114 protein-coding genes and 1 rRNA gene (1 of these 115 cut by a window edge) are annotated in these 112,375 nt (G+C 59.5%); 62 read left to right on the top strand and 53 right to left on the bottom strand.

Features of this window, described 5'->3' with window-relative positions:
• From AACY11_RS14125 to AACY11_RS14095, 7 genes are all read left to right on the top strand, one after another.
• Window positions 1-585: the 3' end of an acetyl-CoA hydrolase/transferase family protein gene (locus AACY11_RS14125; RefSeq protein ID WP_221732324.1), read on the top strand. 909 nt of this gene lie to the left of the window's left edge; 585 of the gene's 1,494 nt are visible here — the last part of the coding sequence; its start codon lies beyond the left edge, outside the window; the stop codon is at window positions 583-585.
• A 321-nt stretch (window positions 586-906) separates the two neighbouring features.
• Window positions 907-1,122: a DUF1127 domain-containing protein gene (locus tag AACY11_RS14120; protein ID WP_339432418.1), complete on the top strand. Its 216-nt coding sequence runs from the start codon at window positions 907-909 to the stop codon at window positions 1,120-1,122.
• A gap of 258 nt (window positions 1,123-1,380) precedes the next feature.
• Window positions 1,381-1,590, top strand: a complete 210-nt coding sequence (locus AACY11_RS14115) for a DUF1127 domain-containing protein (RefSeq protein ID WP_339432417.1) — start codon at window positions 1,381-1,383, stop codon at window positions 1,588-1,590.
• Window positions 1,591-1,724: 134 nt separating this feature from the next.
• The gene (locus AACY11_RS14110; RefSeq protein ID WP_221732322.1) at window positions 1,725-2,042 is read left to right on the top strand and encodes a DUF2388 domain-containing protein; all 318 of its coding nucleotides are present in this window, start codon (window positions 1,725-1,727) and stop codon (window positions 2,040-2,042) included.
• Between the two features lie 108 nt (window positions 2,043-2,150).
• Window positions 2,151-2,459: a DUF2388 domain-containing protein gene (locus AACY11_RS14105; protein WP_339432416.1), complete on the top strand. Its 309-nt coding sequence runs from the start codon at window positions 2,151-2,153 to the stop codon at window positions 2,457-2,459.
• Between the two features lie 27 nt (window positions 2,460-2,486).
• A complete protein-coding gene (locus tag AACY11_RS14100; protein WP_221732320.1) occupies window positions 2,487-2,807 on the top strand; it encodes a DUF2388 domain-containing protein in 321 nt (106 codons plus the stop codon).
• Window positions 2,804-4,765 carry a DUF7844 domain-containing protein gene (locus tag AACY11_RS14095; RefSeq protein WP_339495005.1) on the top strand — a complete coding sequence of 654 codons (1,962 nt, stop codon included), beginning with the start codon at window positions 2,804-2,806 and terminating at the stop codon, window positions 4,763-4,765. Before AACY11_RS14100 ends, AACY11_RS14095 begins: the two co-directional genes overlap by 4 nt.
• A 47-nt stretch (window positions 4,766-4,812) precedes the next feature.
• On the opposite strand, the gene AACY11_RS14090 is transcribed toward AACY11_RS14095, so the two are convergent.
• The 3 genes from AACY11_RS14090 to trpB all read right to left on the bottom strand — a co-directional run bounded on the left by AACY11_RS14090 (window position 4,813) and on the right by trpB (window position 7,434).
• Window positions 4,813-5,268, bottom strand: a complete 456-nt coding sequence (locus tag AACY11_RS14090) for an anti-virulence regulator CigR family protein (protein WP_339432414.1) — start codon at window positions 5,266-5,268, stop codon at window positions 4,813-4,815.
• A 121-nt stretch (window positions 5,269-5,389) separates the two neighbouring features.
• Entirely contained in the window at window positions 5,390-6,202 is an 813-nt protein-coding gene (gene trpA / locus AACY11_RS14085; protein ID WP_339432413.1) for a tryptophan synthase subunit alpha, read from the bottom strand.
• Window positions 6,202-7,434, bottom strand: coding sequence for a tryptophan synthase subunit beta (trpB, locus tag AACY11_RS14080; protein ID WP_339495003.1), 1,233 nt, complete (start codon window positions 7,432-7,434; stop codon window positions 6,202-6,204). Before trpB ends, trpA begins: the two co-directional genes overlap by 1 nt.
• Window positions 7,435-7,541: 107 nt before the next feature.
• Here trpB and AACY11_RS14075 point away from each other — a divergent pair, with 107 nt between their 5' ends.
• Window positions 7,542-8,459 carry a LysR family transcriptional regulator gene (locus AACY11_RS14075; protein WP_339432411.1) on the top strand — a complete coding sequence of 306 codons (918 nt, stop codon included), beginning with the start codon at window positions 7,542-7,544 and terminating at the stop codon, window positions 8,457-8,459.
• On the opposite strand, the gene AACY11_RS14070 is transcribed toward AACY11_RS14075, so the two are convergent.
• Window positions 8,432-8,758, bottom strand: a complete 327-nt coding sequence (locus tag AACY11_RS14070; protein ID WP_339432410.1) for a DUF883 family protein — start codon at window positions 8,756-8,758, stop codon at window positions 8,432-8,434. The genes AACY11_RS14075 and AACY11_RS14070 overlap by 28 nt on opposite strands.
• A gap of 156 nt (window positions 8,759-8,914) precedes the next feature.
• On the opposite strand from AACY11_RS14070, the gene AACY11_RS14065 reads away from it, so the two are divergent.
• Complete coding sequence (locus tag AACY11_RS14065; protein ID WP_339432409.1) at window positions 8,915-9,130, top strand: dodecin; 216 nt, start codon at window positions 8,915-8,917, stop codon at window positions 9,128-9,130.
• Window positions 9,131-9,258: 128 nt separating this feature from the next.
• Window positions 9,259-9,483, top strand: a complete 225-nt coding sequence (locus AACY11_RS14060) for a DUF1161 domain-containing protein (RefSeq protein WP_339432408.1) — start codon at window positions 9,259-9,261, stop codon at window positions 9,481-9,483.
• 165 nt (window positions 9,484-9,648) lie between these two features.
• On the opposite strand, the gene AACY11_RS14055 is transcribed toward AACY11_RS14060, so the two are convergent.
• Window positions 9,649-10,650: an LLM class flavin-dependent oxidoreductase gene (locus AACY11_RS14055; protein ID WP_339432407.1), complete on the bottom strand. Its 1,002-nt coding sequence runs from the start codon at window positions 10,648-10,650 to the stop codon at window positions 9,649-9,651.
• Window positions 10,651-10,888: 238 nt separating this feature from the next.
• Between AACY11_RS14055 and AACY11_RS14050 the strand changes: the two genes are divergently transcribed.
• Together AACY11_RS14050 and AACY11_RS14045 are read left to right on the top strand one after the other, a co-directional pair.
• The gene (locus AACY11_RS14050; RefSeq protein WP_221732310.1) at window positions 10,889-11,320 is read left to right on the top strand and encodes an OsmC family protein; all 432 of its coding nucleotides are present in this window, start codon (window positions 10,889-10,891) and stop codon (window positions 11,318-11,320) included.
• Between the two features lie 244 nt (window positions 11,321-11,564).
• Window positions 11,565-11,804, top strand: coding sequence for a DUF1161 domain-containing protein (locus AACY11_RS14045; protein ID WP_339432406.1), 240 nt, complete (start codon window positions 11,565-11,567; stop codon window positions 11,802-11,804).
• Window positions 11,805-11,810: 6 nt separating this feature from the next.
• Here the strand turns inward: AACY11_RS14045 and AACY11_RS14040 are convergent, their stop codons facing one another.
• The gene (locus AACY11_RS14040; protein ID WP_339432405.1) at window positions 11,811-12,230 is read right to left on the bottom strand and encodes a PA0061/PA0062 family lipoprotein; all 420 of its coding nucleotides are present in this window, start codon (window positions 12,228-12,230) and stop codon (window positions 11,811-11,813) included.
• A 40-nt stretch (window positions 12,231-12,270) separates the two neighbouring features.
• Window positions 12,271-12,693 carry a PA0061/PA0062 family lipoprotein gene (locus AACY11_RS14035; RefSeq protein WP_339432404.1) on the bottom strand — a complete coding sequence of 141 codons (423 nt, stop codon included), beginning with the start codon at window positions 12,691-12,693 and terminating at the stop codon, window positions 12,271-12,273.
• 58 nt (window positions 12,694-12,751) lie between these two features.
• On the opposite strand from AACY11_RS14035, the gene AACY11_RS14030 reads away from it, so the two are divergent.
• A complete protein-coding gene (locus AACY11_RS14030; RefSeq protein ID WP_339495002.1) occupies window positions 12,752-13,828 on the top strand; it encodes an aminopeptidase in 1,077 nt (358 codons plus the stop codon).
• Window positions 13,829-13,914: 86 nt separating this feature from the next.
• Here AACY11_RS14030 and AACY11_RS14025 read toward each other — a convergent pair whose 3' ends face one another.
• Window positions 13,915-14,568, bottom strand: coding sequence for an HAD family hydrolase (locus AACY11_RS14025; RefSeq protein ID WP_339495000.1), 654 nt, complete (start codon window positions 14,566-14,568; stop codon window positions 13,915-13,917).
• Between the two features lie 28 nt (window positions 14,569-14,596).
• Window positions 14,597-15,142 (bottom strand): gamma carbonic anhydrase family protein, encoded by a 546-nt coding sequence (locus tag AACY11_RS14020; protein WP_339432401.1) that lies wholly within the window; start codon window positions 15,140-15,142, stop codon window positions 14,597-14,599.
• A gap of 89 nt (window positions 15,143-15,231) precedes the next feature.
• Here AACY11_RS14020 and prlC point away from each other — a divergent pair, with 89 nt between their 5' ends.
• The 3 genes from prlC to AACY11_RS14005 all read left to right on the top strand — a co-directional run bounded on the left by prlC (window position 15,232) and on the right by AACY11_RS14005 (window position 19,711).
• Window positions 15,232-17,283, top strand: a complete 2,052-nt coding sequence (gene prlC, locus AACY11_RS14015; RefSeq protein ID WP_339494998.1) for an oligopeptidase A — start codon at window positions 15,232-15,234, stop codon at window positions 17,281-17,283.
• Window positions 17,280-17,570, top strand: a complete 291-nt coding sequence (locus tag AACY11_RS14010; RefSeq protein ID WP_339494997.1) for a YheV family putative zinc ribbon protein — start codon at window positions 17,280-17,282, stop codon at window positions 17,568-17,570. Before prlC ends, AACY11_RS14010 begins: the two co-directional genes overlap by 4 nt.
• Before the next feature lie 110 nt (window positions 17,571-17,680).
• Window positions 17,681-19,711 carry a M3 family metallopeptidase gene (locus AACY11_RS14005; RefSeq protein WP_339494996.1) on the top strand — a complete coding sequence of 677 codons (2,031 nt, stop codon included), beginning with the start codon at window positions 17,681-17,683 and terminating at the stop codon, window positions 19,709-19,711.
• A gap of 9 nt (window positions 19,712-19,720) precedes the next feature.
• Here AACY11_RS14005 and AACY11_RS14000 read toward each other — a convergent pair whose 3' ends face one another.
• Window positions 19,721-20,365, bottom strand: coding sequence for a phosphatase domain-containing protein (locus tag AACY11_RS14000; protein ID WP_339432397.1), 645 nt, complete (start codon window positions 20,363-20,365; stop codon window positions 19,721-19,723).
• A gap of 292 nt (window positions 20,366-20,657) precedes the next feature.
• On the opposite strand from AACY11_RS14000, the gene AACY11_RS13995 reads away from it, so the two are divergent.
• The 3 genes from AACY11_RS13995 to AACY11_RS13985 are packed head-to-tail and all read left to right on the top strand — an operon-like array spanning window position 20,658 to window position 24,493.
• Window positions 20,658-21,395, top strand: a complete 738-nt coding sequence (locus tag AACY11_RS13995) for a gluconate 2-dehydrogenase subunit 3 family protein (RefSeq protein WP_339494994.1) — start codon at window positions 20,658-20,660, stop codon at window positions 21,393-21,395.
• A 2-nt stretch (window positions 21,396-21,397) separates the two neighbouring features.
• Window positions 21,398-23,182, top strand: a complete 1,785-nt coding sequence (locus tag AACY11_RS13990) for a GMC family oxidoreductase (RefSeq protein WP_339494992.1) — start codon at window positions 21,398-21,400, stop codon at window positions 23,180-23,182.
• 12 nt (window positions 23,183-23,194) lie between these two features.
• Window positions 23,195-24,493: a c-type cytochrome gene (locus AACY11_RS13985; protein ID WP_339494991.1), complete on the top strand. Its 1,299-nt coding sequence runs from the start codon at window positions 23,195-23,197 to the stop codon at window positions 24,491-24,493.
• A gap of 56 nt (window positions 24,494-24,549) precedes the next feature.
• On the opposite strand, the gene AACY11_RS13980 is transcribed toward AACY11_RS13985, so the two are convergent.
• Complete coding sequence (locus AACY11_RS13980) at window positions 24,550-24,825, bottom strand: hypothetical protein (RefSeq protein ID WP_221732296.1); 276 nt, start codon at window positions 24,823-24,825, stop codon at window positions 24,550-24,552.
• A gap of 263 nt (window positions 24,826-25,088) precedes the next feature.
• On the opposite strand from AACY11_RS13980, the gene AACY11_RS13975 reads away from it, so the two are divergent.
• Window positions 25,089-25,658, top strand: a complete 570-nt coding sequence (locus tag AACY11_RS13975) for a hypothetical protein (protein WP_339465426.1) — start codon at window positions 25,089-25,091, stop codon at window positions 25,656-25,658.
• A 105-nt stretch (window positions 25,659-25,763) separates the two neighbouring features.
• Here AACY11_RS13975 and AACY11_RS13970 read toward each other — a convergent pair whose 3' ends face one another.
• Entirely contained in the window at window positions 25,764-26,066 is a 303-nt protein-coding gene (locus AACY11_RS13970; protein ID WP_221732294.1) for a hypothetical protein, read from the bottom strand.
• A 218-nt stretch (window positions 26,067-26,284) separates the two neighbouring features.
• Between AACY11_RS13970 and AACY11_RS13965 the strand changes: the two genes are divergently transcribed.
• A complete protein-coding gene (locus AACY11_RS13965) occupies window positions 26,285-27,343 on the top strand; it encodes a PA0069 family radical SAM protein (RefSeq protein WP_339432391.1) in 1,059 nt (352 codons plus the stop codon).
• A gap of 64 nt (window positions 27,344-27,407) precedes the next feature.
• Here the strand turns inward: AACY11_RS13965 and AACY11_RS13960 are convergent, their stop codons facing one another.
• Complete coding sequence (locus AACY11_RS13960) at window positions 27,408-27,785, bottom strand: hypothetical protein (RefSeq protein ID WP_339432390.1); 378 nt, start codon at window positions 27,783-27,785, stop codon at window positions 27,408-27,410.
• Window positions 27,786-28,229: 444 nt separating this feature from the next.
• Here AACY11_RS13960 and AACY11_RS13955 point away from each other — a divergent pair, with 444 nt between their 5' ends.
• The gene (locus tag AACY11_RS13955) at window positions 28,230-28,958 is read left to right on the top strand and encodes a carbonic anhydrase (RefSeq protein WP_221732291.1); all 729 of its coding nucleotides are present in this window, start codon (window positions 28,230-28,232) and stop codon (window positions 28,956-28,958) included.
• Window positions 28,959-29,048: 90 nt separating this feature from the next.
• The gene (locus AACY11_RS13950) at window positions 29,049-30,575 is read left to right on the top strand and encodes a SulP family inorganic anion transporter (protein WP_339465422.1); all 1,527 of its coding nucleotides are present in this window, start codon (window positions 29,049-29,051) and stop codon (window positions 30,573-30,575) included.
• 138 nt (window positions 30,576-30,713) lie between these two features.
• Here AACY11_RS13950 and AACY11_RS13945 read toward each other — a convergent pair whose 3' ends face one another.
• Complete coding sequence (locus AACY11_RS13945; protein ID WP_339432388.1) at window positions 30,714-31,364, bottom strand: hypothetical protein; 651 nt, start codon at window positions 31,362-31,364, stop codon at window positions 30,714-30,716.
• Window positions 31,365-31,734: 370 nt separating this feature from the next.
• Between AACY11_RS13945 and coxB the strand changes: the two genes are divergently transcribed.
• From coxB to AACY11_RS13925, 4 genes are all read left to right on the top strand, one after another.
• Window positions 31,735-32,862 carry a cytochrome c oxidase subunit II gene (coxB, locus tag AACY11_RS13940; RefSeq protein WP_221732288.1) on the top strand — a complete coding sequence of 376 codons (1,128 nt, stop codon included), beginning with the start codon at window positions 31,735-31,737 and terminating at the stop codon, window positions 32,860-32,862.
• Between the two features lie 82 nt (window positions 32,863-32,944).
• Window positions 32,945-34,531, top strand: a complete 1,587-nt coding sequence (ctaD, locus tag AACY11_RS13935) for a cytochrome c oxidase subunit I (protein ID WP_339432386.1) — start codon at window positions 32,945-32,947, stop codon at window positions 34,529-34,531.
• A 63-nt stretch (window positions 34,532-34,594) separates the two neighbouring features.
• Entirely contained in the window at window positions 34,595-35,146 is a 552-nt protein-coding gene (locus AACY11_RS13930; protein ID WP_339432385.1) for a cytochrome c oxidase assembly protein, read from the top strand.
• A gap of 25 nt (window positions 35,147-35,171) precedes the next feature.
• Window positions 35,172-36,059, top strand: coding sequence for a cytochrome c oxidase subunit 3 (locus tag AACY11_RS13925; RefSeq protein ID WP_339432384.1), 888 nt, complete (start codon window positions 35,172-35,174; stop codon window positions 36,057-36,059).
• 9 nt (window positions 36,060-36,068) lie between these two features.
• On the opposite strand, the gene AACY11_RS13920 is transcribed toward AACY11_RS13925, so the two are convergent.
• Entirely contained in the window at window positions 36,069-36,272 is a 204-nt protein-coding gene (locus AACY11_RS13920; RefSeq protein ID WP_007911731.1) for a twin transmembrane helix small protein, read from the bottom strand.
• A gap of 70 nt (window positions 36,273-36,342) precedes the next feature.
• Between AACY11_RS13920 and AACY11_RS13915 the strand changes: the two genes are divergently transcribed.
• From AACY11_RS13915 to AACY11_RS13895, 5 genes are read left to right on the top strand one after another with little or no spacing between them, the layout of a single operon-like run.
• Window positions 36,343-37,083 (top strand): SURF1 family protein, encoded by a 741-nt coding sequence (locus AACY11_RS13915; protein WP_339494990.1) that lies wholly within the window; start codon window positions 36,343-36,345, stop codon window positions 37,081-37,083.
• Window positions 37,049-37,642: a hypothetical protein gene (locus AACY11_RS13910; RefSeq protein ID WP_339465419.1), complete on the top strand. Its 594-nt coding sequence runs from the start codon at window positions 37,049-37,051 to the stop codon at window positions 37,640-37,642. The genes AACY11_RS13915 and AACY11_RS13910 overlap by 35 nt, the downstream gene beginning before the upstream one ends.
• 10 nt (window positions 37,643-37,652) lie before the next feature.
• Window positions 37,653-38,732, top strand: coding sequence for a COX15/CtaA family protein (locus tag AACY11_RS13905; protein WP_339432381.1), 1,080 nt, complete (start codon window positions 37,653-37,655; stop codon window positions 38,730-38,732).
• On the top strand, window positions 38,720-39,619 hold the full coding sequence (gene cyoE, locus AACY11_RS13900) for a heme o synthase (RefSeq protein ID WP_339465418.1): 900 nt from the start codon (window positions 38,720-38,722) through the stop codon (window positions 39,617-39,619). The genes AACY11_RS13905 and cyoE overlap by 13 nt, the downstream gene beginning before the upstream one ends.
• Complete coding sequence (locus AACY11_RS13895) at window positions 39,616-40,251, top strand: SCO family protein (protein ID WP_339432379.1); 636 nt, start codon at window positions 39,616-39,618, stop codon at window positions 40,249-40,251. Before cyoE ends, AACY11_RS13895 begins: the two co-directional genes overlap by 4 nt.
• 175 nt (window positions 40,252-40,426) lie before the next feature.
• Here the strand turns inward: AACY11_RS13895 and AACY11_RS13890 are convergent, their stop codons facing one another.
• The 3 genes from AACY11_RS13890 to AACY11_RS13880 all read right to left on the bottom strand — a co-directional run bounded on the left by AACY11_RS13890 (window position 40,427) and on the right by AACY11_RS13880 (window position 42,960).
• Window positions 40,427-41,200, bottom strand: coding sequence for a MetQ/NlpA family ABC transporter substrate-binding protein (locus tag AACY11_RS13890; RefSeq protein WP_339432378.1), 774 nt, complete (start codon window positions 41,198-41,200; stop codon window positions 40,427-40,429).
• Between the two features lie 78 nt (window positions 41,201-41,278).
• Window positions 41,279-41,953, bottom strand: a complete 675-nt coding sequence (locus AACY11_RS13885) for a methionine ABC transporter permease (RefSeq protein ID WP_221732278.1) — start codon at window positions 41,951-41,953, stop codon at window positions 41,279-41,281.
• The gene (locus AACY11_RS13880) at window positions 41,953-42,960 is read right to left on the bottom strand and encodes a methionine ABC transporter ATP-binding protein (protein WP_339432377.1); all 1,008 of its coding nucleotides are present in this window, start codon (window positions 42,958-42,960) and stop codon (window positions 41,953-41,955) included. Before AACY11_RS13880 ends, AACY11_RS13885 begins: the two co-directional genes overlap by 1 nt.
• A gap of 262 nt (window positions 42,961-43,222) precedes the next feature.
• Between AACY11_RS13880 and katE the strand changes: the two genes are divergently transcribed.
• Complete coding sequence (gene katE, locus AACY11_RS13875; protein ID WP_339494989.1) at window positions 43,223-45,364, top strand: catalase HPII; 2,142 nt, start codon at window positions 43,223-43,225, stop codon at window positions 45,362-45,364.
• Window positions 45,365-45,487: 123 nt separating this feature from the next.
• Here the strand turns inward: katE and AACY11_RS13870 are convergent, their stop codons facing one another.
• The 4 genes from AACY11_RS13870 to AACY11_RS13855 are packed head-to-tail and all read right to left on the bottom strand — an operon-like array spanning window position 45,488 to window position 48,287.
• Window positions 45,488-46,201, bottom strand: coding sequence for a PA5502 family lipoprotein (locus AACY11_RS13870; protein WP_339432375.1), 714 nt, complete (start codon window positions 46,199-46,201; stop codon window positions 45,488-45,490).
• A gap of 37 nt (window positions 46,202-46,238) precedes the next feature.
• Window positions 46,239-47,027, bottom strand: a complete 789-nt coding sequence (gene znuB / locus AACY11_RS13865) for a zinc ABC transporter permease subunit ZnuB (RefSeq protein ID WP_339432374.1) — start codon at window positions 47,025-47,027, stop codon at window positions 46,239-46,241.
• A complete protein-coding gene (znuC, locus tag AACY11_RS13860; protein WP_339494987.1) occupies window positions 47,020-47,805 on the bottom strand; it encodes a zinc ABC transporter ATP-binding protein ZnuC in 786 nt (261 codons plus the stop codon). The genes znuB and znuC overlap by 8 nt, the downstream gene beginning before the upstream one ends.
• Window positions 47,805-48,287 carry a Fur family transcriptional regulator gene (locus AACY11_RS13855; protein WP_339432372.1) on the bottom strand — a complete coding sequence of 161 codons (483 nt, stop codon included), beginning with the start codon at window positions 48,285-48,287 and terminating at the stop codon, window positions 47,805-47,807. Before AACY11_RS13855 ends, znuC begins: the two co-directional genes overlap by 1 nt.
• Before the next feature lie 66 nt (window positions 48,288-48,353).
• On the opposite strand from AACY11_RS13855, the gene znuA reads away from it, so the two are divergent.
• A complete protein-coding gene (gene znuA, locus AACY11_RS13850; RefSeq protein ID WP_339494986.1) occupies window positions 48,354-49,274 on the top strand; it encodes a zinc ABC transporter substrate-binding protein ZnuA in 921 nt (306 codons plus the stop codon).
• A gap of 99 nt (window positions 49,275-49,373) precedes the next feature.
• Here the strand turns inward: znuA and AACY11_RS13845 are convergent, their stop codons facing one another.
• Window positions 49,374-50,327, bottom strand: a complete 954-nt coding sequence (locus AACY11_RS13845; RefSeq protein ID WP_339494984.1) for a homoserine kinase — start codon at window positions 50,325-50,327, stop codon at window positions 49,374-49,376.
• 61 nt (window positions 50,328-50,388) lie between these two features.
• Window positions 50,389-50,685: a DUF2782 domain-containing protein gene (locus tag AACY11_RS13840; protein ID WP_093429504.1), complete on the bottom strand. Its 297-nt coding sequence runs from the start codon at window positions 50,683-50,685 to the stop codon at window positions 50,389-50,391.
• A 74-nt stretch (window positions 50,686-50,759) separates the two neighbouring features.
• On the opposite strand from AACY11_RS13840, the gene polA reads away from it, so the two are divergent.
• The gene (gene polA / locus AACY11_RS13835) at window positions 50,760-53,564 is read left to right on the top strand and encodes a DNA polymerase I (protein WP_339494981.1); all 2,805 of its coding nucleotides are present in this window, start codon (window positions 50,760-50,762) and stop codon (window positions 53,562-53,564) included.
• A 333-nt stretch (window positions 53,565-53,897) separates the two neighbouring features.
• Here the strand turns inward: polA and yihA are convergent, their stop codons facing one another.
• A complete protein-coding gene (gene yihA / locus AACY11_RS13830) occupies window positions 53,898-54,542 on the bottom strand; it encodes a ribosome biogenesis GTP-binding protein YihA/YsxC (protein ID WP_339494979.1) in 645 nt (214 codons plus the stop codon).
• A 179-nt stretch (window positions 54,543-54,721) separates the two neighbouring features.
• Here yihA and AACY11_RS13825 point away from each other — a divergent pair, with 179 nt between their 5' ends.
• The 7 genes from AACY11_RS13825 (at window position 54,722) to AACY11_RS13795 (ending at window position 62,040) form a co-directional block, all read left to right on the top strand.
• Window positions 54,722-55,027 (top strand): c-type cytochrome, encoded by a 306-nt coding sequence (locus tag AACY11_RS13825; protein ID WP_339432366.1) that lies wholly within the window; start codon window positions 54,722-54,724, stop codon window positions 55,025-55,027.
• 32 nt (window positions 55,028-55,059) lie between these two features.
• Window positions 55,060-55,665, top strand: a complete 606-nt coding sequence (locus AACY11_RS13820; protein WP_339432365.1) for a c-type cytochrome — start codon at window positions 55,060-55,062, stop codon at window positions 55,663-55,665.
• 200 nt (window positions 55,666-55,865) lie between these two features.
• Entirely contained in the window at window positions 55,866-56,507 is a 642-nt protein-coding gene (locus AACY11_RS13815; RefSeq protein WP_339432364.1) for a thiol:disulfide interchange protein DsbA/DsbL, read from the top strand.
• Between the two features lie 14 nt (window positions 56,508-56,521).
• The gene (locus tag AACY11_RS13810; protein ID WP_339432363.1) at window positions 56,522-57,400 is read left to right on the top strand and encodes an endonuclease/exonuclease/phosphatase family protein; all 879 of its coding nucleotides are present in this window, start codon (window positions 56,522-56,524) and stop codon (window positions 57,398-57,400) included.
• Entirely contained in the window at window positions 57,397-59,466 is a 2,070-nt protein-coding gene (locus tag AACY11_RS13805; RefSeq protein WP_339432362.1) for a GGDEF domain-containing protein, read from the top strand. The genes AACY11_RS13810 and AACY11_RS13805 overlap by 4 nt, the downstream gene beginning before the upstream one ends.
• A gap of 101 nt (window positions 59,467-59,567) precedes the next feature.
• A complete protein-coding gene (locus AACY11_RS13800) occupies window positions 59,568-60,350 on the top strand; it encodes an N-acetylmuramoyl-L-alanine amidase (RefSeq protein WP_339494978.1) in 783 nt (260 codons plus the stop codon).
• A gap of 76 nt (window positions 60,351-60,426) precedes the next feature.
• Entirely contained in the window at window positions 60,427-62,040 is a 1,614-nt protein-coding gene (locus AACY11_RS13795; protein ID WP_339432424.1) for an EAL domain-containing protein, read from the top strand.
• On the opposite strand, the gene AACY11_RS13790 is transcribed toward AACY11_RS13795, so the two are convergent.
• Both AACY11_RS13790 and algB read right to left on the bottom strand, forming a co-directional pair.
• Window positions 62,037-63,827 carry a KinB sensor domain-containing domain gene (locus AACY11_RS13790; RefSeq protein ID WP_339432360.1) on the bottom strand — a complete coding sequence of 597 codons (1,791 nt, stop codon included), beginning with the start codon at window positions 63,825-63,827 and terminating at the stop codon, window positions 62,037-62,039. The two genes, AACY11_RS13795 and AACY11_RS13790, sit on opposite strands and share 4 nt — an antisense overlap.
• 10 nt (window positions 63,828-63,837) lie before the next feature.
• A complete protein-coding gene (algB, locus tag AACY11_RS13785) occupies window positions 63,838-65,184 on the bottom strand; it encodes a sigma-54-dependent response regulator transcription factor AlgB (RefSeq protein ID WP_047597026.1) in 1,347 nt (448 codons plus the stop codon).
• A gap of 427 nt (window positions 65,185-65,611) precedes the next feature.
• On the opposite strand from algB, the gene AACY11_RS13780 reads away from it, so the two are divergent.
• The 5 genes from AACY11_RS13780 to AACY11_RS13760 all read left to right on the top strand — a co-directional run bounded on the left by AACY11_RS13780 (window position 65,612) and on the right by AACY11_RS13760 (window position 70,061).
• Window positions 65,612-65,896, top strand: a complete 285-nt coding sequence (locus tag AACY11_RS13780) for a hypothetical protein (protein WP_339432358.1) — start codon at window positions 65,612-65,614, stop codon at window positions 65,894-65,896.
• Between the two features lie 73 nt (window positions 65,897-65,969).
• On the top strand, window positions 65,970-66,134 hold the full coding sequence (locus AACY11_RS13775; protein WP_003177151.1) for a DUF1328 domain-containing protein: 165 nt from the start codon (window positions 65,970-65,972) through the stop codon (window positions 66,132-66,134).
• A 2-nt stretch (window positions 66,135-66,136) separates the two neighbouring features.
• On the top strand, window positions 66,137-66,607 hold the full coding sequence (locus AACY11_RS13770; protein WP_339465411.1) for an inhibitor of vertebrate lysozyme family protein: 471 nt from the start codon (window positions 66,137-66,139) through the stop codon (window positions 66,605-66,607).
• 708 nt (window positions 66,608-67,315) lie between these two features.
• Window positions 67,316-68,647 carry a glutamate/aspartate:proton symporter GltP gene (gltP, locus tag AACY11_RS13765; RefSeq protein WP_339432356.1) on the top strand — a complete coding sequence of 444 codons (1,332 nt, stop codon included), beginning with the start codon at window positions 67,316-67,318 and terminating at the stop codon, window positions 68,645-68,647.
• A gap of 184 nt (window positions 68,648-68,831) precedes the next feature.
• Window positions 68,832-70,061 carry a nucleoside recognition domain-containing protein gene (locus AACY11_RS13760; RefSeq protein WP_221732258.1) on the top strand — a complete coding sequence of 410 codons (1,230 nt, stop codon included), beginning with the start codon at window positions 68,832-68,834 and terminating at the stop codon, window positions 70,059-70,061.
• Between the two features lie 109 nt (window positions 70,062-70,170).
• Here the strand turns inward: AACY11_RS13760 and AACY11_RS13755 are convergent, their stop codons facing one another.
• The 10 genes from AACY11_RS13755 to AACY11_RS13710 all read right to left on the bottom strand — a co-directional run bounded on the left by AACY11_RS13755 (window position 70,171) and on the right by AACY11_RS13710 (window position 81,251).
• Window positions 70,171-70,812 (bottom strand): ABC-type transport auxiliary lipoprotein family protein, encoded by a 642-nt coding sequence (locus tag AACY11_RS13755; protein ID WP_339432354.1) that lies wholly within the window; start codon window positions 70,810-70,812, stop codon window positions 70,171-70,173.
• Window positions 70,809-71,747, bottom strand: coding sequence for an MlaD family protein (locus AACY11_RS13750; RefSeq protein ID WP_339432353.1), 939 nt, complete (start codon window positions 71,745-71,747; stop codon window positions 70,809-70,811). The genes AACY11_RS13755 and AACY11_RS13750 overlap by 4 nt, the downstream gene beginning before the upstream one ends.
• Window position 71,748: 1 nt before the next feature.
• Window positions 71,749-72,552, bottom strand: a complete 804-nt coding sequence (locus tag AACY11_RS13745; protein WP_339432352.1) for an ABC transporter ATP-binding protein — start codon at window positions 72,550-72,552, stop codon at window positions 71,749-71,751.
• Entirely contained in the window at window positions 72,549-73,697 is a 1,149-nt protein-coding gene (locus AACY11_RS13740; RefSeq protein ID WP_339465405.1) for an ABC transporter permease, read from the bottom strand. The genes AACY11_RS13745 and AACY11_RS13740 overlap by 4 nt, the downstream gene beginning before the upstream one ends.
• A 54-nt stretch (window positions 73,698-73,751) precedes the next feature.
• Complete coding sequence (locus tag AACY11_RS13735) at window positions 73,752-74,780, bottom strand: DUF5924 family protein (protein WP_339432350.1); 1,029 nt, start codon at window positions 74,778-74,780, stop codon at window positions 73,752-73,754.
• A gap of 192 nt (window positions 74,781-74,972) precedes the next feature.
• Window positions 74,973-76,361: a M16 family metallopeptidase gene (locus AACY11_RS13730; protein ID WP_339432349.1), complete on the bottom strand. Its 1,389-nt coding sequence runs from the start codon at window positions 76,359-76,361 to the stop codon at window positions 74,973-74,975.
• A gap of 124 nt (window positions 76,362-76,485) precedes the next feature.
• Window positions 76,486-78,144 (bottom strand): Na/Pi cotransporter family protein, encoded by a 1,659-nt coding sequence (locus AACY11_RS13725; protein WP_339432348.1) that lies wholly within the window; start codon window positions 78,142-78,144, stop codon window positions 76,486-76,488.
• 327 nt (window positions 78,145-78,471) lie between these two features.
• On the bottom strand, window positions 78,472-79,236 hold the full coding sequence (locus tag AACY11_RS13720) for a TerC family protein (protein WP_221732250.1): 765 nt from the start codon (window positions 79,234-79,236) through the stop codon (window positions 78,472-78,474).
• Window positions 79,237-79,321: 85 nt separating this feature from the next.
• A complete protein-coding gene (locus AACY11_RS13715) occupies window positions 79,322-80,629 on the bottom strand; it encodes a CitMHS family transporter (RefSeq protein WP_339465404.1) in 1,308 nt (435 codons plus the stop codon).
• 295 nt (window positions 80,630-80,924) lie between these two features.
• Entirely contained in the window at window positions 80,925-81,251 is a 327-nt protein-coding gene (locus tag AACY11_RS13710; protein ID WP_339432345.1) for a DOPA 4,5-dioxygenase family protein, read from the bottom strand.
• An 83-nt stretch (window positions 81,252-81,334) separates the two neighbouring features.
• Here AACY11_RS13710 and AACY11_RS13705 point away from each other — a divergent pair, with 83 nt between their 5' ends.
• On the top strand, window positions 81,335-81,997 hold the full coding sequence (locus AACY11_RS13705) for an NAD(P)-dependent oxidoreductase (RefSeq protein WP_339432344.1): 663 nt from the start codon (window positions 81,335-81,337) through the stop codon (window positions 81,995-81,997).
• 3 nt (window positions 81,998-82,000) lie between these two features.
• Here AACY11_RS13705 and AACY11_RS13700 read toward each other — a convergent pair whose 3' ends face one another.
• The gene (locus tag AACY11_RS13700) at window positions 82,001-82,951 is read right to left on the bottom strand and encodes a choline sulfate utilization transcriptional regulator (protein ID WP_339432343.1); all 951 of its coding nucleotides are present in this window, start codon (window positions 82,949-82,951) and stop codon (window positions 82,001-82,003) included.
• Window positions 82,952-83,065: 114 nt separating this feature from the next.
• On the opposite strand from AACY11_RS13700, the gene betC reads away from it, so the two are divergent.
• The 3 genes from betC to AACY11_RS13685 all read left to right on the top strand — a co-directional run bounded on the left by betC (window position 83,066) and on the right by AACY11_RS13685 (window position 87,235).
• A complete protein-coding gene (gene betC, locus AACY11_RS13695; RefSeq protein WP_339432342.1) occupies window positions 83,066-84,580 on the top strand; it encodes a choline-sulfatase in 1,515 nt (504 codons plus the stop codon).
• A 16-nt stretch (window positions 84,581-84,596) separates the two neighbouring features.
• Window positions 84,597-85,517, top strand: coding sequence for a choline ABC transporter substrate-binding protein (choX, locus tag AACY11_RS13690; protein WP_339432341.1), 921 nt, complete (start codon window positions 84,597-84,599; stop codon window positions 85,515-85,517).
• Window positions 85,518-85,666: 149 nt separating this feature from the next.
• Window positions 85,667-87,235, top strand: a complete 1,569-nt coding sequence (locus AACY11_RS13685) for a SulP family inorganic anion transporter (protein ID WP_339465401.1) — start codon at window positions 85,667-85,669, stop codon at window positions 87,233-87,235.
• A 91-nt stretch (window positions 87,236-87,326) separates the two neighbouring features.
• Here the strand turns inward: AACY11_RS13685 and aroE are convergent, their stop codons facing one another.
• Window positions 87,327-88,148: a shikimate dehydrogenase gene (gene aroE, locus AACY11_RS13680; RefSeq protein WP_339432339.1), complete on the bottom strand. Its 822-nt coding sequence runs from the start codon at window positions 88,146-88,148 to the stop codon at window positions 87,327-87,329.
• Between the two features lie 9 nt (window positions 88,149-88,157).
• The gene (hemF, locus tag AACY11_RS13675) at window positions 88,158-89,072 is read right to left on the bottom strand and encodes an oxygen-dependent coproporphyrinogen oxidase (protein ID WP_339432338.1); all 915 of its coding nucleotides are present in this window, start codon (window positions 89,070-89,072) and stop codon (window positions 88,158-88,160) included.
• 162 nt (window positions 89,073-89,234) lie between these two features.
• On the opposite strand from hemF, the gene AACY11_RS13670 reads away from it, so the two are divergent.
• Window positions 89,235-90,212 (top strand): NADPH:quinone reductase, encoded by a 978-nt coding sequence (locus tag AACY11_RS13670; RefSeq protein WP_339432337.1) that lies wholly within the window; start codon window positions 89,235-89,237, stop codon window positions 90,210-90,212.
• Window positions 90,213-90,235: 23 nt separating this feature from the next.
• On the opposite strand, the gene AACY11_RS13665 is transcribed toward AACY11_RS13670, so the two are convergent.
• From AACY11_RS13665 to AACY11_RS13630, 8 genes are all read right to left on the bottom strand, one after another.
• Complete coding sequence (locus AACY11_RS13665; protein WP_339494976.1) at window positions 90,236-91,528, bottom strand: phenylacetate--CoA ligase family protein; 1,293 nt, start codon at window positions 91,526-91,528, stop codon at window positions 90,236-90,238.
• A complete protein-coding gene (locus AACY11_RS13660) occupies window positions 91,518-92,786 on the bottom strand; it encodes an aminotransferase class I/II-fold pyridoxal phosphate-dependent enzyme (protein ID WP_339432335.1) in 1,269 nt (422 codons plus the stop codon). Before AACY11_RS13660 ends, AACY11_RS13665 begins: the two co-directional genes overlap by 11 nt.
• Window positions 92,783-93,874, bottom strand: a complete 1,092-nt coding sequence (locus AACY11_RS13655) for a DUF3419 family protein (RefSeq protein WP_339432334.1) — start codon at window positions 93,872-93,874, stop codon at window positions 92,783-92,785. Before AACY11_RS13655 ends, AACY11_RS13660 begins: the two co-directional genes overlap by 4 nt.
• Window positions 93,875-93,916: 42 nt before the next feature.
• A complete protein-coding gene (locus AACY11_RS13650) occupies window positions 93,917-94,651 on the bottom strand; it encodes an iron-containing redox enzyme family protein (protein WP_339432333.1) in 735 nt (244 codons plus the stop codon).
• Window positions 94,629-95,297 carry a hypothetical protein gene (locus AACY11_RS13645; RefSeq protein ID WP_339494974.1) on the bottom strand — a complete coding sequence of 223 codons (669 nt, stop codon included), beginning with the start codon at window positions 95,295-95,297 and terminating at the stop codon, window positions 94,629-94,631. The genes AACY11_RS13650 and AACY11_RS13645 overlap by 23 nt, the downstream gene beginning before the upstream one ends.
• A gap of 272 nt (window positions 95,298-95,569) precedes the next feature.
• Window positions 95,570-96,127, bottom strand: a complete 558-nt coding sequence (locus tag AACY11_RS13640; RefSeq protein WP_339432331.1) for an L-threonylcarbamoyladenylate synthase — start codon at window positions 96,125-96,127, stop codon at window positions 95,570-95,572.
• Between the two features lie 54 nt (window positions 96,128-96,181).
• Entirely contained in the window at window positions 96,182-97,282 is a 1,101-nt protein-coding gene (gene dprA, locus AACY11_RS13635; protein ID WP_339432330.1) for a DNA-processing protein DprA, read from the bottom strand.
• A gap of 80 nt (window positions 97,283-97,362) precedes the next feature.
• Window positions 97,363-98,388: a LysM peptidoglycan-binding domain-containing protein gene (locus tag AACY11_RS13630; RefSeq protein WP_339494973.1), complete on the bottom strand. Its 1,026-nt coding sequence runs from the start codon at window positions 98,386-98,388 to the stop codon at window positions 97,363-97,365.
• Window positions 98,389-98,547: 159 nt separating this feature from the next.
• Here AACY11_RS13630 and def point away from each other — a divergent pair, with 159 nt between their 5' ends.
• The 5 genes from def (at window position 98,548) to AACY11_RS13605 (ending at window position 103,232) form a co-directional block, all read left to right on the top strand.
• Window positions 98,548-99,054, top strand: a complete 507-nt coding sequence (def, locus tag AACY11_RS13625; RefSeq protein WP_339432328.1) for a peptide deformylase — start codon at window positions 98,548-98,550, stop codon at window positions 99,052-99,054.
• A gap of 57 nt (window positions 99,055-99,111) precedes the next feature.
• Complete coding sequence (fmt, locus tag AACY11_RS13620; RefSeq protein ID WP_339494972.1) at window positions 99,112-100,071, top strand: methionyl-tRNA formyltransferase; 960 nt, start codon at window positions 99,112-99,114, stop codon at window positions 100,069-100,071.
• Entirely contained in the window at window positions 100,068-101,378 is a 1,311-nt protein-coding gene (gene rsmB / locus AACY11_RS13615) for a 16S rRNA (cytosine(967)-C(5))-methyltransferase RsmB (RefSeq protein ID WP_339432326.1), read from the top strand. Before fmt ends, rsmB begins: the two co-directional genes overlap by 4 nt.
• A 22-nt stretch (window positions 101,379-101,400) precedes the next feature.
• A complete protein-coding gene (trkA, locus tag AACY11_RS13610; RefSeq protein WP_221732233.1) occupies window positions 101,401-102,777 on the top strand; it encodes a Trk system potassium transporter TrkA in 1,377 nt (458 codons plus the stop codon).
• Window positions 102,778-102,917: 140 nt separating this feature from the next.
• Window positions 102,918-103,232 (top strand): tetratricopeptide repeat protein, encoded by a 315-nt coding sequence (locus AACY11_RS13605; protein ID WP_339432325.1) that lies wholly within the window; start codon window positions 102,918-102,920, stop codon window positions 103,230-103,232.
• A gap of 1 nt (window position 103,233) precedes the next feature.
• Here AACY11_RS13605 and AACY11_RS13600 read toward each other — a convergent pair whose 3' ends face one another.
• The 3 genes from AACY11_RS13600 to tag form a co-directional block, all read right to left on the bottom strand.
• Window positions 103,234-103,473, bottom strand: coding sequence for a PilZ domain-containing protein (locus tag AACY11_RS13600; protein ID WP_339432323.1), 240 nt, complete (start codon window positions 103,471-103,473; stop codon window positions 103,234-103,236).
• An 84-nt stretch (window positions 103,474-103,557) separates the two neighbouring features.
• On the bottom strand, window positions 103,558-104,445 hold the full coding sequence (locus AACY11_RS13595; protein ID WP_339494971.1) for a lysophospholipid acyltransferase: 888 nt from the start codon (window positions 104,443-104,445) through the stop codon (window positions 103,558-103,560).
• Between the two features lie 40 nt (window positions 104,446-104,485).
• Complete coding sequence (gene tag, locus AACY11_RS13590; protein WP_339432321.1) at window positions 104,486-105,043, bottom strand: DNA-3-methyladenine glycosylase I; 558 nt, start codon at window positions 105,041-105,043, stop codon at window positions 104,486-104,488.
• A gap of 81 nt (window positions 105,044-105,124) precedes the next feature.
• Here tag and glyQ point away from each other — a divergent pair, with 81 nt between their 5' ends.
• From glyQ to AACY11_RS13570, 4 genes are all read left to right on the top strand, one after another.
• Window positions 105,125-106,078: a glycine--tRNA ligase subunit alpha gene (gene glyQ, locus AACY11_RS13585; protein WP_034152298.1), complete on the top strand. Its 954-nt coding sequence runs from the start codon at window positions 105,125-105,127 to the stop codon at window positions 106,076-106,078.
• Window positions 106,075-108,129, top strand: coding sequence for a glycine--tRNA ligase subunit beta (gene glyS, locus AACY11_RS13580; RefSeq protein ID WP_339432320.1), 2,055 nt, complete (start codon window positions 106,075-106,077; stop codon window positions 108,127-108,129). The genes glyQ and glyS overlap by 4 nt, the downstream gene beginning before the upstream one ends.
• A 4-nt stretch (window positions 108,130-108,133) precedes the next feature.
• The gene (gmhB, locus tag AACY11_RS13575) at window positions 108,134-108,673 is read left to right on the top strand and encodes a D-glycero-beta-D-manno-heptose 1,7-bisphosphate 7-phosphatase (protein WP_339432319.1); all 540 of its coding nucleotides are present in this window, start codon (window positions 108,134-108,136) and stop codon (window positions 108,671-108,673) included.
• A gap of 82 nt (window positions 108,674-108,755) precedes the next feature.
• On the top strand, window positions 108,756-109,535 hold the full coding sequence (locus AACY11_RS13570; RefSeq protein ID WP_339432318.1) for a lysophospholipid acyltransferase family protein: 780 nt from the start codon (window positions 108,756-108,758) through the stop codon (window positions 109,533-109,535).
• A gap of 167 nt (window positions 109,536-109,702) precedes the next feature.
• Here AACY11_RS13570 and AACY11_RS13565 read toward each other — a convergent pair whose 3' ends face one another.
• Entirely contained in the window at window positions 109,703-111,235 is a 1,533-nt protein-coding gene (locus AACY11_RS13565; RefSeq protein WP_339432317.1) for a sensor histidine kinase, read from the bottom strand.
• A gap of 167 nt (window positions 111,236-111,402) precedes the next feature.
• On the opposite strand from AACY11_RS13565, the gene AACY11_RS13560 reads away from it, so the two are divergent.
• Window positions 111,403-112,119 carry a response regulator transcription factor gene (locus AACY11_RS13560; RefSeq protein WP_339432316.1) on the top strand — a complete coding sequence of 239 codons (717 nt, stop codon included), beginning with the start codon at window positions 111,403-111,405 and terminating at the stop codon, window positions 112,117-112,119.
• Between the two features lie 175 nt (window positions 112,120-112,294).
• Here AACY11_RS13560 and rrf read toward each other — a convergent pair.
• Window positions 112,295-112,375 (bottom strand): 5S ribosomal RNA (rrf, locus tag AACY11_RS28405); the annotation flags it as partial.

The raw sequence follows: 112,375 nt of genomic DNA, 5'->3' as shown, positions 1-112,375 counted from the left end.
AGTTTCGCTTCGGGCAGTTCGATCACCTTGTCGGAACGCCGCAACAGCGACGTGTTCGGCAACCTGGAGAAATACAAAGACAAACTGGTACTGCGCCCACAGGAGATCTCCAACCATCCAGAAGTCGTACGGCGCCTGGGCATTATCGGCATCAACACGGCGCTGGAGTTCGACATCTACGGCAATGTGAACTCGACCCACGTCTGCGGCACACGGATGATGAACGGTATCGGCGGTTCCGGTGACTTCGCGCGCAACGCACATCTGGCGGTGTTCGTGACCAAATCGATCGCCAAGGGTGGCGCGATTTCCAGCGTGGTGCCGATGGTCAGCCACGTTGACCACACCGAGCACGACGTTGACATTCTGGTGACCGAGGTGGGCCTGGCGGATCTGCGTGGGCTGGCGCCACGGGAGCGCGCGCGGGTAATCATCGATAATTGTGTGCATCCGGACTTTCGTCAGGCACTGGATGACTACTTCACTGCGGCCTGTGCAATCGGTGGTCACACCCCGCATATCCTGCGTGAAGCCTTGAGCTGGCACATTAACCTGGAAGAAACCGGACGCATGCTGGCGGTGTAATCCGCACAGATAATCCATCGACGCAAACACAGTTTGCGTCGATGGATTTTTTAAAATTGCCTTCCTTGCGAAAACTGTACTTCTGTACTGGTCATTTCCTACAGTATTTACCTACAAATACGCCCGCCTCACCCGAAAACGCACCGAGTTAGTGCAGACAGGTACAGTTTGCTCAATTTTGACCCGTACACCGCCTTTAAACAGTTAACTGGTCACTCACAATACAGTTGAACTGTATCTAGAGAGACTAGGCAAACGAGAGGATCATGGGCACCAGTTAAACCACTACCTAATCCCGCCACAAGCGGAAGGATGTCAACCATGGAACGTACACTCAGTTCCGATCTGTTCTTCGAAGACAAAGCTGCAAAAACCCAGGCTTCCCTGCCTTTGCGCGTTATCGCCAACCTGATGTTGTGGCAGCGCCGCATCTCCAGCCGCCACCAACTGGCTCGTCTGGATTCGCGTCTGCTGGCTGACGCCGGTATCAGCGAAGCACAACGCTACGAAGAGCTGAGCAAGCCGTTCTGGCGCTAAGTAGCGTCGCTGGCTCTGGTCGTTAGACCCACCGCCAGCAACCCGAATTGAACAAACAAAACCCGTTGCGGGAAACCGCGACGGGTTTTGTCGTTTCAGGCGAGGAAAACATGCATTACAGGTGGCAGCTACAAACAACAGTACAGTTATAAGAATACCGAACCTGAACCAGTACAATTTAAAACGGATGTATCTGCCCCCTTGCCTGCAACGGGTTCAACATGACTTTCCGACCTTGCCAGTAAAAAGGAATCTGTCATGAATGGCTTACAGGATGTTTCAGCAGCTTCTTTACAACCCGCCCTTCGCTGCAACCTCGTAAAACGCCTGTTGCGCCGCTTCTGCCAAGGCCTTGAACGAGCCAGGACGCGGCGTCTATTGACGCAACTGGATGGGCGGGATCTCGCGGATCTGGGGCTAAGCCACGCCGATCGGCTGAATGAACTGGAGAAAACCTTCTGGCGCTAGCATTCTGCCCACTGTGCGAACTTCGTCTGCAGGCCTAATATCCACGCAGAACGTGGCGAATGCTGTGCCATTGGCGTCTGACTCCTCAGATACCGAGCCACCTCTCAATACGGTTTATCCACAGGAGATACATCATGTCCCGTCTTCGCCTGCTCAGCGCTGCCGCCCTGCTGGCCGTGGCTGCCAATGCCAGCGCCTCCAGCTTCATCGTGACCACCGACGCCGTTGTTGGTGCGCTCAAGTCTTCTTCCGATGCTACCTCCGACGCCACCTCGTCGTTGCGTGACAACAAAACAGTACTCGCCGCCCGTGACGACGCGGCCAGCTTCGTTGCCAGCGAAGGCCAGATCCGTGGCGTGAAGCTGGAAAGCGCGCTGGATCTTATCCGCCATCAAGCACCACAGTTGAGCGCGACCGATGCACAACTGGCCCAAGCGATTCTTGCGATCTGAATCAACGTGGCATGAAGGGACACGCCGGTCGTGTCCCGATGTTTTTGGCGCTGGCTCTGGCCCGGGCATTGCGCTAGCCTTGAGGCTCGCTAACAGTTACCGAGTCTTATGCACTTTTTTCAAAAACTGCTTATCCCTTCCGTAGTGTTAACCGCCTGCTGGGTGACACCGGCCTATGCTTTCGATGTCTCCACGCAGAACACCGTAGTGAGCCTTTGGGCGACCGGCATGGTGTCTTCCGCGCCGTTCGACCGTAAACTGGTGCTCGCCGCTCACGATGACGCGGCAGCGTTTGTAGCCACTGACGGTGAATTGCGAGGCGCTCGACTGGAATCAGCGCTGCATTACCTGCGCAAAACCCGGCCGAAACTTCATGTAAGCGACCGTGAACTGGCACAGGCAATTCTCGTCCAATAGCTACCCTTGTCCTTCCGGAGTCGTTCCATGCGTAGCCCGCTGATTGCTGCCACCCTTGGCCTGTTTTTGTTGGCCGATGTGGCCCAGGCGCACACCCTGGTAGCCACCAGTAACATCATCGTTCGTGCCTCCCAGCGCAGCATCGATTTCACGTCCGATACCACCACCTCGATTCGCGACTCGAAAATCATCCGCGAAGCCCACGACGATGCCGCCAGTTTTGTCGCCAGCAACGGTGATATTCGCGGCGCACACCTGGAAGCCGCTCTCAATACCTTGCGCACTCGCGTACCGGAAGCTCGCGACGCCAGCGATCAGGTCCTCGCCGAAGCCATCCTCGCACTGTGAAATCACTCGGCGCCTGGCTGCTGGCCGGGGCGTTGTTGCTGCTTGGCAACAGCGCCCACGCCGGCCTGCAATTGCGGCTCAAGAGCGACGGTCTGAGCGCCGCGCAACAACAGGCCAGTCAAGCGCTGATCGATGAAGCCATGCAGGCCTTGCCGCCCAGCTTCATCGAGCGGCTGGACCGGCACATCGACGTTGGCTGGACCGACGACATGCCCGGCAATGCCTACGGCCAGGCCACGCTGGTCGCCGAGCTCGATCTAAACCGCAAACTGCTCGACAGCCTCACCGACGGCAGCGCGGCCAAAGAAAAAACCAATCGCCCCCACGGCACTGTGCGCCAGGAACTGCTCGCCACGGTGCTGCACGAAGTCACCCATATTTATGATCGCGCGCGCCTGTGGCCGAGTGCCGAGCGCACGCTGATCCAGCGCTGCACCCGACGTTTCAACAGCGCCGGGCTGATCGGTCTTCCCGATGAGTGCCGTGGCCAGAACGGCCGCCGCTTCACCCTCAGTGATGACCCACGCCTGCTCGATCTCGCCGGTTGGCAGCAATACGTCGGTCGTCGTGGCGAGCGCGAACAACACAACCGCCAGATTGCCCGCAGCCCGGATCTGTACGAAATCTCCAGTCCGAAAGAGTTCGTCGCGGTCAACATGGAGTATTTCCTCCTCGACCCGAGCTACGCCTGCCGCCGCCCGGCGCTGTACCGCTATTACAAGGAACACTTTGGCTGGGCGCCGCCCGCCAAGGACACTTGCAGCAAGAGTTTCGCGTTTCTCAATGCGGGCAACGACTTCGCCAAGCAGCCGTTGGGACAAGTCGATCCGGAGCGGGTGTACGCCGTCGACTACCTGCTCGCCGAGGCCAACCAGAACTGGGTCAGCCGTTGGGGCCACAGCATGTTGCGTCTGGTGATTTGCGCACCGGGTCGGCCACGTGGCCCGGATTGCCGGCTCGATCTGGACCAGCATCTGGTGCTGTCCTACCGCGCCTTCGTGGGCGATGTACAACTGTCGAGTTGGGACGGCTTGGTCGGCAAATACCCTTCGCGGCTGTTCGTCTTGCCACTGGCGCAGGTCATCGATGAATACACCAAAACCGAGCTGCGCAGCCTTGCATCGGTGCCGCTGAACCTGTCACGCAGCGAGATTGAAGGCGTGGTCGAACACGCCGCCGAGATGCACTGGAGCTACGACGGCAACTACTTCTTCCTGTCCAACAATTGCGCAGTGGAAGGCCTGAAGCTGTTGCGCAGCGGCAGCAACAACGCTCAGCTCGTCGGCCTGGACAGCATCATGCCCAATGGTTTGCTGGAAGTGCTTAAAGGACGCGGCCTCGCCGACACCAGCGTGCTGGACGATCCGAAGGAGGCTCTGCGCCTGGGGTATCGCTTCGACTCGTTCCGCGATCGCTATCAAGCGATGTTCGCTGTACTGAAGAAACAATTACCGATCAAACAGAACAGCGTCGAGGAGTGGCTATCGTTGTCGGCCGAGGAACGCCGTCCGTGGTTTGATCGCGCCGACCTGCGCACCAGCGCCGCACTGCTGCTGTTGGAGCAGGCCAGTTTTCGCCGGCAACTGCTGCTGGCTCAGGATGAGGTCAAGCAGCGCTACCTCGGTGAACGCGAACTGGATAACGGCGGGATGGACAAGGCCAACGCGACTTTGCAGCAAATCCTCGCCAACAGCGGTTTCCTCAGTCGCCCGGCAGAATTGCTTGATTCCAAGGGTTACGGCTTGCCGCAACCGAGCGAGTTCAGCCGACTGCAAGCGGAAAGCAGCCAGCGGCAGAAAAAGCTCCTGGCGCTTTCCGGCGATCTGGACACGGAGGTGCGCAAGCTGCTTGAACCCAAGCGCGCGGCCGAGATTGCCGCGAGTGAAGCCAATGTGAAACACATTGGCGAGCATTTGCGCAAACTGCACAAAGCCTCGGGCGGGCTGGAGTTGCCCTGACGCGAAAGATCGCCGCCTGGGCTGCGATCTTTTTTATTGCCTGTGAATCAGTACAAAACCCCATCCAGAATTTCATACACGATCCCGGTACCCACCGCGATCAGCACGATATCGCGCCCGGCCCGGCGCCATTCGTAACCCGGATAGACCGGCAAACGACCTAACGCACGACCCTCCAGGCGCTCACCGTAATAACCGTGGGGCAGCGGTCGGCCTCGTACCAGATGGATGCCCGGTGGCGGCGGTGCGCCGCGCACGAAGTAGCCGTGGTTGTCGCGAATGGTCTGGCGCACCGGGCCGAAGTCGCGCGGCGGCGGGCCACCTCGGTGGTTGTTCTGTGGGCCATGGTGATCGTTGCCGCGATTGTCCCCGCGGTTATCGTAGTGGCCCTGCTGCGGGCCGCCGCGGTCGTGATCATCGCGCTGATCAGCGCTGGCCAGCAGCGGTGTCGCGCTGATCATCAGCACGCCCAGACTGGCAATCAGACGTTTCGGCATTTTCATGGGGGGTTCCTCATTGCACTAACAGCAAAAAGGGATTCAGAACGTGGTTCTGAATCCCTCGGTCTTGCTTGGTTAGGCTGTGCCGCGAGGTGCTAATTCCTCTGTATCAGGAACTTTACCTTCAACTGACCCGGGCCTTACGCACGCCTTCGGCCAGCGCCGAGCACAGGCTCAGCACGCCGTCGATCGCCTGATCGGGCGTCGTGGCATTAGCAATGTGATCGATCAGCGCCGACCCCACCACAACACCGTCTGCCAGACGCGCAATGGCCGCCGCTTGTTCCGGCGTACGAATGCCAAAACCGATGCTGATCGGCAGATCCGTGTGGCGGCGCAGGCGAGTGACCGCCTCTTCGACGTGTTCCAGCGTCGCTGCACCGGCACCGGTGACACCGGCCACCGAGACGTAGTAAACAAATCCGGAACTGCCGTTAAGCACCTTCGGCAGACGCGCGTCATCCGTGGTCGGAGTCGTCAGACGGATGAAGTCCAGACCGGCAGCCTGGGCCGGGTCGCACAGCTCTTCGTTGTGCTCCGGTGGCATGTCGACCACGATCAGGCCATCGACGCCCGCGTCTTTGGCTTCAGCAATGAAACGCTCAACGCCAAACTTGTGGATCGGATTGAAGTAGCCCATCAGCACCAACGGCGTGTCGCTGTTGCCTTCACGGAATTCGCGAACCATTTGCAGGGTTTTCGCCAGATTCTGCCTGGCACCCAGCGCACGGATGTTGGCCAGTTGGATGGCCGGGCCGTCCGCCATCGGATCGGTGAACGGCATGCCCAACTCGATCACATCGGCACCGGCTTTCGGCAGGCCTTTGAGGATCGCCAGCGAGGTGTCGTAGTCCGGGTCACCGGCGGTGACGAAGGTCACCAGCGCGGCGCGATTGTGTTCCTTGAGTTCAGCAAAACGGGTTTGCAGGCGGCTCATCAGTGTTTCTCCTGCTGCGACTGTTCCATATGGTGCATCACGGTCTGCATGTCTTTGTCACCACGACCGGACAGGTTGACCACCATCAGGTGATCCTTGGGCAGCTTCGGTGCGCGTTTGAACACTTCAGCCAGGGCATGAGCGCTTTCCAGGGCAGGAATGATCCCTTCCAGGCGGCAGCATTTGTGGAACGCAGCGAGGGCTTCATCGTCGGTCACCGAGGTGTACTGCACGCGGCCGATGTCATGCAACCAGGCATGTTCCGGACCGATGCCCGGATAGTCGAGACCGGCGGAAATCGAGTGCGCGTCAATGATCTGGCCGTCGTCGTCCTGCAGCAGGAAGGTACGGTTGCCGTGCAATACACCCGGTACGCCGCCGTTGAGGCTGGCCGCATGCTTGCCGGTTTCGATGCCGTAACCGGCCGCTTCAACACCGATGATTTCAACGCTTTTGTCGTCGAGGAACGGGTGAAACAGGCCCATGGCATTGGAGCCACCGCCGATGCAGGCCACCAGGCTGTCCGGCAGGCGACCTTCCTGGGCTTGCAGTTGGTCGCGAGTTTCCTTGCCGATTACGGCCTGGAAGTCGCGAACCATCGCGGGATACGGGTGCGGCCCGGCCACGGTGCCGATCAGGTAGAAAGAGCTGTCGACATTGGTCACCCAGTCACGCAGGGCTTCGTTCATCGCGTCCTTCAGGGTGCCGGTGCCGGCGACCACCGGGATCACTTCGGCCCCCAGCAACTTCATGCGGAACACGTTGGCCTGCTGACGCTCGATGTCGGTAGTGCCCATGTAGATCACGCAGTCCAGACCGAAGCGCGCAGCCACGGTGGCAGTTGCCACGCCGTGCATGCCAGCGCCGGTCTCGGCGATGATGCGTTTCTTGCCCATGCGCCGCGCCAGCAGGATCTGGCCGATGCAGTTGTTGATCTTGTGCGCGCCAGTGTGGTTCAGCTCTTCGCGCTTGAGGTAGATCTTGGCGCCACCGCAGAACTCGGTCAGACGTTCGGCGAAATACAACGGACTGGGACGTCCGACGTAGTCGCGCTGGAAGTAGGCCAGTTCTTCTTTGAAGGCAGGATCTTCTTTGGCCGCTTCGTACTCGCGGGCCAGATCGAGGATCAACGGCATCAGGGTTTCCGCCACGTAGCGGCCACCGAACGAGCCGAACAGGCCGTTGGCGTCAGGGCCGTTACGCAGATCGGCGTTGTGCGAAGTCTGGGTCATGGTTTGCTCCAGGGGGTCAAAAGACAATGACGACCACTCTACCCCTGACCTTCTATGCTGAAAACCGATAAGATCGCCGCAACCTGTCAGGAAAACTCACAGATACCATGAGCCATGACCTTCCCCCGCTGAACGCTTTGCGCGCCTTCGAAGCCACCGCACGCCTGAACAGCGTCAGTCAGGCGGCCGAACAACTGCACGTCACCCATGGCGCGGTCAGTCGTCAGCTCAAGGTGCTGGAAGAGCACCTAGGTCTCAGCCTGTTCATCAAGGATGGACGCGGCTTGAAACTCACAGATGCAGGCGTGCGTCTACGCGACGCCAGCGCTGAAGCCTTTGATCGGTTGCGCAGTGTTTGCACCGAATTAACCCAAAGCACTGCCGACGCGCCATTTGTGCTCGGTTGTTCCGGAAGCCTGCTGGCGCGTTGGTTCATTCCACGCTTGGGACGGCTGAATGCCGATCTGCCGGATTTGCGCCTGCATCTGTCGGCCGGTGAGGGCGATCTTGACCCTCGACGTCCCGGGCTCGATGCTTTGCTGTTGTTCGCCGAGCCGCCATGGCCGGCGGACATGCAGGTGTATGAATTAGCTGCCGAGCGCATCGGCCCGGTGATGAGCCCACTATTCAGCGGCTATCAACGCCTGCAAAGGGCATCTGCCGAGGCTTTGCTCGATGAGCCATTGCTGCACACCACATCGCGCCCGCAAGCCTGGCCCAGTTGGGCACAGCAGAACCGCCTCGACGCCAAAACGTTGAAGCTCGGGCAAGGTTTCGAGCATTTGTATTACTTGCTGGAGGCCGCAGTGGCGGGACTGGGGGTGGCAATCGCGCCGGAGCCGCTGGTGACTGAAGACTTGAAGGCTGGTCGCCTGGTTGCGCCGTGGGGCTTCTGTGAAACCCCGGCGCAACTGGCGCTGTGGCTACCCAAACGCGCCGCAGACGGGCGCGCCCGGCAACTGGCGCAATGGCTCAAGAACGAGCTGCGCCAGCCGGATCATTCGCCGCGCTTGAACAGCAAGTAGGCCGCGAGCAGGCCCAGTGCACCGACCGCCACACCGGCCGTTGTCCAAGGATGTTCCTGAGCGTAATCACGGGTGGCGAGCCCGGTCTCGCGGGTTTTCACTTTGACTTCTTCATAGGCATCGCTGAGCAGGTGGCGCGAGTGTTTCAGCGCACTCTCGGCGTTGCTTTTGAGCGCCTTGAGGGTCTTGCGCGACTCGTCCGAAGCGTCGTCTTTGAGGCTTTCCAACGATTTGAGCAGACTCTCGATCTCGGCTTCCATGCTTTGCAACGAGGCTTTACGTAAAGAGGTGTTGGCCATGGTGGCTCTCCTGCATTGGTGATGAGTGGCGTGTGTTGATTGGGACTTCAGCGGTTTGAGAAAGTGCAGAAAATCTGAACTTCGCTTGCGTGTAGCCACCGAAATCAACAGTGCAATTCACTGCTAGTCTCAAATCCACACGCCTAGGAGATCGTCATGAGTGACCATCACACGTACAAGAAAGTCGAGCTGGTCGGTTCTTCCACCAACAGCATCGAGGACGCCATCAACAACGCGCTGGCCGAAGCCAACAAAAGCATCAAGCATCTGGAATGGTTCGAAGTGATCGACACCCGTGGTCACATCAAGGACGGCAAGGCCGCGCACTTTCAAGTGACGCTCAAAGTCGGCTTCCGGATCGCCAGTAGCTGAGTTGGGTCTACACTTCTGAACTTGCGCGCTGGCCGAGTGCCATAGGAATGGCAAAGCGCTACAGGGTGAGCGCATCGGGCCAATGCTCCGATGCCCGCCTCTATTAATCCGACCAGGGAGTGCGACCGATGAAGAAGTTCATATTGGCAGTAGGTTTGTTGAGCCTTGCGGGTGGCGCGTTTGCTGCTGGCAAGCCTTGTGACGAGCTCAAGAGCGAGATTGCGGCGAAGCTGGATGCCAAGGGGGTTGCCGGGTATTCGCTGGAGATCGTCGATAAGGGTGCAGCGACTGACGGCAAGGTGGTCGGCAGTTGTGAAGGCGGCACCAAGGAAATCGTCTACAAGCGCGGTTGATCGCGCCTGAAATGCAAAAGCCGACACTCATGCGTCGGCTTTTTTGTGGGCAACACGTTTCCAATGTGGGGCTTGCTCGCGAAAGGGGGCGTATCAGTCAACATCATGCGCGCCTGGCACTCCGCCTTCGCGAGCAAGCCCGCCCACAGGGGACGGTGCACCGTCTCAGCCCTTCATCACCTGCGCCAGCAACTCATAGGAATGCAGGCGATCAGCATGTTCATACAGATCGCAGGTGAAAATCAGCTCATCGGCCTGGGTCTGTTCAACCAGCATTTCCAGTTTGGCGCGGATTTTCTGCGGGCTGCCGACCATCGCCAGACCGAGGAAATCGCCGACCGCTTCACGCTCGTGAGGCCGCCACAGGCCGTCCATGGTTTTCACGGGAGGGCGTTGCACCAGGCTTTGTCCACGCATCAACGCGAGAATGCGCTGGTACACCGAAGTCGCCAGGTAATCCGCCTGCTCATCGGTATCTGCTGCAACCAGCGGCACACCGAGCATCACATACGGTTTGTCGAGCACTGCCGACGGTTTGAAGTGATTGCGGTAGACGCGGATCGCCTCATGCATCAAGCGCGGTGCGAAATGTGAGGCGAAGGCGTAGGGCAAACCGCGCTCGCCGGCCAGTTGTGCACTGAACAGGCTGGAACCAAGGAGCCAGATCGGCACATGGGTGCCGGTGCCGGGCATCGCGATGACTCGTTGCTCCGGGGTGCGCGGGCCGAGGAAGCGCGCCAGTTCGGCGACGTCTTCCGGGAAATCATCGGCACTGCCGGAACGCTCGCGGCGCAGGGCACGGGCGGTCATTTGATCGGAGCCGGGCGCGCGGCCCAGTCCCAAGTCGATCCGCCCCGGATACAGGCTTTCCAGCGTGCCGAACTGCTCGGCAATCACCAGTGGCGCATGGTTGGGCAGCATGACGCCGCCGGAGCCGACGCGGATGGTTGACGTACCCCCGGCCAGATAACCGAGCAGCACCGAGGTAGCGGAACTGGCGATGCCGTCCATGTTGTGATGTTCAGCCACCCAGAACCGCGTATAGCCGAGTTTCTCGACATGCTGCGCCAGGTTCAGCGAGTTGCGCAGCGATTGCGCCGGGCTGCCGTTCTCGCGCACTGGCACCAGGTCGAGGGTGGAAAATTTTACGTCGGACAGTTGCTTCATAAACCTGCGTCTCCGAGTGAGGAGGCAGGTTTTTCTTGCAAACGAAAACCTGCCGAATCATAAGCGTGTTTTGTGCAATGAGGGCATATACCCGAGTTTCAATAGCAGAACGAAAAATCCTACTAAAAAAGTCAACGATTCAGACGAGCTGAACTTTGTCCCGACGTCTATCCTCAGAACCCTTGCAAGCAAAATTCACAACGGCGCGGCGTTCCGCGTCTGATCTTGAGGAGGCAGCATGGCTATCGTTAAGAAAGCATCCGCACATTGGGCAGGTGATCTGAAAACCGGTATCGGCTCGATTTCTACTGAAACCGGCGTCCTCAGAGAAGCACCCTACGGTTTCAAGGCCCGTTTCGAAGGCGGTAAGGGCACCAACCCGGAAGAACTGATCGGCGCCGCACATGCCGGTTGTTTCTCCATGGCGTTCTCGATGATTCTCGGCGATGCAGGCCTGAAGGCCGACAGCATCGACACCGACGCTGAAGTCACCCTCGACCAGGTCGATGGCGGTTTTGCGATCACGGCGGTGAAGCTGATTCTCAAGGCGAAGATCCCGGGAGCCAGTCAGGCGCAGTTTGAAGAACTGAGCAACAAGGCCAAGGAAGGGTGCCCGGTGTCCAAGGTACTCAATGCGAAGATTACCCTTGAGGCATCGCTGGTCGCTTAAGCAGGCGTTGGCTGGGCCGACGTCTTCGCGAGCAAGCCCGCGCCCACAAAGGATCTTTGGTGTTTCACAAGATCTGTTGTGGGAGCGGGCTTGCTTGCGAAAGCGACCTGAAAATCCCCACGAAGCCTGAAGCGATAAACAAGACCTGTGAGCGAAGTCAGAACTCGCCGAGTAAAAGTATGGTCGAATAAATGACAGCAGCTTCAGCGCACACCCGTGCGCGCTGCCTCAAGGAGCTTCTCTCATGAAACGTATTGGCTTGGCGATTTTTTGCAGTGCACTGGCCACCTCGGTTCTTGCCGCCCCCAAAGACTGTGAAGAATTGAAGAACGAGATCGAAATCAAAATCCAGGCGAATGCCGTGCCCTCCTACACGCTGGAAATCGTCAGCAAGGAAGAGGCTGAAAAGCACGAAATCGCCATGGTCGTAGGGACATGCGAAAACGGCACCAAAGCGATCATCTATCAGAAAAACGACAATTGAGGTCGATCACGGCACGCAGTTGACCTGCCGTTCTTCGGCAACGATCTGACCTTGGCGATTGATCAACCGGGCGCTCGGCGTAAAGGCCAGTGACCTGGCTTCAAGACGATAACGTTGCCCGGCCTCGAAATGATCGTAACGCACGGTCAGGTAACACAGCCGCTCCTGCGGATCGGTGTTCATGCTCATGCCACCGCCGAACACCTCGAAATCAAAGCGAACCGTCAACTCGTGACTGCCCGGCGTGACCTGGAAAAACCGTCCGTCCGGCATTCTCTGTTTGTCCAGCCGTTCCGCCATCAGCACTTTGCCGCCAGGGGTGGGCATGGCGAAGTCGACCCAGGCCTTGCCGGGGTCAGCCGCTGGCATCGGGCTCTGGCAACCGGCAACCACACTTGCAGCAAGCAACAACGTCAACCTGCGCATGATCAATGTCCTTTGGATGGGAGATTGAGCATAGCGCCGATCAGGTCTTCTGACATCCAGCCGGAGTGCCCTGTCCCACGACCTTGCGCTGTTCGTCATAGAGCTTGGCCCAAGGTCGGAAACCGATACTGCCGGCCTGCAATTGATATCGCTGGCCGGCGTTGAAATCATTGAATTTCACGTTCAACTGGCAATCGCGCCAGAGCGGCTCGGCGTCAGGACCGATATTGGTGGCCTCCACCGGAAACTGATAACGCACCGTCAGCTCATGACTGCCGGGCTGCACCTCGAAATAGCGTTTGTCGATGGCAGCCTTGCGGTCGACTTGCAGTGCTTGCAGTGCCGTGTCCTGCTGCCGGGCATTCAGATCGATCCAGGCCTGCGAGGGGTCAGGATCAGGCACTCCAAATCCGGCACATCCGGCCAGCGTCAGCAGGCCTCCTGTCAGCATCAACATACGCATAGCGCAGCTCCAATGGGCGGGATAGTCTTGCGGGCAGACTTTCCAGGGGTTTCTTATTTTGATCAGGCCGCTTCCAAGCCATTGGTTACTTGATCGCGTTTTTCGGATTTTGTTTCCGGGTGTGATGCTTTTGTTGCTCAACGGTTGCGCCAGCGTCAGCTACTACGGCCAGTTGGCCAGCGGTCAATGGCAATTGCTGCGGGCCCGCGAGCCGGTGGCCGAGGTGATTGCCGACCCAAGCCGCGACGTAAAGTTACGCGCACACTTGGCGCAGTCACAAAAGGCCCGCACCTTCGCCAGCCAGCACTTGCACCTTCCGGATAACCAGAGCTATCGCCTGTACGCCGACATTGGAAGGCCGTTTGTGGTGTGGAATGTGTTCGCCACCCAAGAGTTTTCGCTGACCCCGCAAAACCACTGTTTCCCGATTGCCGGATGCGTGGCCTATCGCGGTTACTACAGCCAGAGCGCGGCCCGGGGCGAAGCCGCGATCCAACGCCTGCAGGGCATGGACGTGTCGATCGGCGGCGTCGAGGCGTACTCCACGCTGGGCTGGTTCAACGACCCAATACTCAATTCGATGATGGGTTGGGGCGACGAGCGGTTGGCCACACTGATTTTTCATGAGTTGGCCCATCAGCGCTTCTATGTGAAGGACGACACCGAGTTCAACGAGTCCTTCGCCACGTTCGTCGAGCAGGAAGGCACCCGGCAATGGCGGGCGTTTCGTGGATTGCCAGCGGACAACGACTCAAAACTCAAACAACGTGACCAGTTCATTGCACTGGTGCTCGATACCCGTTCACGTCTGGAAAAGCTCTACGCCCAGTCATTGCCGGCCGAGCAGATGCGTGAGCGCAAAGCGGCGCAGTTCGAACAGTTTCGCCGGGATTACCGGGTGATGCGTGATCGTCAGTGGGCCGGCGACAAGCGCTATGACGCGTGGGTCAATGCGCCGCTGAACAATGCGCGGCTGTTGCCGTTTGGACTGTACGACCAGTGGGTGCCGGCGTTTGCTGCGCTGTTCAGGCAGGTGGGAGGTGATTGGGTGAGGTTTTATTCAGCGGTGGAGAGGCTGGGGAATTTGCCGGTGCTCGAGCGTAAGGCAGCGTTGAAAACGCTGGCAGATTCATGATGGCTGACTGAACGGGCCTGTTCGCGAGCAAGCCGGCTCCCACACTGGACTTGCACACGACATACAGGCCCTGTGGGAGCGCAATTTCATCGGTTCTGCAAAAACGCCTGATGCAACTCCTCCAGCGTTTCAAAGTGATAAGCCGGCGCTTCAGCGTTCAACTCTTCAAAACTGCCAAACCCATAGCCCACCGCCGCCCCATCCAGGCCATTGCTGCGTGCACCGATCAGGTCATGTTTACGATCGCCGATCATCAGCGTATCCGCCGGATTCAGGCCTTCCTCGGCGATCAAATGGGCAATCAACTCGACCTTGTTGGTCCGCGTGCCATCCAGCTCGCTGCCGTAGATCACCTTGAAGTGTCGGGCAAAGTCGAAGTGCCGGGCGATCTCGCGGGCGTACACCCATGGCTTGGACGTCGCGATATACAGCTGCCGCCCTTGGCCACTCAGGGTTTCCAGCAACGGCGTGACACCGTCGAACACGCGGTTCTCGTACAGTCCCGTCACCTTGAAACGCTCGCGGTAGAAATTCACCGCCTCCCAGGCCTTGGCCTCGTCGAAATCGTAGAACTGCATGAACGCCTGCAACAGCGGCGGGCCGATGAAATGCTCAAGCTTTGTCAGGTCCGGCTCGTCGATGCCGAGTTTGCTCAAGGCGAACTGAATGGAACGAGTGATGCCCTCACGCGGGTCGGTCAGGGTGCCATCGAGGTCGAACAGTACGGTCTGGTAGTGCATGAGAAATCCTGAGCAGGTGTAAGTCGATTCAGAGCTGGTCGTAGCCTTCAGCCAGGTGCAGATCCTTGAGCTTCACGTAATTCGCCGCGCTGTAGGTGAAGAAGGCGTTTTCCTTATCGGTCAGCGCACGGACCTGTTTCACCGGACTGCCCACATACAGAAAGCCGCTTTCCAGACGTTTGCCCGGCGGCACCAGGCTGCCAGCGCCGATGATCACATCGTCCTCGACCACCGCGCCGTCCATGACAATGCTGCCCATGCCGATCAACACGCGGCTGCCAACCGTGCAGCCGTGGAGCATGACTTTGTGGGCAATGGTCACGTCGTCGCCAATCAGCAGCGCGAAGCCGTCCGGGTTGAACGGGCCGGCGTGGGTAATGTGCAACACGCAACCGTCCTGCACGCTGGTGCGCGCACCGATGCGGATGCGGTGCATGTCGCCACGAATAACCGTCAGCGGCCAGACGGAGCTGTCTTCGCCGATTTCGACGTCGCCGATCACCACCGCCGAGCCGTCGACAAATGCGCCTTTGCTCAACTGCGGGGTGTGATTCTGGTATTTGCGAAGGGACACGATTAGTTCTCTCTCTGTCGCCGATAGCTGCGGTGAGTGTCGATTGTAATTAAGATGGGCGCATGTTTCTTCCAGCCAAGGTGCCAACCGTGAGCGTGAACAACCCTCTTCTGCAGTCCTACGACCTGCCGCCGTTCTCCACGATCCGTGCCGAACACGTCCTGCCGGCCATTGAAACCATCCTGGCCGACAACCGCGCCGCCATCGCCGACATCCTCAAGACCCAAGGCCAGAACCCGACATGGGCCGGCCTGGTACTGGCGATGGACGAACTCAATGACCGCCTCGGTGCGGCATGGAGCCCGGTCAGCCACCTCAACGCCGTGTGCAACAGTGCCGAACTGCGTGATGCCTACGAGTCGTGCCTACCAGCCCTGAGCGCCTACTCCACCGAGATGGGCCAGAACCGCGAATTGTTCCAGGCCTATGAAGCCCTGGCCAACAGCCCGCAAGCTGCCGGTTTCGACGTGGCGCAAAAAACCATTCTGGAACACGCCCTGCGCGACTTCCGCCTGTCGGGTATCGACCTGCCGGAAGCTGAACAGAAGCGCTACGCCGAAGTGCAGAGCAAACTGTCCGAGCTGGGCAGCCGCTTCTCCAACCAACTGCTCGACGCCACCCAGGCCTGGAGCAAGCACGTCACCGACGAAGCCGCCCTCGCCGGCCTGACCGATTCGGCCAAGGCGCAAATGGCTGCCGCCGCACAGGCTAAAGATCTGGACGGCTGGCTGATCACCCTGGAATTCCCGAGCTACTACGCGGTGATGACCTATGCCCAAGACCGTGCGCTGCGCGAAGAAGTCTACGCCGCCTACTGCACCCGCGCCTCGGATCAAGGCCCGAATGCCGGCCAGAACGACAACGGCCCGGTGATGGAAGAGATTCTGGATCTGCGTCAGGAACTGGCCAGGCTGTTGGGTTTCGCCAGTTTCTCCGAGTTGAGCCTGGCGACGAAAATGGCCGAGTCCAGCGATCAGGTGCTGAGCTTCCTGCGCGACTTGGCCAAGCGCAGCAAACCGTTTGCCGCGCAGGATCTGCAACAGTTGCGTGCCTACGCCGCCGAACAGGGCTGCGCCGATCTGCAAAGCTGGGACAGCGGTTTCTACGGCGAAAAACTCCGTGAACAACGCTACAGCGTCGCCCAGGAAACCCTGCGCGCGTACTTCCCGATCGACAAGGTCCTGGGCGGCCTGTTCGCCATCGTTCAACGCCTGTACGGCATCGAGATTGCCGAGCTCAAAGGCTTCGACACCTGGCACCCGGACGTGCGCCTGTTCGAGATCAAGGAAAACGGCCAGCACGTCGGCCGCTTCTTCTTCGACCTCTATGCCCGTGCCAACAAGCGTGGCGGTGCATGGATGGACGGCGCTCGTGACCGTCGTCGTACCGTCGACGGCGTGCTGCAAAGCCCGGTGGCCAATCTGGTGTGCAACTTCACCCCGGCCGACAGCGGCAAGCCTGCGCTGCTGACCCACGATGAAGTGACCACCCTGTTCCACGAATTCGGCCATGGCCTGCACCACCTGCTGACCCGTGTCGATCATGCCGGCGTGTCCGGGATCAACGGCGTGGCGTGGGACGCCGTCGAGCTGCCAAGCCAGTTCATGGAAAACTGGTGCTGGGAGCCGGAAGGCCTGGCGCTGATTTCCGGTCACTACGAAACCGGCGAGCCGCTGCCACAGGACCTGCTGGAAAAAATGCTCGCGGCGAAAAACTTCCAGTCTGGCCTGATGATGGTGCGTCAGCTGGAGTTCTCGCTCTTCGACTTCGAACTGCACGCCACCCACGGTGACGGTCGCAGCGCCGCGCAGGTGCTCGAAGGCGTACGCGACGAGGTGTCGGTGATGCGTCCACCGGCCTACAACCGCTTCCCCAACAGCTTTGCGCACATCTTTGCCGGCGGTTACGCGGCGGGTTACTACAGCTACAAGTGGGCCGAAGTGCTGTCGGCGGATGCTTTCTCCAAATTCGAAGAAGACGGCGTGCTGAACGCTGAAACCGGCCGCGCTTTCCGCGAAGCGATTCTGGCGCGTGGCGGTTCGCAGGCGCCGATGGTGCTGTTCGTCGACTTCCGTGGTCGCGAGCCGTCGATTGACGCACTCTTGCGCCACAGCGGCCTGAGTGAGGACGCGGCAGCATGAGTGAGGGGCCTGTGATTACCAAGAAGCGCTTTATCGCCGGGGCGGTTTGCCCGGCGTGCAGCGAGCCGGACAAGTTGATGATGTGGAACGAGGACAGCGTGCCACACCGCGAATGCGTGGCCTGCGGTTACTGCGACACGCTCAACGAGCAAGGGCTGTCGGTGCCCAAAGAGCTGGGCACGCGGGTCAACACCAGCGCGCTCAAACCGCCAGCGGACAAGAAAGTCCAGGCGGTGCAGTTCTTCCCGAATCCAAAATTGAAGAAGAAACCCGACGAGCAACACTGAGTCAGTGCCACCTTCCACCGATTGCGGTGGAAGGTGGTAACTATGTACCGCCCCTCTTTCACGCTTCCTGCTTAGGCTGGCACTTTCAGCCATCGCTCAAGGAAGACGCCATGCTCCACACCAATCCCCTTTTACAACACTGGACCCTGCCACCGTGGTCGGCGATACGCGCCGAACATCTGCTGCCAGCCATCAACGCGATCGTGACCGATAACCGCCAGGTCATTGCCAGGGTGATCACCAGCCAGACCGAGCATCCGGGCTGGGACGATCTGGTCGTGGCCATCGACGAAGCCGATGCACGTCTGAGTGAGGCCATGGCCGTTATCGAGACGCTTTCGACGGTCAAATCCAACGATATCGACTGGCTCAGGGAAAGCGCGTTGTGCAGCGTCGTTGCCGCTCAGTACAGAGCCGACAAGACCGCTGACCTGGCGCTGTACCGCAGTTATCAACGGCTGGCGAAGAGTTCGGTCGCCACCGGTTTCGACGATCAACGCAAAGCGTCGCTGGCGAAAATTCTGCGCAAATTCCGGTTGTCCGGCATCGAACTGCCGCTCGCACAACAGCGCAAACTTGCCCGCTTGAATGGCGAGATCCGGCTAACGGAGCAACGTTTTCGAAGTCATCTGGAGCTGGCCAACGCCGCGTGGAGCCAACGCATAGACGATGTCACTCAGCTCGAAGGCTTGTCTGCGGCAGTGAAGGCGCGCCTGGCGCTCAACGCCAAAGAGGCAGGACACGAGGGCTGGCGGCTGACGCTGGAGCAAAACACCTACCGGCAAATCATGACCCATGCGCAAAACCGGGCGCTGCGTGAGGCCTATTTCACAGCCTGGATCAACCGGGCGTCGGATCTAGGCCCACAGGCGAAAAAACTCGATAACGATCCGGTACTCAAGGTGCTGATCGCATTGCGTCACGAGAAAGCCCAATTGTTGGGCTTCGAGAATTTCGTCCAGATGCGTCTCGAAAACCGCATGGCCACCTCTGCTGCACAGGTTGAAGCTTTTTTGCGCCAGCAACTGGCGTTGAATACGCCGGCCCTGCTGCGCGATGCCCAAGCCCTGAAAGCGTTTGCGCACACCCAAGGGATTGTGGATATCCAGGCGTGGGATGAAGACTTCCTCGCCGAGCAGTTACGCCTCCAGCAGTTGAACGGTGCGTTGAAAGGCTTGCGTGAGTACTTCCCGCTGGAGGGCACGTTGCGCCGACTTTGCCTGTTCAGCGAGCGCATGTTCGGGATCAGCATCGTCGAACAGACGACCGCCAGCCACTGGCATCAAAGCGTACGGCTACTGGAGGTCAGTGAACATGGGCAGGTGATCGGGCATATCTATGTTGACCCCTATCACCGCGATGACGCGGCCGACTTCGCCTTCACCTCCGTCTTGCGCACCCGTCGAATCAATGCCGAGGGACGGCCGTCACTGCCGATTGCTTGCCTCTACTGCAATTTCAGCCCTGCCACCGACGAGCACCCGTGCCTGCTCTCCCATGAAAACCTGCGGGTGCTGTTCCACGAATTCGGCCATTGCCTGCAGCATGTGCTGACGCGCTCGCCCCATCGCAACTTGTCGGGGATTTCCCAACTGGCGCGTGATACCGCCGAATTTGCCGGGCAGTTGTTTGAACACTGGTGCCTGTCACCCGAGTTTCTGGTGTGGCTGGCGGCGCATTACCAGAGCGGCGAACGCCTGACAGAAGCGCGGGTCAACACCGCGCTGGCCGCCATTGGCGCCCACACCAGCCGGACAACCGCGCTGTTACTGATGACGGCGCTGTTTGATCTGGAGTTGCACCGCTCTCATGGCGATGGCCGAAGCATCGAACAAGTGTTCGAGGATGTACAACGCGAAATGCCTCATCTAGGAATGTCGGGGTATCACCGCTTCGCTTATGGCTTTGACTATTTGGTGACCGGTTACGAGGCGTCAGTCTATGCCTACAAATGGTCTGGCGTGCTGGCAACCGAAGTGTTCAAGCGGTTTCAGCGAGACTGGGTGTTCGACGCACAAACGGGTCGGGATTTTCGCGAGGCGTTCTTTTCCCCCGGCGACTCGCGCTCGTTGCTGAGCGCGGCGCAGGCGTTTCTCGGCGAGCCGGTCAACACGCAATTTTTTGCGGCCGCACCTCAATGAATTCTCTGGTCACTTGAGATTGACGGTCTGAAACCAGCTCTTCATCGAGCAGGTGGCGAACGCGCTGGTGCTGCAATCACCATTGGCCAGCGCAGTGCGCAGCTTGTCGACATCGGCCTGCATCATGTAGCGAATGCCATCCTTGAAATGGCCGCTTTCGCCGAAACCACCTTGGGTCATCTCGTTCAAGGCATCCTCTTTGCTCCAGCCTTGCACCACCACGCGGTACATCGCTGCCATCAGGCCGGTGCGGTCAGAACCGTGTTTGCAATGCATCAACACCGGGCCCTTGGCTTCGGCGCTCTGGATAGCGCGCAAAGTCTTGAGCACATCGCTGTCATCAACGTGATTGGTGCGATAGGACAACTGCACTTGATTGATGCCTGGCTCGGACAGCCAGCGACTGTCGGCCTCCGGCAAGAAGTTGATCACCGTTGCCACTTTGAGATTTTTCAACAGCGGCACCGCGCCGCTATCGGGCAATGCACTGCGATAGAGGGTCGGCGACATCTGGAACAGGTTGTATTGCACCTCGACCGGCTGCGCCCACTCCTCGGGACGGGAAGGCACGGTATCAGCCGCCTGGGCCGGGATCAGGTGCAGCATGGCGACAAGCGACAAACACAAAGCGGGGAAAAAACGCACTCGAGACATGCTGGGTAGACCGTGTCGGGTTTTTGAAGAATTGAAGCTTCAAGGTTTGCCGGTCAAAGCCCCGTGAGCCGTCTGTCAAAGAAATGTGAATCGGCATCAATCCGCTGAAAAGCGGGTCAGCCATTTCGGCTTTTTTCGACTGAAACGATTCATCTCAATGCTTAGGCTGCTACCATTTGTCACATCATGTTGCAGCTCTCCGGATCATCCCGGCCACGTCGCGACGAAAAATCCTCAAGCCGTTCGCAGAAACGGCTGACCACCCTTAATGCCTGATGAGGTGCCCCCCCACATGTCTGATGAAGATCGAGACAACCCGCGGCGTGAGTTTTTGCGCAAATCCCTGACCCTGATTCCCGTCGTCACCCTGGCCGGTACCGGTCTGGGCAGCAGCGTGCTGCAAGCCGCGCCTGAACCTGCGCCCGCAATGCAACCGGTTCGCGCTGACGCCGACGATTATCAGCCAAGCTATTTCACCGCCCAAGAATGGGCCTTCATCCATGCCGCCGTGGCGCAACTGATCCCCAACGACGATCAAGGCCCGGGAGCGCTGGAAGCTGGCGTGCCGCAATACATCGATCGTCAGATGAACACCCCGTATGCCGCTGGCGCCCTTTGGTACATGCAAGGCCCCTTCAACGCCGACGCGGCGCCGGAGATGGGCTGGCAGAGCAAACTCGTGCCAAAAGAGATCTATCGCCTCGGCATCGCCGCCACGGATCAGTGGGCAAAATCCATCAACGGTAAAGTATTTGCTGACCAAGACAGCGCTACCCGAGACGATTTACTCAAACAACTCGAAGCCGGAAAACCGCAATTCGATACCGTCCCCGCGAAGATTTTCTTCAACCTGCTGCTGCAAAACACCAAGGAAGGGTTCTTCTGCGACCCGATCCACGGCGGCAACAAAGGCATGGTCGGCTGGACCATGATCGGCTTCCCCGGCGCCCGCGCCGATTTCATGGATTGGGTGGAACGCAACGAGCAATACCCCTTCCCGGCAGTTTCGATTCGCGGCGAGAGGGCGTGAGCATGGCAACGGTAATGAAGAAGGTCGACGCCGTGATCGTCGGTTTCGGCTGGACGGGCGCGATCATGGCCAAAGAGCTGACCGAGGCCGGACTCAACGTGCTGGCGCTGGAGCGCGGGCCGATGCAGGACACCTACCCCGACGGCAACTATCCACAGGTGATTGACGAACTGACCTACAGCGTGCGGAAAAAACTCTTCCAGGACATTTCCAGAGAGACCGTGACCATTCGCCATAGCGTCAACGACATTGCCTTGCCCAACCGCCAATTGGGCGCGTTCCTCCCGGGCAATGGCGTCGGCGGCGCCGGGCTGCACTGGTCGGGTGTGCACTTTCGTGTCGACCCGATCGAGTTGCGCATGCGCAGCCATTACGAAGAGCGTTACGGCAAAAGCTTCATCCCCAAAGACATGACCATCCAGGACTTCGGCGTCAGCTATGAAGAGCTGGAGCCGTTCTTCGATTTCGCCGAAAAGGTTTTCGGCACGTCGGGCCAGGCCTGGACCGTGAAAGGTCAATTGGTCGGTCAGGGCAAAGGGGGCAACCCTTACGCACCGGATCGCTCCAACCCGTTCCCGCTGCAGGCACAGAAAAACACCGTGTCCGCACAGCTGTTCGGCAAAGCGGCCACGGAGGTCGGTTACAAACCCTACAACCTGCCTTCGGCCAACACCTCGGGCCCGTACACCAATCCCTACGGCGCGCAGATGGGCCCGTGCAATTTCTGCGGGTTCTGCAGCGGTTACGTTTGCTACATGTATTCCAAGGCCTCGCCGAACGTGAACATTCTGCCGGCGCTCAAGCCGCTGCCGAATTTCGAATTGCGACCCAATGCCCATGTGCTGCGGATCAACCTCGACAGCAGCAAAACCAAAGCCACCGGCGTCACTTACGTCGACAGCCAGGGCCGCGAGATCGAGCAACCGGCGGACCTGGTGATCCTCGGCGCTTTCCAGTTGCACAACGTGCGTCTGATGCTGCTTTCCGGGATTGGCAAACCTTACGACCCCATCAGCGGCGAAGGTGTGGTGGGGCGTAACTTCGCCTACCAGAACATGGCGACCATCAAGGCGTTCTTCGACAAGGACACCCACACCAACAACTTCATCGGCGCCGGCGGTAACGGCGTGGCGCTGGATGACTTCAACGCCGACAACTTCGACCACGGCCCGCACGGCTTCGTCGGCGGTTCGCCAATGTGGGTCAACCAGGCGGGCAGCCGACCGATTGCCGGCACCTCCAACCCACCGGGCACTCCGGCCTGGGGCAGTGCCTGGAAACGCGCGACCGCCGATTACTACACCCACCAGGTGTCGATGGACGCTCACGGCGCGCATCAATCCTACAGAGGCAACTACCTCGATCTCGACCCGGTGTACCGCGATGCCTACGGCTTGCCCCTGCTGCGGATGACGTTCGACTGGCAGGAAAACGACATCAAAATGAACCGCTTCATGGTCGAGAAGATGGGCAAAGTCGCCGAGGCGATGGGCCCGAAAGCCATTGCGGTGATTGGCAAGAACGTTGGCGATCACTTCAACACCGCGGCCTACCAGACCACGCACCTCAACGGTGGCGCGATCATGGGCACCGATCCGAAGACCAGCGCGCTGAACCGCTACTTGCAGAGCTGGGACGTGCATAACGTCTTCGTGCCGGGCGCTTCAGCGTTCCCGCAGGGCCTGGGTTACAACCCGACCGGGCTGGTGGCTGCGTTGACCTACTGGTCGGCAAAAGCGATCCGCGAGCAATACCTGAAAAACCCCGGTCCGCTGGTTCAGGCTTAAGGAGCGATGACCATGAAAAATCTTGTTATCGCGACCTTGGCCCTGCTCGGCAGCGCCTCTTTGCAGGCGGCCGAAGTGGATCAATCCTTGATCAAAAAGGGCGAATACCTCGCCCGTGCCGGCGACTGTGTGGCTTGCCACACTGCAAAAAACGGTAAGCCGTTCGCTGGTGGCCTGCCGATGGAAACCCCGATCGGCACGATCTATTCGACCAACATCACTCCGGATAAAACCGGCATCGGTGATTACAGCTTCGAGGACTTTGATCAGGCCGTACGTCATGGTGTCGCTAAAAACGGTAGTACGTTGTACCCGGCGATGCCGTATCCGTCCTACGCCCGTGTCAGCCAAACCGACATGAAAGCGCTATACGCGTATTTCATGCAGGGCGTAGAACCGGTGGCGCAACAGAACAAGGCCAGCGACATTCCATGGCCGTTGAGCATGCGCTGGCCGCTGATGGGCTGGCGCTGGATGTTTGCGCCGAAGGTCGAGGGCTATAAAGCGACATCGGATGATCCGGTGATCAGCCGTGGGGCGTACCTGGTGGAAGGCCTGGGCCATTGCGGCGCCTGCCACACGCCGCGTGCCCTGACCCTGCAGGAAAAATCCCTGAGCGCGGCCGATGGCAGCACGTTCCTGGCCGGCAGCGCGCCACTGGAAGGCTGGATCGCCAAGAGCCTGCGCGGCGATCACAAGGACGGCCTCGGCAGTTGGAGCGAAGAGCAACTGGTGCAGTTCCTCAAGACCGGCCGCAGTGACCGCAGCGCAGTGTTCGGCGGCATGAGCGATGTGGTCACCCACAGCATGCAATACATGACCGACGCCGACCTGACTGCAATTGCTCGCTACCTGAAGTCGTTGCCAGCGACTGATCCGAACGATCAACCGTACTCGTACGATGAAAAAGCCGCCAAGGCCCTATGGAACGGTGACGACAGCCAGCGCGGCGCGTCGGTTTACATCGACAACTGCGCGGCATGCCACCGCACCGACGGCCACGGCTATACGCGGGTATTCCCGGCGCTGGCAGGTAATCCGGTGCTGCAATCGGAAGATCCAACCTCATTGATCCACATCGTGCTCAAGGGCGGGACATTGCCGGCAACGCACACCGCGCCTTCGACCTTCACCATGCCCGGCTTCGCCTGGCGGTTGTCGGATCAGGAAGTGGCGGATGTGGTGAGCTTCATTCGCGGCAGTTGGGGTAACAAGGGCGCGCCGGTGAACGCTGCCGATGTCGCGAGCCTGCGCAAGAACGATACGCAGACCACTTCCGGGGATGACCTGGGGCAAGTTACTGCGCAGTAACGAGGCTTGAATACCGCTGACATGGCATGGGGGTTTTTGCTGTGTCAGCGGGCAATTCAACGTGTGGACTGAAAGCCCTTGAATTGCGCAAAGGCATCGGCTAACTGCAGGTAAAGTTTTTTGTCGTATTTATCGACGTCACCATCGCCATCGGCGTCAACGGCGTCTTCGGAAATCAGGTCATAACGACCATTGCCTTCCGATGAAGAGGCGAAGAGCGAGTAGTCGTAGTCCATCATTTCGGTCGCGTCTTCATCATAGTGATAAAACGCGACCTCAGGATTTCCGTCTCGGTCCATATCCGCAATTTCCAGCAATATCCTGATAGCCATTGATCAAGTCCTTTCAGTTGATTTCGCCCGTACAACCGACAATCGTGCCTAGGCTTCTGGACATTAAAGTTGGGGAGAAATCGGGTCTACTGTCAGACTTGACAGGATGTATACCCATACAGTCGTCTGGCCTGAACAATAACCACTGTAAATACTGACACCTGTCAACTCTGACAGTAGACACTCTTCTTTACGTTACTTAGGGTGCAAAGGGACGCAGACGCAATTGTCCTTAATATCGCCCTGGTATGGAGCACAAAGACATGAGCTATTCATTGCTATATGAGTTCAAAGACACGGATGGGGACGGAAAGGCAGAAGCGGTAATTTCCCGGTACAACAATGGAGATGCAGTTAATTCAATGCCCGACGTTGTGGTCACGGCGTACGCCAATACCGCCAACGGAAAATTTGACACGGTCACCGGAGTCGACGACGTCGAGGGCGACGGTGACGGTGACGGTGACGGTGACGGTGACATTGATGAGGATGACGAATCCTATTATGCCCTGGCAAGCGACCTCGCCTCTGCTTTGGTCGGTTTGAGTACCGTCGGTGCGGGTCGTCTTTACCGATGCATACTTATCTCATTTGGAGACAACGCCTCAGGGAGCAAACTTGGCGACGTCAACATTGGTTTGTTTAATGTCGCGAACTCCGATTTGACTCGCCCGGATTCAGTCGTGACCGTCACAGGTTATGACAAGGGTATGTATAAGAAAGTGTCAGGATCGACGGACGCAGACGGTGATGGCGATATTGATCTGGACGATGAGTTTATTTTCAGAAAAATCGCGGTCTCCTTTGCGTCAATGAGAGATTTTAAAATTTGAAATAAGCGCTGACATGGTTGCTACGGTGTCGACGAAACACTGTCCGACAAAAAACCCTGCATGCGTGAATCATGCAGGGTTTTCTTGCATTTATCGCCGTGCGCCTTACGGATTAACGATACTTGCATAAGCCTTGGCCAGCGCCATCAACTTGGCTTTGTCATCGCCATCAATGTCACCGTCGCCGTCGACATCTTTCTTGTCCGTGCGGATGGTGAAGGACTTGCCGCGATCAGCGGATACCGCCACCACGTAGATGGAATCGACCAACGCCTCGGTCGATAGTTGCTCCTCGGCATTCCAGCCCAGTTCCTTGCGGGCAAGTTGCATGGAAACAATGGTATTGGGTTCCGATGGACCCGGCAGCATCATTTGTAGAAAAACACCACGTTGATTGAGGTACGACATACATAAAGTCCTTTTAGTTTAAAAATCAGGCATCAGTACCTGAAAGTTGAACAAGACTATATTTGATAATTTTCATATACAACGGAACATATGTATCGCCGGCTTTCCATAGTTATGGCTATTTAAGAAACCTATCAGCAAGCTGCATGGCTGAACGGTACTGGATCACGATGGGCATTACCGGATACTGTATGCATATACAGACCCGAGATTCTTCAATGATCAGCCATCTCCCTCCCCGCGGTCGCGGCACCGCCACCAACCCGCACAACCGTTTCGCGCCGAACCGTTCGGTGGTCGAGGACGACGGCTGGTATCAGGAAGTGCCCGAGACGCAGGGCACCGAGGTGATGATCGAAACCGCGAAGACCATCATCACTCGTAACACGTCGCCGGATTTGCCCTTTGATCGTTCGATCAATCCCTATCGTGGCTGCGAGCACGGCTGCATCTATTGCTACGCGCGACCCAGCCACGCCTATTGGGATATGTCGCCGGGTCTGGATTTTGAAACGAAGCTGATCGCCAAGACCAATGCCGCACAGGTACTGGAAGAACAACTCGGGAAAAAAGGCTATCAATGCGCGCCGATCAATCTCGGTTCCAACACCGATCCGTATCAGCCAATCGAACGCGAATACAAGATCACTCGTCAGATCCTCGAAGTGCTTTTGCGCTATCGACACCCGGTGACCATCGTCACCAAAGGCTCGCTGATCCTGCGTGATCTCGATCTACTGACCGAACTGGCGCAGCAACGGCTGGTGGCGGTGATGATCAGCCTCACGACGCTGGACGATGAGCTCAAGCGCATCCTCGAACCCCGCGCCGCAGCGCCCAAGGCACGGCTGAGGGCAATCCGGGTGATGCGCGAAGCAGGAATTCCGGTGGGCGTGCTGTGTTCGCCAATGATTGCGATGATCAACGACAGCGAGATCGAGAGCCTGCTCACCGAGGCCCACGCCGCCGGCGCGCAAAGTGCTGCGTACATGATGCTGCGCCTGCCGCTGGAAGTGGCGCCGCTGTTCGAAGAATGGCTGAACGCGCATTACCCGCAAAGGGCGGCGCATGTGCTGAGCCTGATTCGCCAGAGCCGTGGCGGCGAGCTCTACGACAGCCGTTTCGGCGCACGGATGCGGGGCGAAGGGCCGTTTGCCGATCTGCTCGCGCAACGTTTCGCCAAAGCCATCAAGCGTCTTGGACTCAATCACCGCGAGGGCTACAACCTCGATTGCACAGCCTTCTGTCCGCCAGGACGGCAGATGTCATTGATTTAGCAAACGGGCCAATGCATGGATATAACGAGGCCTGTATGAGAACTCATACAGGCCTTGTCTTTATTTACGCAATGACGATGCCACTGTAAGCCTTCGCCAACGCGATCAACTTCGCCCGGTCATGACGGTCAATATCACCGTCACCGTCCATATCGCCGTATGGCCCGACCTCAAAATTTTTGCCGTTATCGCGCGATATTGCAGCAATCTGTTTAATGTCAACCAACTTTTCGGTTATAAGTTTTGTTTCTGGATCCTGTTGTTTTTGTTTAGTTGCAAAGTTCATGATCACCATGATCTCTTTGCGAGGCAGCGAAATTTCCATCTTTTCTAGAAAAATACCTTTGATACTATTTGGACGCAAAACAGATGTCATAAAAAATCCCTTTTTTAATTTATTTGCCTTATTGAACGTCTCGGCACTTCGGATCATACGGGCCATCATCTTCAACGCCATTCAACATCTGTTTCATCAGGTTTCGTATGGTTAACCCAGGGACTGGCTCGGGCCACTGCTCTGCCCTCAATTGCTGAGCGCCAGCGACGCCGCCACGACTTGTCACGGCAAGGGAGGACTCACCCACCTCAAGGCCCGATAAAAATTGCACAGCCCTCTGTCCGCCGGGTCGCCAGATTTCCTAGATTTAGCGACAATTGACCTATGGTTGAGCGGTTGGAACCCTTCCGTCGAACTGCCTCAGTCACGTTTTTTGTGACCTGGAACACACGTTCTAGAGCGTTTGATTCAGTTTGAATTAAGTTTCGACGGCTACCTTGTTCATCGAGTGACTGACGGGTCGGGATAACCCGGATGTTTTAAACAGCCACTGGCTTCACACCGGAATACACGGGAATGACTCCCAGAATCCGCCAAAGAGGATGAATCATGAGTGACAAGGATAAACAGCCGTTGGCTGCGTCGGCGCAAGCCCCTGAGGCGCAATCCGCCGATGCAGCGCTGCGACAGATCGTTGACGGCTTTTTGCATTTTCATCATGAGGTCTTCCCGCAGCAGGAAGAACTCTTCAAGAAACTCGCCACGGCCCAATCGCCACGGGCGATGTTCATTACCTGCGCCGATTCGCGCATCGTCCCCGAGCTGATCACTCAGAGTTCACCCGGCGATCTGTTCGTGACGCGTAACGTCGGCAACGTTGTTCCACCTTATGGCCAGATGAACGGCGGCGTTTCCACCGCCATCGAATACGCGGTGCTGGCGCTGGGCGTGCAGCACATCATCATCTGCGGGCACTCCGATTGTGGCGCCATGCGTGCGGTGCTCAACCCGGACAGCCTGGAAAAAATGCCGACGGTCAAAGCCTGGCTGCGCCACGCTGAAGTCGCGAAAACCATGGTGCACGACAACTGTCACTGCGCCGACGAAAAAGAAAGCATGCCGATCCTCACCGAGGAAAACGTCATCGCCCAATTGCAGCACTTGCGTACCCATCCTTCGGTAGCCTCACGCATGGCGAACGGTCATCTGTTCATCCATGGCTGGGTCTACAACATCGAAACCAGCGAAATCAAAGCTTACGACGCGGATCAGAGTCGATTCCTGCCGCTCGACGGCAGCCATCCGATTCCGGTGGCGACGCCCAAAGCGCGCTTCTAAATCTTCCTAAAAATCTGTGTGGTTTGACGCCGGCCGCTGTTTCAGCGGTTCGGCGAAGCCATGCCTGAAGAAAACTTCGGGAGAATCGCCATGCGTGCGGCTCAATTGAAAGCGGTATTGCCACGGGAGTTGCTCGCTTCAGTGGTTGTGTTTCTGGTCGCCCTGCCGCTGTGCATGGGTATTGCGATTGCGTCGGGATTGCCACCGGCCAAAGGGCTGATCACTGGGATCATCGGTGGTCTGGTGGTGGGTTGGCTGGCCGGTTCCCCTCTGCAGGTCAGCGGACCGGCGGCGGGTTTGGCGGTGCTGGTATTCGAACTGGTACGACAGCACGGCATCGAGATGCTCGGGCCGATTCTGTTGCTGGCAGGTTTCCTGCAATGGGTGGCCGGGCGCTTGAAGCTCGGTTGCTGGTTTCGCGTCACGGCGCCAGCGGTGGTGTACGGCATGCTCGCAGGGATCGGCGTATTGATCGTGCTCTCACAAATCCATGTGATGCTCGACGCCTCACCAAAGCCCTCCGGGCTGGATAACCTCACGGCTTTCCCCGGTGCGGTGGCGCAAGCCTTGCCGTCATTCGGCTGGCAGGCCGGACTGCTCGGGCTGTCGACCATTGCCGTGATGTGGCTGTGGGAGAAATTGCGCCCGCATTCGCTGCGCTTCATTCCCGGCGCATTGCTGGGGGTCGGTCTGACTACGGGCGCCAGCCTGATGCTCGCCTTGCAGGTGAAACGGGTTGAAGTGCCGGCGAACCTGGCGCAAGCCATCGACTGGCTGAAACCTGCGGATCTGCTCAGTCTGGCGGATCCGACGCTGCTGATCGCTGCGCTTGCCGTAGCGTTTATCGCCAGCGCCGAAACCCTGTTGTCGGCGGCCGCGGTCGATCGGATGCACAGCGGCGTACGCTCGGACTTCGACCGAGAACTGTCGGCGCAGGGTGTGGGCAACATGCTCTGCGGTCTTGTCGGTGCGCTGCCGATGACCGGGGTGATCGTGCGCAGTTCGGCCAACGTTCAGGCCGGTGCGACCACGCGTTACTCAACGATTTTCCATGGCCTGTGGTTGCTGGCGTTCGTGCTGTTGTTATCGAGCGTGCTGCAAAGCATTCCGGTGGCGAGTCTGGCGGGTGTGCTGGTGTATACCGGTTTCAAACTGGTGGACCTGAAAGTCTTCCGTGGTCTGAGCCGTTATGGCCGGATGCCGATGTTCACCTACGCCGCGACGGCGCTGGCGATCATCTTCACGGATCTGCTGACCGGCGTACTGATCGGTTTCGGTCTGACCTTGCTGAAACTGGCGTTCAAGGCTTCACGACTGAAAATCAGCCTGATCGATCTGCCGCAACAAGGCGAGATGGAGTTGCGCCTGCTCGGCGCGGCGACGTTCCTCAAGGTGCCGGCGCTGACGCAGGTGCTGAACACGATTCCAACGGGCACGACGGTGCATGTGCCGCTCAATAACCTGAGCTACATCGACCATTCGTGTCTGGAGTTGCTGGAGGAGTGGGGTCGGGCGAATGCGGCGAAGGGGTCGAAACTGTTGATTGAGTCGCGTGGGTTGAAGCGCAGGCTAGAGGGGCGGATTCGTACTACCACCGGGATCGGCACGGCCGGCTAAATCTTCCCGCCTGAACACAAACCCTGTGGGAGGGGGCTTGCTCCCGAAAGCGGTGAATCAGTCGACATTGTTAGTGACTGACACACCGCCTTCGGGAGCAAGCCCCCTCCCACATTGGCATTTGCGCACGCCTTTAAATCAGGCAGCCGGTTGATCCAGCTCCAGGCCCACGCCCAGTCGGCGGCCCATGCACGGCCAGCGTTTCCACGCGGCGCCGGTGTCCGGGCTGCTGAGTTTTTCGCGGTAGGCCTCTACCGACTCCAGCGCAAAACTCTCTTCGTCGAGCATCTCGTCGATGGCGTGATGCACAGCTTCGTCCAGTTGGTTGGCAAATTCCTCACCGATCAATTGGTGAGCAATCAGATTGGCGACCGTCATGTCCAGGGGGATCAGTGGCTGGCCGAAATGCTTGATGTAGAGGTCGTTGACCTCTTCGACAAAACGGTGCGCCAGATAGGCTTCGTCCAGCAGGCTGTCCAGGCCAACGTGCCCGGCCATGATGGCCGGCGGCTGGAGGAAATACTGCTCGGCGATTTTCAGCACCGGTTTGATCTGCGATTCGATTCCCGCTTCCCTGGCGACTTCATTGGCTGCATCCAGCAGGTCTGGCACTTCTTCGATGTAGGCGGCGACAAAACGCGTCAGTACGCCTTGGGCGTCGGCTTCCGGCAATTGGATCGCCGGATGTAAATGAGGCAGCTTGCTTTCCAGCTGACGAGTCAGCAGGCCGGTGTCTTTCTCATGTTGTTGGGCTGTTTGGATCTGCTCGCGCAATGCGGCGGTGTTCATGAAAACTCCAGGAAACAAGGCAATGAAATAGGGAAGACATAAGTTAGCTGGCTTACGAAAAATGCTAAGACGCATTTGTCATAATTATTTCATCCTTGATGCACCCGCGTTATATTCGTTTGCCACCACTCGTCTGCATCCTTCTCCATTCGTGCCCTCGAACGCAAGTCCCGGCTGTTTCAGTTCATTTACGTCCTCACATTGCAATTTCCAGTCGCTGTCTATACTCGCCATTGAATGGAGTTAGCTGATGACGCCCGACTGCCCACGCAGCAAGGCCCGGCGATTCAAGTTCGTAGTCTGATGCAGCCGCTCCCTTGCCGCAGGCGTTGCGCCTACGGGATAACAAGAACGATAAGGGGAACCCGCAATGATGCGACATCCACACGTCTGGATGGGCCTCCTGTTGTGGTCGATTTTCAGCCAGGCTAATGCGGCCTGGACTGTGAATATGGCGCCTGGAGCGACTGAGATCAGTCACGCAGTATTCGACCTGCACATGACCATCTTCTGGATCTGTGTGGTGATCGGGGTCATCGTCTTCGGCGCCATGTTCTGGTCGATGATGGTGCACCGCCGTTCTACCGGGCAGGTCGCCGCAAAATTCCACGAAAGCACCACCGTCGAGATTCTCTGGACCATCGTGCCGTTCCTGATTCTGGTGGCGATGGCCGTGCCGGCGACCGCCACCCTGATCAAGATGTACGACACCAGTGAGCCGGATATCGATATCCAGATCACCGGGTATCAGTGGAAGTGGCACTACAAATACCTGGGCCAGGACGTTGAGTTCTTCAGCAACCTGGCCACCCCCGCCGAGCAGATCCACAACAAGGAAGCCAAGGGCGAGCACTACCTGCTTGAGGTCGACAAGCCGTTGGTGCTGCCAACCGGGGCCAAGGTGCGCTTCCTCGTAACCTCAGCCGACGTCATCCACTCATGGTGGGTGCCGGCCTTCGCGGTCAAGCGCGATGCGATCCCGGGGTTCGTCAACGAAGCCTGGACGCGCATCGACAAGCCCGGCATTTACCGTGGCCAGTGCGCCGAATTGTGCGGCAAGGATCACGGCTTCATGCCGATCGTGGTCGAGGTCAAGGAAAAGGCCGACTACGACAAGTGGCTCGCCGAGCGTAAGGCCGAGGCCGCGCAGCTCAAAGAACTGACCAGCAAGGAATGGACCCTCGACGAGCTCAAGGAGCGCGGCGACAAGGTCTATCACACCACCTGCGTAGCCTGTCACCAGGCCGAAGGCCAGGGCCTGCCGCCGATGTTCCCGGCACTCAAGGGCTCGAAAATCGCCACAGGGCCGAAAGAAGGTCACCTGAGCATTGTCTTCCACGGCAAACCCGGCACCGCCATGGCGGCGTTCGGCAAGCAACTGTCGGAAGTCGATATCGCAGCGGTCGTGACTTACGAACGTAACGCCTGGGGCAACAACAAGGGCGACATGGTCACGCCAAAAGAAGTGCTGGAGCTGAAACAGGCGCAAAGCAAATGAGCCGGTCTATCGCGTACTTCGTGAACCGGCCGGGGCAGCGCGCCCCGGCCAGCCCCGTCCACTCAAGTAAAGGAGACCGGCCATGAGCGCTGTCATCGACGACCACGGTCATGCCGACCACGCCCACGGCCCCGCCAAAGGCCTGATGCGCTGGGTGCTGACCACCAACCACAAGGACATCGGCACGCTGTACCTGTGGTTCGCGTTTTCCATGTTCTTGCTGGGCGGCTCGTTCGCCATGGTGATCCGCGCCGAGCTGTTCCAGCCCGGATTGCAGATCGTCGAACCGGCGTTCTTCAACCAGATGACCACCATGCACGGTCTGGTGATGGTTTTCGGGGCGGTGATGCCGGCGTTCGTCGGCCTCGCCAACTGGATGATCCCGTTGATGATCGGCGCGCCGGACATGGCCCTGCCACGGATGAACAACTTCAGTTTCTGGCTGCTGCCGGCAGCGTTCCTGATCCTGGTGTCGACCCTGTTCACCCCCGGTGGCGGGCCGAACTTTGGCTGGACGTTCTATGCGCCGCTGTCGACCACCTACGCGCCGGAAAGCGTGACGTTTTTCATCTTCGCCATCCATTTGATGGGGATCAGTTCGATCATGGGCGCGATCAACGTGATCGCGACCATCCTCAACCTGCGCGCCCCCGGCATGACGTTGATGAAAATGCCGCTGTTCGTCTGGACCTGGCTGATCACCGCGTTCCTGCTGATCGCGGTGATGCCGGTGCTGGCCGGGTGCGTGACGATGATGCTGATGGACATTCACTTCGGCACCAGTTTCTTCAGCGCCGCCGGTGGCGGTGACCCGGTCTTGTTCCAGCATGTGTTCTGGTTCTTCGGCCACCCCGAGGTGTACATCATGATCCTGCCTGCCTTCGGTGCCGTCAGCTCGATCATCCCGACCTTCTCGCGCAAACCGCTGTTCGGCTACACCTCGATGGTCTACGCGACGGCGAGCATCGCGTTCCTGTCGTTCATTGTCTGGGCGCACCACATGTTCGTGGTCGGCATTCCGCTGGTCGGCGAGCTGTTCTTCATGTACGCCACACTACTGATCGCCGTGCCGACCGGGGTCAAGGTGTTCAACTGGGCGAGCACCATGTGGCAAGGCTCGCTGACCTTCGAGACGCCGATGCTGTTTGCCGTGGCGTTCGTGATCCTGTTCTCGATCGGCGGGTTCTCCGGGCTGATGCTGGCCATCGCCCCGGCGGACTTCCAGTATCAGGACACCTACTTCGTGGTGGCGCATTTCCACTACGTGCTGGTGCCGGGTGCGATTTTCGGGATCTTCGCCTCCACGTACTACTGGCTGCCGAAATGGACCGGCCACATGTACGACGAAACCCTCGGCAAGCTGCACTTCTGGCTGTCATTCGTCGGCATGAACCTGACCTTCTTCCCGATGCACTTTGTCGGCCTTGCGGGAATGCCGCGGCGGATTCCGGACTACAACCTGCAGTTCGCCGACTTCAACATGGTCTCCTCGATCGGCGCGTTCATGTTCGGCGCCACGCAGATCTTCTTCCTGTTCATCGTGATCAAGACCATTCGCGGCGGGCCGCCGGCACCGGCCAAACCATGGGATGGCGCCGAAGGCCTGGAGTGGAGCGTGCCATCACCGGCGCCGTATCACACCTTTACTACGCCGCCGGAAGTGAAATGAAACGCCTTGCCTTTGTGGGAGGGGGCTTACTCCCACAGGGGTTCTCGGTTGAGGGCTGAAACCATGGCTGACTCGATTTCGTTGAAGAAACTGGTCACCCGCCTGCTCGGCGTGGTGGTGGCGATGTTTGTTTTCGGTTTCGCCCTGGTGCCGATCTACGACGTGATGTGCAAAGCCTTGGGTATCAATGGCAAGACCGCCGGGCAGTATGAGGGCGAGCAGGTCGTCGACACTTCGCGGCAGGTGCGCGTGCAGTTTTTGTCGACCAACAACGTCGACATGCCGTGGGACTTCTACCCCAAGCACGACGAGCTGACGGCCAACCCCGGGGCGGTCAACGAGATGATCTTTATCGCGCGCAACCCCACCGACAAACCAATGAGTGCGCAAGCCGTGCCGAGCATCGCGCCGAGCAACGCGGCGGCGTATTTCCACAAGACCGAGTGCTTTTGTTTTACCCAGCAGGTGCTGCAGCCCGGTGAACAGATCGAGATGCCGGTGCGTTTCATTGTTGACCGCGACATGCCCAAGGATGTGAAGCACCTGACGCTGTCCTACACGCTGTTCGATATCACCGCCCGACATCCACCGGTGGCTGTACACACTGGCGGTTAAGCGTGCCCGATAAGGAGAACAATAAATGGCAACTCATGAGCACTATTACGTCCCGGCCCAGAGCAAATGGCCGATCATCGCCACGTTCGGCATGGCCATCACCATGTATGGCCTGGCCACCTGGTTTAACGATCTGAAGGCTGCACGCCCGGAATCCCACGGGCCGTACATCTTTTTCGTCGGCGGACTGTTACTGGCGTACATGCTGTTCGGCTGGTTCGGGGTGGTGATCAAGGAAAGCCGTGCGGGGCTCTACAGCTCGCAACTCGATCGCTCGTTCCGCTGGGGCATGAGTTGGTTCATTTTCTCCGAGGTGATGTTCTTCGCCGCCTTCTTTGGTGCGCTGTTTTACGTGCGTCACATCTCCGGCCCGGCGCTCGGCGGTGAAGGCCCCAAAGGCATTGCCCATATGCTGTGGCCGAACTTCCAGTTCACCTGGCCGCTGCTGCACACCCCGGATCCGAAACTGTTCCCGCCACCCAAGGAAGTCATCAGCCCGTGGGGCCTGCCGCTGATCAACACGATTCTGCTGGTCAGCTCCAGCGTGACCATCACCATCGCCCACCACGCTTTGAAGAAGGGCCATCGCGGCGCGCTGAAAATCTGGCTGGCGATCACCGTGCTGCTGGGCTGCGCGTTCCTCGGCTTCCAGGCTGAGGAATACATGCACGCCTACCACGAACTGGGCCTGACACTGGGTTCGGGCATTTATGGCGCGACGTTCTTCATGCTCACCGGTTTTCACGGCGCCCACGTGACCATCGGCACGATCATTCTGTTTGTGATGCTGATGCGGATCATGAAGGGCCACTTCGACAACGAGCACCAGTTCGGCTTCGAAGCGGCGAGCTGGTATTGGCACTTCGTCGACGTGGTGTGGATCGGCTTGTTCGTTTTCGTTTACGTGCTCTGAGAATCAGCACTACCAAGGCGCATGCGACACCAGTTGGCCGCTGTAAAAGCCCCAGGCGATCAAGCCGACGGTGGCAGCGGCCAACGCCACCCGAACACTCAAGGCGATGACCAGGCGATTGGAACTGCTGTCGTCCTTGACCAGGAAAAACAGGCCGCTGAACAGGCTGATCACCGTGGCAATCAGCATCAGGACGATGGCTGTTTTGAGCATGGGAAGACTCCGGGGGACAGGCGATGTGTTTGAGTATAGCGATCACGACGACTGACTTTGTGGCGCGGCCATGATGCGCTTCCGTCCGGGCGTCATACCGACGGTGGTGGTGGCGTTGTTGCTGCCGTTGCTGGTGTCGCTGGGCTTCTGGCAACTGGGCCGTGGCGCAGAGAAAACCGCCCTGCTCGCCAGTTATGCCGAACGTCGTGCCGCTGATCCTATGGCCAGCGGCGAGTTGCTGCACAGCGCCGACCCGGCCTATCGCCGCGTACACCTTTATGGCCAGTTCGATACCGCCCACAGCCTGCTGCTCGACAACCGCCAGCGCAACGGCAAGGTCGGCGTCGAGTTGCTGCAACCGTTTCAGGATCAGCGCACGGGATTGTGGCTGCTGGTCAATCGCGGCTGGCTGCCGTGGCCGGACCGACGCGTACCGCCGCAATTCACCACGCCTACCCAGGCGCTGAACATCGACGCCTGGGTCTACGTCGCCCCCGGCGCAACCTTCCAGCTGCACGCCGACCCGGTCAGCAATACCTGGCCGCAAACCATCACCGCCGTCGAGCCGGCCAGGCTGTGGAAAACCCTCGAGCGCGACGGCTTCGCTTATGAATTACGCGCCGAGCCCGGCCCGGCCAGCTACGAGGCCGACTGGCCGGTGGTTGCCATGGGCCCGGAAAAACACCTCGGTTACGCCGTGCAGTGGTTCGCCATGGCCACCGCCCTGCTCGGTCTCTATGTCTACCTCGGCTGGCACAACGCAAAGGAGAAACACCATGGGAACGGCCATGAATCCACCCAGCATGTCTGAGGCGAAACCTGCCGCCAGCCGTCGTCGCGGACGCCTTCAACTGCTGCTGATTGTGCTCGGCGTGGTCGGCCCGATGATCCTCGCCACCGGCATGTACAAATTGCAGTTCTGGGTGCCGGAAGGTCGCAGCTATCACGGCGAACTGATCGGCAACGGCCAGACCCGCGCCGACCTTGGCGTGCAGGCCGATGAAGAGCGCTGGCAGATGCTGGTGACCGCGCCGAAAGATTGCGCGGTGGATTGCCAGCAACTGGTGTACCTGGCGCGACAAATCCAGATCGGCCTGGGCCGCGATGCCGGCCGTGCCAGCCACGCCCTCGCCGCCGCGCAACCGCTGAGCACCGACTATCAAGCCAAACTCAGCCGCGAATACCCGCAATTGCAGCGCTATCGGCTGGACGCCGCCGTGTTCAGCAAAACGACGGGCGACAAGGTCACGCCGCAACTGTGGATCATCGACCCCCACGGCAACCTTGTGCTGCGTTACGACCCGAAGGTGAAGGGCAAGGACCTGCTCAACGACCTGCGCCACCTGCTGAAACTGTCGAACATCGGATAAGGGCATCGTCATGGCCAAACCTGGATTTCGCCTCGCGCTGTTTGCCACCCTGCTGGCACTGATTGTCGTGCTGCTTGGCGCCTACACCCGCCTGACCCACGCCGGCCTCGGCTGTCCGGACTGGCCGGGCTGCTACGGGTTTATCAGCGTGCCGAAAAGCGAAGCCCAACTGGCCCATGCCGAACTGCATTACCCCGACTCGCCAGTGGAGGCGCACAAGGGCTGGAACGAGATGATCCACCGCTACTTCGCCGGCACCCTTGGCCTGCTCATTTCGATTCTGGCCGGGCGTGCGTGGGTCAACCGTCGTCATCCGGGACAACCGTTGAAGCTGCCACTGTTTCTCCTGGCGGTGGTGTTCGCGCAAGCGGCGTTCGGCATGTGGACGGTGACGCTCAAGCTCTGGCCGCAAGTGGTCACCGGGCATTTGCTCGGCGGCTTTGCGACGTTGAGCCTGTTGTTTTTGCTGACCCTGAGATTGTCCGGCGTGCTACCGGCGCTGACCGTGCCCAAACGTCTGCAATATTGGGCGACTGCCGGATTGTTGCTGGTGATCGGCCAGATCGCGCTCGGTGGCTGGGTCAGCTCCAACTATGCGGCAGTCGCCTGCATCGACTTCCCGACCTGCCACGGCCAATGGCTGCCGCCCGCCGACTTCGCCAACGGTTTTCACCTGACTCAACACATCGGCCCCAATTACCTGGGCGGACAACTCGACAGCGATGCGCGCACGGCGATTCACCTGACTCATCGCATCGGCGCGCTGCTGGTGACGCTGGTGCTGCTCGGCCTGGCCTGGCAACTGAAAGTGGTCGGCATGACGCGGCTGGCCGGGCTGGTGCTGATCGCCCTCGGCGCACAAATCACGCTTGGCATCAGCAACGTGATGTTCCATCTGCCACTGCCGGTGGCCGTGGCGCACAACGCCGGCGGCGCAGCGCTGTTGCTGACTTTGGTGCTGGTCAATTATCACGCGCGCACCAGTCTGGTCCGGGTCAAGCAGCCGGTGCTTGCGCGCTGGCGCCTGAGCCCACGTAAACACTGCGCTGCGCCCATCACCCTAAAAGGAGAAACGCCATGGCGATTCTGATTGGCGAACGTCCCACTCAGGCGATCTGGCGTGATTATCTGGAACTGACCAAACCAAAAGTCGTGGTGTTGATGCTGATCACCTCGCTGGTCGGGATGTTCCTCGCGACCCGCGCCGGGGTGCCGTGGACGGTGCTGGTGTTTGGCAATCTGGGTATTGCGCTGTGTGCCGGTGGCGCGGCGGCGGTCAATCATGTGGTGGATCGGCGTATCGATGCAGTGATGGCGCGCACGCACAAACGGCCATTGGCTGAAGGTCGCGTCTCGCCAGTAGCGGCGTTGACCTTTGCACTGGTGCTGGCCTTACTTGGTCAGGCGATTCTCCTGACCTTTACCAATGCGCTGACGGCGTGGCTGACGCTGGCCTCGTTGCTCGGTTACGCGGTGATCTACACCGGTTTTCTCAAACGCGCGACGCCGCAGAACATCGTCATCGGCGGCCTCGCCGGCGCCGCGCCACCGCTGCTCGGCTGGACCGCTGCCACCGGCCATGTCAGCGCCGAACCGTTACTGCTGGTGCTGATCATCTTCGCCTGGACCCCGCCGCACTTCTGGGCACTGGCGATCCACCGCAAAGAGGAATACGCCAAGGCCGATATACCGATGCTGCCGGTCACCCACGGCGAGCACTACACCAAGGTGCACATTCTGCTGTACACCTTCGCCCTGCTCGCGGTGAGCCTGCTGCCGTATGTGATCCACATGAGCGGCGTGTTGTACCTGATCTGCGCCCTCGGCCTGGGTGCAAGGTTTCTGCAATGGGCCGTGGTGCTGTACCGTGGCACTCGGCCGCACGCGGCGATCAACACCTTCAAGTACTCTATTTATTACTTGTTCCTGTTGTTCATCGCCCTGCTCGTAGACCACTACTTACTGTTGAACCTATGACTCGAACCCAGAAAACCGTCTTCATCCTCGTCGCCGTGATCGCGCTGATCCTGGGACTTACCGTTAACAAAGTGCTGAGCGGCAAGGGCCAGGGCGACCCCACCGCGCTGATCGACGCCGGCATCATCCTGCTGCCGCAGAGCCGCACCCTGCCGGACGTGACGATGACCGATCAGGACGGCAAACCGGTCGCGATCAATGAGCTCAAAGGCAAGTGGAGCCTGTTGTTCTTCGGCTACACCTTCTGCCCGGACATCTGCCCGACCACCCTCGCCCAACTGCGGCAGATCAAGAGCGAGTTGCCCAAAGAGGCTGTGGATAAGTTGCAGATCGTGCTGGTCAGCGTCGACCCGAATCGCGATAACCCGAAGCAGTTGAAGCAGTACCTGGGCTACTTCGATCCACAGTTCATCGGCCTGACGCCGAACTCGATCGAGGAGCTGCAGAAAGTCGCCAACGCGGTGAGCATTCCGTTTATCCCGGCCGATACCAGCAAGCCCAATTACACGGTTGATCACAGCGGCAACCTGGCGGTGATCGGGCCGGACGGGACACAGCGCGGGTTTATTCGGGCACCGTTGAACAACGCCAAGCTTGTCGCGCAGTTGCCAGTGATGCTTAACCGCAAGTAAAGACACCACGGTTCCCTGGTGGGAGCGGGCGTGCTCGCGAAGGCGTCAGTCCAGCCAAGCTCTCTACTGACTGACACACCGCTTTCGCGAGCAAGCCCGCTTCCACAGGGGCCATATTCCAGGCAAAAAAAGGGGCGCATCGAATGCGCCCCTTTTTTCATTGCCGCGTTCTGAATCAGAACGCCGGCAATACCGCGCCTTTGTACTTCTCGGTGATGAATTGCTTCACTTCTGGGCTGTGCAACGCCGCAGCCAGTTTCTTCATCGCGTCGCTGTCCTTGTTGTCCTCGCGGGACACCAGGATGTTCACGTAAGGCGAGTCATTGCCTTCGATCACCAGCGCGTCCTTGGATGGATCAAGCTTGGCTTCCAGCGCGTAGTTGGTGTTGATCAGCGCCAGGTCGACCTGAGTCAGCACGCGCGGAATGGTCGCGGCTTCCAGTTCACGGATCTTCAGGTCTTTCGGGTTTTCGACGATGTCTTTGACGGTCGACAGGATGTTGTTCGAATCCTTCAACTTGATCACGCCAGCCTTGGCCAGCAGCAACAGCGCACGGCCGCCGTTGGTGGCGTCGTTCGGGATCACCACGTTAGCGCCGCTTGGCAGGTCTTTGAGATCCTTGATCTTGCTGGAGTAAGCGCCCAGCGGCTCCAGGTGCACGCCGGTCACAGCCACCAGGTGGGTGCCCTTGGCCTTGTTGAACTCATCGAGGTACGGCTGGTGCTGGAAGAAGTTGGCGTCCAGACGCTTTTCCGCGACCTGCACGTTCGGCTGAACATAGTCGGTGAAGACTTTGACCTTCAGGTCCACGCCTTCTTTGGCCAGCGCCGGCTTCACGAACTCGAGGATTTCAGCGTGCGGCACCGGAGTGGCGGCTACGGTCAGGGTTTCTTCTGCCTGGGCCGAAAAAGCCGCCACGGCGGCGAGGGCAACGATCAGTTTTTTCATTCAGCTAACTCCATTTGAGGCACCCGCTTGCGGCGCCTGCCAGCGAATGGCCGGCTCATTTATTAGTGACGAAACCGGTTACTTGCGCGAGAAATGCACGACCAGTCTGTCACCTACCATTTGCAACACTTGCACCAGGATCAACAGCAAGACCACGGTGACGATCATCACGTCAGTCTGGAAACGCTGATAGCCGAAGCGGATCGCCAGGTCACCCAGACCACCCGCGCCCACGACACCGGCCATGGCCGTGTAGGACACCAGAGTAATCGCCGTCACCGTAATCGCCGCGAAGATCCCCGGACGAGCCTCAGGCAGCAAAGCGTTGACGATGATCTGCCGGGTCGTCGCGCCCATCGACTGGGTCGCTTCGATGATGCCGCGATCGACTTCACGCAGGGCGGTTTCCACCAGACGCGCGAAGAACGGCGTGGCACCCACCACCAACGGCGGAATCGCACCGGCCACGCCCAGCGACGTGCCGGTGATCAGCACCGTGAACGGGATCATCACGATCAACAGGATAATGAACGGCAGCGAACGCAGAATGTTCACCGCCAGCGACAACATGGCGTAGACGCCTTTGGCTTCGAGTAACTGACGCGGGCTGCACAAGAACAGCAACACGCCCAGCGGCAAACCGAGCAGCACGGTGAACAGCAGCGAACCGCCGAGCATCAGCAGGGTGTCGCCCGTCGCCAGCCAGATTTCAAACCAGTCGATGTTTTCGAAGAAAGTCTTGAGCAGTTCCATTAACGCAGCACCTCCATGTGAACGTCAGCGGCGGTGAAGCGGGCGAACGCCGCTTCCATGTCGCCACCGGTGACGGCGAGGGTCAATTGCCCGTACGGAATGTCTTTGATGCGGTCGATGCGACCGGCGAGGATGCTGTAGTCGACCCCGGTTTCCCGGGCGACGGTACCGAGCAACGGCGCGTAGGTCGCTTCGCCCTGGAAAGTCAGACGCACGATGCGACCCGGCACATGCGCGAAGTCATCGCGCTGTTCGTTGTCGTCGATCTGCTCGCTTTCCTGCACGAAACGCTTGGTGGTCGGGTGCTGCGGATGCAGGAACACATCAGCCACCGAACCTTGCTCGACGATCACGCCGGCATCCATCACGCCAACCTGATCGCACACGCGACGGATCACATCCATCTCGTGGGTGATCAGGACGATGGTCAGTTTCAGCTCGCGATTGATCTCGGCCAGCAGTTGCAGGACCGACGCGGTGGTCTGCGGGTCAAGGGCGCTGGTGGCTTCGTCGCAGAGCAGAATCTTGGGTTTGGTCGCCAGGGCGCGGGCAATGCCGACGCGCTGCTTCTGGCCGCCGGACAATTGCGCCGGGTACTTCCTGGCGTGATCGGACAGACCGACCCGCGCCAGCAACTCGGCCACGCGCTTGTCGATTTCACTGCTCGACAGCTCGCCCGCCAGGGTCAGCGGCAGCGCCACGTTGTCGGCCACCGTCTTGGATGCCAGCAAGTTGAAGTGCTGGAAGATCATCCCGACTTGCTGACGGAAACGACGCAGGCCGTTGGCGTCCAGCGCGGTGACTTCTTCGCCGTCGACGAAGATCTTGCCGCCGCTGGAATCTTCCAGGCGATTGATCAGACGCAGCAGGGTACTTTTGCCCGCACCGGAATGACCGATCAGGCCGAAGACCTGACCATTCTCGATCGAGAGGCTGGTCGGGTGCAGGGCGGGAATGTCCTTACCGGCGACGCGGTAAGTCTTGTGGACGTTTTGAAACTCGATCACGTAGCGAACCTTGTGGGGCGCGTTAGAAAAGGATCAGCGTTTAGCCGGGCGCGCATTTTAGCCTGTCCGTATAGAGGTTCTTAGCATTTATTTCTCAATTAACCTTCGATTTGGCAATAACAAGATCAAAGGTCATAAAAAAGGAACGCTCAAAATCCTCGTCAGTCACTAGGTAAGCGACTTGAAAACCCTGGGTGCCGTGCCCGGGAACCACTCAAGAGCCCCCGGCAAGCCTCGGGGTCAAACGAGGAGTTTACGTCTGATGAGCAGTAAGAAGCCCACCGCTGACAAAAGCCAACTGGCCGGAACCGATACCAAGGATCGCGCCAACACCAACGCCAAACTCGACAGCCTGGAGAAGTTTCGCTCCGACGCCACCGGCCAGGCCCTGCGCACCAATCAGGGCGTAAAAATAGCCGACAACCAGAACACCCTGACGGCCGGCGCCCGCGGGCCGTCGCTGCTCGAAGATTTCATCATGCGTGAAAAGATCACGCACTTTGACCACGAGCGGATTCCAGAACGCATCGTCCACGCCCGCGGCACCGGGGCTCACGGCTTCTTTCAGGCCTACGAGAATCACGCCACGCTGACCAAGGCTGGCTTCCTACAGGATCCGGGGAAGAAAACTCCGGTGTTCGTGCGCTTTTCCACGGTGCAGGGGCCACGCGGCTCTGGCGATACCGTACGTGACGTACGCGGTTTCGCGGTGAAGTTCTACACAGATGAGGGCAACTTCGATCTGGTCGGCAACAACATGCCGGTGTTTTTCATTCAGGATGCGATCAAGTTTCCCGACTTCGTCCATGCGGTGAAACCCGAGCCCCACAACGAAATCCCTACCGGCGGTTCGGCCCATGACACTTTCTGGGATTTCGTCTCGCTGGTCCCGGAATCGGCGCACATGGTCATTTGGGCGATGTCCGACCGGGCGATCCCCAAAAGCCTGCGCAGCATGCAGGGCTTTGGCATCCACACCTTCCGTTTGATCAACGCCGAAGGCAAATCGCGCTTCGTCAAATTCCACTGGCGCCCTACCGCCGGCACTTGCTCGCTGGTGTGGGATGAGGCGCAGAAACTCGCCGGCAAGGACACGGACTATCACCGTCGCGACCTTTGGGAATCGATCGAGATGGGCGACTACCCGGAATGGGAACTGGGCGTGCAGGTCATCGAGGAGGAAAACGAGCACGACTTCGATTTCGACATCCTCGACCCGACCAAGTTGATCCCCGAAGAAATCGTGCCGATCACGCCGCTGGGCAAAATGACCCTCAACCGCAATCCGGACAATTACTTTGCCGAGACTGAACAGGTTGCGTTCTGTCCGGGCCACATCGTCCCGGGAATCGACTTTTCCAATGATCCATTGCTACAAGGTCGGCTGTTTTCCTACACCGATACGCAAATCAGCCGACTCGGCGGGCCGAACTTTCATGAACTGCCGATCAATCGCCCGGTGGCGCCGTTCCACAACGGTCAGCGCGATGCTCAGCACCGCACGGTGATCGACAAGGGCCGTGCGTCCTACGAGCCGAACTCGATTGATGGCGGCTGGCCGAAAGAAACTCCGCCGGGCGCGCAGGACGGTGGTTTCGAGAGCTATCCGGAACGCATTGACGCCAACAAGATCCGCCAGCGCAGCGAGTCGTTCAGCGATCACTTCTCTCAAGCACGGTTGTTCTTTCACAGCATGAGCAAGCATGAGCAGGAACACATCATTTCTGCTTACAGCTTTGAGTTGGGCAAGGTCGAGCGGGAATTCATCCGTGCGCGTCAGGTGAACGAAATTCTGGCCAACATCGATCTGGAACTGGCCAAGCGAGTGGCCGAGAACCTCGGTTTGCCGGCGCCAGCCAAAGGCACGATTGAGGTGCGCAAAACGTCACCGGACCGATCCCCTGCACTGAGTCAGGCAAATCTGTTGCCGGAGAACATCAAGACGCGAAAAGTAGCCATTCTTGCGGCCAACGGCGTCGATGGTGCGGCGATTGATGCCATGAAGAAAGCGCTTGAAGCTGAGGGGGCACACGCCAAACTGCTCGGGCCGACGTCGGCACCCGTCAAAACCGCTGATGGCAAAAGCCTGCCGGTGGATGCCTCGATGGAAGGTATGCCGTCGGTGATCTTTGATGCGGTGTTCGTGCCGGGTGGCGCGGCATCGATCAAGGCGTTGAGCGGTGACGGCGTGGCGTTGCACTACCTGCTGGAGGCGTACAAGCATTTGAAGGCGATTGCGTTGCAGGGTGACGCCAAGCAGTTGCTGGATGTGCTGAAGCTGGAGGCGGATGCCGGGCTGCTTGAGGGCAAGGATGTTGGTGCGCTGACCAAACCGTTCTTTGCCGCGATCGGGCAGCATCGGGTTTGGGCACGCGAGCCTAAGGCGAAAGCCATTCCGGCCTAAAGTCATTCACTGACTGAAGGGACACCTTCGCGAGCAAGCCCGCTGCCACTCTGGATCTGCGTCGAACACAAAATTTGTGGGCACAGAGGATCAAGGGTGGGAGCGGGCTTGCTTGCGAAGCTTTTAGGGCTTTTTCGGACTTAGAACCATCTGCGCCGGCACCGTGCGCAAAATCTGTTTCTCGATTTTCAGATCGAAATCCGGATTCAATTTCTTCACCCGCTTGGTCAGCAACGTCGCCAACCAAGGGTAATCATTGGTGCGGGGCGCCTGAATGCTCACTGCACATTCGTAATTCACCACATCGGCGGCGATCGCATCGAGCTGCCGACGAAGTTTGCGGCTATCGGTGATGTTCAGCGCAACCGTAGTGCTCTCGGCGGTCGGATCAATCACCTTGGCTTTCGGCTTGGCTTCGGCTGCCAACAACGCTGCTTCGGCCTTTTCCAGTTCGGCCTTGCGCGCTTGGGTGATGGCACCGTTGACGCCACCGGTCAGCGCTGGCGCTTTCGGCATCAACGCACGCGCACGGCTCAACGCGGTAGCCGCAGCATTCACGTCCCCCTTCTGCAGCACGATCTGGCTACGACGCAGATACGCCTCGGCCAATTGCCGCTGATAGTGCTCAAGGGATTGATCGTTGGGGGTTTCGGCCTGCATGGCGGCCAACTGGTCTTCGGCAGTGGCCAATTCGCTACTGGCCAGGCTTTGCTCCAGCTGTGCGATGGCCGTAGCTCGCGCATCGGCGACTTCAGCCACCGGTGGCGTGCTTTGGCAGGCGCCCAGCAGCAGTGAAAATGCGACAAGGAGCAGATAACGGGAGGCGAACGGCTTCATTCCTGCGACTCTCTATTTGCGCAAAAAGCGAGCAAGTCTACACCCCTCGACGGGGCAGAACAAAACTCAGCAGAAACAGTGCGGCCGCCGTCACAACGATTGACGGGCCGGCCGGGGTGTCCTTGAACCACGACAGCGCCAGGCCGCCACACACAGCGAGCATGCCCAGCAGGCTTGCGCCCACGGCCATTTGCTCCGGTGAACGGGCATGACGCTGTGCCGCAGCCGCCGGGATGATCAACAGCGAAGTAATCAGCAACACCCCGACGATTTTCATCGCCACCGCGATCACCACCGCAATCAACAGCATCAGCGCCATGCGCAGACCGGCCACCGGCAGGCCTTCGACTTTGGCCAACTCTTCATGCACGGTGATCGCCAGCAATGGGCGCCACAGTGTCACCAGCAACACCAGCACCGCCGCGCTGCCGCCGAGGATCCACGCCAGATCGGTCGGGCTGATCGCCAGCAGGTCGCCGAACAGATAGGCCATCAGGTCGATCCGCACTTCATGCATGAAGCTTAGTACCACCAGCCCGAGAGAGAGCGTGCTCGGTGCGAGAATTCCCAAAAGCGTGTCGGACGCCAGTGGCTGGCGCTGTTGCAACGTCACCAGCAGCACCGCCAGCAGCAGGCAACCGACCGTTACGGCAACCGTCGGGCTGACATCCAGCACAAAGCCCAAGGCCACCCCCAACAGGGCCGCATGCGACAACGTATCGCCGAAATAGGCCATGCGCCGCCAGACCACGAAAGACCCCAACGGCCCGGCAACCAGCGCCAGCGCCAGACCTGCAAGCAGGGCATACAACAGAAAATCAGCCATGCTTGCAGTTGTCTCCATGAACGTGGGGTTTGCCCGAAACCGGGCCCTTGACCACTGAACCGTGCAGGTCGTGGGCGTGGTCATGATGGTGGTGATAGATCGCCAGGCTCTGCGCGTTCTTGCCGAACAGCTCGACGAACGCCGGATCGCCGCTGACTTGCTCGGGGTGCCCGGAGCAGCAGACGTGACGGTTGAGGCAGACCACCTGATCGGTGGTACTCATCACCAGATGCAAATCGTGAGAAACCATCAGTACACCGCAGCCATGGCGGTCGCGCAGCCGGGTGATCAGGCTGTACAACTCGGCCTGACCGGCAACGTCGACGCCTTGCACCGGTTCGTCGAGCACTAACAGCTCCGGTTCGCGTAACAGCGCCCGGGCCAGCAGCACGCGCTGCATTTCACCGCCGGAAACGCTTTGTACCGGGCTGTCGATGACGTGTTCGGCGCCCACTTCCTTCAACGCCGCCAGTGCACGCGGGCGATCGACGCCCGGCACCAGGCGCAGAAAACGCAGCACCGAGAGCGGCAGGGTCGGGTCGACATGAAGTTTTTGCGGCATATAGCCGACGCGCAGCTTCGGCTTGCGCCAGACGCTGCCGCTGTCCGGCTTCAACAACCCGAGCACGGCGCGCACCAACGTGGTTTTGCCGGCGCCGTTGGGGCCGATCAGAGTGACGATCTGTCCCGGCTCGACGCTCAAATCGATGTTGTCCAGCACGGTCTGCCCGGCAAACGTGACGGCGACCTGCTCCAGACGGATCAGCGCGTTGCTCATCAAGCCCCCTGGCAACCGGAGCACAGGCCGACGACTTCGACGGTCTGGGCTTCGACGATGAAACCGACATCCCTGGCGCTGTTGATGATCGCGTCGCTGATGGATTTTTGTTCAAGTTCGATTGCGGCGTGGCAGTCGCGGCAGATCAGGAACTGGCCCTGATGCGCGTGCTCCGGCTGCACGCAGCCGACGAAGGCATTGAGCGAGGAAATGCGATGCACCAGGCCGTTTTCCAGAAGGAAATCCAGTGCGCGATAGACGGTCGGCGGCGCGGCGCGGCGGCCGTCCTGCTCGCTGAGTACCGCGAGGATGTCATAAGCGCCCAGCGGCTTGTGGCTCTGCCACACCAGCTCCAGCACCCGGCGGCGCAACGCGGTCAGGCGCAGGCCTTTCTGGGCGCACAAGGCATCGGCCTCGGACAAAGCACTGTGCACGCAATGAGAGTGGTCGTGGGGACGGCTGGCAATCGGTGTAATAGGCATGGGCGGCGACGAGTTTTGATAGAGACGTTATTATGTTACCCGTTCTCGCCTCCTTGAGTGGTCATCGTGTCCCGACTTTTTTCTGTTTTTGCGGCATTTGTCGCCAGTTTCCTGCTGATCGGTTCGGCTCAGGCCGAGGTCAAAGTCCTCACCAGCATCAAACCGTTGCAACTGATTGCAGCGGCGGTGCAGGACGGCGTGGCGACTCCCGAAGTGCTGCTGCCGCCGGGCGCCTCGCCACATAACTATGCCCTGCGCCCATCCGACGTACGGAAAGTGCAATCGGTGGACCTGATCTACTGGATCGGCCCGGACATGGAAGGGTTCCTGCCGCGCGTGCTGAGCGGTCGGAAGCTGCCGAGCGTGGCGGTGCAGGATTTGCCGGGATTGAAATTGCGTCATTTCGCGCAAGACAGCCATTCCCACGCCGAAGACGCCGATGAGCATGATCACGATCACCGTCCGGGCACGCTGGACGCGCATTTGTGGCTATCGCCGGTGAACGCGCGCGTTATTGCCGACAAAATGGCAACGGATCTAAGCGCCGCCGACCCGGCCAATGCCGAGCGCTATCAGCACAACGCCAAGGCGTTCGATGAACGACTGGATGCCTTGGATCAGCGGCTCAAGAAGCGTCTGGCCAGCATTGAAGGCAAACCGTACTTCGTTTTTCACGAAGCATTTGATTACTTCGAAGACGCTTACGGCTTGAAGCACACCGGCGTGTTCAGCGTAGCCGCGGAAGTGCAGCCAGGTGCGCAACACGTGGCGGCAATGCGCAAACGCTTGCAGGAAATCGGCAAGACGTGTGTATTCAGCGAGCCGCCACTGCGCCCGCGTCTGGCGGAAACACTGGTGGCCGGTCTGCCGGTAAAACTGGCGGAACTCGATGCGCTGGGCGGGTACACCCCGGCGACTGCTCAGGGGTATGAGCAGGTGCTGGAAAAATTGGGCAATGATCTGGCCGGCTGCCTGGAGTCTCTCTAAACCCGGCCATCTGTGTCGGCCCATTCGCGAGCGAGCCCGCTCCCACCTTGGATGTGTGCATGACACAGAACCAAGGTGGCGGGCTTGCTCGCGAAGCTTTTAAAGGGCAAACGGTAGAGGGGTGTGAACCTGCTGGCGTTGCGCCAAACGCTGCTCAAACTCCTTCGGATCGTGAATCAACACGTCCTGCCCGGCAAACTGTTCGGCCGCGATCAACCGCGACAGCCAGAACCGCACACACGCCACGCGCAGCATCGTCGGCCACAACTCAGCCTCCGCCGCCGTGAACGGCCGCAGCGCCGCATAGGCACCGAGGAAAGCCCGGGCACGCGGGCCGTCGATCAAGCCGTCATCGTCCGAACACCAGTCGTTCAAGGCAATCGCCACGTCATACAGCATCGGCCCCGAGCAGGCGTTGTAGAAGTCGATCAGACCGGTCAGGTGCGTGCCTTCGAACATCGCATTGTCGCGGAACAGGTCGGCGTGGATGTTGGCCCGTGGCAGCGCGAGAATTTTTTCTTTCTGCGCAGAGATCTCATCCAGCGCTTTGTGCAGCAGCGCACGCGGCTCGTCGGCCAGGTGCGAGAGAAACTCGGTGCCCTCTTCCAGCATCCAGTCCAGGCCACGATCGGTCGTGCGCTTGATCATGCGCTCGCCCTGGGTCGCCAGGTGCAGATGCGCCTGCAACTCGCCGACCTGCGCGCAATGCTGAGCATTGGCGACCTTGATGTGCTTGCCGGCCAGGCGCGGTTGCAGCAGCGCCGGTTTGCCCTTGAGCTCCCGCAACGCCTGGCCTTCGGTGGTGCGCAGTGCGTAAGGCACCGGCAAATCGGCTTCGTGCAGCACGTCGAGCAGGTCGATGAAGAACGGCATCTCCTGCACCGGGCCGCGCTCGACCAAGGTCAGGACAAACTCGCCCTGCTCCAGGCTGATAAAGAAATTGGTGTTTTCGCTGCCGGCGGCGATCCCCTGGAAATCAAGCAGACGGCCAAGCCCGTAAGGGGCGAGAAAGGTTTCCAGCTCGGGCCGAGCCAGGGGAGTGAACACAGACATGGTTAAAAACTGCTCAGTTCGGGCGTCGCGGTCAGGCGACGCCGATTAAAAGTCGGGAAACTTACTTCCAGGTAAAGATTTCCCACGACGGAATCAGCATATCCGGCTGGTCGGAGCGAATGTAGTTCGCGTCCGTACCATCGGCGCGCACCAGGAAATACGGTTTGCCACCCTTCGGCGTGACCTTGATCGCATAGACGAAACCACTGCGACTGTATTCCTGGATAACCTTGTCGCCTTCCGTGTGCGTGTTAATGGTAACTTCCGGCTCCTTTGACGGCGCATCATCCGCCGCCATCGCGGCCAACGGTGAGGCAGCAATCAGACCGACCAGCAGCAAGCGATTTAACGTACGCATGATAACCTTGTCCCTTTGTCGTCAACGGTCCCGCTATTCTAGCGCCGGGCCCGCCGAAAAGGTTGATTCTGCTCATGAGCCAAGCCCCCCTCGTCCTGGTGGACGGTTCGTCTTACCTGTACCGCGCTTTCCACGCCCTGCCACCACTGACCACCTCCAAAGGCCTGCCGACCGGTGCGGTCAAAGGCGTGTTGAACATGCTCAAGAGTCTGCGCAAGCAGTACCCGGACAGCCCGTTCGCCGTGGTTTTCGACGCCAAGGGCGGGACCTTTCGCGATGAGATGTACGCCGAATACAAGGCCAATCGCCCCAGCATGCCCGACGACATGCGCGTGCAAATCGAGCCGCTGCACCAGAGCGTGATCGCTCTCGGCTTCCCGCTGCTGTGCGTGGAAGGCGTCGAGGCTGACGACGTGATCGGCACCCTGGCGCGCAGCAGCGCGGCGGCGGATCGCCCGGTGGTCATCTCCACCGGCGACAAGGACATGGCGCAACTGGTCGATGGCCACATTACCTTGGTCAATACGATGTCCGGTAGTTCGATGGACGTGGAGGGCGTGAAGGAGAAATTCGGCGTCGCTCCGGAGCAGATCATCGATTATCTGGCGCTGATGGGCGATTCTTCCGACAACATTCCGGGCGTTCCCGGCATCGGCCCAAAAACCGCGTCCGGCCTGCTGGTCGGCGTGAATGGCGGTCTCACCGAGCTGTATGCCAATCTCGACATCGTGCCGACCCTGCCGATTCGCGGCGCCAAAACCCTGCCGGCCAAGCTCGAAGAGCACAAGGAGATGGCGTTCCTCTCCTATCAACTGGCGACCATCAAGATCGACGTGCCGCTGGACGTCGAACTCGACGATTTGCAGATGCGCGCCGAAGATCCGGCCAAGCTCTACGAGCTTTACACGCTGCTGGAATTCAAGAGCTGGATCAACGATCTCGATCGAGACGCCAAACGACTGGAATTGAGCAGCGCTGCGGCGCCTGAGCCGGCGGGCGATCTGTTCAGCACGCCAGAGGCCGAGACCCCGGCCGCTCCGGCCCAAGCCGCCTATGAGACCATCCTCGATCAGGCGCGTTTCGACGTCTGGCTGGAAAAACTCAAGAGCGCCAAGCTGTTCGCCTTCGACACCGAAACCACCGGCATCGACGCGCAGCAGGCGCAACTGGTCGGTCTCTCGTTCGCCGTGCAGGCCAACGAAGCGGCGTACATCCCGTTGACCCACTCCTACATCGGCGTGCCTGAGCAACTGGATCGTGACACCGTACTGCGCGCGCTCAAGCCCATTCTGGAAGACCCGAACAAGCTCAAGGTCGGCCAGCACGCCAAGTTCGACATGAATATCCTGGCCAACTGCGCCATCGGCGGTGATCAGAACGAAGGCATCACCGTGCGCGGCATCGCCTTCGACACGATGCTCGAGTCCTACGTGCTCAACTCCACCGCCACCCGTCACGACATGGACAGCCTGGCGCAGAAGTACCTGGACCACACCACCGTGAGTTTCCAGGACATCGCTGGCAAAGGCGCCAAACAGCTGACGTTCGACCAGATTGCGCTGGAACAGGCCGGGCCGTATGCCGCCGAAGACGCCGACATCACCCTGCGTCTGCACCAGACGTTGTTCGAAAAACTCAGCGCGATCCCAAGCCTGGCCAGCGTGCTGACCGACATCGAAATCCCGCTGGTACCGGTGTTGGCGCGCATCGAGCGCCAAGGGGCGTTCGTCGATGCCGAACTGCTCGGCATCCAGAGTATTGAACTGGGTAACAAAATGGTCGCACTGGAGCGCGAAGCGTTCGAGATCGCGGGGGAAGAATTCAACCTTGGCTCGCCCAAGCAACTGGGCGTGATTCTCTACGAGAAGCTCGGCCTGCCGGTACTCAAGAAAACCGCCAAGGGCCAGCCATCCACCGCTGAAGAAGTGCTGGCGAAACTGGCCGAGGACGATCACCGCTTGCCGAAAGTGCTGATGGAACACCGTTCCATGAGCAAGCTGAAAAGCACTTACACCGATCGCCTGCCGGAGCAGATCAACCCGCGTACCGGGCGCATCCATACGTCGTACCATCAGGCGGTGGCCTCGACCGGTCGTTTGTCCTCCAGCGATCCGAACCTGCAGAACATTCCGGTACGCACCGCTGAAGGCCGGCGCATCCGTCAGGCGTTCGTGGCGCCAAAAGGCTACAAACTGCTGGCGGCTGACTATTCGCAGATCGAACTGCGGATCATGGCGCACCTGTCCAAGGACGAAGGTTTGATGAACGCCTTCCGCAACAATCTGGACGTGCATACCGCAACCGCTGCCGAAGTGTTCAAGGTGGAGCTCAACGAAGTCACTTCCGACCAGCGCCGCGGCGCCAAAGCGATCAACTTCGGTCTGATCTACGGCATGGGCGCACAGAAACTCGGCAAGGACATCGGCGTCGACACCAAGACCGCCAAGGCTTACATCGATACCTACTTCGCCCGTTATCCAGGTGTTCGCGAATACATGGATCGCACCCGCGCCCAAGCGGCGGATCAAGGTTATGTCGAGACCTTCTTTGGTCGCCGCCTGTACCTGCCGGAGATCAACTCCAACAAGCCACAGGAACGCGCCGCCGCCGAACGCACGGCGATCAACGCGCCGATGCAGGGCACCGCAGCGGACATCATCAAGAAAGCCATGGTGGCGGTGGATAACTGGTTGGCGACGTCCGGACTGGACGCCAAAGTCATCCTGCAGGTGCACGATGAACTGGTGCTGGAGGTTCGCGAGGATCTGGTCGAGCAGGTCAGCGCCGAGATTCGCGTGCACATGAGCGAAGCGGCGAAACTGGATGTGCCGTTGCTGGTGGAAGTCGGCGTGGGCAACAACTGGGATGAGGCTCACTGAGCCATTTGAAACCGGCTCTGCTGCGGCATGACGTCGCGGCAGAGCCCGGAAAATGCGCTTAGTCCGAAAAGCTCTTGGGTTTATTCCAAAGCTTTTTGAAAAAAATCTGAACTAATCTGGAAGAACACGACTCAGAGTTACTGAATGGCTGGTGAAGCCCTTCGATGCTCCTATGTTGTGTTAAGTGTTGGCAGATATCTGAACCCCGCCCTAGCGGTTCGGAACTTGAACCCCGGAATTTCTCCCTCCCCAAATGAAATCCGGGGCTTTTTTTGCCCAAAAATTGCCTGCGACGCCCTTGCCAGAAGGCGCCACTGACAATTTTGCAATCACTTACTCAGCCGCTGCTTCAGCGCCCTTGTCAGCCAGTTCCATCCAGCCTGCCAACACAGTGTAGGCCTCTTCCAGGCCCATGCGTTTTGGCGCCGAGAACAGCTGGATAGTGACCAGATCACCCCAACCCTTGCGAATTTCCGACTGCACTTTGAGCAGCGTGTTCTTGGCCGCGCCGTAAGTCAGTTTGTCGGCCTTGGTCAGCAGAATGCGCATCGGCATGCCGGCCGCAACGGCCCAGTCGAGCATCAACAGGTCGAAGTCGGTCATTGGATGACGGATGTCCATCATCAGAATCAACCCCTTCAAACTCTCGCGGCCACCGAGGTAAGCCTCAAGGTGACGCTGCCAGTGCTGCTTGAGCGGGATCGGCACTTTTGCATAACCGTAGCCCGGAAGGTCGACCAGACGCCGATCATCGTCTAGCTTGAAGAAGTTCAACAGTTGCGTGCGCCCCGGGGTTTTCGAGGTGCGCGCCAGGCTGGCGTGAGTCAGGGTGTTCAGGGCGCTGGATTTGCCGGCGTTGGAACGACCGGCGAAAGCCACTTCAAAGCCTTCGTCGTCGGGGCATTGATCGACTTTGGCGGCACTGAGCATGAACGTGGACTGTTGGCACAGGCCGAGGATGGGATTCTTGAGTTGCATGAGATTTCCGATGTGGGCGGCGCCGGAACGCGGTGTCGCTTCCGTTTCAGTGACGCCAGTATATAATGCCGCAGATTTTGTGTGTGCTTTGTCCCAGCGTAGGATGAAGCTCAGGAGAGCGACAGACCTTGATTGCGCATTAGAACGCAGAACGCTCTCAACCCTGAAAAGGTCGTTTTATGACGAAATGGCTGCTGGCTGCCGGAGTCCTGATACCGCTTTACAGCGCACAGGCTACACAGGAACCGGAAGCCGTGTACAACCGTGTTTGTGGTGCCTGTCATTCCGGCCAACTCCCCATGGCGCCCAAAAGAGGCGATCAGAAGGCTTGGACGCCGAGGTTGGCGAAAGGTATGGAGACGCTGGTGCAACACGTGACCCAGGGTTTCAAGGCGATGCCGCCGCGTGGTTTGTGCATGGACTGCAGTGCCGAGGATTACCAGGCCATCATCCTTTGGATGAGCGAGAGTAAGCCCGGCCCATAACTCTTAACCCTTAGCCGTAGTTGGATTAGCTGATGAACAAATTGATCGTGAGTCTGCTGTTGACCGTGGGAATCTCAGGCTTTGCCCATGCTGCCGGTGATGCCGCCGCCGGCCAGGCAAAAGCCGCCGTTTGCGGCGCCTGCCATGGCCCGGACGGGAACAGCATGGCGCCAAACTTTCCGAAACTGGCGGGTCAAGGTGAACGCTACCTGACCAAGCAACTGCACGACATCAAGTCGGGCAAGCGCACGGTTCTGGAAATGACCGGCCTGTTGACCAACCTGAGCGATCAGGATCTGGCCGACCTCGCCGCCTACTTCGCCAGCCAGAAAGGCAGCGTCGGTGCAGCGGATCCCAAGCTCGTCGCGCGCGGTGAAGCGCTGTTCCGTGGCGGCAAGCTCGATCAAGGCATGCCATCGTGCATCGGCTGCCACTCGCCCAATGGCGCTGGCAACGCAGCTGCCGGCTTCCCGCATCTGGGTGGCCAACACGCTCAGTACATCGCCAAGCAGTTGACCGATTTCCGTGAGGGTGATCGCACCAACGATGGCGACACCATGATCATGCGCAGCATCGCTGCCAAGCTCAGCAACAAGGACATCGAGGCAGTCTCCAGCTACATTCAAGGCCTGCACTGATCGCCTTGATTCGAGCGTTGCGGGTGATGCACATCGCCTGCAACGTTAACGCTCGATTAATCCTTCCCAGCAAGTATAAAAAGGGTGGCTTTGGCCGCCCTTTTTTGTGGCCGCTGCCGTTACACTACAGAACTCATGCCCGCCAGGACCTGTCAGAAAACAGGTCGCGCGAGGCGACCCAAATTGTCCAGGAGTAAAGCATGCGTAATCTGATCATCAGCGCCGCCCTCGTCGCTGCCAGCCTGTTCGGCGTGACCGCCCAGGCCGCTGAAGCCCCTGCCGCACCTTATGTTGAACTGGCTAATCCGGTGCCAGTGGCAGAGCCTGGCAAGATCGAAGTGGTCGAGCTGTTCTGGTATGGCTGCCCGCATTGCTATGCCTTTGAGCCCGTGATCAACCCATGGGTTGAAAAGCTGCCTAAAGATGTGAATTTCGTGCGCATTCCTGCCATGTTCGGCGGCCCATGGGACGCTCACGGTCAGATGTTCCTGACCCTGGAAGCCATGGGCGTCGAACACAAGGTTCACGCCGCGGTATTCAACGCCATCCAGAAAGAACACAAGAAGCTGACCGACAAGAACGACATGGCTGACTTCCTCGCCACCCAGGGCGTGGACAAAGACAAGTTCCTGGCAACCTTCGACTCGTTCGCCATCAAAGGTCAGATCCGCAAAGCCAAAGAACTGGCCAAGAAGTATGAAATCTCCGGTGTTCCAACCATGATCGTCAACGGTAAGTACCGCTTCGACATCGGCTCCGCCGGTGGTGCCGAGCAGGCTCTGCAACTGGCTGATCAACTGGTCGCCAAAGAGCGAGCGGCTAACAAGGCTGCTGCCAACTAAGCGCGGCAACCGTCATGCGCCGCTGGAAAACCGAACGCATCGTTGGCCTGCATGATCCGCAGGTCAACGAGCATCACCTGGCGTCTACGGGTCTGCCAGCAGACCAGCGTCTGCGCTTGCTCAGTTTCAACATTCAGGTTGGCATCAGCACCGAGCGTTATCGCCATTACCTGACCCGAAGCTGGCAGCATTTTCTGCCGCACACCGGGCGCTCAGGCAATCTGCAAAAGATCGGCGACCTGCTCGGCGATTTCGATCTGGTCGCCCTGCAGGAAGCCGATGGCGGCAGCCTGCGCTCAGGCTACGTCAATCAGGTCGAGCATCTGGCCCACCTCGGCGCCTTCCCTTACTGGTATCAACAACTCAATCGCAACCTCGGCCGACTGGCTCAGCACAGCAATGGCGTGCTCAGTCGTCTGCGCCCATGGGCGATTGAAGATCACCCGCTGCCCGGCCCGAAAGGTCGCGGCGCGATCCTGCTGCGCTTCGGCGAAGGGCCGGAAGCGCTGGTGGTGGTGATGATGCACCTGGCCCTCGGCGCGCGCGTGCGCAGCCTGCAACTGGCCTACATTCGCGAGCTGATCGGTGGTTACAAGCACCAGGTGTTGATGGGCGACATGAACACCCATGCCAGCGATTTGCTGCAACACTCGCCGTTACGCGATCTCGGCTTGCTGGCCCCGCAGGTGGAAGCGACATTCCCCAGCTGGCGACCTCAGCGCTGCCTTGATCATATTTTGCTCAGCCCGACCCTGACCCTGGAAAAGGTCGAAGTGCTGGCCCAACCGATTTCCGATCACCTGCCGGTCGCGGTGGAGATTCGTTTGCCGGGTTCGCTCACGGCCGATGCATTCCCCGCGTTGAGTCCTGCCCCTCGCGGAACCCCTGAATGAGCGACGACGCCCAGCGCTGGAAAGAGAAGTACCTCAAAAGCATCGAACAACAGGACAAACTTGAGCGCCGCTGGGCCGCCCGGCTCGACTTGCTGCGTCGTGGGCTGGTGCGCAGCACGCTGGCGGCCGAAGGCACCGACCGCGTCGTTGATCAATGCATGAAAGAGATGCGCGACGTGGTGCGCACCGACGACATGGATGCCGGCCTCGCCGCCCTGTTGCCACGCCTGGAAAAAGCCGTGCTCGATTCCGAGCAGCGTCGCGAAACCCGGATTGAACAGGTCAGCACCGCGCTGACCGCGCTGGTCGCTCAGTTGCAATCCTTGCCGTTGCCAAGGGACGTCGCTCAACCGCTGAAAAAATTCGCCAAACAATTGGACGGCCGGGTGGGTCAGGCCCGCGAAATGCCGCTGCTGCTGAGTGAGCTGAGCGGTTTGCAAGGCAAAGCCTTGAGCCAGTTGGAGACGCAGGCAGAACCGGGGCGCCCGGGATTGTTCCAACGCTTGTTTGGCAGTCGTGACACTGAGGAGACGCCAGCGTCAGCCCCAGAAGCGCCTGCGCAGGAAACACCCAAAGAGCCGTCGCTCGCCGCCGCGGCGCCCGAGTCCGAGCCCATAGCGGTCGCTCCCACCGACATCAGCGAACCACTCCCTGCGGCTCCTGTGCTTGAGCAAGCAGCGCCAGCCGTAGCGATCGAAACACCCGCGCCAACGACCCCGATTCAGGCCGAACCGCAAGTACTCGCCTTTGTGCCGCCCAAGGTCGCCGTTGAAGTGGTCAGCGCCCCGACCGAAGCAGAAATAATCGAGCCTGAGCCTGAAGTCATTGCCGCGCCAGCTCCGCCCCCGGTCATCCCCGCAAACCTGAACCCCGACGAGTTGATCCACCCCGGTGATCCAACGCCGATGATCCTCGACAGCCTGCCCTTGCCCGAGCCAATCGCTCAGGCCTTGGCAGCCATCGACCCGGAGCAATCCGAGGACGATATCCTGTTCGCTCTGCCTGACTCCCCAGAGCCGTCCTACAGCTCGGTGGCCAAGCACATCGAAGACACGCTGATCGGCCTGCTCGACGACCTGACCCTGCCCGAACGTCACCGTCCGCAAGCCGAAGCCATGCGCGACCGGCTCAAGCACGGCCTGAACTGGTACGAATTGATCCCGATCCTCGACGATCTCGCGACGTTGATGCTGGCCATCACCGACAGTGGCCAGCACGAATTTGAAGTGTATCTGCAGCAACTCAACGAACGCCTCGAAGCATTCCAGAGCAACCTGCAAGCCGCCAGCGATGGCCATGCCGACAACAGCTCGGCGGCGCGGGCCATGGACACGCAGATCCGTGAGCAAGTCGACGGCTTGCAGACCAGCGTGCAGGAAGCGGCTGATCTGGATGACCTCAAGCAAGTGCTGGAAAACCATCTAGAAGGTTTGCTCGGCACCATGGATCAGCACCAGAAGCAGCGCGATGCCCGCGAGCAGGAAGTGGCGGCGCGACTCAAAGGTCTGTCCGAACGTGTGGCCCATATGGAGCAAGAGGCTCAGGGCTTTCGCGAGCACCTTGAAGAACAACGCCAAAAGGCCTTGATCGACCCGCTCACCGGCCTGCCCAACCGCGCCGCGTGGAGCGAACGCCTCGAACATGAAATCAAGCAATGGCAGCAACACGGCAACACCTTGAGCCTGGCGATGCTCGACCTTGATCACTTCAAACGGATCAACGACAACTATGGCCACCTGGCCGGCGACAAGGTGCTGAAGATCATCGCCACCGTGCTGCGCAAGCGTCTGCGCGGCTCTGACTTCATCGCTCGTTTCGGCGGCGAAGAGTTCGTTCTGCTGCTACCGGCCACCCCGCCAGCGGTCGGCGCAAAATTGCTGGAAACCCTGCGGGCAGCCGTCGAGGCGTGTCCGTTCCACTTCAAGGGCGAACGGGTCACGATCACCCTTTCGATGGGACTCGCCTCGTTCAGAGCGGGAGAACACAGCGATCTCGTCATCAAAAGAGCCGATCAGGCGCTTTATCGCGCGAAAGATGCCGGGCGCAACCGGATCGAACTGGGCTGAGCAAATTGTTCCATTTTGTTTAAATCCACCCGCTGATCATCTAGACGCAAGTCAGTACGTTACACTGTTGCATTACTGACTTGCGTGTATTGCCCTCTGCCATGAAATTCCTTGCCCTCCTCGCGTCACTGCTCGTTCTTGCCGGTTGTGCCAGCGGCCCGCGTTACGACACCAGCCATCCTTCAGCCAATCACGACAGCCGCATCCAGTTCGTAGTCGTGCATTACACCTCCGCTTCGCTTGAGCGCTCGCTGCAATTGCTGACCCACGGCGAAGTCAGCAGCCATTACCTGATTGGTGATGATAAAAACGCGACGGTCTACAAATTGATGGATGAACGTCAGCGCGCCTGGCACGCCGGCGAAAGCCAATGGCAGGGCCGCACCTGGCTCAACTCAAGCTCCATCGGTATCGAAATCGTCAATCCGGGTTTCAAGGACACCCCGACCGGACGCCTGTGGTATCCCTACAGCGAAGCGCAGATTCAAGCCTTGATCGTTCTGCTCAAGGACATCAGCAAGCGTAATGGCATCAGCCCACGCCACATCATCGGTCACAGCGACATTGCGCCCTTGCGCAAGCTCGATCCGGGGCCGTTGTTCCCCTGGAAGCGACTCGCCGAACAAGGCCTTGGCGTGTGGCCCAATGAACAAGCCGTGGCCCGTCAGCAGGCACTGTTCAACAGCCGCGAACTGCCGAGCATCAGCTGGTTCCAGGAGCAACTGGCCCATTTGGGTTACGACACTCCGCAGACCGGCGAACTGGACGTTGCGACGCGTCATGTAATCGCTGCGTTCCAGATGCATTTCCGCCCCGCGCGTTTCGACGGCACGCCGGACGCGCAAACGGCAGCACTGTTGCTGGTACTCAACCAGACAAAATAATGACGCCCGCCCGACGGTCAGGGCAAATGCGCAATCAGCAGCTATAACTCATTGGTAACTCTTCGGATATTCCATGATGGTTGCTACCCGAGAGACACTGCGTAGCTGGTTTTATCGCCCTTGGTTTTTGGCGATGATCGCGGCTGTCCTCAGCACCTGCCTGTTGATCGCTGGCACAATGTTCATCGCCACGCGCTATGTCGAGCAAAGTGAAAGCCAGGAAATGAACGCTCAGGGCGAACGTTTTCTCGCACGCCTCGAGCAACTGTTCGGCCAGTTGCGCGAAAGTCTCGACGATCTGGAAGCCCAGCCGTTGCGCCGTTGCGATGACGAAATGATCGCCACGCTGCAGCAAGTCACCTTCAACTACCGCTTCGTCTACGAGGCCGCTTACAAAGACGCCACGCGCACCTGCTCCAACCGTCCACGGCAGGAAGGCCTGTCGGTCGCGCGCCCTCCCGACATCAAAGGCCCGACCTACAGCTATTGGCTGAACACCACCACCGAACCCGATGAAAACCGTGCCGCGCTGATGCTCGGGCGTGGCAATTTTCGTGTGGCGACCTCGCGCGGACATTTGACGGACATGGTTGACCTGTCGCCCGGCAGCAGCTTGCTCGTGGTGCTGGATCATGGCACCCGAGCGATCCCGGTTCTGGGGACGGCTCAGGCCTGGCCCCCCGCAGAAACCTGGCCGAAAAAAAGCCGCGATGTTTTGCAAATCACCCAGAACCGGTTGATCTACCGGATGCCCACTGACAATCCGCAATACCAACTGGTGCTGATCACGCCGAGGAGCGCCTTGCACATCCCTGCCATCTGGTGGTGGATGATTCCAGCCTGTGCGCTACTGGGTGCGTTCTTGGGTTTTTTTGTGTTTTTACTGGTGCGCCAGCGCCAGTCGCTGGACGCCGAACTGCACGGGGCCATCCGCCGGGGCGAGTTGCAGGTGCTCTATCAACCGATCTTCGACCTTGACAGCCGCAACTGCGTTGGCGCCGAAGCCCTGCTGCGCTGGCGGCGCCCTGACGGCACGTTAACCAGCCCTGATCTGTTTATCCCCATGGCGGAAAATACCGGGCAGATCCGCCAGATGACCGACTTCGTCCTCCAGCGCTTGCTCGAACAACTGGGGCCGGTGTTGCGCGCCAACCCGCAGTTGTACATCTCAGTGAATCTCGCGGCCTGCGACGTGATGGTGCCGCGCATCGGTCAGGTCATGGCGCGGCTGTTGACGCTGCACCGGGTCGCTGCGCGGCAGATTGCCTTCGAAGTCACCGAACGCGGTTTGATCGATGTGGTGGTGGCGCGGGAAAACCTGCAAGCGTTGCGCAATGTTGGCCATCAAGTGTTGATCGATGATTTCGGCACCGGCTATTGCAGCCTCGCGTACCTGCAAACCCTGCCGGTGGACTGCCTGAAGATCGACAAGGCCTTCATCGATGCACTCGGCCATGACGCTGCCAGCAGTGGTGTTGCGCCGCACATCATTCACATGGCCCAGGCACTGGATTTGAAGGTAATTGCCGAAGGGATCGAGCTTGAGTCACAAGCCGAACTGCTCAGCAGCGAAGGTGTGAAGTTCGGTCAGGGCTGGCTGTTCGCCCATGCGCTGAGCGCGGTGCAGTTCATTGAACTGATCACCCGTGGGCGACGCCTTGCAGGACGCCGAATGGATGACGAGGCCTAAACCGCCAGCGCCATATAGAACTGCGTGCCCTGCCCCGGCCGCGAATAAACCCCCATCCGCCCGCCATGCAACTGAACGATTTCCTTGCACAGCGCCAATCCGAGCCCGGCGCCGCCCTTCTTGCGCCCGACCTGCACGAACGGTTCGAAGATCCGCCCCTGTTGACCGTAGGCAATGCCTTCGCCATTGTCTTCAACGCTGATAATCACACGCTCGCCATGACGGCGCGCCTGCAAGCGAATCTGGCCATCGCGAGCAGTGTGACGCAGGGCATTGTCGATCAGATTGTCGAGCACCCGATCCAGTTGCGCCTGATCGGCCTGCAGATGCGGCAATACCCCTTGCACCTCCACCTCCAATGAGACGCCTTTTTCCGCTGCCGTTTCGGCAAACCGCAACTGCGCCTGCCTCAGCAAATCCTCAATGGAACAGGGCGCCAGCGTCAGCTTCTGCAAACCGTTCTGGTAACGCGAGAAGTTCAGCAAGTCATTGATCAACTGCATCAGGCGCTGCATTTCTTCGTTGACGGTGTCGAGCAGGTCGGCTTCGCGAGACTCTGCTGGAAACTTCGCCCGCTCACGGAACAGACCAAACGCCATGTGCATACCGGTGACCGGGGTGCGCAACTCATGGGAGGCACGCAGCACAAACTCGCTGCGCACCCGTTCGAAGGCCCGTTGCTCGGTGACGTCGTGCAACACCATCACTGCGCCGAGGATATGGCCCTGGGTGTGGCTGACCGGCGTCAGGCTATACGTCAGCAAGCGGGATTCGCCGTCGACCTCGATGCTCAAATCCTCCGGCGCTCGCTCCAGGGTGCCACCACGCAACACCAGTTGCAGTTGTGCATCCAGTTCCGGCCGCTCAAGAGCGCTGGCCAAGCCTTGGCCCAGACGGTCATCGTCCCAGCCCAATTGACGCTGGGCGACCGGATTGAGGTGCTCTAGATGCCCGTCACGATCAATCATCAGCAATCCGTCATCGATGCAGTCGAGTACGGCCTGCAACCGTTGCTGGCCGGCCAACAGTTCGTCGACGTTGGTGGCCTGATGCTCGCGCAGCGCTTGCGCCATCAGGCCAAAACGACGGGACAGCAGATTCACTTCCATCGCTGTCGATGTCGGCAGGGTCACTTCAAAATTGCCCTGACCTATATTGTCAGCCGCTTTGGCCAATGCCTCGATGGGCGCACCAATGCGCCGGGCAATTGCGTGCGCAGTCACGAAACCGATGATCAACACCGCCAGCCCCACCAGCCCGAGCAGGCCAGCGATCAAAAGTGCCCGGTCACGGGCCTCGTGCTGCACCGCGTTGACGTTATCCAGCGCGTGCTTGTGCTCGGTGATCAATCCGTTGCGCAACGTGTTGAAGCGCTCTCTAAGATCACGATTGTTACTGAGCACGTTGGTCGGGTCGCGGGACAGATCGAATGCCTTGAGAAAACTCAGATAGTCCGACTTGGCCTGTTTGAAGCCGTACTCTCTGGCCTCCCCTCCTACTTCTTGCGCAATACCTTCATCCAGTAATTGCAGGTAACGCTGCCTGGACGCCTCGAACGCCGCAGGGTCGGGCTTCTCCGCAAGCATAAGCACCAACTGGTCGCCGAGGGTCTGGCGCAGTTTGAGTCCCAGATCCAGGGTCAAGAAGTTGCTGCTAATCGTCGCTTCCTGAGTCCTGGCCATTTGCATCACGCTGACCAGCCCGAGCAGCAGCCCGAGCAAGGCCACAGTAATCAACGCGGAAATACTGAGGAACAGACGCGTGCGCAACTTCACCGCCGGTTTCATCGTCGCGCACTCACAGGTTGTACTGCTTGCGCTTGCGATACAGGGTAGAGGCGTCGATGCCCAGGGTTTTCGCCGCTTGATCCAGCGTGCCGGCAGTGGCCAGCACCGCGCCAATGTGGGCTTTTTCCAACTCGTCCAGGCTCAGCGCCGCGCCGACCCTTGGCGCATTGTTCGCGGGTTGTTCGGCCATACCCAAGTGAGTGATTTCAACACGCTCCTGCGGGCAGATGATGCTCGCCCGCTCGACCACGTTGCGCAGTTCACGAATGTTGCCCGGCCAGCGATAGCCCAGCAGCGCCTCACGGGCCTCATCGCTGAACCCCCGTGCGGGGCGCGCATACTCTTTGACGAAGCGTGCAAGGAAACGGTCGGCCAGGGTCAGGATGTCTTCGGCACGCTCGCGCAGTGGCGGCAGATGCAGAGTAATGACGTTGAGGCGATACAACAGGTCTTCACGGAAGCGGCCATCGCGCACCATGTCTTCAAGATTGAGGTTGGTCGCCGCCAAAATCCGCACATCGGCGCGTCGGGTCACCGGATCGCCTACCCGTTCGTATTCCTTGTCCTGAATGAAACGCAGCAACTTGGGTTGTAACGTCAGGGGAAAATCGCCGATTTCGTCGAGAAACAACGTACCGCCGTCGGCTTGGTTCACGCGACCCAAGGTACTTTCGCTGGCCCCGGTAAAGGCTCCACGGCTGTGACCGAACAGCTCGCTTTCCATCAATTCCGCCGTCAGCGACGGGCAGTTGATGGTCACGCAGGATTTCTTCTCGCGCTTGCTCCAGCCATGGATCGCCCGGGCCAGTTCCCCCTTACCGGTGCCGGACTCACCCAGAATAAGAATGTTGGCGTCGGTGCCCGCCACCTGACGCGCGGTCTCCAGTACGACTTTCATCGCCGGGCTGTGGGAGTCGAGACCATCCTTGGGTTTGCGAATCTCGCCCTCGAGCGCTTCCAGACGTGCCGAGAGTTGGCGCACTTCCAGTTGCTTGGCAGTGGCCAGACGCAACTGGTCAGGGCTGCACGGTTTCACCAGATAATCGGCGGCACCGGCCTGAATCGCATCAACGGCCGTATCGACAGCGGAATGCGCGGTGACGATGACCACACGCATCCAAGGTGCCTGAACGCGCATTTGCGCCAGCACGTCGAGGCCATTGTCCTCGCCCAGACGCAAATCAAGGAAACACAGGTCGAACACCTGGCGCTGCAGCAATGCATCGGCCTGAGCCGCGCTGTTGGCGGTGGCCACTGTATAGCCTTCGTCTTCGAGGCAATAACGGAAGGTGCGCAGGATGGCGGACTCATCGTCCACCAGCAGAATGCGGCCTTGATGCTCAGTGGCAGATTCCATTTTTCCTACGCTCCATAGTGATTGGTCTTGAGTTAGTCCCGAAAAAATCGGGCAAGTTGCATGGTTGATTCTGAACGATGCCAGCCATAGGAGGGTAGCTCTCTCATGCCTTTACGGCTAATCCACTGATTTTGTTGAATTTTTAAACAATCACCGATTTGCAGGGCGTTCCCTGCGTCCTTTTCTGACATCCACGACCTGCTCTCAATTCAATAAGAATGAAAACTCCTACGAAATAATCGTGCAATCCGCACGACCACAGATGACCCATCGTGCAGGATGCGTCTCCAATTATTTTCAGACTACATTTAAGTTATTGATTTTATTGTATTTTTTTCATTCAAAAAACTGGCATGCAGGCTGCAATACCTCACTCATCCCGGGCAGATCAGAACTGCCCCAACCGAACAAGCGTGAGGAACCCAGGATGACTCGCCAACGTGCCGCCCAAGTGCGTATCTCGCCACTGCATCTCCAGCAAGGCCTGTTTGGCGTACTTGCGCTGTTGATCACGTTGATCGTGTGCCAGCAATACCTGCGCTGGGAAAACAGCCAGAAGCCTGAGCCGCTGATCTCGATCCAGCACAGCACGCAGAAACACTTCAGCGCCGTCAGCAGCAGCCAGGCCGAGAGCGCCTCGATGCGCATGATGGACGTCGATCAAGCGCAGCCACTCAATGAGTTGCCACGCGAAGAACGTTGGGTTTTCTGACGGATTAAACAGATTCGGGCGCAACGCGCCGGAACACGCAACATCCCTAAATAGAGAAGTAAGGAGAATCACCATGTTGAGTTGGGCAATTACGTTCTTGATCATTGCCATCATCGCCGCCGTATTGGGCTTCGGTGGTATCGCGGGCACCGCCACGGGTATCGCCAAGATCCTCTTTGTCGTGTTCCTGGTGATGTTCATCGCTTCCTTCTTCTTTGGCCGTCGCGGCCGAGGTTAACGATGAGTGCGCTTGCGTTTAAGACACTGGCAGCCGCCCTGCTTCTGGGCGGTAGTGCCATGGCGATGGCGGCCAATGATGGCCAGACAAGGGCCAACGAGTTGTTGAGCTCCGATGCGCAATACAGGGAAACCTGGGAAGGCGTGGTGAAGAAGGAAGAGCGCCTGCCGGAGTGGGTGATGAACCTCTCTGGCACGCCTGACCAACAGATGACTGCCGTGACGGAAGATGGCGACAAGTATCTGGTCGGGCCTCTCTGCGAATCCGCAGACAAATGCCTGAACCACCGCTTGATCGTCGCGTTCAGTTTCGACAAGAAAGACGCTTACGCCATGCTCGTCGATGTGCCCGAAGGACTGCCGGCCGACAAGTCGCCAACGCGACATGCCACCTACCGCTTCCTCGGCAATCCCGACGAGGGCATGCAGGATCTGCTGATGGAAACCCTGAAGAAAGATCCGAACTGGTATTAGGTTTCGAACATAAGGGCAGCACCCCCCGCTGCTCTTTATTGCACCTGCCCGAGGAGGGCCGGCGCATGACCAAGGGGCCGGGACGCTCTGACTGTTACAGGGTCGCAGTGACCTACGGGTACAAGGAGTGCCTGCGAGAGGGCCGGGTCAGGGGAAAAAAGCTGCGCCGCAAGTTCGCCAGCCCTCTGTGGCTTGACGGACTTGCGCTGAGCTTTCAAACCATCAAAACATTGATCCAGAGCGCCCAGCTCATCTTGTCTATCGCTCACACTGCGCGCGAAAACATTACGCGGTGTTTCCGGGCGACCGTATATCGAGAAAGATACCGTTTAAACAGTAGGACTATTGGTCTTGTAACGTAGGCCTTTTCCGAAATTTTACGTCGAAATTCCTCGTTCAAAAAACAACCCACCTTACGCCGAAATGGCCGGTTCACGGCACTTTTGCTGGCTTAAATGGCGTAATCGAACCGATTGGGACGCGAGTTTCAATTAAAAAATCTCATGCCGATTCAGCATAGGGTAGGCGTTTACGGCATTAGACGGCGCAACCTTGCATCGGAATAGTTGCGCCTTTTTTCGCCTGCCGAAGAGCCGTAAATACGCGCTTCGGGGCACCTTATACGGAGGCAGATGCATAGACTTTTCCGCTAAAGAGCGTTCCAGTTCCTGCATGTGCCTGAGTCAAACGCAAGTAAGGGTAAAGATAATGAAGAAGGCAAAAATCAGCCTCGCCTGGCAGATCCTCATCGGTCTGGTTCTGGGTATTGCAATTGGTGCGTTGCTCAACCACTTCAGTGCCGAAAAGGCCTGGTGGATCAGTAACGTCCTGCAACCGGCAGGCGATATCTTTATCCGTCTGATCAAGATGATCGTGATCCCGATCGTCATCTCCTCCCTGATCGTCGGCATCGCCGGCGTGGGCGACGCCAAGAAGCTTGGGCGTATCGGCCTGAAGACAATCGTCTACTTCGAAATCGTCACCACCATCGCCATCGTCGTCGGCCTGCTGCTGGCCAACGTGTTCCATCCGGGCACCGGCATCGACATGAGTACCCTGGGCACGGTCGACATCTCGAAGTACCAGGCGACCGCCGCCGAAGTACAACATGAACATGCGTTCATCGAGACCATCCTCAACCTGATCCCGTCGAATATCTTCGCGGCCATGGCCCGCGGCGAAATGCTGCCGATCATCTTCTTCTCCGTGTTGTTCGGTCTCGGTCTGTCGAGCCTGCAGTCGGACCTGCGTGAACCGCTGGTGAAGATGTTCCAGGGCGTGTCGGAAAGCATGTTCAAAGTCACCCACATGATCATGAACTACGCGCCGATCGGCGTATTCGCACTGATCGCGGTGACCGTCGCCAACTTCGGTTTCGCCTCCCTGCTGCCGCTGGCCAAACTGGTGATCCTGGTTTACGTCGCCATCGCCTTCTTTGCCTTCGTGGTACTGGGCCTGATCGCCAGGCTGTTCGGCTTCTCGGTGCTCAAGCTGATGCGCATCTTCAAGGATGAGCTGGTGCTGGCCTACTCCACCGCCTCCTCGGAAACCGTGCTGCCACGCGTGATCGAGAAAATGGAAGCCTACGGCGCGCCGAAAGCCATCTGCAGCTTCGTGGTGCCGACCGGTTACTCGTTCAACCTCGACGGTTCGACCCTGTACCAGTCCATCGCGGCGATCTTCATTGCCCAGTTGTACGGCATCGATCTGTCGATCAGCCAGCAACTGCTGCTGGTCCTGACCCTGATGGTCACCTCCAAAGGCATCGCCGGCGTACCGGGCGTGTCCTTCGTGGTGCTGCTGGCGACGCTGGGCAGCGTGGGTATTCCGCTGGAAGGCTTGGCGTTTATCGCCGGTGTCGACCGCATCATGGACATGGCCCGTACCGCACTGAACGTGATCGGCAACGCCCTGGCGGTGTTGGTCATCTCGCGCTGGGAAGGCATGTACGACGATGCCAAGGGCGAGCGCTACTGGAACTCCCTGCCGCACTGGCGCAGCAAGGAAAAACTGCCCGCGGGCGAGATCTCCAAGAACTGATTGCTGAACCCTGTGGGGATTGGCTGCTTGTGCCAGTGGGCTTGCTCACACAGGGGATTTGAGTCAGAGCCAAGCATTCATTGCCCCCGCCAGTGATGCACAGACAAACCCCGGACAAAATCCGGGGTTTGTCGTTTCTGGCCACCCCGCTATTATTCGCCGCATCTTCCGAGGGATTTGACTGATGCTTAATGGCCTGTGGCTTGGCTTCTTCGTCGTGGCAGCCGTGTCGGCGCTGGCGCAGTGGCTGATTGGCGGTAATGCCGGGATTTTCGCGGCGATGGTGGAAAGCATTTTTGCCATGGCCAAGCTGTCGGTCGAAGTCATGGTGCTGCTGTTCGGCACCCTCACCCTGTGGCTGGGTTTTCTGCGCATCGCCGAGAAGGCCGGCATTGTTGAATGGCTGGCCAAGGTATTGGGCCCGCTGTTCCTGCGACTGATGCCGGAAGTCCCGCCCGGTCACCCCGCCCTGGGCCTGATCACCCTGAACTTCGCCGCCAATGGCTTGGGCCTGGACAACGCCGCCACGCCCATCGGCCTGAAAGCCATGAAGGCACTGCAGGAACTCAACCCCAGCGCCACCGTCGCCAGCAACGCGCAGATCCTGTTCCTGGTGCTCAACGCCTCCTCCCTGACCCTGCTGCCGGTGACGATCTTCATGTACCGCGCCCAGCAAGGCGCGCCTGACCCGACGCTGGTGTTCCTGCCGATTTTGCTGGCGACCAGTTGCTCGACGATTGTCGGCTTTCTGTCGGTGGCGTTCATGCAGCGTTTGCGGATCTGGGATCCGGTGGTGCTGGCCTATCTGATTCCCGGCGCGTTGATGCTCGGCGCCTTCATGGCATTGCTGGGGACAATGTCGGCCACCGCTTTGGCGGGATTGTCGTCGATCCTCGGCAATCTCACGCTGTTTGGTCTGATCATGCTGTTTCTGGTGATGGGTGCTCTACGTAAGGTGAAGGTCTACGAAGCATTCGTTGAAGGCGCGAAGGAAGGCTTCGATGTAGCGAAGAACCTGCTGCCGTATCTGGTGGCCATGCTCTGCGCCGTCGGCGTGCTCCGTGCGTCCGGAGCGCTGGATTTTGGCCTCGACGGGATCCGTCATCTGGTCGAATGGGCCGGAGGGGACACACGCTTTGTCGATGCGCTGCCCACGGCGATGGTCAAGCCATTCTCCGGCAGCGCGGCGCGGGCGATGCTGATCGAAACCATGCAGACTTCCGGTGTCGACAGCTTCCCGGCGCTGGTGGCGGCGACGCTTCAGGGCAGTACCGAGACGACGTTCTATGTGCTGGCGGTGTATTTCGGCGCGGTGGGGATTCAGCGGGCGCGGCATGCGGTAGGTTGCGCGCTGTTGGCCGAACTGGCCGGGGTACTCGGCGCCATTGGCGTCTGCTACTGGTTCTTCGGTTAGCCACAAGTCCCCCTGTGGGTGCGCGAAGAGGGCGTGTCAGGCGACGTATGCATTGCCTGACACACCGCCTTCGCGAGCGAGCCCGCGCCTACAGGGATTATGGATAAGGTTAAAGTCTGGGTGAGGGCGCGAACTGCTGGCCTTGCTCGACCGCCCACGCCACAACCTTCGCGGTCAGGCGATCACTGGCCAGACCAAACCCGGCGACCACCGCCGGCACCTGCACATCACTCAGGGGCTGGCGCTCTTCAAACCGGCGGCTGGCCAGAATGCGCTGGTCATAGCCACGCACCAGCAACGCATCGACCCGCACGACAACGCTGGCCTTATCGCCCTGATATTCAGTCTGAAACGCCTGCAAATTCCCCCCCAGTTCCAGATCCGCCTGGAAGTAGCTGTCATCGGTGCTCAGCAACGTCACCCGGCCATCACGCGTAAAGCCTTCGAGCAGCCGATTGCGCAACAGCACCGGTGCGGGGTCGCTCCAGCGTGACGCCTTGTAGCTGCTGATCATGTTGCCCTGTGGAATCACGGCGATGTTCGGCCGGTTCAGCGCTTCACTGGCCTGCCATTTGTTGAGCCGCAGCGACCAGTGCTGAGTGGCCGCTGAACCGGCCGGCGCAGGCACCTGCGTGGCTGGCAGACGATAAACGTCCGATGGCTGCGACTGGGGCAGGATCGAGCACGACGCGATCAGCGTGCCGATCAAGGTAAAACCGGCGGCGAAGAGGGCGAGTCGAGTCAGCTTCATGGCGTGAACTCCTTGTTCTTGTCACTGCCCAGCAGGTAACCGCTGGGGTTGGCCTCAAGACGTTGCGAGATGGCGCGCAGCGAGGTCAGCGTCTCTCGCAATTCACGGATGGCCGGCGCCAGACCATTGAGGCCCTGCAGGCCGTTGTCGAGGGCATTCTGGTTCTTGCTCAGCAGGCCGTTGATCGTGGCGCTGCTTTGCTCCAGCGACTTCATCGCCTGCTCGGCACTGCCCAGCGCCTGCTTGCCCTGGTCGTTGAGCAAACCGTTGGCGTTGCGCATCAGCAGCGAAGTCTGTTCGAGCATGCTGCCGGCCTGTTTGCCGACCGTCGCCAGTTGCTGCATGGCTTGGCGCAGGTCGCCACGCTGATCGTTGATCGAGCCGGTGGTCTGTTCCAGGTGGGCGAGGGTTTTGCTCACGCGCTCGACGTTTTCGGCGGAGAACATCTGGTTGGCGTTTTGCAGCAGTGCGGTGACGCCGCTCATCAAGTCGTTGCTGTCATTGAGCAACCGCGAGATGGGCGAGGGCGACGCGACAATGATCGGTAATTTGCCGTCATGGCCCCGTAGGCTCGGACTGTTTGGCGTGCCGCCGCTGAGTTGGATGATCGAGGTGCCGGTAATCCCGGTCAGGGCCAGTTTGGCCAGGGTGTCTTCCTTGATCGGAGTGTCACCGCCCAGACGAATCCGCGCCAACACCCGGCGGGGATCCTTGGGGTCAAGACGCAGGCTGACCACGTCACCGACCTTGATCCCGCTGTATTGCACCGCGCTGCCCTTGGACAGGCCGCTGACCGCCTCGTTGAACACGACTTCGTAATCCTTGAACTCGCTATCGATACTGGACTTGGCCAGCCACAGGCCGAACAGCAGGGCGCCCGCCACGACAATCACTGCGAACAGGCCGATCAACACATGATGGGCTCGGGTTTCCATATCAGACCTCGTTGAGCAGTTTGGCGGCGTCCAGCGCCGAGCGGCCGCGCGGGCCGTGGAAATATTCGTGAATCCACGCGTCATCGGTTTCCGATACGACGTCAATCGGACCGGCGACCAGCACCTTCTTCTGCGCCAGCACTGCCACGCGGTCGGTGATGGTGTAGAGCGTGTCGAGGTCGTGGGTGACCAGAAACACACTCAGGCCCAACGCATCGCGCAGGGTCAGGATCAGTTGATCGAACGCCGCCGCACCGATCGGATCGAGACCGGCGGTGGGCTCGTCGAGAAACAGGATGTCCGGATCCAGCGCCAATGCACGGGCCAATGCCGCGCGCTTGATCATGCCGCCGGACAGCGACGCGGGGTATTTGTCCGCCGCCGACAACGGCAGCCCGGCCAGCGCCAGTTTCACCGCCGCCAGATGCTCGGCGTCGTTGCGGCTTAACCCTGCATGCTCGATCAGGGGCAAAGCGACGTTCTCGGTCACCGTCAACGAGGAGAACAGTGCGCCTTTTTGAAACAGCACGCCGAAGCGTCGTTCGATCAGCGAGCGCTCATGTCCGGACAGGCTCGGCAGGTTCTGGCCGAATACGTTCACCCGGCCTTCGCTGGGCCGGCGCAGGCCGATGATACTGCGCAGCAGTACCGATTTGCCGCTGCCAGAGCCGCCGACCATGGCGAGGATTTCGCCTTTGTACAAATCCATGTCGAGGCCTTCGTGCACGCTCTGCTTGCCAAAGCGGTTGCACAGGCCACGGACTTCGATCACCGCCTCCGAGGGCGCGCAGGGTGGACGACTCACCAGCCCATCTCCATGAAGAACAGCGCGGCCACCGCATCGAGGACGATCACCACGAAAATCGATTGCACCACGGCGGACGTGGTGTGGGCGCCGACCGATTCGGCGCTGCCGCTGACCTTGAAGCCTTCGAGACAGCCAATCGCGGCGATCAGGAAGGCGAAGACCGGTGCTTTCACCAACCCCACCAGAAAGTGCTGAACACCGATGTCCGATTGCAGCAGCGAGAGGAACATCGCCGGTGAAATTCCCAGCGACAACGCGCAGACCACGCCACCGCCGACGATCCCGCAGAGCATCGCCAGAAACGTCAGCATCGGCAGCGCGATCAGCAGCGCCAGTACCCGTGGGACCACCAGCAGTTCCATCGGGTCAAGGCCAAGTGTGCGGATTGCATCGATCTCTTCGTTGGCCTTCATCGAACCGATTTGCGCGGTGAAGGCGCTGGCGGTGCGCCCGGCCATCAGAATCGCGGTGAGCAAGACGCCGAATTCACGCAGAAATGAAAACGCCACCAGATCGACGGTGAACACACTGGCCCCAAAACTGGCCAGCACCGTCGCGCCAAGAAAAGCCACCACGGCGCCCACCAGAAAGGTCAGCAACGCCACGATCGGCGCAGCGTCGAGGCCGGTCTGTTCGATGTGCGCGACGATTGGCGTAATGCGCCAACGCTTGGGGCGGAACACGCTGCGAGCGATGGTTTCCAGAATCAGACCGATGAAGCCCAGCACTTGCAGGGTGTCCTGCCAGACCGTTTCCACGGCGCGACCGATGCGCGTCAGCAGTTGCACGCTGACGCTGACTTCCGGCTCCTTGATCGGCACGCAGAAATCGGTCAGCGAGCGATACACCGTCTGCAGCAACGCGCGGTCAGCCGGGGAAATCGTACAGTCGGGATGTTCAGCGGATTTGCCCAGGCGCTCGGAACCGAGCAGTTCGACCAGCAAGGATGCGCCAGCGGTATCGAGGGCGCCCAGGTCATTCAGGTCGATGGACGTATGGGCGTCGTATTGGCCGTGGAGCTTTTCGCTCAGTTGCTTGAGGTCAGCGTAATGGGCAAGCGTCCAGTCCCCGCTGACTCGCAGGCGAGCAGGGGTGGTCGATGTGTCGAGTTGGGCACTGCCCGTCGTCGAGCTGCTGGTCATAAACTCCGTGCTTTTCGGCTGATGAGGCTGGCATACGTAATAGCACGAACCCGACTACTTTTCTTTGATCGCTGTGCTGTCGGTGACTTCAAAGCGCAGCACGCCGATCACCTGGCCGTCCTCGGTCAGCACCCGTACCTGCCACTTGCCCGCCGGGTTGCCGGGGAAATTCTGCTTGTGCGTCCACGCCCGGTAGCCTTCTTTACGCCCGCCATGGATGTCGAGAGCAATGCGGTCGACCTCTTTGCCGTTGAACTGCCAGACGTGATAAATCCGCTCATCGAGCCCGCGTGGCGCGTTGATCGCGGTATAGGCGTAGAGGCCACCGCCACGGATCTGCTCGGCGCTGACTTGCTTGAGGCTCGCGCCGGGGGTCCGATCCTGCAACTGCGTGCTGATCGCCACGTCAGTCATCCACAGCGTTGCCGGCGGCACCCACGAGCGCAGCGCCCAACCCACACCGCCGATACCCACGGTGATGCACAGGATCGCCAGCGCATTGCGCACGGTGCGGATCGGGAAGATCGACGCCAGGCTCGGGAACGACAGCAGCACGGCAATGCCCAGCGCCCATTTGAAGCTCTGCGAGGTGGTCAGGTGCATGATCACCGGCAGTGCGGTCAGGAGGGCCGCGAACAGGGTCAGGGTGTGTAGCGCCAGAAACGCCCAGCGCCGGGGCGCCAGCCATTTGTAGTAGAGCGGATCGATGACGGAGATCAGCGCGGCGATGCTCAGCAGCCCGGTGAAGATCAATTGGCTGCTGTTCCACGTCGTGGTGATGAAGAAGAATGGCAGAACGAAAAACAGGCTTTCCTGGTGAATCATCTGCGTGGCGTAACGCAGCAGCGGCTGGGGGATTTCCCGTTTGAAAATCCGCGTAAAAAGGCCAGTGAGGGTGTTTTCCAGCATCAGCCAGATCCAGCTCAGCAGCATGATGATGGTGATCCAGCTCGCCAGCCCTTGCTGGCGGTCGACCAGAATGAAACTGCCGACCCCGGAGATGAAACCACCCAACGCAATGACCCCGGGATAGCGCTTCATCAGTTCGAGAATGCGCTGGATCAGAAGGGTCAGTTTTGGCATGAGGGCGGTTCGCAACAGTCGTGGGAAAAAACCTCGACAGAGTACCGCTCGCACAGCGGTGTGGCGAGGCTGCCGGTCAGCAAAATCACCACAGTCCCCTGTGGGAGCGGGATTGCTCGCGAAGGCGTCGTATCCGTCACTGCATTTGTTGCATGACCCACCGCGTTCGCGAGCAAGCCCGCTCCCACCGGTTCAGTGTTCGGCGGATTTGCGGCGGTGCAAGCGCCATACGATCAGGATCAGCAGCAACACACCCAGTCCACCCGCCGCCAGCCACAACACCTGATCATCACTGATCAAAGGCTTCTCGATACGCAGATACCCCGGTTGCAGCAACAACTCGCGCATGGCCTTGTTCGCCGTTTCCAGCGTCACGCCTTGCAGTTCGCGGGCGGGATTGGCGAAGCGGCCGTCCTCGTAGTCGCCCAGCGCACTCCAGTAGTAATCGGCCATCGCGCTGTTGCCTTGCACCGCCCAGGCCTGATGGGCGATGGCCGCCTGTTTGATGCGGGCGAAGGTGGCCGGATCGAGACCGTTTTTCAGCAGGTCGGCCTTGATGTCTTCCAGCACCTCAATGGCTTCATCGACGTTATCGCGATCAAGGTCAGCATTGAGGCTCATGAACCCGACGCCCCCAAACACTTCGCGCTCGGCCCACGGCCCATAAGACAAACCATGGTTGAGACGAATCTGTCGGTACAGCGCCCAGTCGAGGTAGTCCTTGAGGATGTTGAACGTCTCGTCGTACTGACCGTCCAGCACCGGCTCCGGCACCAACCAGTGCAACTTGGCGCTGTCGCCGATAAAACCGCGCGTGAGGGTGCGCTCATGGGCGGCGCTGGTGCGGATATCCGGCAACGGCCGGTGCTCACTGGGCTCGACCGCATCAAGCGCGCCCCACGTCCGCTCCAGATAGGCCGGCAGCAGTTTGTCGAGCTCGCCGACGACAATCAGGGTCATGTTGTTCGGCGCGTACCAGGCTTTGCGCACCTTCTCCAGTTGCGCCTGGGTCAGATGTGCGACTTCGGCGCGCTGCGGGCATTTAAGGCCCAGCTCCACCGCCAATTGATTGCTCGCGCTGTGCCCCAGATCCTGGCGGTCGAGAAAGCGGCGCAGGCGCGTGTAGTGGCCGCCGTCCTCACGCTCGACCACACGTTTGGCGGCGTTGATCGCGTTGTCGTCGATGCGGGTCTGTGTCAGCAGCGCCAGCAGCAGGTCGAGTACCTTGCGCTGGTTTTTCGCCGGAGCTTCGATGACGAAGGTGGTATCGGCATTGCTGGTGAAGGCGTTCCAGTCACCGCCCAGGGCCTGCATGCGCTCTTCGAGGCCACCTTCGCCGGTGGCGTCAATGCCACTGAACAGCAAGTGTTCAAGCAGGTGCGGCAGCTCTTTTTCATCGCAGTCAAAATCATCAAGACCGACGCCGACCACCAGCCGGATCGCGACATGCCCGCGCTCGGTGCCGGGTTTGAGCAACAACTGCAAACCGTTGGGCAGCGCATAACCTTCGACCTGAAAACGATCCAGGGCCAAGGAAGGGAGTGAACCGAGCAACAGACAGGCGAACAACAGGCAACGCATAACAGGCTTCCGTACGGCTGATTTGGAGATCCGTGTCGTCAGGCAGATGGCCTTTGCGAGCAAGCTCGCGAAGGCGTCCCTGAGGCTGAACGCTGAGTTACTGACTGACCTTAGCCGCAGACGTTCAAGGCGAATGCGTAATGTCGGCCATTTCATCCGCCGCCAGCGCCCCGATGTCCGCCGTTTCCAGCACTACATAAGCGCTGCTGCAAAACAGCGAATTGAGCCGTTTCATGTCGGCAATCAGCTCCAGGTGCAACGAACTGGTTTCAATACTCTGCACGATCTTGCGTTGCAAACGACTGACGTGGGCATGGGCCAAACGGCGTTCCTGTGCGCGGAAGCGCCGTTTCTCGCGCAGCAACTGGCGAGCGCTTTCCTTGTCGCCGCTGAGAAACACCGACAACCCCAACCGCAAGTTGGCGATCAGTTGCTGTTGAAGCCCGGCCAGGTCCTCCAGCCCTTCCTCGGAAAACGAACGGCGTTGCGAGGTCTTCTGCTGCTGGACCTTGCGCAGCATGCGCTCGATCAAGTCACAGGCCAGTTTGAGGTTGATCGCCAGTTCAATGATCTCCGCCCAGCGCCGACTGTCCTGCTCGCCAAGATCCTCGCGGGGCATTTGCGCCAGGTACAGCTTGATCGCGCTGTACAGCGACTCTACGTCATCGGTCATCCGACGCATGTCCTGGGTGATCGCCGTTTGCTTGCCGCGCAACACATCGAGGGTCGCGTCGAGCATGTTGTCGAGCAGATCGCCCATGCGCAGGGTTTCGCGCACGGCGTTGGCCAAGGCCAGGCTTGGCGTGACCAGCGCGGTCGGGTCAAGGTGACGTGGTTTGGCGGTGCCGTTGACCTCAGGCCGTTCCGGCAGCAGCCAGGCGCACAAACGCGCCATCGGCCCGACACTCGGCAGCAGGATCAGACAGCGTGCGGTGTTGTAGAGCAGGTGGAAGCCGATGACCATTTCCTGCGGGCTGAAATCCAGACTGTCGATCCAATGCACAAGCGGGTCGAGCACCGGGATGATCAGCAGCAGGCCGATCAGTTTGTACAACAGGCTGCCCAGCGCCACTTGCCGGCCAGCGGCGTTCTGCATGCTGGTGCTCATGAACGCCAGCACGCCGCTGCCGATGTTGGCACCGATCACCAGGCCAATCGCCACCGGCAGACTGATCACGGCGGCGCCGGCCAAGGTAGCGGTCAGCAGCACAGCGGCGAGGCTGGAGTAGGAAATCATCGCAAACAGCGCGCCGACCAGGGCGTCGAGGAGGATGTCGCCGGTCAGCGAAGCGAAAATCACCTTCACCCCTTGGGCGTGGGTGATCGGTGCAGCAGCCTCGACGATCAGTTGCAGCGCGAGAATGATCAGCCCCAAACCGATGCTGACCCGGCCCATTTGCCCGAGCCGCGTCTGTTTGCGCGACAGAAAGAAAATCACCCCAAGAAAAATCAGCAATGGCGACAGCCAAGACAAGTCGAACGTCAGCACCCGCGCCATCAGCGCGGTACCGACATCGGCGCCGAGCATGGTCGCCAGCGCCGGCGTCAGCGCCATCAGCCCTTGGCCGACGAAAGAGGTGACGAGCATCGCCGTGGCGTTGCTGCTTTGCACCATCGCCGTGACGACGATGCCCGCAACAAAGGCCAGCCAGCGCTTGGCCATGTTCTGGCCGATGACATGGCGCAGTTGGGTGCCATACACCCGCAGGATGCCGGTTCGGACGATGTGCGTGCCCCAGATCAGCAGGGCGACGGCGGAAAGCAGATTGAGCAGGGTGAGCATGCAGACCCCCTGTAATGGCAGCGCCCCAGAGAGGCAAATTGACGGTACCGCGCGGTTTCTACGTTTTTGATACTTAAGCTGTAGTTGGCTAACGGTCTGGGCGCCAGCATTGCACAGCTAAAACCATGATTGAAACACAAGTGTCATGAACAGCACTTCACCGGCACCTCCCTGCTGGAGTGAGTGTTAGCCAACGTACAAAACAACTGTGGGAGCGGGTTTGCTCGCGAAGGCGGCGTATCAGTCGACAAAAATGTTGGCTGATCGACTGCATTCGCGAGCAAGCCCGCTCCCACAAGGGGTGTTGCGTGTTGCTGGACTAGCGGGTTACTGCCCCGGAATGTCCTTGCGCAGTTTCACCGGATCTTGCTGCTTCTTTTTGGCCATCGCGCCGCGCAGTTTGATGTTGATCGCTTCCACCGCCAGCGAGAACGCCATGGCGAAGTAGACGTAACCTTTGGGTACGTGCACGTCGAACGATTCAGCGATCAGTACCGTACCGACCACCAACAGGAACGACAGCGCGAGCATCTTCAGCGACGGATGTTTGTCGATGAATTCGCTGATCTTGCCCGACGCCGCCATCATCACCAGCACCGCGACGATGATCGCCGCCACCATCACTGGCACATGGGACACCATGCCGACCGCGGTGATCACCGAGTCCAGCGAGAAGACGATGTCGATGATCGCGATCTGAATAATGGTGTAGAGAAAGTTACCGCCCTTGCCCGAAGGCTCGTCGCCGCTTTCGTCTTCACCTTCCAGCGCGTGGTACATCTCCTGCGAGCTTTTCCACAGCAGGAACAGCCCGCCGAAGAACAGGATCAGGTCACGCCCGGAGATGCCCTGGCCGAACACTTCGAACAGGTCGGCGGTGAGGCGCATGACCCAAGTGATCGACAGCAGCAACAGGATCCGCGTGATCATGGCCAAGCCAAGACCGAAGATCCGGGTGCGCGGCTGCATGTGTTTGGGCATGCGGCTGACCAGGATCGAAATCATGATGATGTTATCGATACCCAGGACAATTTCCAGGGCGGTCAGGGTAAAGAAGGCAACCCAGATTTCGGGGTTGGTCAGCCAATCCATGTGTATTCCTTTGAGCGTGTGTTAAACCGAAAAAGGTCCTGGCTTCAAACCACGAAGCCAGGACCGCAAACGGTGAGTCTTGGGCTTATAGAGTGCTGAACACCGGGAAAGTCCCGAGCAGCAGTGCAGCAATCAGAATGCAGATACAAACCAGGATCGCCCATTTGAGGGTGAACCGCTGGTGGTCGCCAAAATCAATCCCGGCCAGGGCCACCAACAGATAGGTCGATGGCACCAGCGGGCTGAGCAAGTGAACGGGCTGACCGACGATCGAGGCCCGGGCCATTTCCACGGCGGTGATGCCGTAGTGACTGGCGGCTTCGGCCATCACCGGCAACACGCCATAGTAGAACGCGTCGTTGGACATGAAGAACGTGAACGGCATGCTCACCAGTGCCGTGATCACCGCCAGGTAAGGACCGAGGAAATCCGGGATCACCGCCAGCAGGCTCTTGGACATCGCATCAACCATGCCGGTGCCCGACAGGATACCGGTGAAGATACCCGCCGCAAAGATCAGCCCGACCACTGCCAGCACACTGCCGGCGTGAGCCGCGACGCGGTCCTTCTGCATTTGCAGGCAAGGATAGTTGACGATCATGGCAATACTGAACGCCACCATGAACAACACCGGCAGCGGCAACAGGCCAGCGATCAGGGTGCACATCAGGCCGAAGGTCAGGGCGCCGTTGAACCAGATCAGCTTCGGACGACGGGCGTCCGGGAACTGCGAAACGCTGATTTCGCTGTGATCGATCTCATCGTCGATCAGGTGCAACTCACCCAGACGCGCTCGCTCACGTTTGCCGTAGAAATAGGCAATGAGCAGAATCGCCACCACACCGGCCGCCATGGCCGGAATCATCGGCACGAAGATGTCCGAAGGGTCGACGTGCAACGCACTGGCAGCACGGGCGGTCGGGCCGCCCCATGGCGTCATGTTCATCACGCCACCGGCCAGGATGATCAGGCCGGCCATGATTCGCGGGCTCATGCCGATGCGGCTGTACAGCGGCAGCATGGCGGCCACGCAGATCATGTAAGTGGTCGCGCCGTCACCGTCGAGGGAAACGACGAGCGCCAGTACGGCGGTGCCGACCGAAACTTTCAGCGGGTCACCCTTGACCAGTTTGAGGATCTTGCGCACGGCCGGGTCGAACAGACCGGAGTCGATCATCAGGGCGAAATAGAGAATGGCGAACATCAGCATCACGCCGGTCGGCGCAAGCTTGGTGATGCCTTCGAGCATCATCGGACCGATCTTCGGCGCAAAACCACCGAACAGGGCAAACAGGATCGGGATGATGATCAGCGCAATCAGCGCGGACAGGCGCTTGGTCATGATCAGGAACATGAACGTGATGACCATGGCAAAGCCAAGGAAAGTCAGCATGGGAATACTCCGGGCGTAGCGCGGCTAATGGAATGAGCGGATCGGGCGGGATCAGCGCAGAGCGGGCAGCACGAGACGTACGGACGGAGTGACAGCGCGGAGGCGGGCTACAGAGGACATCAGAATCACCATTGTTGTTGTTAATTGGGCCGTTCGTGCGGGTATCACACGGATTGGCCAACCGGTCTGTTGCCGGCAGTGGGGGCGATCCTAATGGGGGAAGCTTTCAGCCAGCTTTCGTGGGTGAAAGCTTTGAGTGAACGGTCAACCGGCCCGCCGAATGCGGCGGACGTCATCAAAAAACAGCCAGATTCAGCGGCCTCATGGCGCCCATCCAGATCGCATGCTCGGTGTGATCAAGCAAATCATCGCCCGTGTCCGGGTGCAAAAACACCACCAAGCCTTTGCGATTGAGCGCCAGCCAGGGCAGTACTTCACCGATCAGCTCCGGGCCGAAGGCCAACTGGCAACTCCAGTCGGGGTGCGGGCCGACCGGGCGTTCGTGGACGCGGCCCATTTTCAATGGAAACAACGTAGCGGCTTGCTCGCATAACGCGCGTGCCTGGTCGATGGAGGCGGCGTCGAAATAGACGTGGGCGTGGTAGCCCTTGATCGGTTGCATCTGAAGCCCTCGCAAATCGGTTCGAACCCTCGGCGTTGCCCGCATGTCACACGCCATAGAAGGGACAAGAAAAGGGATCAGCCATGAAAAATGCCGAAACCCCAGCGGTTAAAGTGGTGCTCTATGGTGCCATGGCCAGCCTGGGCGGTGCGTTGATGGCTGAGTTGCTGCGTCGTCAGCATGAAGTCATCGCCATTCTCGACGATTTGACGGCGCTCGCGCCGCGTCCGGGGTTGCGTACAAAAAGTGGCGATCTGTTCGATGCCGAGCGGGTCAATCAAAGCGTTGCGGGAAGCTCGGCGGTGATTTGCCTGCTGGATGCGCCGGGCCTGCCGTTGAGCAGCGATCACGTCGAAAGGTCCATCGTGCTTGGGCCGGTGGAACAGGTGCTCGCGGTCGACGCGCTGGTCGATGGCCTGCAATTGGCCAATGTTTCGCGGCTGTTTCTGGTGGGCGATTTCGCCGTGCTCGACGAACCGGACCTCGACGATCGCCTGCAACGCCACGCCGCTGAAGAAATCCGTGAGGCCCTGCAAAGCAGTCCGTTGCAATGGACATTGGTCAATGCGCCCCATGGCGTCGCGGGGCTGACCGTTGAGCATTTCAGCCAGGTTGGAGGCCATCTGGAGCCGGGGCTAACCGAACCGCTGGAGCGTTTGAACCGGGTCGCGGTGGGGATTGCCGATGAGCTGCGCTTGAATCTGCATGTCGGGCAGCATGTGAATTTTGTGGCGACCGGCCAATAGGTTCTAGATGGCAATGGACGGCAGTGCGAGTCCATTGAGCGATTCTGCACTGCTGGCCTGTTCCTCCATCAACCAGTCAACAAACAGTTGAATCAGCGCCCCCCGCCGTTTGCGTTGCGGCAGAACGACGTAATAGCCCAGCCGTGACAGCGTCGTTTCGGCAATCGGGCGACAGAGCAAACCCTGAGTCAGCAAGTTATCCACAAGGTGCCGCCAGCCAATCGCCACGCCTTGCCCGCCAATCGCCGCTTGAATCAACAGCGTGTAATTGTCGAAACGCAGCTGCCCCGGTGCCGGCGGCGTGGTGATGCCCAATTGGCGAAACAAACCACTCCAGTCAAACCAGTTGCTGCTGTTTTCACCGCGCAAGTGCAGCAGGGGCAATTCCAGCAACGCCTGAGCAGGCAAGGGCGCCGGGCGATCCTTGAGCAATAGTGGACTGCACACCGGGAACACTTCTTCGCTGAACAGCCAATGGCTCTCGCCCTGTTTAAAGCGGCCGTCGCCAAACAGGATCGCCACGTCGATGTCGGTGCGCAGCATGTTGTGGTTACGTTCGCTGGTGACCAGGCTGACATCGACGTGGGGATTGGCTTCGTGGAAGCGGTGCAGACGCGGCATCAGCCAATAGGCGGCGAAGGCGAAATCGGTGGCGACCTGCAGCACCTCGTGTTGCTGCTGTGTGCTGATCGCGCTCAATCCTGCGTCGATATTCTGCAAACCAAGGCTAACTTGCTCGAACAGGATCATGCCGACCTCAGTCAGTTCGATGCCCCGGTAGATGCGATCAAACAGGCGCGTACCGAGCTGCTCCTCCAGTCGTTTGATCTGTTGGCTGATGGCCGGTTGCGTGGTGCCCAACTCAACCGCTGCCGCAGTAAAGCTGCGATGGCGCGCGGCGGCATCGAAGGCACGCAACAGGTCGAGAGACAGATCGCCTAACGCTTCATACATAAGCAGAGCTTATCCCAGTCATTGCCCGGCATGGGCTTTACCCGATAGAGCATGGACTCCAAGCTTGATCGCAGCAATGTCGCATAAATATTCACTATGGAATGCCGCGATCACATGAAGCGCAAGAATATTCTTTTCATCATGGCCGATCAGATGGCCGCGCCAATGTTGCCGTTCTACGGCCCTTCGCCAATCAAACTGCCGAATCTTTCGCGCCTCGCCGCCCAAGGCGTGGTGTTCGACGCCGCTTACTGCAACAGCCCATTGTGCGCGCCGTCGCGTTTCACTCTGGTCAGCGGTCAATTGCCGAGCAAAATCGGTGCTTACGATAACGCCGCCGATTTCCCCGCCGACATTCCGACCTACGCCCACTACCTTCGCCGTCTCGGCTACCGCACCGCGCTGTCGGGCAAGATGCATTTCTGTGGCCCCGATCAGTTGCACGGCTACGAAGAACGCCTGACCAGTGATATTTATCCGGCCGATTACGGTTGGTCGGTGAACTGGGATGAGCCTGACGTGCGGCCGACCTGGTATCACAACATGTCTTCGGTGCTGCAAGCCGGGCCCTGCGTGCGCACCAACCAACTCGATTTTGACGAAGAAGTGGTGTTCAAGGCCCAGCAATATCTTTTCGATCACATTCGCGAGGACGGCGATCAGCCGTTTTGCCTGACGGTGTCGATGACTCACCCACACGATCCGTACACGATTCCCAAGGCCTTCTGGGATTTGTACGACGATGGCGATATCCCGCTTCCGACAACGCCGGATCAACATTCACTCGACCCGCACTCGCAGCGCCTGCTCAAGGTTTACGACCTGTGGGACAAGCCGCTGCCTGTGGATAAGATTCGCGATGCTCGGCGTGCCTACTTCGGCGCTTGCAGTTATATCGACGCCAACGTCGGCAAACTCCTGCAAACCCTTGAAGACACAGGGCTGATGGACGAAACGATCATCGTCTTCTCCGGCGACCACGGCGACATGCTGGGCGAGAAAGGCCTCTGGTACAAAATGCACTGGTACGAAATGGCCGCCCGCGTGCCCCTGTTGATCAGTGCGCCTGGCCAGTTCGAGGCCGGGCGCATCAGCGCTGCCGTATCGACCGCAGACCTGTTGCCAACCTTCGTCGAACTGGCCGGCGGCACCCTGGAGCCGGGCCTGCCGCTGGATGGCCGCTCGCTGGTGCCACACCTGCAAGGGCAGGGCGGCCATGACGAGGTATTTGGCGAATACATGGCCGAAGGCACCATCAGTCCGCTGATGATGATCCGCCGTGGCGCCTGGAAATTTATCTACAGTGAAAGCGACCCTTGCCTACTCTTCGACGTAGGCAACGATCCGCGCGAGTTGGAAGAACTCAGCCAATCGCCACAGCATCGTCAGCTATTCGACGATTTTCTCGCCGAGGCACGGGCCAAGTGGGACATCCCCGCCATTCACCGGGCTGTCCTCGCGAGCCAGCGTCGCCGCCGTTTTGTCGCCGATGCATTGACCGTCGGCAAACTGAAGAGCTGGGATCACCAGCCGCTGGTGGATGCCAGTCAGCAGTACATGCGCAACCATATCGACCTCGATGATCTGGAACGCAAAGCACGTTATCCACAACCCTGCCAAAACCAATAACGTTAAGGGGAAGTCCATGCGCAAGTTATCCACAGTACTGACGGTCAGCCTGCTGGCTCTGGGCAGCGCCTCGGCATTTGCCGAGCAAAATTGCGAGACGGTGAAAATGGCCGATCCTGGCTGGAGCGACATCGCCGCGACCAACGCCATCACCGGTTTTCTGCTGGACGGCATGGGCTACAAGGCCAAGGTCGACACCCTCGCGGTACCGATTACTTTCGGCGGCCTGAAGGATGGCCAGGTGGATGTGTTCATGGGCAACTGGATGCCGGCGCAGCAGGGCTTCTACGACAAGTTCATCGCCACCGGTGACGTGACACAACTGGCGAAGAACCTCGACGGCACCGAATTCACCCTCGCCGTGCCGGATTACGTCTGGGACGCGGGTGTGCATAACTTCGCGGATCTGAATACATTCGCCGACAAGTTCGGCAAGAAAATCTACGGCATCGGTTCGGGCGCACCCGCGAACATCTCGCTGCAGGAAATCATCAAGAAAAATGACTTCGACCTGGGCCAGTGGAAGCTCATCGAGTCCAGCGAACAGGCAATGCTCGCCGAAGTGTCGCGGGCGGTGAAGAAACAGAAGTTCGTCACCTTCCTCGGCTGGACCCCGCACCCGATGAACGTGCAGTTGAAAATGCATTACCTCAAGGGTGGCGAAAAGTACTTTGGCGACACCGGCAGCGTGTTTACGTTGACGCGCAAGGGCTACGCCGAGGCGTGTCCGAATGTGGGTAAATTGCTGACCAATCTTTCGTTCACTCAGGAGATGGAGAACAGCATCATGGCTGAGGTGACCAACAAGAAGGTCAGCAATGCTGAGGCGGTGAAGGCCTGGATCAAGGCGAATCCGGCGGTGCTGGACAAGTGGCTGGACGGCGTGAAGACGCTGGATGGGAAGGCTGCCTTGCCGGCGGTAAAAGCCAGGCTCTGATTCACTAGAGGCAGTCGTCTCACCCCGTGGGAGCGGGCTTGCTCGCGATTGCGGTGTCTTTGTCGAATGACCCACCGCATTCACCAGAGGGCACGCTCCCGCACGTTTTACCCTGTTACTCTTGCGCAAACCCCAAACCGCGAGGACCCATGGCCTTCCCCACTCGCCGCTCACTTTTGCCCTTCCTCACCTGGCTGCCCCGGCAAACCCGCGCCAGCGTCGGACGGGACCTGATCGTCGGCCTCAGCGGTGCAATTCTCGCGTTACCCCAGTCGATTGCCTACGCGCTGATCGCCGGACTCCCACCCGAATACGGTCTCTACGCGGCGATCATCCCGGTGTTGATCGCCTGCATGTGGGGTTCGTCGTGGCATCTGATCTGCGGGCCAACGGCGGCGATTTCGATTGTGCTGTTTGCCAGCGTCAGTCCATTGGCCGTGCCAGCGTCACAGGACTACATCACCCTGATTCTGCTGCTGACCTTTCTGGCCGGGGTTTTCCAATGGCTGATCGGTTTGCTGCGCTTTGGCGCACTGGTGAACTTCGTCTCGCATTCGGTAGTACTCGGTTTCACCCTGGGGGCGGCGGTGGTGATTGCCATCGGCCAGTTGCCCAATCTGTTGGGGCTGGATCTGCCGGCCAAAGCCACGGCGCTGGCCAGTTTGATGGATCTGCTGCAACACCTCAGGGCTGTGGATAATCCTTCGCTGGTGCTTGGCGTGGCCACGGTCGCGGTCGGCGTGGTGTTGAAACAATTGCTGCCACGCTGGCCGACGCTGTTGATCACGCTGGTACTGGCCAGCTTGCTGGTTTGGCTGTGGCCGGCAATGTTCGGGCATGTGCACCGGGTCAGCGCTTTTATCGGGCGTCTGCCGCCGTTCAGTGGCTTGCCGCTGGATCTGGACCTGATCCTGCGCCTGCTGCCGAGCGCTGTCGCGGTGGGCATGCTCGGGCTGGTCACCAGCCTGTCGATTGCCCGCTCGATTGCCGCGCGCTCGCAACAACTGCTCGACGCCAATCAAGAGGTTCGGGCACAGGGTTTATCCAATATCGTCGGGGCGTTCTTTTCCGGCTCGCTGTCGGCCGGGTCGTTTACCCGCTCGGGCCTCAGTTACGAGGCGGGCGCCTGCTCGCCGCTGGCCGGAGTGTTTTCGGCGATCTGGGTGGCGCTGTTTGCGATTTTCGGGGCAGGGCTGATCGCGCAGATTCCCATTCCAGCCATGGCCGGCAGCATTTTGTTGATCGCCTGGGGACTGGTGGATCATCGCGGCATTCGGTCATTGCTGCGGGTCAGCCGCGCCGAGTTCGTGGTCATGGCCCTGACCTGTCTCGCCACGTTGTTGCTGGAATTGCAGACGGCGATTTACGCCGGGGTACTCGCATCGCTGTTCTTCTATCTCAAGCGCACTTCACAACCACGGGTGCAGCATTTTCGCGATGGTGAGGACGACGTGCTGCGGGTTGGCGGCTCGATTTTTTTCGGCGCTAGCCATTACCTGCAAGTGCGATTGCAACGCATGCACGGCACGCGGGTGGTGATTGAGGCGCAGCAGATCAACTTCATCGATTATTCAGGGGTGGAGATGCTGCATCAGGAGGCGCGGCGTTTATTGCGGCACAATCGCAGCCTGACGTTGCGCGGTGCGCGGCCGCAGGTGGTGGAGGAGTTGCGCAAGCTCGAAGGGCCGCAGCAGTGTCCGATCCGGTTTGAGGATTGATCCAGGATCGGCGGTGCGGCCATTCGCGAGCAAGCCCGCGCCCACATTTGAAATGCATTCCAACGTGGGAGCGGGCTTGCTCGCGAAGCTTTTAAAGGCCGAGTTGACGACGCAACTCTTGGAGTACTGGCGCCGTGTCGGGCCGCACTGCGCGCCACAAAAAGAACGCCTCGCCAGCTTGCTCGGCCAGCATGCCCAAACCATCCATCGACACCGCCGCGCCGTGTTCACTGGCCCAGCGGCAGAACGCGGTCGGCTCCTTGCCGTACATCATGTCGTAGCACAGGGTCTTGCCCGACTCGATCAGGCTCGGCGCAATAGGCGGCACGTCACCGGTGAGGCTGGCGGAGGTGGCGTTGATGATCACGTCCACCGGCTCCTGCAACCAGTCGAAACCGCTGGCCGATACCGGCCCCAGATCACAGAACAATTCGGCCAGCCATTCGGCCTTCTCCACCGTGCGGTTGGCGATGATCACCGACGCCGGTTTTTCCGCCAGCAACGGCTCCAGCGCCCCACGCACAGCGCCACCGGCGCCTAGCAGCAGGATGCGTTTACCGGTCAGGCTGAATCCGGCGTTCACCGTCAGATCCCGCACCAGCCCGGCACCGTCGGTGTTGTCGCCCAACAGCGAGCCGTCAGCCAGTTTGCTCAAGGTGTTCACCGCGCCAGCACGCTGTGCACGAGCGGTCAGGCTGTTGGCCAGGCGATAGGCGTCTTCCTTGAACGGCACGGTGACGTTGGCGCCACGACCTTCCTGGAAGAACGCCGTGGCACAGCCTGAAAAGTCGTCGAGTGGCGCCAGCAGGGTGCTGTAATCGAGGCTTTGCCCGGTCTGCTCGGCGAACAGCTTGTGAATCATCGGCGATTTGCTGTGGCCGATCGGGTTACCGAAAACGACGTAACGATCCATCAGATGTCCTCAGGCCTGGGCGAGCCAGTCGCGATCTTGCAGGAAGTACTCGGTCAGGCGCGCCTCTTCGCTGCCGGGCTCGGCTTTCCAGTCGTAGCCCCAGCGCACTTGTGGCGGCAGCGACATGAGGATCGACTCGGTACGCCCGCCCGATTGCAGGCCGAACAGCGTGCCACGGTCGTAAACCAGGTTGAATTCAACGTAGCGGCCACGGCGGAATTCCTGGAACTCACGCTGTTTTGCAGTGAACGCATCGTTCTTGCGTCGCTGCACGATGGGCAGGTACGCATCGATGTAGGCATCACCGATAGCGCGCATGAAGGCGAAACTGGTGTCGAAGTCCCACTCGTTCAGGTCATCGAAGAACAGGCCGCCGATGCCGCGCGGTTCGTGGCGATGCTTGATGTGAAAGTAGGTGTCGCACCAAGCCTTGTAACGCGGATAGACGTCCGCCCCGAACGGCGCGCAGGCCTGCTCGGCGACGCGGTGCCAATGGATGCAGTCTTCTTCGTTGCCGTAATACGGGGTCAGGTCAAAGCCGCCGCCGAACCACCAGACCGGCTCCTCACCTTCCTTCTCGGCGATGAAAAAGCGCACGTTGGCGTGCGACGTCGGCACATGCGGGTTGTGCGGATGAATCACCAGCGATACGCCGAGGGCTTCAAAGCCGCGTCCCGCCAGTTCCGGCCGATGGGCGCTGGCCGACGGCGGCAGACCGCTGCCAAAGACATGGGAAAAGTTGACGCCGCCCTTTTCGATCAGCGTGCCGTTTTCGATCACGCGGGTGCGACCGCCACCGCCAGCAGGTCGGGCCCAGGCGTCTTCGACGAAGCGCGTGCCGCCGTCCTCGATTTCCAGCGCGGCGCAGATACGGTCTTGCAGGTCGAGCAGATAGGCCTTTACGGCGTCGGTGCGGGTCGTCATGGCTTCACCTTGAATCGGGCATCACTACGCGGCGCCCCGCAGGCGGGGGGCGACGCAAATGGGCGCGTAGCATACCACCGCAAACCGGCGCACCGCAGTTGACGAAGATCAAGCATGGGAGTTGGATAGGGACCTCACAAAAGCCCCAAGGAGAGCAGGCAGATGGCAAAGCGTATCCAGTTCCGCGCCCACGGCGGCCCCGAAGTCCTCGACTATATTGACTACCAGCCTGCGGAGCCTGGCCCGCAGCAGGTTCGCGTAAGCAACAAGGCCATCGGCCTGAACTTCATCGACACCTACTTCCGCAGCGGTCTTTACGCACCGCCGGCCTTGCCGTCCGGTCTGGGTGCCGAAGGTGCGGGCATCGTCGATGCGGTGGGCAGCGAGGTCACCCGGTTCAAGGTCGGTGACCGCGTGGCGTATGGCAGCGGCCCGTTGGGTGCCTACAGCGAACTGCACGTTCTGCCCGAAGCCAATCTGGTGCACCTGCCAGACGCCATCAGTTTCGAAACCGCTGCCGGGGTCATGCTCAAGGGCCTGACCGTGCAGTACCTCCTGCGCCAGACTTATGAGCTCAAGGGTGGCGAAACCATTCTGTTCCACGCCGCTGCTGGCGGTGTCGGTTCGCTGGCATGCCAATGGGCGAAGGCGTTGGACGTCAAGCTGATCGGCACCGTCAGCTCCAAAGAAAAAGCTGAGCTGGCCAAAGCCAACGGCGCTTGGGCGACCATCGACTACAGCCACGAAAACGTCGCGCAGCGCGTGCTGGAGCTGACCGACGGCAAGAAAGTCCCGGTGGTGTATGACGGCGTCGGCAAGGACACCTGGCTGACCTCGCTCGACAGCGTGTCGCCGCGAGGGCTGGTGGTCAGCTTCGGCAACGCGTCCGGTGCAGTCGACGGTGTCAATCTGGGAATTCTCTCGGCGAAAGGTTCGCTGTACGTGACCCGGCCGACCCTGGCGACCTACGCCAACAATGCCGAGAACCTGCAACGCATGGCCGATGAGCTGTTCGAGATGATCATCAGCGGCAAGCTCAACGTGGCTATCAGTCAACGCTATCCACTGGCTGATGCAGCGAAGGCGCAGACCGAGTTGTCGGCACGGCGCACCACCGGCTCCACGATCCTGCTGCCCTGACAGCACGCGCTCCCGATGAATCGTCATCGCTTCCTCGTGGCGTCGTCCAACTCAACAAAAAATGGCGTCTTGCCGGCGGCGTTTGTTTGGAAGCCGCTGCGGGCAAGAGCCAGCACCTGCAAGCCCTGTACGCCGGGCAGCCTGAGCAATGCACTCACCTGCACTTCATTGTGCAGCGCCTGTTCGATAGCCGCTTGTGCGCCGTCGTATAGTTTGTCCTCAGCGATGACCACGCACAGGCTCGCACCGCTAGCTCGCCGATGGATCTGTACCTGGACATCGGTGGGGCCCAGTTTGGCCAGCGCTTGCCCAAGTAGGTCCAATACCTGTCGTTGAGTGATGATCGCGCCGCCTAGCTTGATCGTTGTCTCCACCCGTCCCTGGAGTTCCAGCACGGGAAAGCTGCTGCCGCAGGCGCAACTCGATACGTTGCGCTGGATTCGCCCGCGATCACCCATTCGATAACGCAACAGCGGCACATGATCGGGCAGCAGCGGCGTCAGCAGAAACTCACCGCTGTTACCATCAGCCACCGCTTGTAAAGTCAGGGGATCAACCACTTCGATCAGCATCGCGTCGGCGTGCAAATGATAAAAGCCGTGCTCAAGATGAGCACACTGAAAGCCGATGGGGCCGGTTTCCGTCGAGCTGTAGCCCAGCGACCGGATTTTCAGCGCCGGCCAGTCCCGGGCCAGTTGCTCGCGCAGCGGTTGACTGCAGGGTTCCCCGATATAGTAGAGCCATCTCAGACTGGCCAACTGTGCCGCATCAATATCGTTGTGGTTGAACAGCGCCGCTGCCAGGGAAGGGGTACAAATCAGCGCGTCGGCCGCTTGTGACTCGATCAGCTCGGCAATCCGCTGGACGCCCATCAGTGATCCGGCTGGCAACAGGCGCGCACCGATATGCTGGACAAGGGCCGCCGCATATTGAAAGGCACCCTGCATTTCGCCGGCGGTCAGACCGTTGATGACCACGCCTGGACGTTCATCTTCCCCCCCAAACATCCGCGCTCCAAGCGGCACGATACCGGCGTTGAACGCCCAGGAATGCGTGATGTGTTTACGGTTGCCGGTGCTGCCTCCTGACGTCAGGGTCAGCCCGCCGCCCGGCGTACGGTGAGAAGCCTCGCCAAGTACGGAGAACAGCACACCGCCAGATTCATCCTCCACCGCTTGAATCGGCAGAAGATACAGGTCCTCCAGGGTCTGCACTTGCAGGATCTGCGGACACAACGCACAGAACCACGGCAGAGAGCGCGCGTAAGCCAGTTTGCGTGCAAAGGCTTGGTCAGTAACTATCCGATCATCGCTCATCGTCACGCCCTCCCTGACGAATGCCTAACTCATCGAACCCGCTCCTGACCGCATTGGCCAGACATTCCAACTGCCCCTCACTGTGATTCGCGCTGATGGCCAGACGTAAAATCGCCTCGCCCTTGGCCACCACCGGAAATAACGCGGTTGTGACAGCGATGCCCTGCCGACGCAGGTGCAATGCCAGACTGATTGCATCGCGCTCGGCCCCCACACGGACGAAACGAATGGGTGATGCGATTTCATGGTTGCCCAGCACCGAACCGAGCAGAGTGTCGATCCGGGCAACGTTTCTCCACAGGGCAGCCTGTAACTGACCGAGTTCCGGCGAAAGGTGAATTTTCCCGGAGGCAACCGCCGCGCCGACACCGCCCATCGACAGTGGCCCACCGAAGGTATAGGTCGACGCATGGCGCCGAATCATCTCGGCATCGCCGGCCGTGAGCAGGGTAATCGCCCCGCCGGTCGCACCAAATGCCTTGGACAGCGATGACAGAAGGATCAAACGATCGCGCAGTCGCTTATCGGCAGCGACCAATGCATAACCACCACCTGCCACCCCATGGATCGAGGTGCCATGAGCATCATCGGCATAAAGGTAGCCTTCAAAACGCTCGGCCAACTGCAACAGTCGTTTGATCGGATACAGGCCGCGCATCGAGCCAATACTGTCGGTCAGGATGATCGGTGTATTGCCAGCCGCCACCGCCGTTGAACATGCCTGCTCGACCTGCTCCACATCGCTGCAATCACAACGCCGTACAGGGCCGAACTGCCACAGAATCCCTTGTAGCACTTGCATTGAGGCATGGGCCGCCCGGTCGACTATCCAGCAGGGACCACGACGCAACGGATAAGACGGCAACTCGCCGGACCCGAGCAATGGCAGGCAGCCCAAATGCGCGCTGCCCACCGAGTTGAAGGTGACCGTATGGCCCTGAAATATCTGGTCCAACTGCTTATCCAGTTGACGCATCGGCGGCAGCAGCGCCCGGGTTCTTGCGGCCGCAAACTGCACACCGAAAGATTCGACGGCGTCCACCGCGCCTTGAATAAGGCGGGGGTCGCACTCAAGCCCCAGGTAGGAGCATGAAAGGAACTCGGTGAGTCGTTCGCCGCTGCTCAATTCGATGTCCTTGCCCTCGCGCCTCATCAGTTTCAGGCCGTTGAGCCCTGCCTGGAACAACTGCTGCTGGTCGTCACGCGCCTGGCGGACACGGTTTTTGACCCAATTGACGGTCGGTTGTTGAGTATTCATCGGGATACCTGCGAAAGGGTCCGGCGATAGACCTGTACACGCCAGAGCTGGGTTTTTTCTTGTGCGATCGCTTTCTGGAACTCGGCAGTGACATCGCTGAAACCTGAACAATCGGGTTGAACCACATGCAAATGGCCACGCATGACCGTCAAAGCCTCATCGGCCAGAGACGGGCGCAATCGCTGCAAAACACGGGTGCCAGCGGCTTCGGGCAAGAACGAGGGCACGTCGGAGAGCGAGACGAAATCAACATCCGCGTGCATGGCAACACAGTCGAGCATGTCGGCCTGTACTACGTGCAACTCGCACTGCTGAAGTGCCTCACGGGCACGCTTGAAAATCTTCGGATCGCACTCAAGCGGAAAACCTTGCCGATAGCGCAGTTCACCGAAAAACAGCATTTGCAGGAAAAAGCTCTCGCGCACGACCTGAGTGGTGAACATCGCGTGGAAAATCTTCAGATACGCCGCACGGGAACTGATGCCCAGGTTGTTGGGTGGAAACGAGCCTTTGTAGAGAAGGGAATTGAGCACGGCTGCATTGCCCAGCAGGGCGATCACAGCCTTCCAGCGCTTGAGTGGAAAGCGGGTTAGGTAATATTGCGTTTGCTCGCCAAGATCGTTGTGTTCAAAGATGCCTCGACCCGCTTTGCCGGTAAAAAGTCGATTGACCATCGCCAACCGCTGCAGGGCCTGCTCGAAGGCGCCCATGTAGATCGGCGCTTGCCATTGACGGGACTGGAACAACTCTGACAGCCAGCGGCGATCGGTCCGGGGCAAATCCAGATGCTGAAACAGGGACTGGCGTTGTTTGGCCAAAACGTCTGTCCGGTAACCCATGAATGCCATGAACGACTCATGATCGGTCTGTTGCAGCAGGGCAAACCGCAACCGCGTGAACGCCAGTTGGGGCGCACTGATATCGGTACAGGTCATCCGCACCGGCCTGCGGGCCAGCAGCGGTAGAAGACGTCCGCCACTCCCGGCGACACCCACCACATGCCTGGCACGTTGGGGCAGGATCGCGTATTCAAGCGCGGTGTCTTCATCCCCCAGTGCATAGTTCAGACGATCGAAATAGTCAGCCATGCGGGTTTCCCTCCGCCAGCCCTGAAAATCGAAGTGCGGACTTCATGATTTATCCAACGCGTGAAGGAAGTCATAACGCGGTGCGCGGCCGTTTTGCCAGGCTTCATACTGGTCATGGACGGCTTCAAGCATGTTGCCGGTCAAGCGCAAACTGGTCTCCATGACAGTCGCAATGGCATCCCAGTCGGACTGAGATTTACACGTGCGCTGCAGGATGAGTTTTATTTCATGGAAGTGTTCGACATCAATATCGGAGTGCGCCATGAAGAACGTCAACTGAGCCGGCTTTAGCGAGAGTGTCTCGCGCAGGCTATTAATCAGCGGATTTATGAAATGATAGGCATTTTCTGCCCAATAACTGTATCCCAGCCGTTGTAGCGAATTGCCGGTAAAGGAAATCCAGTATAAATAAGCAATCAGCACTTCAGTTTCCGGAGCTGCCGGCGGAATCTTAAAATCTTCACTCTTTAGACCAAGACTCATGACATCATGCAACGCCATTTTTTCATGGCCGACTTCTTGCGCCGCATGTTCAAAACAGAACTTTGCATAAACCGGATTATCGGCATGTCGCACCCCCACCAGACCTTGGTTTCGTGCGTTATGTGCGGTGTAGTGAAAAGTTTCGATCATGTAGATTGCATATAACGCTTTGGAAACACTGCCCTCGCGTATAGCTTTTACCAGCCGTGAATTATTCAGGATTGCCGCCCACGAACTTTCGATTCGTTCATCAAGCAGGCTCAACTGTTGTTCAAAATTGACGGGCGTGATCATCGTGGCTCTCCAGGTGCAGGGTGGTTGTATGGGCAGGTTGTTGCACGGCGGCGAAAACTTGCTTCCATTGCGCTGACAGCAGCCAGTAATCGCCGCGGGCGCGTTGTTCGATATGAAGGGCCTCAGAGGTAATCGGTGTCAGACCGAACCGTTGGAACAATCGCCGTTGTGGCGATCGGCAAAGTGCGACGACACCCTCATGACCGCGCGTGATGGCCCACTCTGTGGCGGCCGCCAGCAGACAGTTGATCGGAACCGGCAGATGGTTTTGCGAGAGAGTGATCAACCGGCTGAACTCGACATAGCGCGATAGCACCATGGTGGGAGCAACATGTTGCTGCGTCAGTGACGCCCATTCGAACGGCGATGGAGTCACTCTTAATACCGCCACCAGTTGCTCATGTTGATACAGTAAAAAATGAGTACTGCACGACACTATCGCCAGCTTCTTTTCAAGCAAAACAGCCCTTGATGTCAGCATGTAATGCTGTAATCGAAGCCGAAATTGACGACCAATAAATCGTTCGAACTCTCGCGTGTCTGATCCCGCTTCAAGAATAACGACACGACAATTTTCATGGCGATTATTCAATTCCGCCTGAAGTGACTGAAGATAATCCGTTAATTGTAAATCCGTAGTATCCATTCCTTCTCCGCAGACGTTAACTTATCGAAGTTTTCTGAGCGCATTGAAATAATGGATGCTTTTGGAAATATCGCCACCGCGCGATTTCTGATAATGACGTGGGAAAAGTTACCTGTTTTTAATACTTGGCGACAAGTCTGACGTAAGCGGGAAAAATATAAACAACAAACTGTTGAAATTTGTTAGTGACTCGAAAGATAAGTCGTAGGCATATGCAGCCCTCCTCGCCCTATAAAGGCGAGGAGGACTCATACTATCGATTGAGGGGGGCGTCAGTCGGGACGAATGACGTTGCCGGTGGCCAGATCACGGATGACGCTGGGGTTCTTGCGTCCACCCAGTTCCCCGCCCAGCACCAGATCGATCTGCCCACGGAAATACTGTTCGACCCGCAACCTCGTGCGCGCCGCCGGACGCCCTTGTGGGTTGGCCGAGGTCGAAATCAGCGGCCCGACCATCGAGCACAAGTCGCGCACCTGCGGATGATCGCTGACCCGCAACGCCACGGTGTCGTGTACACCCGTAACCCACTCAGGCAGCAGGTTCTGGTGCGGCACCAGCCAGGTGTTCGGCCCTGGCCAGGTGCTGGCCATGCGGTCGATCCACTCCTGCGGGAAGTCTTCGAACAGAAAGTCGAACTGGCGGATGTTGTCGGCGACCAGAATCAGGCCCTTGTCGACCGAACGATTCTTGATCGCCAGCAACCGATCCACCGCCTCTTCGTTCCACGGGTCGCAACCCAGTCCCCAGACGGCTTCGGTTGGATAGGCAATCACCGCCCCGGCACGAATCTCTCGTGCGGCTTGTTGCACACGCCAACTGTTGACCATGAAAAACTCTCCGCAAACAGGTTTCGCGCAGTTTACCGATCTTCCCTGTAAAACCTAGCGTGTCCTCGCCAACCAGCGACCGTTTTCACACACTGCACGGCCGTCCATTTCCAGTTCGGTCAGTGCCGCCAGCACTTTGGGCAAAGCCCAGCCGCTGCTGGCGACCAAGGCTTCACTGGTGTGTGGCGCCGCGTGGAGCAGGCGCAGCAGTGGGTGATCGGTTTTCGGGGTGTCGGTGGATATCGGTAGACGCTGCCAGCCACGCAGCGCTTCAAGAATATGTTCGATGGTTTCCACCAGCACCGCGCCATCGCGGATCAACTGGTGACAACCCCGCGCACCGGGGTGATGAATGGAGCCAGGAATGGCGTAAACCTCGCGCCCCTGCTCCGCCGCCAGCCGCGCGGTGATCAACGAACCACTGGCGACACTTGCCTCCACCACCAATACACCAAGGGACAAGCCACTTATGATCCGGTTACGTCGCGGGAAGTTGCTCGCGCTCGGTCCGGCGTCCAGCGGGAACTCCGAAAGCACCGCGCTGCCCGAGGCAATCATTGCGTCAGCCAGTCGCCGATTGCGCTGTGGATAAAAATTTTCCAGACCCGTGCCAAGCACGCCGACCGTCTGCCCTCCCACGTCCAGTGCCGCTTGATGCGCGGCGGCATCAATACCCAACGCCAAGCCACTGTTGATGACAAAACCAGCCCCGGCGAGGCTGCGGGAAAACGCCGCCGCTGTGTCCATTCCCGGACGCGAAGCGCGTCGACTGCCCACCATCGCCAGTTGCGGTTTCTCCAGAATAAGCGGATCGCCAGCCACGAACAGCAGCGGTGGCGGATCGGGAATCTGTGCCAACAAGGCCGGGTAATCCGGTTGATCCCACATCAGCAAATGCTGACCTGGGCGCTCTAGCCAGCGCATTGCATGACTGGCGCCCTCGCGCACTTCAAGACAGCGCCGCGCTTCAGCGCATGCCGCTGGCAAACCCAGCGAGCGCCAGGCGCTTGCCGGGGCGCTGATGGCTTTGGAAGCCGAGCCGAAGGCTTCGAGCAATTTGGCAAACCGCTTCGGGCCGATTTCCGGCAAGCGGTGCAGGCGCAGGCGCGCTTCCAGTTCCGCCGGGGAAACGGGCGTACAGACAGACATCATCATGGATCATCCTTGATCGTTATAAGCCCCGAACCATTCGGAACAAGCTGTGGATAACTCTGTTGGTAACTTGTTGGGCACGCTTACGGATTGCGCACCTTGTCGAGCACCGCCAGCGAGCGCGATGCGTTGAGCACGAGGCCGTAGCTGAGCTTTTCGTAGGTGCGGAACACCATCAGCAATCCGGCGCGTTCGTCGGGAATTTTCAAGGGTTGGCCGGTGATGCGGTCACGCACGGTTTCCCCGGTTTTCATCACCACCAGCACATTGCCTTCGGCCAAACCATCGCGTTTGCCCTTGTTCAGGGTGACCACGTCCATCACACCGATCTGGGTGACGCCGCGGGGCACGTCGATGATCACCCCGTTGATGTTGCTGGCCGGGGCGCTGGGCATGAAGGTCGAATTGATCGAACGCTCTTCGCCGCTGAACAAACGGTCGCCGAGGCGCACTTCCTGAGTGGTGCGTTGCAGGGCGAGGGTGGCGACGTCGCCTTCGGTGGCAACGACTTCACCACCACCGATGTCGTCGGCGTTGATCCCCAGAAACTCCTTGGTCTGCGGATCGGTGTAGACCTTGCCCTGGCGGAAAATCCCGTAAACCGGCTGGTTCGGGTCGAAATGGCCGCGAGCGAAGATGCGGTCTCCGGTGCCGCTGAGCACCCGTTCGGCATCACCGGCAACGATGTACGGCGCCTTGTCGAAGTCCTCGACCTTGTCGACGATGCGGTTGCTCAGCAGAAAACTGTTGATCGATTTCAGTGGGATGCTCGGAATCGCCTCGGCCACCGGGCTGGTGCGAATTCGTGGCGACAGCTTGATCGTGCCCCGTGACTCGCCACGGTTGAGGGTCAGTTGCGGCTGGCCGTTGACGTAATTGAGCGTCAGCGTGTCGCCGGGGTAGATCAGGTTGGGGTTTTCAATTTGCGGATTGGCCCGCCACAACAGTGGCCATTGCCAGGGCTCACGCAGGTATTTGCCGGAGATATCCCAGAGGGTATCCCCCGAAACCACCGTGTATTGCTGTGGAAAACCATCCCTGAGTTGCACTTGCCCTTGCGCCACGCCGGCCGAAGCCAGAAGCAGCAGGGCGAGTAGTGTTTTCCTCATGCAGCGAATCCCTTTATCATGTGCGTTCGCGTGAACCGTCAGAGCCCCCGTGGCTCGCTACTGCAAACTGCATTAGCTACGCTTCACAACGGTAGCCTGCATCTTCGGACCTGCCAGGCCATCGACCCGACTTTACTCAATACGTGCAGCAATCAGCCTATGGCCATTTTAAACATCCTCGAATTTCCGGACCCGCGTCTGCGTACTATCGCCAAGCCTGTGGCCGTAGTGGACGACGAAGTGCGTCAGTTGGTCGATGACATGTTTGAAACAATGTATGAAGCGCCGGGCATCGGCCTCGCCGCGACCCAGGTCAATGTGCACCAACGTATCGTTGTGATGGACCTTTCCGAAGACCGCACCGAACCACGGGTATTCATCAACCCCGAGTTCGAATCGCTGACCGAAGAAATGGATCAGTATCAGGAAGGCTGCCTCTCGGTGCCGGGTTTCTACGAAAACGTCGACCGCCCGCAGAAGGTCAGGATCAAGGCGCTGGACCGCGACGGCAAGCCCTATGAGCTGATCGCCGAAGGCCTGCTCGCCGTGTGCATCCAGCACGAATGCGACCACCTCAACGGCAAATTGTTCGTCGATTACCTGTCCACGCTCAAACGCGACCGGATCAAGAAGAAACTGGAAAAGCTGCATCGCCAGAACGCTTGATGCCCCTCTTCAAAGGCTTGCTGCGGCAAGCCTTTTTCTTTTTATGAGACGCCTTCCATGACTGAGCCACTGCGCATCGTTTTTGCCGGTACCCCTGAATTCGCCGCTGAACACCTCAAGACCTTGCTGAGCAGCCCTTACGAGATCGTTGCGGTCTACACCCAACCGGATCGTCCGGCCGGTCGCGGGCAAAAACTGATGCCGAGCCCGGTTAAACAGCTAGCGCTGGAAAATAATATCCAGGTGTTGCAGCCGCCGACTTTGCGCAACGCTGACGCTCAGGCTGAACTCGCCGCGCTGAAGCCGGACTTGATGGTGGTGGTCGCCTACGGCCTGATCCTGCCGCAAGTGGTGCTGGATATTCCGCGCCTGGGCTGCATCAACAGCCACGCCTCCTTATTGCCACGCTGGCGCGGTGCAGCGCCGATTCAGCGAGCCGTGGAAGCGGGCGATGCCGAAAGTGGCGTGACCGTGATGCGCATGGAGGCGGGCCTCGACACCGGGCCGATGCTGCTCAAGGTCGTCACACCGATCAGCGCCGAAGACACCGGCGGCAGTCTCCACGACCGTCTCGCCGAGCTGGGCCCACCGGCCGTGGTGCAGGCGATTGCCGGTCTCGCTGCCGGAACGCTGGAAGGCGAAGTGCAGAACGATGACCTCGCCACCTACGCGCACAAACTCAACAAGGACGAAGCGCGCATCGACTGGAGCCGCCCGGCCGTTGAGCTGGAGCGTCTGGTCCGCGCCTTCAATCCATGGCCGATCACCCACAGCACCCTCAACGGTGAAGCGTTGAAAGTGCTGGCGGCGACGCTCGCCGAAGGCAACGGCGCACCGGGCACCATCCTCAGCGCCAGCAAGGACGGCTTGATCGTCGCGTGCGGCGCACAGGCACTGTGCCTGACCCGTCTGCAATTGCCCGGCGGCAAGGCGCTGAACTTCAGCGACCTGTTCAACAGCCGTCGTGAGAAATTCGCTGTCGGCACCGTGCTGGGCGCTGCGGTGGCCGCGCAATGAACCCGCGTCTGGCCGCCGCCAAGGCACTCGCCGCGGTACTGAGTGGCAAAGCCTCGCTGAACAGTTCCCTGCCGACACAACTGGACAAGGTCGAGGATCGCGATCGCGGCTTCACTCAGGATCTGGCGTTCGGCACAGCGCGCTGGCAGCCACGCTTGTCGGCGCTGGCGGAAAAACTGCTGCAGAAACCCTTCAAGGCCGCCGACGCCGATGTCGAGGCACTGCTGCTGGTCGGGCTCTACCAACTGCTCTACACCCGTGTGCCGGCCCACGCCGCCATCGGTGAAACGGTAGGGTGCGCCGACAAGCTGAAAAAGCCTTGGGCCAAGGGTTTGCTCAACGCCGTGCTGCGTAACGCGCAACGCGAGAGCGAAACGATTTTCGCCGAACTGGAGCGTGATCCGGTGGTGCGTACCGCCCACCCCCGCTGGCTGCAAAAATCCCTGAAAGCTTTCTGGCCCGAGCAGTGGGAAGCGATCTGCGAAGCCAACAACGCGCATCCGCCGATGATTCTGCGGGTCAATCGCCGTCATCACAGTCGCGACGCCTACCTGGGGTTGCTGACTGACGCCGGTATCGCGGCGACACCGTGCATTTACAGCCGCGACGGCATCGTCCTCGAAGCCGCCGCCGACGTGCGCAGCCTGCCGGGTTTTGCCGATGGCTGGATCAGCGTGCAGGACGAAGCGGCGCAACTGGCCGCCGACTTGCTTGACCTCGCTCCGGGCCAGCGGGTGCTCGATGCCTGCTGCGCCCCGGGAGGCAAGACCTGCCACATCCTTGAGGCAGAACCTGCGCTGGCTGGCGTGGTAGCGGTGGATCTGGAAGCCAAGCGTCTGGTGCGAGTCAGAGAGAACCTTGAACGGTTGGGGCTGAGCGCCGAACTGATCGCCGCCGACGGTCGCGAAACGGCAGTATGGTGGGACGGCAAACCGTTCCAGCGCATCCTGCTCGACGCACCGTGTTCGGCCACTGGCGTCATCCGCCGCCATCCGGACATCAAACTGACCCGCCAGGCCGACGACATCGCGGCTCTGGCGCAACTGCAAGGCGAGTTGCTCGACGCAATGTGGAAAACCCTCGAAGTCGGCGGCATTGTGCTCTACGCCACTTGCTCGACTTTGCCGACCGAGAACACCGAAGTGATTGCCGCGTTCCTCGAACGCACGGCGGGCGCACGGGAACTCGATCTGGCAACGACGGCCGGGATCAAGCAGCCCCATGGTCGCCAATTGCTGGCCCAGCAGGGTGGCCATGACGGTTTCTACTACGCCAAGCTGATCAAGATCGCTGCCTCTCGCGGCTAAACGGATTCAACGGAGTGACTGGATGAAAATCATCATCCTCGGTGCAGGACAGGTCGGCGGTTCGCTGGCTGAACATTTGGCCAGCGAGGCCAACGACATCACGGTGGTCGACACGGACGGCGAGCGCCTGCGCGACCTCGGCGACCGCCTCGACATCCGCACCATTCAGGGCCGTGGCTCGCTGCCGTCGGTGCTGCGTCAGGCCGGCGCCGACGACGCCGACATGCTGGTTGCGGTGACCAACAGCGACGAAACCAACATGGTTGCCTGCCAGGTCGCCCACACGCTGTTCCACACCCCGACCAAAATCGCCCGGGTGCGCGAAGCGTCTTACCTGGCCCGCGAGGAACAACTGTTCCAGAACGAAGCGATTCCGGTCGACGTGCTGATCAGCCCCGAGCAAGTGGTCACCAATTACATCAAGCGCCTGATCCAGCATCCCGGCGCCTTGCAGGTGATCGACTTCGCCGAGGGCAAGGCGCAACTGGTGGCCGTGCGTGCGTATTACGGCGGGCCGCTGGTGGGTCAGCAACTGCGCCAGTTGCGTGAACACATGCCGAATGTCGAGACCCGTGTGGCAGCGATTTTCCGCCGCGACCGGCCGATCCTGCCTCAGGGCGACACGGTGATCGAAGCCGATGACGAAGTCTTCTTCATCGCTGCGCGTGAGGATATTCGCGCGGTGATGAGTGAAATGCGCCGTCTCGACGAAACCTACAAACGCATCGTCATCGCCGGTGGCGGGCAGATCGGCGAACGCTTGGCCGAGGCCATCGAAAGCCGTTATCAGGTGAAGATCATCGAGATGAGCCCGGCACGTTGCCGCTATCTCTCCGACACCCTCGACAGCACCGTGGTGCTGCAGGGCAGCGCGTCGGACCGCGACTTGCTGCTGGAAGAGAACATCGCCGACGCCGATATCTTCCTCGCCCTGACCAACGATGACGAAGCCAACATCATGTCGTCGCTGCTGGCCAAACGGCTGGGGGCTAAGAAAGTGATGACGATCATCAACAACCCGGCTTATGTCGACCTGATCCAGGGCGGCGACATCGACATCGCCATCAGCCCGCAACTGGCGACCATCGGTACCTTGCTGGCCCACGTGCGCCGTGGCGATATCGTCAGCGTTCACTCATTGCGTCGCGGTGCGGCGGAGGCCATCGAGGCGATTGCCCACGGTGACGCCAAATCAAGCAAGGTGATCGGCAAGCCCATCGATAAAATCGGCCTGCCACCGGGTACCACCATCGGCGCCGTCATCCGCAATGAACAAGTGATCATCGCCCACGACGACACCGTGATCGAAGCGGGTGACCATGTAATTCTGTTCCTTGTGGATAAAAAGCATATCCGGGATGTGGAGAAGTTGTTCCACGTCGGATTGAGCTTCTTCTGAGTGTGGCGGTAACAGCACAGGCCTCTTCGCGGGCAAGCCCGCTCCCACAGGGGAATGCATTCCAATGGTGGGGCTTGCTGGCGAAGGCGGCCTCACTAACCCCCAGCAACACCTGACACTCCACAGAAAGGAATCCACAAATGCTCCAATCCCTGGAAAAAATGCTCGCCAAGGGTGTGGATAACGCCCTGCTGCGCTTTGGCCTGGGTAAGGGATACTTGGACCTGGGAGAGAACGCCAAGGCTGCCGAGCACTTTGAGCGCTGTGTCGGTTTCGATCCGAAATATTCGGCGGCGTGGAAACTGTTGGGCAAGGCGCAACTGGCGCTCGGCGATAGCGCCGCCGCACGCCACGCCTGGGAGCAAGGTCTGGAAGCGGCCCGCGCCCATGGCGACAAGCAGGCCGAGAAGGAAATGACGGTGTTTCTGAAGAAGCTCGATCGTCAGGCGCAATGATCTACAGATAGCGCAAGCCGATCCCGTCGGCATCCACCGTCACCACTTCCATCCGCACTCGTGGCGCGCCTGTGGGTAAATCCTGCACCTGCCCGTAAACCACCGCGCCCTTGGGCAATGACGCCAAACGCGAATGCTGGACATACACCCCGGTAGGCGACAGGTTGCGCGTTTGCCCAAGGCATTCGCCAAAGCTGTCGTGACTGATCTTGATACGCAATGATTTGCGGTGTTCGGACATCTGCTGCGCCCTTGAATGAACGGTTGTGGATAACCCTGGAGGTGAAGTTATCCACAGATCATGCCAATCATGATCTCCAACGCCTCAGTACCAGCGCTCCTCGCCCGGTGGACGTTTCTTGAAACGCTTCATGCTCCACATGTACTGGCTCGGATACGCCGCCACATAACGCTCGACCACTTGGCTCATGGCCGCGCAGGACGTCTCGGTATCGGTGCTGTACATGGCGTCGGGCGCGGCTTCGAGGATCACTTTGTAGCCGGAACCATCGGGCAGACGCAGTGCATGCAGGAACACGCCAACCGCTTTGCCGCCAGCGAGCATGTTCGGTACGAATTTGCTGGTCAGCGCCTGAGAGGCGAAGAACGGCACGAAGATCCCGGCGGATTCGGCCGGTTCCGGGTCGGCCGGAATGCCCACCGCACCACCTTTGCGCACTTCCTTGATGACGCTGAGGATGCCTTCTTTGGTGGAAGCGGCGACTTTGTTGCCCAACTGCACGCGCTGTTTGCGCAGCAATTGATCCACAGCCTTGAGCTTGGGCGGACGGTAGAAAATGATCGGTTTGCACTGGCTGCAATAGAAGTGGTTGAGCACTTCCCAGTTTCCCAGGTGGCTGGTGATACCGACCACGCCTTTACCCGAGGCCAGTGCATCCTTGAGGATGTCGAGGCCTTCGACTTCGCGCACCAGATCAATGGAACGCTGGGCTGGCCAGATCCAGGCGCAGGCGCTTTCGGTCAGGGACTTGCCAATGTCTTTCAGGCTCTGGCCGACCAGACGTTCACGCTCGGCCGGGTCCATCTGAGGAAAACACTTGGCGAGGTTGATCCGCACCACGTCGCGTGAACGGTTGGGGGTTTTCCACATGATCCAGCCGATCGCCGAACCCACGGCCTGCACCGCCCGCCATGGCAGCAGGGCAAACAGCCGCAGAGCGCCTACCAGCAAGGCGCCTTTAAACTTTTCCACAGGTCACTCCTGATCTTGTGCTGTGCGCGAGGCGGCCATTCTAACCGCCGTTGACGAGTTGCGCGTAGCGGTCGCAGTCCTGCGTGTGATCCATGACCATGCCCGAGGCCTGCATCAGCGCGTAGCAAATGGTCGGGCCGACGAACGTGAACCCGGCCTTTTTCAGGGCTTTGCTCATCTCCAGCGCTTCGGGGGTGATGGCCGGGACTTCGCTGCGATCCTTGAAGTGATTGACGATCGATTGGTCGCCAACGAACGACCAGAGAAACTCCACCGGGTTCTCCAGCGCCAGCCACGCCTGGGCATTGCGCCGGGCAGCATTGAGTTTGAGGCGGTTGCGGATGATCCCCGGATCGCGCATCAATTCGTCGATTTCGGCGTCAGTCATCTGCGCGACGCGCTGGACGTCGAAGCCGAACAACACCTGGCGATAACGCTCGCGTTTGCGCAGTACGGTGATCCAGGAAAGCCCGGCCTGGAACCCTTCGAGCAAAAGCAACTCGAACAAACCCTGCGCATCGCGTAGCGGCGTGCCCCACTCCTGATCGTGATAAGCCATGTACAGCGGATCTTCGGTACACCAAAAGCAGCGTGGCATAAGGCTCCAGGGGGCGTGCGCAGCAACGAATCGGGTATACTCCCGCTCTTTAAATCGCAGCCCAAGAAACAGGTGAATTTCGTGAGCCAGCCTACGCCAGCCGTGCGTACCTTCCAAGACTTGATCCTCGCGCTCCAGCAATACTGGGCCGAGCAAGGTTGTGTGGTACTTCAGCCCTACGATATGGAAGTAGGCGCCGGCACTTTCCACACCGCGACCTTCCTGCGCGCCATCGGCCCGGAAACCTGGAACGCCGCCTACGTGCAGCCAAGCCGCCGTCCAACTGACGGCCGTTACGGCGAAAACCCGAACCGTCTGCAGCACTACTATCAGTTTCAGGTAGTCCTGAAACCGAACCCGGACAACTTCCAGGAGCTGTACCTGGGCTCCCTCAAGCATGTCGGCCTGGACCCGCTGGTCCACGACATTCGCTTCGTCGAAGACAACTGGGAATCGCCGACCCTCGGCGCCTGGGGTCTGGGCTGGGAAGTCTGGCTCAACGGGATGGAAGTCACTCAGTTCACCTACTTCCAGCAAGCGGGCGGCATCGAGTGCTACCCGGTGACCGGCGAGATCACCTACGGTCTGGAACGTCTGGCCATGTACCTGCAAGGCGTGGACTCGGTCTACGACCTGGTCTGGGCTGACGGCCCGATGGGCAAAGTGACCTATGGCGACGTGTTCCACCAGAACGAAGTGGAACAATCCACTTACAACTTCGAACACGCCAACGTCGACAAACTGTTCGAATTGTTCGACTTCTATGAAGGCGAAGCCAAGCGCCTGATCGAACTCGACCAGCCGCTGCCGTTGCCGAGCTACGAAATGGTGTTGAAGGCCTCGCACACCTTCAACCTGCTGGACGCGCGCCGGGCGATCTCGGTGACCGCGCGTCAGCAATACATTCTGCGCGTGCGCACCCTGGCGCGTTCCGTTGCGCAAGCCTACCTGCTGGCTCGCGCCAAGCTGGGCTTCCCGATGGCGACCCCGGACCTGCGTGACGAAGTACTGGCCAAGCTGGAGGCTGCACAATGAGTGCGCAAGATTTTCTGGTTGAACTGGGCACCGAAGAACTGCCACCCAAAGCCCTGAACACTTTGGCCGACGCGTTCCTCGCCGGTATCGACAAGGGCCTGCAAGCCGCCGGCCTGAGCTACGAGACGAAAACCGTCTACGCCGCGCCGCGTCGTCTGGCTGTATTGATCACCGCGCTGGCCACCCAGCAGCCGGATCGCAGCATCAACCTGGACGGCCCGCCACGTCAGGCGGCGTTCGACGCTGAAGGCAATCCAACGCAAGCAGCCTTGGGCTTTGCCAAGAAGTGCGGCGTCGATCTGAGCGAAATCGACCAGAGCGGCCCAAAACTGCGCTACAGCCAGAACATCGCCGGCAAGCCGACCGTGAGCCTGCTGCCGACCATCGTCGAAGATTCGCTGAACGACCTGCCGATCCCGAAACGCATGCGTTGGGGTGCGCGCAAGGAAGAGTTCGTGCGTCCGACCCAATGGCTGGTGATGCTGCTCGGCGACCAGGTCATCGACTGCACCATCCTCGCGCAGAAGGCTGGCCGTGATTCCCGTGGCCACCGTTTCCACCACCCGCAAAGCGTTCGCATCGGTTCGCCGTCGAGCTACCTGGCCGACCTGCGCGCCGCTTATGTGTTGGCCGATGCCAACGAGCGTCGCGAGATCATCAGCAAGCGCACCGAAGAACTGGCCACCCGCCAGGAAGGCACCGCAATCGTTCCGCCGGCGCTGCTCGACGAAGTGACCGCACTGGTTGAATGGCCGGTGCCGCTGGTGTGCTCGTTCGAGGAACGCTTCCTCGACGTGCCGCAGGAAGCACTGATCACCACCATGCAGGACAACCAGAAGTATTTCTGCCTGCTGGATGCCGACGGCAAGTTGCTGCCACGCTTCATCACCGTCGCCAACATTGAAAGCAAAGACCCACAGCAGATCATCGCCGGTAACGAGAAAGTGGTTCGCCCACGCCTGACCGACGCCGAGTTCTTCTTCAAGCAAGACAAGAAGCAGAAACTCGAAGTTTTCAACGATCGCCTGAAGAACGTGGTGTTCCAGGAAAAACTCGGCAGCGTCTACGACAAGGCCGAGCGCGTTTCGAAACTGGCGGCTTATATCGCCGCACGCATCGGCGGCAACGCGTCGTGGGCTGCCCGCGCTGGCCTGCTGTCGAAGTGCGACCTGGCCACCGAAATGGTCGGCGAGTTCCCGGAGATGCAAGGTGTCGCCGGCTACTACTACGCCCTCAATGACGGCGAGCCGGAAGATGTCGCGCTGGCACTGAACGAGCAGTACATGCCACGCGGCGCCGGTGCTGAACTGCCGGCGACCCTGACCGGTGCAGCCGTCGCGATCGCTGACAAACTGGACACGCTGGTCGGCATCTTTGGCATCGGCATGCTGCCAACCGGCAGCAAAGACCCGTACGCCCTGCGCCGTGCGGCTCTCGGCGTGCTGCGCATCCTGATCGAGAAACAACTGGATCTGGACCTGAACGACGCCGTGGCCTTCGCCGTGAATGCGTTCGGTGCCAAGGTCAAGGCTGCCGGCCTCAACGACTCCGTGCTGGAATTCATCTTCGACCGTCTGCGTGCGCGTTACGAAGACGAAGGCGTGGACGTGGCGACCTACCTGTCGGTACGTGCCCTGAAGCCAGGTTCGGCGCTGGACTTCGACCAGCGTGTACAAGCGGTTCAGGCCTTCCGCAAACTGCCGGAGGCGGCAGCGCTGGCGGCGGTCAACAAGCGTGTTTCCAACTTGCTGAGCAAGCTTGAAGGCGCTGTACCGACTGAGGTACAGGCCAAGTACTTCGACAATGCCAACGAGTTCTCGCTGTATTCGGCGATCCAGCAAGCGGATCAGGCTGTACAGCCAATGGCCGCCGCGCGTCAGTACAACGAATCGCTGGCACGCCTGGCGGCATTGCGTGAACCGGTGGATGCGTTCTTTGACGCCGTGATGGTCAATGCCGAAGACGCCAATGTGCGGGCCAACCGTTACGCGCTGCTGGCGCGACTGCGTGGCCTGTTCCTGGGCGTGGCCGACATTTCGCTGCTGGGTTGAGGGATTGCTGTTGAAACTGCTGATTCTCGATCGTGACGGAGTGATCAATTACGACTCCGACGCTTACATCAAGTCGGTGGAGGAGTGGATTCCTTTGCCCGGCTCGATCGAGGCGATTGCGCAGTTGAGCAAGGCCGGCTGGACGGTGGCGGTCGCCACCAACCAGTCAGGCATTGCTCGCGGCTACTACGACCTCGCCACCCTCGACGCCATGCACACGCGCTTGCGCGAACTGGTGGCGGAGCAGGGTGGCGAGGTCGGTTTGATCGTGTATTGCCCGCATGGGCCGGACGAGGGGTGCGATTGCCGCAAACCTAAACCGGGGATGTTGAAAACCATCGCGGCGCATTACAACATCGAACTGACCCATGTCTGGTTCGTCGGTGACAGCCTTGGTGACCTGGAGGCCGCCAAAGCCGTCGATTCACAACCCGTTTTGGTAAAGACCGGGAAAGGCGAAAAGACTCAGGGCAAAACCCTGCCGGTTGGCACTCTGATTTTTGACGATCTAGCGGCGATTGCCGCAGAACTTATCCACAACTAGAGTACTTCTGAAATTCCTGACCAGGGATTGATCGGGAGTGCGCTTGAACAGTCGGGCATTGCCCGTAACGGTAAACGTCGCCATGTCGATACTGCGGGCCATCAGAATCTTCCTCTTTTACCTGCTGCTGGGCACCACCTCCTTGCTGTGGTGCAGCCTGAGCTTTTTCATCGCGCCCTTTCTGCCATTCAAGGCGCGTTATCGTTTTATCAACGTGTACTGGTGCCGTTGCGCCTTGTGGTTGACCAAGGTGTTTCTGGGTATCCGTTACGAAATCAAAGGCGCGCAAAACGTGCCTGACCAGCCCTGCGTGATTCAATCGAACCACCAGAGCACTTGGGAGACGTTCTTTCTCTCCGCGTATTTCTCGCCGCTGAGCCAGGTGCTCAAGCGCGAACTGCTTTACGTGCCGTTCTTCGGCTGGGCCATGGCGATGCTGCGGCCGATCGCAATCGATCGCGACAACCCGAAAGCCGCGCTTAAACAAGTCGCGGCCAAAGGTGATGAACTGCTCAAGGACAACGTTTGGGTGCTGATCTTCCCTGAAGGTACACGCGTTCCTTTTGGCACTGTCGGCAAGTTCTCCCGCAGCGGCAGCGCTTTGGCGGTAAATGCTGCACTTCCGGTGCTGCCGATTGCACACAATGCCGGCAAATTCTGGCCGAAAATCGGCTGGGGGAAAAAATCCGGTGTGATCACGGTGGTCATCGGCGAGCCGATGTATGCCGAAGGTACTGGCCCCCGCGCCATCGCCGAACTCAATGACCGTGTGCAAGCGTGGAACGAGAAGACCCAGCGCGACATGGGTTCACTGCCACCGGCCCCACAAGCCCCCGCCGCCAGCGATCAAATGGCTGTCTGAGATTTTGTGGATAACCTGTGTACGGTTTTGTTGAAAAAGCTTGAATATTCAATATAAGAGATTGATTTACTTATATATTTCCCAAGCTCATAAAACGCCGTAAATGGTGCATAAGTTTTTTTCGGATGTAAAAAAACCGGCTGATATAGCCGGTTTTTTGTATCTGTTTACTCAGGGATCAGCGGCAACTCAAGGACAAACGTGGTGCCCTGATCAACCACGCTGCGGCACTCGATGCGGCCACCATGGTGATCGACCACAGCCTTGACCATCGACAGGCCCAGGCCTACACCATCAATGCCTTGGGCGGATGAAAAACGCCGGTACTGACTGAACAAATCCGGCAGTTCCTGCGCGGCAATGCCCTTGCCCTGATCGGTCAACTCACACTGCAGCCATTCGCCGCCACAACTGACACGCAGCGCGATCCGGCTATCCGCCGGGCTGTATTTGATCGCGTTTTCCAGCAAGTTGAACAAGGCACGGGTCAGCAACCCCTGGTCGGCCTGTATCAGCCGCTCCTGAGATTGCTCATCCATGTCGTGAAACACATCGATGCGTTTTTGCTGGGCAATGGGTAAGACCTGATCCAGCACGTCGAGCACCAACATCGCGAACAACGTTGGCTGAAACTGATAGGCCTCAGATTCGGCGCGCGCCAGCAGCACGAAGCCATCGGTCAGATCCAGAGCGCGACGGACCTGACGCTCAATCTGTTCAAACAACGGCGAGTCAGCACCAGCCTGATGACCGTGGACGTCGAGCAACGCGAGAATCGCCGAGTGCGGAGCACGCAGATCATGGGAGAGAAAGCGCAGCAACACACCGCGCTGTTCTTCCGCCGCGCGTTCAGCACTCAGATCTGTCAGGCTCAACAGCCAGCCGATGGGCGTGTCACCGTCCACCGGCAGCAGTGCCGCACGTTCCAGGCGCAGACTGCGTTCCTTGTGATCTCTGAACTCCAACAGTGGCAGCGCGGACAACAGTGGGTGTGGCTCGGTAGACAACTCTGGATAACCGAGGCGCGCCAGTTGAACGAGGATATCGTCGCCCACCAGTTGATTTTCGAAGAGATGGCGAGCCTTTCGATTGCCCAGCAGGATTTGCCCCTTTGGATCGCTGATCAGTGTCGCGACCGGCAGGTATTCCAGGCCGTCAGCGATAAAACGCCGGGTATCACGGGTGCGGCTCATGGCTTGCTCAAGCGCCATGATCTGGCCCTGCAATCGATCGGCGCCGGTGAGTTGTGTGCGGCGTCGTTCGGGAAAGACTTTCGGCTCGCTGTCCAACCGCGCCAACTCCCAACCGAAGTAGGTCAACACCACACTCAGACGTCGCCAGTTCCAGATCAAATAGCCGAACAACATGCCCAGTACCGCAGGTGTCGGCGACCACCAACGTCGCATTTCAGCGAGCCCGGCACTGGCCGTCAGCGCACACGCCATGCCTGTCAGCGTTATCCAGAGCGCCCAGCGCGGACGCCAAAGCAGCAAACCCAACACAAACGCCACCATGCCCACCGACAGCATCGCTCCCCCCCCGGGGCCCGCAGCGTGCAGGTTGATCTGCGCGCGATAGGACAGCAATGCAGTCAGCGGCAACAGCACTAGACTTATCCACAACCACTCGCGTACCAACTGTCGAAACAGTCGCTGCACTTGGCTGGGTTCACGACTTTCGTACCGACGCCGATCATTCATGGGAAAAACGGCAGGGGTAGGTGAATGGTTTCATAGGCCACAGGTCTGAAGACGTAGAACGGAGAATCATAGCGGACGTCGACCAATGGCGGCCGCATACTTTCATAGCGATGGGCGAGCCGGTATTGTCGACACCCCACCGCCCCAGCAACAGGGAAGAACCGCGTATGCGCGTTGCAATACTGGACGACGAGCCCGCCGAACTGCGCCGGGTCGAGCAAACCCTGCAACAAATGGCTGAAGTCGGAGACCAGCCATGGTCACTGCACAGCTTCGAACGTGGCGAAGACCTGCTGCGACAGTTACGCCGGGAAACCTTCGACCTGCTAATTCTCGACTGGCAACTCCCCGACCTCTCCGGCCTGGCACTTTTGCGCTGGACCCGCGAACACATGGAAGCACCACCGGCCGCGATCATGCTTACCAGTCGCGACGGAGAAAGCGATATCGTCCAGGCGTTGAATGCGGGAGCTGATGACTATGTCAGCAAACCGTTTCGCCCCAACGAACTGAAGGCTCGAGTTGCTGCGGTACTGCGCCGACACAGTCTGCAACGTACAGCCGCTACTGAAGTCCGCTGCTTCAATGATTTGACCTTCGATGACGCCGAACTGAGCGTCACCCGCGAAGGCAAGGCGATCGTCATGACGGAGCGCGAATATCGGTTGGCGCGCTGTCTGTTCAGCAATCTCGGTCGGCCGTTATCACGCGACTATCTTTACGAGCGCTTCTGGCCCCATGAAGAAGTGGCTTCCTCGAGACCTCTGGATACCCACATTTATCGCCTGCGCAACAAGCTAGGACTCACAGCGGATCGGGGTTGGCAACTGCTGACAATTTACGGTTATGGATATCGGTTAGAAAGTGTGTCGATAGCGAAGTAAGCGTCCGAACGCTACCCTACCTCCAAGATAGTGCGCACTAAAAAATGGTGTCTACTATCCTGGCTAATTTGGAGAACGATCAGGAGTGGGTGACCGGACAGTTACTCTTAGGAAGCTTTTTCGAGCCAAAAAACAAAACCCCAACTGCTTTCGCAATTGGGGTTTCGGAATTTAATCTTGACGATGACCTACTCTCACATGGGGAAACCCCACACTACCATCGGCGATGCATCGTTTCACTGCTGAGTTCGGGATG

The organism is Pseudomonas sp. RA_105y_Pfl2_P56 (genome assembly GCF_963970845.1).
GTDB lineage: Bacteria > Pseudomonadota > Gammaproteobacteria > Pseudomonadales > Pseudomonadaceae > Aquipseudomonas > Aquipseudomonas baetica_A.
Note: the sequence above shows the minus strand (reverse complement) of the source record. Positions and strands in the feature narration are given on the sequence as shown.

Coding starts and splice junctions, on each gene's coding strand:
- AACY11_RS14010 (WP_339494997.1), top strand. CDS start 17,280: ATGAGTGAGGGGCCTGTGATTACCAAGAAGCGCTTTATCGCCGGGGCG.
- AACY11_RS13780 (WP_339432358.1), top strand. CDS start 65,612: ATGACTCGCCAACGTGCCGCCCAAGTGCGTATCTCGCCACTGCATCTC.
- AACY11_RS13925 (WP_339432384.1), top strand. CDS start 35,172: ATGGCAACTCATGAGCACTATTACGTCCCGGCCCAGAGCAAATGGCCG.
- AACY11_RS13735 (WP_339432350.1), bottom strand. CDS start 74,780: ATGCCAAAACTGACCCTTCTGATCCAGCGCATTCTCGAACTGATGAAG.
- AACY11_RS13660 (WP_339432335.1), bottom strand. CDS start 92,786: ATGAATACTCAACAACCGACCGTCAATTGGGTCAAAAACCGTGTCCGC.
- AACY11_RS13970 (WP_221732294.1), bottom strand. CDS start 26,066: ATGTCGTACCTCAATCAACGTGGTGTTTTTCTACAAATGATGCTGCCG.
- AACY11_RS13800 (WP_339494978.1), top strand. CDS start 59,568: ATGAAATTCCTTGCCCTCCTCGCGTCACTGCTCGTTCTTGCCGGTTGT.
- trpB (WP_339495003.1), bottom strand. CDS start 7,434: ATGACCCAGACTTCGCACAACGCCGATCTGCGTAACGGCCCTGACGCC.
- ctaD (WP_339432386.1), top strand. CDS start 32,945: ATGAGCGCTGTCATCGACGACCACGGTCATGCCGACCACGCCCACGGC.
- AACY11_RS14120 (WP_339432418.1), top strand. CDS start 907: ATGGAACGTACACTCAGTTCCGATCTGTTCTTCGAAGACAAAGCTGCA.
- AACY11_RS13895 (WP_339432379.1), top strand. CDS start 39,616: ATGACTCGAACCCAGAAAACCGTCTTCATCCTCGTCGCCGTGATCGCG.
- AACY11_RS13955 (WP_221732291.1), top strand. CDS start 28,230: ATGAGTGACAAGGATAAACAGCCGTTGGCTGCGTCGGCGCAAGCCCCT.
- AACY11_RS14055 (WP_339432407.1), bottom strand. CDS start 10,650: ATGAAGCAACTGTCCGACGTAAAATTTTCCACCCTCGACCTGGTGCCA.
- AACY11_RS14025 (WP_339495000.1), bottom strand. CDS start 14,568: ATGCACTACCAGACCGTACTGTTCGACCTCGATGGCACCCTGACCGAC.
- aroE (WP_339432339.1), bottom strand. CDS start 88,148: ATGGATCGTTACGTCGTTTTCGGTAACCCGATCGGCCACAGCAAATCG.
- gltP (WP_339432356.1), top strand. CDS start 67,316: ATGAAGAAGGCAAAAATCAGCCTCGCCTGGCAGATCCTCATCGGTCTG.
- AACY11_RS13605 (WP_339432325.1), top strand. CDS start 102,918: ATGCTCCAATCCCTGGAAAAAATGCTCGCCAAGGGTGTGGATAACGCC.
- AACY11_RS13950 (WP_339465422.1), top strand. CDS start 29,049: ATGCGTGCGGCTCAATTGAAAGCGGTATTGCCACGGGAGTTGCTCGCT.
- AACY11_RS13870 (WP_339432375.1), bottom strand. CDS start 46,201: ATGAAGCCGTTCGCCTCCCGTTATCTGCTCCTTGTCGCATTTTCACTG.
- rsmB (WP_339432326.1), top strand. CDS start 100,068: ATGAACCCGCGTCTGGCCGCCGCCAAGGCACTCGCCGCGGTACTGAGT.
- AACY11_RS13775 (WP_003177151.1), top strand. CDS start 65,970: ATGTTGAGTTGGGCAATTACGTTCTTGATCATTGCCATCATCGCCGCC.
- AACY11_RS13990 (WP_339494992.1), top strand. CDS start 21,398: ATGGCAACGGTAATGAAGAAGGTCGACGCCGTGATCGTCGGTTTCGGC.
- AACY11_RS13825 (WP_339432366.1), top strand. CDS start 54,722: ATGACGAAATGGCTGCTGGCTGCCGGAGTCCTGATACCGCTTTACAGC.
- AACY11_RS13640 (WP_339432331.1), bottom strand. CDS start 96,127: ATGGTCAACAGTTGGCGTGTGCAACAAGCCGCACGAGAGATTCGTGCC.
- AACY11_RS13790 (WP_339432360.1), bottom strand. CDS start 63,827: ATGAAACCGGCGGTGAAGTTGCGCACGCGTCTGTTCCTCAGTATTTCC.
- AACY11_RS13960 (WP_339432390.1), bottom strand. CDS start 27,785: ATGGCCCGTATGATCCGAAGTGCCGAGACGTTCAATAAGGCAAATAAA.
- AACY11_RS13980 (WP_221732296.1), bottom strand. CDS start 24,825: ATGGCTATCAGGATATTGCTGGAAATTGCGGATATGGACCGAGACGGA.
- AACY11_RS13755 (WP_339432354.1), bottom strand. CDS start 70,812: ATGAAGCTGACTCGACTCGCCCTCTTCGCCGCCGGTTTTACCTTGATC.
- AACY11_RS14000 (WP_339432397.1), bottom strand. CDS start 20,365: ATGTCTCGAGTGCGTTTTTTCCCCGCTTTGTGTTTGTCGCTTGTCGCC.
- AACY11_RS13730 (WP_339432349.1), bottom strand. CDS start 76,361: ATGCGTTGCCTGTTGTTCGCCTGTCTGTTGCTCGGTTCACTCCCTTCC.
- AACY11_RS14105 (WP_339432416.1), top strand. CDS start 2,151: ATGCACTTTTTTCAAAAACTGCTTATCCCTTCCGTAGTGTTAACCGCC.
- AACY11_RS14090 (WP_339432414.1), bottom strand. CDS start 5,268: ATGAAAATGCCGAAACGTCTGATTGCCAGTCTGGGCGTGCTGATGATC.
- AACY11_RS14110 (WP_221732322.1), top strand. CDS start 1,725: ATGTCCCGTCTTCGCCTGCTCAGCGCTGCCGCCCTGCTGGCCGTGGCT.
- fmt (WP_339494972.1), top strand. CDS start 99,112: ATGACTGAGCCACTGCGCATCGTTTTTGCCGGTACCCCTGAATTCGCC.
- AACY11_RS13740 (WP_339465405.1), bottom strand. CDS start 73,697: ATGACCAGCAGCTCGACGACGGGCAGTGCCCAACTCGACACATCGACC.
- AACY11_RS13630 (WP_339494973.1), bottom strand. CDS start 98,388: ATGAGGAAAACACTACTCGCCCTGCTGCTTCTGGCTTCGGCCGGCGTG.
- AACY11_RS13705 (WP_339432344.1), top strand. CDS start 81,335: ATGAAAAATGCCGAAACCCCAGCGGTTAAAGTGGTGCTCTATGGTGCC.
- AACY11_RS13820 (WP_339432365.1), top strand. CDS start 55,060: ATGAACAAATTGATCGTGAGTCTGCTGTTGACCGTGGGAATCTCAGGC.
- AACY11_RS13840 (WP_093429504.1), bottom strand. CDS start 50,685: ATGCGTACGTTAAATCGCTTGCTGCTGGTCGGTCTGATTGCTGCCTCA.
- dprA (WP_339432330.1), bottom strand. CDS start 97,282: ATGATGATGTCTGTCTGTACGCCCGTTTCCCCGGCGGAACTGGAAGCG.
- AACY11_RS14050 (WP_221732310.1), top strand. CDS start 10,889: ATGGCTATCGTTAAGAAAGCATCCGCACATTGGGCAGGTGATCTGAAA.
- coxB (WP_221732288.1), top strand. CDS start 31,735: ATGATGCGACATCCACACGTCTGGATGGGCCTCCTGTTGTGGTCGATT.
- katE (WP_339494989.1), top strand. CDS start 43,223: ATGAGCAGTAAGAAGCCCACCGCTGACAAAAGCCAACTGGCCGGAACC.
- AACY11_RS14060 (WP_339432408.1), top strand. CDS start 9,259: ATGAAGAAGTTCATATTGGCAGTAGGTTTGTTGAGCCTTGCGGGTGGC.
- AACY11_RS13855 (WP_339432372.1), bottom strand. CDS start 48,287: ATGCCTATTACACCGATTGCCAGCCGTCCCCACGACCACTCTCATTGC.
- polA (WP_339494981.1), top strand. CDS start 50,760: ATGAGCCAAGCCCCCCTCGTCCTGGTGGACGGTTCGTCTTACCTGTAC.
- AACY11_RS13710 (WP_339432345.1), bottom strand. CDS start 81,251: ATGCAACCGATCAAGGGCTACCACGCCCACGTCTATTTCGACGCCGCC.
- tag (WP_339432321.1), bottom strand. CDS start 105,043: ATGCCACGCTGCTTTTGGTGTACCGAAGATCCGCTGTACATGGCTTAT.
- AACY11_RS13725 (WP_339432348.1), bottom strand. CDS start 78,144: ATGCTCACCCTGCTCAATCTGCTTTCCGCCGTCGCCCTGCTGATCTGG.
- AACY11_RS13965 (WP_339432391.1), top strand. CDS start 26,285: ATGATCAGCCATCTCCCTCCCCGCGGTCGCGGCACCGCCACCAACCCG.
- AACY11_RS13560 (WP_339432316.1), top strand. CDS start 111,403: ATGCGCGTTGCAATACTGGACGACGAGCCCGCCGAACTGCGCCGGGTC.
- AACY11_RS14005 (WP_339494996.1), top strand. CDS start 17,681: ATGCTCCACACCAATCCCCTTTTACAACACTGGACCCTGCCACCGTGG.
- AACY11_RS14075 (WP_339432411.1), top strand. CDS start 7,542: ATGAGCCATGACCTTCCCCCGCTGAACGCTTTGCGCGCCTTCGAAGCC.
- AACY11_RS13910 (WP_339465419.1), top strand. CDS start 37,049: ATGGGAACGGCCATGAATCCACCCAGCATGTCTGAGGCGAAACCTGCC.
- glyS (WP_339432320.1), top strand. CDS start 106,075: ATGAGTGCGCAAGATTTTCTGGTTGAACTGGGCACCGAAGAACTGCCA.
- AACY11_RS14065 (WP_339432409.1), top strand. CDS start 8,915: ATGAGTGACCATCACACGTACAAGAAAGTCGAGCTGGTCGGTTCTTCC.
- AACY11_RS14040 (WP_339432405.1), bottom strand. CDS start 12,230: ATGCGCAGGTTGACGTTGTTGCTTGCTGCAAGTGTGGTTGCCGGTTGC.
- AACY11_RS13685 (WP_339465401.1), top strand. CDS start 85,667: ATGGCCTTCCCCACTCGCCGCTCACTTTTGCCCTTCCTCACCTGGCTG.
- AACY11_RS14100 (WP_221732320.1), top strand. CDS start 2,487: ATGCGTAGCCCGCTGATTGCTGCCACCCTTGGCCTGTTTTTGTTGGCC.
- trkA (WP_221732233.1), top strand. CDS start 101,401: ATGAAAATCATCATCCTCGGTGCAGGACAGGTCGGCGGTTCGCTGGCT.
- trpA (WP_339432413.1), bottom strand. CDS start 6,202: ATGAGCCGCCTGCAAACCCGTTTTGCTGAACTCAAGGAACACAATCGC.
- AACY11_RS14070 (WP_339432410.1), bottom strand. CDS start 8,758: ATGGCCAACACCTCTTTACGTAAAGCCTCGTTGCAAAGCATGGAAGCC.
- AACY11_RS13750 (WP_339432353.1), bottom strand. CDS start 71,747: ATGGAAACCCGAGCCCATCATGTGTTGATCGGCCTGTTCGCAGTGATT.
- betC (WP_339432342.1), top strand. CDS start 83,066: ATGAAGCGCAAGAATATTCTTTTCATCATGGCCGATCAGATGGCCGCG.
- znuB (WP_339432374.1), bottom strand. CDS start 47,027: ATGGCTGATTTTCTGTTGTATGCCCTGCTTGCAGGTCTGGCGCTGGCG.
- AACY11_RS13770 (WP_339465411.1), top strand. CDS start 66,137: ATGAGTGCGCTTGCGTTTAAGACACTGGCAGCCGCCCTGCTTCTGGGC.
- AACY11_RS13565 (WP_339432317.1), bottom strand. CDS start 111,235: ATGAATGATCGGCGTCGGTACGAAAGTCGTGAACCCAGCCAAGTGCAG.
- AACY11_RS13655 (WP_339432334.1), bottom strand. CDS start 93,874: ATGGCTGACTATTTCGATCGTCTGAACTATGCACTGGGGGATGAAGAC.
- choX (WP_339432341.1), top strand. CDS start 84,597: ATGCGCAAGTTATCCACAGTACTGACGGTCAGCCTGCTGGCTCTGGGC.
- AACY11_RS13815 (WP_339432364.1), top strand. CDS start 55,866: ATGCGTAATCTGATCATCAGCGCCGCCCTCGTCGCTGCCAGCCTGTTC.
- AACY11_RS13795 (WP_339432424.1), top strand. CDS start 60,427: ATGGTTGCTACCCGAGAGACACTGCGTAGCTGGTTTTATCGCCCTTGG.
- AACY11_RS13760 (WP_221732258.1), top strand. CDS start 68,832: ATGCTTAATGGCCTGTGGCTTGGCTTCTTCGTCGTGGCAGCCGTGTCG.
- AACY11_RS13715 (WP_339465404.1), bottom strand. CDS start 80,629: ATGCTGACTTTCCTTGGCTTTGCCATGGTCATCACGTTCATGTTCCTG.
- znuC (WP_339494987.1), bottom strand. CDS start 47,805: ATGAGCAACGCGCTGATCCGTCTGGAGCAGGTCGCCGTCACGTTTGCC.
- cyoE (WP_339465418.1), top strand. CDS start 38,720: ATGGCGATTCTGATTGGCGAACGTCCCACTCAGGCGATCTGGCGTGAT.
- AACY11_RS14115 (WP_339432417.1), top strand. CDS start 1,381: ATGAATGGCTTACAGGATGTTTCAGCAGCTTCTTTACAACCCGCCCTT.
- AACY11_RS13665 (WP_339494976.1), bottom strand. CDS start 91,528: ATGAGCGATGATCGGATAGTTACTGACCAAGCCTTTGCACGCAAACTG.
- hemF (WP_339432338.1), bottom strand. CDS start 89,072: ATGACGACCCGCACCGACGCCGTAAAGGCCTATCTGCTCGACCTGCAA.
- AACY11_RS13985 (WP_339494991.1), top strand. CDS start 23,195: ATGAAAAATCTTGTTATCGCGACCTTGGCCCTGCTCGGCAGCGCCTCT.
- AACY11_RS13905 (WP_339432381.1), top strand. CDS start 37,653: ATGGCCAAACCTGGATTTCGCCTCGCGCTGTTTGCCACCCTGCTGGCA.
- AACY11_RS13930 (WP_339432385.1), top strand. CDS start 34,595: ATGGCTGACTCGATTTCGTTGAAGAAACTGGTCACCCGCCTGCTCGGC.
- AACY11_RS13650 (WP_339432333.1), bottom strand. CDS start 94,651: ATGATCACGCCCGTCAATTTTGAACAACAGTTGAGCCTGCTTGATGAA.
- AACY11_RS13810 (WP_339432363.1), top strand. CDS start 56,522: ATGCGCCGCTGGAAAACCGAACGCATCGTTGGCCTGCATGATCCGCAG.
- AACY11_RS13975 (WP_339465426.1), top strand. CDS start 25,089: ATGAGCTATTCATTGCTATATGAGTTCAAAGACACGGATGGGGACGGA.
- AACY11_RS13570 (WP_339432318.1), top strand. CDS start 108,756: ATGTCGATACTGCGGGCCATCAGAATCTTCCTCTTTTACCTGCTGCTG.
- AACY11_RS13805 (WP_339432362.1), top strand. CDS start 57,397: ATGAGCGACGACGCCCAGCGCTGGAAAGAGAAGTACCTCAAAAGCATC.
- AACY11_RS13720 (WP_221732250.1), bottom strand. CDS start 79,236: ATGGATTGGCTGACCAACCCCGAAATCTGGGTTGCCTTCTTTACCCTG.
- AACY11_RS13645 (WP_339494974.1), bottom strand. CDS start 95,297: ATGGATACTACGGATTTACAATTAACGGATTATCTTCAGTCACTTCAG.
- AACY11_RS14045 (WP_339432406.1), top strand. CDS start 11,565: ATGAAACGTATTGGCTTGGCGATTTTTTGCAGTGCACTGGCCACCTCG.
- AACY11_RS13995 (WP_339494994.1), top strand. CDS start 20,658: ATGTCTGATGAAGATCGAGACAACCCGCGGCGTGAGTTTTTGCGCAAA.
- yihA (WP_339494979.1), bottom strand. CDS start 54,542: ATGCAACTCAAGAATCCCATCCTCGGCCTGTGCCAACAGTCCACGTTC.
- AACY11_RS14035 (WP_339432404.1), bottom strand. CDS start 12,693: ATGCGTATGTTGATGCTGACAGGAGGCCTGCTGACGCTGGCCGGATGT.
- algB (WP_047597026.1), bottom strand. CDS start 65,184: ATGGAATCTGCCACTGAGCATCAAGGCCGCATTCTGCTGGTGGACGAT.
- AACY11_RS13920 (WP_007911731.1), bottom strand. CDS start 36,272: ATGCTCAAAACAGCCATCGTCCTGATGCTGATTGCCACGGTGATCAGC.
- AACY11_RS13600 (WP_339432323.1), bottom strand. CDS start 103,473: ATGTCCGAACACCGCAAATCATTGCGTATCAAGATCAGTCACGACAGC.
- AACY11_RS13890 (WP_339432378.1), bottom strand. CDS start 41,200: ATGAAAAAACTGATCGTTGCCCTCGCCGCCGTGGCGGCTTTTTCGGCC.
- def (WP_339432328.1), top strand. CDS start 98,548: ATGGCCATTTTAAACATCCTCGAATTTCCGGACCCGCGTCTGCGTACT.
- AACY11_RS13700 (WP_339432343.1), bottom strand. CDS start 82,951: ATGTATGAAGCGTTAGGCGATCTGTCTCTCGACCTGTTGCGTGCCTTC.
- AACY11_RS13845 (WP_339494984.1), bottom strand. CDS start 50,327: ATGTCTGTGTTCACTCCCCTGGCTCGGCCCGAGCTGGAAACCTTTCTC.
- AACY11_RS13885 (WP_221732278.1), bottom strand. CDS start 41,953: ATGGAACTGCTCAAGACTTTCTTCGAAAACATCGACTGGTTTGAAATC.
- AACY11_RS13945 (WP_339432388.1), bottom strand. CDS start 31,364: ATGAACACCGCCGCATTGCGCGAGCAGATCCAAACAGCCCAACAACAT.
- AACY11_RS13915 (WP_339494990.1), top strand. CDS start 36,343: ATGATGCGCTTCCGTCCGGGCGTCATACCGACGGTGGTGGTGGCGTTG.
- AACY11_RS13670 (WP_339432337.1), top strand. CDS start 89,235: ATGGCAAAGCGTATCCAGTTCCGCGCCCACGGCGGCCCCGAAGTCCTC.